This window comes from Synechococcus sp. RedBA-s (genome assembly GCF_024345495.1).
Taxonomy (GTDB): Bacteria; Cyanobacteriota; Cyanobacteriia; order PCC-6307; family Cyanobiaceae; genus Regnicoccus_A.
The window spans coordinates 1-86,375 of sequence record NZ_JAGQBF010000010.1; the positions used below are offsets into that span (position 1 = coordinate 1).

An 86,375-nucleotide genomic window follows, 5' to 3' on the forward strand; every position below is an offset into this window, starting at 1 on the left:
GGCTGGGGCATCAGGGGTTGGGGAAGTGGGGATAGACATGGCTTCGGAACAGCTGCTCCAGTTTGTGGCGCTGTGCCTCGTCGTCGATCTTCTGGAGTCTGGCTCCGTAGTCGTCCTGAACAGGTACGTTGTAGGTGGATTCGGCGCCCGCTTCCAGGCTGGGGATCCAGGTGGAGTGGATCGTGAGCCCGATGGCGAGCCCGGGGTGGCTCAGCTTGCACAGCGGGCCTGCAGCCAGCCGGGCGGCATCGAACAACCAGAACGCGCTGCGGTTGGGGTCGTCGCTGTCGTTCACGATGCAGATCAGATAGCCGTTGCGCTGATCCCCCTCACCGCCGCGGCGTGGCACGAACTGGGCGGAGGTGCCGAAACAGCCCGGCGGAAAGACGTAGTGATCATCGACGCGCATGCTCTTCGTGTCGAGATGGCAGAGGGTGCATGGCCGGCTTTCGGCGGCGATGCGCTCCACCTCCTGCCGCGGCAGGGTCCGCTTGGTGTAGCGGGGACCTCCGTAGAGCTCTTCCGTGTACTGGGGTAACAGCTCACCGCGGGCCCCCCAGCAGTTCCAGAAGATGGAGCCGAGCCGGGGGATCGGGGTGACCCCGTCGGGTATTCCGTAGGCGTAGATGGCCACCATCCAGGTGAGATCGATGTGCTCGAACTGCTCGGAGCGCATAATCTTGCCGCTGAGGGAGTCCACCTCGTAGCGGCCGAACAGGTTGATGTCGCTGCCGCTGGTGGCCATGCCCACGGTGGAGGGCTTGAGGGGACTGTAGGGAAAGTCGTCGTAGCTGCGGGTCCATTCGGCGGGATCCCAGCCTGTGTTGTGACCCATGTGCAGGGTGATACGGCCGTCGTTCTCCTCGTGATCAGCCAGGAAATGTGCGGTGCTGAATGGAATCACCAGACGGGTGGCCACCACCTGATCCCGCTCCCGCGTCAGCTGGTCGCGGTCGATGAGGTAGATCACGGCCTCATCGGATTGTTTGAAATCCAGCAGGCGTCGGATCAGGGCATCGAGGCTGGGAAAATCCGGTGTAGGGGCTGTGAGCAGCTGTTCGGCCCCCAGTTTGAACACCGTATCCATCAGGATCAGATGGTTGGAGGTAATGGCCATCTGGTGCATGCTCTGGAAGATGCGCGGCTTCACCAGCTCTTCACCATCGCGCACCAGCATGTTCCAGCAGTGCAGTTCAGAAGACCCATCCCAGGCCAGGATGTGAACGAAGTCCTGCATTTCGCTGGCGCTGTTCAGCAGCATCTCCGCGACCGTCACCAAGCGCTTCCATTCGAGCAGGTGATCCTGGGTGGTGCGGGTGCCTTCCGGCAGCTTCTCTTTGGTGAGCTGCAGCAGTTCATCCACCACATCCCGCTGCAGATGGGGGCGTTGCACGCCGCTGTTGCGCTGCGGCACCAGCCTGTCGATCCGCGGCCAGAACCAGCCCGCCATCGTCATCACCAGCTTGAGCAGCCAGCCCAGCAGCTTCTGAACGATGTCGATGTCCACTAGCAGCAGCAGCCCGAGAGGTCCGCTCAACCAGCCGAGCAGTCGCTTCATGGTGGCGATCAGTTCCCTCACCTCCTGCTCCACCTCGGCGTCGCTCTGGGTGAAGGGTGCCCCCGCATCCCCACTCAGGATCGGATGCATGGCGGTGCCGATCGATTTGCCGTAGTTGAGGGTGTACAGCTGGGCCCGCTGGCTGACCGGATCGGGGGTGTGATCGAAGACCGGGTGTGCCGTGGTGGTGACGATCGGGAAGGGAAGGGGCAGGGGAATCTGTTCCTGCCATTCGTGGTTGAAACCGATGGGCGTTTTGATTTCCAGGCTGACTGGATCGATCTCATAGGGCCGACCCGCATCCCAGGTGATCAGCATCCGGATGCCCTCCTCCGGGGTGAAGCGCACCGGGATCAGGGCGGTGTTGATCTCATTGCGAAATCCCAGCTGGAATGACAGCCGCGCCATGCCGTGGTTGCGGTAGCGCATGTCACCGTAGGCGGGATCCGTCTCGCAAGCCAGATCGGTGTAATAGCAGGGGGTGTGGGGAATACGGCTGGTGAGCCGCGCCGTTTCCGCGCTGAAATCGATGCGATAGATCAGGGGATCACCGTTGAACAGCGGGGTGCCGTCCTGGTTGGGCTGGATCAGGTCGGACTCCGGCAGGATGCGGTTGTTGAGGGAACCGCCGGGACCGATGAAGAAGGCGTGGCCGTGCAGATCAGGGGGCAGATCACCCTCGGTGACGGTCAGGGGCTCGTCCTGGATGGGGGTTCTGCTGAGCAGGGTCACGGAACCCGGGAAGGCCACCGGCAGCGGCGGACGAACAGGATCCATGCACCATCATCCTGAAAGGCTATCCAGCTGACTCTTCAGCAGGGGAGCGCTGAGCTGGGTTCGCCATGAACCTGAAGGCCGATCCTGTTGCCGGACTTATCACCACCTCCCCCAGCCCGCAGGATTGTCAGCACCAGCTCCGGTCCTCCGCATCGTGAGGGATGGTGGAGTGCCGCTGTTCGCCGAGGCTGAATGGGCCGCCGAGCTCGAGCCCGAGGCCCAAATCGGACTACAGGGCTTCCTGTCGCGCCACTTCGGCGTTCTGGCTGCCTGAGCTGGCCTGCGCCGCTGGGGCCGCGGCAGGCTGTAGGGCCTGGCTCTGGCGATAGGCGGCCAGTTGATTCTCGATCTGGAGGCGCACAATCTCCCGGTATTCCATGAAGTGCTCGTTGTGGGCACAGACGGCGAGGTACTGCTCGGTCACCCTGGGGTTGGAGATGAGAATGTCGATCAGGTGATGCCAGAAGGCCCAACGGGTGGAGCGCTTGATTCCCTGACGCCAGCAGACGATCAACAGTGCCCGGATCACCATTGGATCGGGAAGTTTGAAGGCGCTCTTCACCCTGGCGGGGCCGAGCTTGAGGAAGTAGCGATGCACGCGGTTGAGGTAGTTGTGCGGTTCGTAGAGCTTGCAAAACGATTCCACATACTCCTGGGCGATGTCTTCCACTGGCCGGGTGGGCACAAAGTTCATCAGGGTGGTCTGGTTGATGTTTCCCACCTTGTCGATCAGGCGGCCTTCTTTTTCGAGCCTGTGCCAGAGGGCGGTATGGGGCAGGGCCTGAAGCATGGCGAAGGTGGTGGTGGGAATCCCCGCAGCTTCTGAGAATTCAACGATGCGCTGGCCGGCCCCGATCTTCTCGCCATCGAAGCCGATGATGAAGCCGGCGATCACCCTCAGGCCGGAGCGGGTCACCTTGTCGACCGAGTCGAGCAGCGGTGAGCGCATGTTCTGGAACTTCATGGTGGCCGCCAGGCTGTCGGCATCCGGGGTTTCGATGCCCATGAAGACGGCGGCAAAGTTGCAGGCCAGCATCTGATCGATCAGCTCCTGATCATCAGCGAGATCGAGCGAGGCCTCGGTATCGAAGCGGAAGGGATAGCCATGCTCCCTCTGCCATTGCTCCAGGGCGGTGAGCATCAACTTGACGTTGCGCTTGTTGCCGATAAAGTTGTCATCCACCATGAACACGCCGCCGCGCCAGCCGAGCCTGTAGAGGCTGTTGAGCTCGCCCACCAGTTGATCGGGTGTCTTGGTGCGGGGCTTGCGGCCATAGAGCACGATGATGTCGCAGAATTCGCACTGGAACGGGCAGCCGCGCGAGAACTGCACGCTCATCGAGTCGTAGGCCTTGAGCTCGAGCAGGTCGTAGCGGGGGATGGGTGTGGAGGTCACATCCGGCTTGACGCCATCGGAGCTGAAGCGTCCTCCCGTCTCGCCCCTCTCCCAGGCCTCCACGAACATCGGCAGGGTGATCTCCCCTTCATCGAGGATCAGGTAGTCGGCCCCGGCGGCCACGAGCTCCTCGGGGGTGGAGGAGGGATAGGGACCACCGACGGCCACTGGCTTGCCGTAATGACGGGCCAGATTGATCTGGCGAATGATGTCGTCTTTCTGAACGATCATCGCTGACATGATCACTAGATCAGCCCACTTCCACTCGTCTTCGCTGACTGGCCTGATGTTGACATCAGCCAGCTTGAAGGTCCATTCCTGGGGCAGGATGGCGGCCACTGTGATCAGGCCCAGCGGCGGTAGAAGCACCTTCCGGCCCACCAGTTCAAGGATCTTTTCGTAGCTCCAGAATGTCTTGGGAAATTCAGGATAAACGAGTAGAATATTCATCAGTTCGTACCCTTTTTCAGTCTTCAGGTGTTGACCGAGGATGGCCCCGTAGGAGGATCATCGCACGGCTGGCCTCATTTCTTGTTTTGCTTCAGCATTGATCACTCCAGCGTGGGCTCATTGGGAGCGCTTCGGAAGGAGGAATCCAGCCTCTGAATGAATCGCAAAGCACTCAATTGCACCAGCTTGATGCAACCGAATGTCAGCGCTTTCTGCTCTGCGGCAAAGGACAGACAGGCCGTTACATCCTTATGGGTGAGCGGGGGGAAGTGCTGCCACAGGCGGCGTGGTGGATGGTGCGCTGGCCGGTGGCGGTGGCAGCGGTAGCGGGTGGGAGGGTCGATGAGGGCTTCGCTCTTGCGCAGGGTGATGAGCCGCAGGTCGGTGAGGGTGGGCGCCGCGCTCGTCAGGTACGGCGAAGGCGGCCGGCTCGCCAGGATGATGACCCCAGCGTCAGGGCCATGCCCAGGCAGCTCCAAACCACGAGAGACCAGTGCCGACAACAGTGACGACACCAGTGACGACACCAGTGCCGACAACCACGTTCGCGGAGTTTGCCCAACGGGCCGACTATTCGCTGATGGATTCACTGCATGCGGATCCCCAGGCCACCGGCGATGGCCACGATCACCGGCCCCGCCAGGTGTTCTCCGGTCATTACGTGCCGGTGACACCCACAGCGATTCCAGAGCCGGAGGTCGTGGCGCACAGCAGAACCCTCTTCAATGAGCTGGGCCTGAGCGATGCGCTGGCCCATGACGACCAGTTCCGCCGTCTGTTCTCAGGCGACATCACGGTGGCCCAGGAGCCGATGCGACCGGTTGGCTGGGCGACCGGTTATGCCCTCTCGATCTACGGCAGCGAATACATCCAGCAGTGCCCGTTCGGCACCGGCAACGGCTACGGCGATGGCCGGGCCATTTCCGTGTTCGAAGGCGTCTTCAACGGCAAGCGCTGGGAGATGCAACTCAAAGGCGGCGGCCCGACGCCCTACTGCCGGGGTGCCGATGGACGCGCCGTGCTGCGCTCCAGCGTGCGCGAGTTTCTGGCGCAGGAGTTCATGCACGCCCTGGGGGTTCCCACCTCACGGTCTTTGACGCTGGTTGTGTCCAGGTCTGAAACCGTGCGCCGGCCCTGGTACTCCCCGAATTCCAGCTCGTTCGATCCCGACATCCTGGTGGACAACCCTGCGGCAATCACCACACGGGTGGCTCCATCGTTTCTGCGGGTGGGCCAGCTTGAGCTGTTTGCCCGTCGCGCCCGCAGCGGTGCTCATCCCGATGCGCTGAACGAGCTGCGGATGATCGTGGCGCACCTGATCGAGCGGAACTACCGGGAGGAGATTGATCCGGGTCTGGAGTTCAGCGATCAGGTGGTGAAGCTGGCGGGATTGTTTCGCGATCGGCTCACTTCACTGGTGGCCCACTGGATGCGCGTTGGCTACTGCCAGGGCAATTTCAACAGCGACAACTGCGCGGCCGGTGGCTACACCCTCGACTACGGCCCCTTCGGATTCTGCGAACTGTTCGATCCCCAGTTTCAGCCCTGGACCGGCGGCGGTGAGCATTTCTCCTTCTTCAACCAACCGGTGGCGGCTGAAGCCAACTACCAGATGTTCTGGTCCGCCCTGCGGCCGCTGCTCGAGGGAGACACGCAGGCCCTGGCACGACTGGATCAGATCCGCGAGGGCTTCGCAGGCGCGATGCAGCAGGAGATCGAGGCGATGTGGGCCAGCAAGCTCGGCCTGATCAGCTACGACGCCGCGCTGGTGAACGAGCTACTTGAGCTGATGGTGGCCTCCAAGGTCGACTACACGATCTTCTTCCGCAGGCTGTCAGCTATCCCTGAGCAACTCTCTGCCCTGAAGGAGAGCTTCTACCTGCCCAGCTCCGAGCAGCTCGATGGGCAATGGACGCAATGGCTGCAACGCTGGCGGCATCAGGTGACGATTAGCGGCGACCTGAGCGCGACATCGGCAGCGATGAAGCGCGTGAATCCCGCGGTCACCTGGCGCGAATGGCTGATCGCCCCGGCTTACGAACAGGCGGCGCAGGGTGACTACAGCCTGGTCAGGGAACTGCAGGAGGTGTTCAGCCACCCCTATGCCGCGCTGCCTGCGGAGCTGGAGGCAACCTACGACCGTCTGAAGCCCAGGGAGTTTTTCAACGCTGGAGGGGTGTCCCACTACAGCTGTTCGTCCTGAAGGGCGCTCAGGGCAGCACCCGCTCGGCCAGCTGCTGCAAGCGACGATCCATGCTGATCAAGGTGGTGGCTTCCCGCCGGACCAGCGCCTCGGACTGCAGGTGGCGATCGGGTTCTACCCGATCCACCAGATCGCGGGCATCGGCCAGCAATTGGTGAGGATTGAGATCAGCCAACTTCCTGGCTCGGTGAAGTTTCCAGAGGGTGTTGGCCACCTCGCTGAGCATCAGCTCCGGGAGCATCACCAGCGCCGCCTCGCGGATTTGCTCCGTCACGCCAGCAGCGGCGGGATCCCCAAGGATCAGCCGCACGGCCGCCGAGGCATCGAGCACACAGGCGAGAGCCATCATCGCTCGCGGTCGGCGCGGATCAACCCTTCCGGCGTCTGATCCCCGGCCAGGGCAGTGGCCAGGGGCCCGCGCCGCGCGAGGCGATTGAGCACCAGGCGGCGACGCTCGCGCGCATCATCGCCGGCGATGGCCTCGAGATCCACCAGCTCCTGCTGGCTGATGCTGCCGCTTGTTCGCCTGGGCGCGGTGCTGCAGCAACCGGTGCAGCGGCTCGGGCAGGTCGCGGATCTGCAGGGATGGCAAGGAACAGCTAGGCAGCCACGCGGCGGGATCTCCCGCTCCAGCCCTCAGCGAATCGCCACTCTGAGACCAATCAGTCGTGTTCCTCTGGCTCTGTCAGTGGAACAGTGAGGGGCCGAGGGCCAAGCTGCGGGTGATGAACTGAAGGGCGATCACGGTGGGGCTGTATCTGCCATGTACGCGCAGGTTCAGGCTCCGCGATGAAAAGCGTCAGAGGACATCGATGAACGTTTCCACGTCGATGCCTGCCTGGCGAAGCGCACTCCCAAGGGTTCCCACCACCAGATCCCTCCGATGCAAGGGCACCACACAGGTGACGCTGGTGTCGCCACCCTCAGAGTTGGCCGACTGTCTTCGCAGCACCACATGGCTGCCTTTCTGGCGCACGATCTCGAAACCGAGCGCTGCAATGCGGCAATGACGGCTGATGCCGGCAGCCGAGGCAACTTAGGCAACGTTCGCGATCTGCCGCGTAGGCGAGGCAGGCCAGCACGTCGTCGTGGCTGAGCTGCGGGAAGTCTTCCAGCAATTCCGCTTCACTCATGCCGCTGGCCAGAGAACCGAGCACATCTCCCACGGTGAGGCGAGTGCCACGAACGCACGGCTTGCCGAAGCGGACCGCCGGGTTGATCGTGATCCTTGCCTGGATGTCCATGGATCAACGCTAAACCGCCAACGCCAACTCCGGAATGAACGCCGCCGGTATCGCTCTGTGCAGCCGCCAGCGGATCGCCATCGGCCGCTCGCCCTGGTGGCTCACGTAATCGGCAAAACCCAGGCACAGGAACGGCAGCGTCACCCCGCCACGCCTGTTCTCCTCCCGAACAAACAGCATCACCTGGCTGCCGCGCTCGGCGTGGTGGATGTAACGCTGCCCGGTGGATGAGGATTGGCGGGTGAGGCTCTGGCTCTCCCAGTGAAATTCACGGGGGGAGATGGCGTAGTCGTTGTAGCGGGTGGTGGGGGAGAACAACCGCTCACTCTTCTTGAGGGTGATGAAGAACACGTCGCAACGGGTGGCCTCATCGAAGACCACACCCTCGCGGCCGGGGAAGGGGCGGGAATCGTTCAACAAGCCAAAGGCCGCGAACACTTCGGCGCGGGAGTAGCGGCCGTGCAAGCGCAGGGGCACGGGCGGGGCTGACGCATCGGTGCCCAGGAACGGCCAGACGAGCGGCGCCACCAGGTGGTCGGTGCGCTCCAGCAGCAGCTCGAACAGCTCCACCAGCTCGGCGCGGAGGTCGGCGGCGGCCCAGAGCCGGAGGAGGGCCTCGGCCAGGGGCAGGTGGTGCTGGCCGCTGCCCCAGAGCTGGGCCATCAGCATGCGCCAGAGGCGCTCGGTGGCGGGATCGAAGCCGGCGGGATCGGGGGGCGCAGGCCGTTGCAGCACCTCGGCGTAGACGCGCAGCCGACCGGGGTCATCAAGGTGGAGCAGGCCGCCGGCGATTCCCCGCCCCAGGCGCTTCTCATCGTCTGTGGGCTCGGTGATGGGCTGGCCCGAAAGCTCCCCTGAGGCCGCCCCCGGCGCCAACCACCCCAGCTCCCGCTGCAGCAACGCCCAGGAGCCCGCCACCTTGTAGAACTCCCCCACCTCCATCCCAAGCCCCTCCAGCAACCCGACCAGCGAACAGCGCCGGAGGCGGCGGGCTTCGGCGAGCAGCTGGGGCCGCCGCGTAGGCAGCGACTCGCGAAGGTTGGCCAGCACCCGCTCGCTCGACATCCGATCGAGCTGCAGGCTGCAGCCGCCCGGCAGGAAGGGAAACCCCTCCTTGATCTGCTGTTCCAGCTGGTCGCGCGTGCCGCCGAGCAGCGAGCGGTAGCGCAGATCAAAGCGGAAGCTCCGGTGGGCCTGGCCGATGAAATCGAGCACCGTGAGGCAGCTCTTGCCCCGGCAGAGGCGCAGACCACGGCCGAGCTGCTGCAGGAACACGATCGCGCTCTCAGTGGGCCGCAGGAACCGCACCGTGTCGATCTCGGGGATGTCGAGGCCTTCGTTGAACAGATCCACCGCGAACAGGATCTGCAGCTCGCCGGAGCGCAGGCGGCTGATCTGCTCGGCGCGCTGCTCCCGGGGGCTGGACGCATCCAGGGCGGCGGCGCGCAGGCCGGCCGCCACGAACTTGCGGGCCATCCAATGGGCGTGCTCCACGCTCACGCAGAAGCCCAGGGCCCGCATCGCCGCCAGGTTGGTGACCTTGTCTGCCAGTTCGCGCAGAATCAGGCGCAGGCGGGCGTCGTCGGCGGTGTAGAGGTTGGAGAGGGCTTCGCTGGCGTAGCCGTTACGGCGCCACTCGATCTGCGACAGGTCGGTGCCGTCGTGGAGGCCGAAGTAGTGGAACGGGCACAACAGACCCTGCTCCAAGGCGCTCCAGAGGCGCAGCTCGGCGGAAATGCGGCCATCGAACCAATGGAGGATGTCCTCGCCGCCGGTGCGTTCGGGGGTGGCGGTGAGGCCCAGCAGCAGGACGGGCGCCAGGTGGCGCAGCCAGCGCTCGTAGCTGGCGGAGGCGGCGTGGTGGAACTCATCGACGATCACCACGTCGAACGTGTCCGGCGCCAGGTCCGCCGGATCCAGCCCAGCGAGCGACTGCACGGAGGCGAACACATGGCGCCACTGGCTGGGGCGCTGGCCATCCACCAGCAGCTCGCCAAAGGAGCCATCCCTCAGCACCTGGCGGAAGGTGGCGAGGCTCTGCTGCAGGATCTCGCGCCGGTGGGCCACGAACAGCAGGCTCGGGTGACCCGGACCGCCCTGGCGGGCGTAATCGAGGACGGCGACCACGGTTTTGCCCGTGCCGTTGGCGGCCACCACCAAGTTGCGCCAGCGGCCATGGAGGCTGCGCTCGGCCAACAGCTTGTCGAGGATCTCCTGCTGGTAGGGGTGGGGGCGGAACTGCTGTTGAAAGGGCTGTCTTGATTTGGCTGCAGAAGCCAGAGGCCTTGCTACGGAAGTCCCGATCACCCTTCCCCCAGCCGACCCAGCCATAACCGCCCACCATCGGCAATCCTGGAGTCAGCCATTCGAATCCCGATGCCGCTCCGCTCGGCCAGGGAATTCCCGATCACGCCAGATCCAGGGGCTTTGGAGGGCACCTATCAGGACTGCCGGGCGGCCCTGGTGTCGGCCAACCGCTCCCGGGGCGTGCTCAAGGCCCAAAGCGACCGGCGGGGGGTGGTGATCACCGAGCTGCAGCGGGAGCTGGTGGAGCTGGAGATGGATCTGGCCGATGAGGCCCGGGCCAAGGCTCGGCTCCATGCCCTCAACGCCAAGCTCGGCACCGTGATCCGCGAACTGGAGGAAACCGGCGATGCGATGGTGGGCCTGATCGATGAGAGCGAGCGCCAAAGCGGCTTCTGGCTGGTGGAGATGTTCCGCCGGTTGGTTCAGCAGGCCACGCGCTGGCGCCAGGTGAAGGCCAAGGCCGTTGCGCTGGCGGCTGAAGCGGCCGAGGCGAGCACTCCCGCGAGCCAGCTCGGCGGAAAGCCATGAGCGCGGGTCCATCGATCGCTGATTTGCTGGAGCAGACCAACCGGGAACTGGTGGGCACCGATGCCCGGGTGTACCGCCGGGTGGCGAACCATCTGCAGCGCTCCGGTGCGGCGCTCCAGGACCTCCAGGATCCCCAGCCTGCGGGAACCCAAGGCCCGAAAGCACTGCTGGGCAAGGGGAGTTTCCTGCAGCAGCCCGCGGCCAGCCTCAAGCGGCTATGCAAAGCGCATGGCATCAAGGGGTACTCCAAGTTGCAAAAAGCCGCTCTGGCCCAACTGCTGGAACGCCATGGAGTGACCCCACCGCCGCCGCCATTGGAGAGTTTCACTAAGCAGGAGTTGATTGCGCTGGTGCGTCAGTTGCTGGGGGAGGGTTAGGCGATCGCCCCGCACGTGCCTGAATACCCCCAAAACTGCCCCACCCCAGGCAGACTCCCTCCAGCGACGCCTGACCTGATCCCTCGATGCTCGATCAGGACCAGCTCAACGACTTCCTCGAAGCCCTGGAAGAGGTCGGCAGCCCCGTCAAAAACCCAGTCCTGCGGGAAGCTCTTGGCTGGGATGAGCCCCTCTACGAGGAGGTGAAGGCGGAACTAGTGGCCAAGGGGATCGTGACGCGGGGTAGGGGCCGCAGCGATTCGGTCTCGCTGGTAGGCGCCGACCCGGAGGAGCAGCAGGTCGCACCAGCCAAAGCCCCCCGGAGGGGCAAAGCCGCCGGCAACAGCACCGCCAGCCTCGGCTTCGAGGCCAAGCTCTGGCTCACGGCCGACAAGCTGCGCAACAACATGGACGCGGCCGAGTACAAGCACGTGGTGCTCGGCCTGATCTTCCTCAAGTACATCTCGGACAGCTTCGAAGAGCACCGCGTCAAGCTGGTGGCAGGCGTTGGCGACTATGAAGGCGCCAACCCGGAAGACCCCGACGAATACAAGGCCGAGAACGTGTTCTGGGTGCCGGCCGAGGCCCGCTGGAGCCACCTGCAGGCCAATGCCAAGCAGCCAACGATCGGCAAGCTGGTGGACGACGCCATGGTGGCGATCGAGCGCGACAACCCACGCCTCAAGGGCGTGCTGCCGAAGGACTATGCGCGTCCCGGCCTCGACAAGCAGCGCCTGGGGGAGCTGATCGATGTGATCGCCACGATCGAACTCACCGCCGCCAGCGAGGGCGAGCAGACCCATCGCTCGGTGGATCTGCTGGGCCGGGTGTACGAATATTTCCTCACCCGTTTTGCCTCAGCCGAGGGCAAGAACGGCGGCCAGTTCTACACGCCGAGCTGTGTGGTGCGCTGCCTGGTGGAGATGCTGGAGCCCTACAAGGGCCGCATCTATGACCCCTGCTGCGGCTCCGGTGGCATGTTCGTGCAGAGCGAGAAGTTCGTGGAAAACCACGGCGGCAAGCTGGGTGACATTGCCATCTACGGCCAGGAGAGCAATGCCACCACCCGCCGCCTGGCGGTGATGAACCTCGCCATCCGCGGCATCGAGGCCGACTTCGGCCCCGAGCACGCCGACAGCTTCCGCCGCGACCTGCATCCGGATCTGCGGGCCGACTACGTGCTCGCCAACCCGCCCTTCAACGACTCCGACTGGTTCCGCAAGGACGACGACGTGCGCTGGCAGTACGGCGTGCCGCCCAGGGGCAATGCCAACTTCGCCTGGGTGCAGCACTTCCTCCACCACCTGGCGCCGCAGGGCATGGCCGGCTTCGTGCTCGCCAACGGCAGCATGAGCTCCAACCAGAGCGGCGAAGGCGAAATCCGCCGCGCCCTGATCGAGGCGGATCTGGTGGACTGCATGGTGGCCCTGCCCGGCCAGCTCTTCTACAGCACGCAGATCCCGGTGTGCCTCTGGTTCCTGGCGAAGAGCAAGACTGCCGACGGCCAACGGGGCTTCCTCGATCGGCGTGGGCACACGTTGTTCATCGATGCCCGCAAGCTCGGCACCCTGGTCGATCGGGTGCACCGGGAACTGCTGGAGTCCGACCTGGCGAAGATCAGCGGCACCTATCAACGCTGGCGGGGAGTCAACGGCGCGGGCAGCTACAAAGATGTGCCGGGGTTCTGCAAATCCGCCACAACCGCCGAGATTGCTGCCCATGGCCACGTACTCACTCCGGGGCGGTACGTGGGCGCGGAGGAGGTGGAAGACGACGGCGAGCCGTTCGAGGAGAAGATGCCGCGGCTGGTGGCAGAGCTGCAGGCCCAGTTCGCCGAGTCCGCGAAACTGGAGCAGGCCATCAAAGCAAACCTGAGGGGGCTGGGTTATGACTGACGTCTATCCAGTTTGCCGTTTGGGTGCAGTTGCATCGGTTCAAGGCGGGTTCGCTTTCAAAAGCGGCGACTTCACCGAAACAGGCGTGCCCGTCCTGAAAATCAAAAACGTCCGACTGCGTGAAGTGGACACGACTGAGCCCGCCTACGTTGACCAGTCGGTGGCGAAGGACACAGCACGCTACTTCTGCAAGACTGGAGACCTTCTCATCTCGATGACGGGGTCTGGACCACAGGCGCCAAACTCGGTGGTTGGCCGAGTCGCCCGCTTTACAGGACCGAGCGACAGATACCTAATCAACCAACGGGTCGGACGCTTCGTGAACAAAGCGCCGGACAAACTCGATCAGCGTTATCTCTTCTACGTTCTCGCACAGGACGAGACCCTTTGGAAACTCGTGTCCGTTGCCACTGGCAGCGCCAATCAGGCAAACATCAGCGGTTCACAAATCGAAAGCCTTGAAGTCCCGCTCCCACCCCTTACCGAGCAAAAAGCCATCGCGGTGGTGCTTGGGGCCCTGGACGACAAGATCGAGTTGAACCGGCGGATGAACGCGACGCTGGAGGCGATGGCGCGGGCTCTGTTCCATAGCTGGTTCGTGGATTTCGATCCTGTGCGCGCCAAACTCGACGCCCGCCAGCCTGTCGGCCTCGACAAAACCACAGCTGACCTCTTCCCCAGCTCCTTCCAAGACTCGCCAGTCGGCCACATTCCAAAGGGTTGGGAAGTTCGACCTCTCTCGGAAGCTTTCGACATCAAGGATGGTGCGACCTTCCGAAAGGAAGACCGAGTTGAGACCGGAAACATCATCGCCTTTGGTGCGAATGGGCCGGTCGGATTCAGCACGCGAGCCAACGTGATTGAACCATGTATCGGGCTTGGGAAGATCGGGAGTTGCGGTTCTCTGCACCGTAGCTGGAAACCCTGCTGGGTTACCAACAATGCTTTCATCGTCAAGCCACATCCCAGTGGTTCGCTCGAATTCGTGTGGCGCACACTCTGCACGATTGACTTCAGCCAATTCATCGGTGGGTCTGCAAACCCCTACATGCCGTTAAAGAACTTCGGCCACACGCCGGTCGTGATGCCACCCGTGCCATTGCTCAACGCCTACCAAGAGCGGGCCGGCAGCCTCGCCGGAAAGATAGTCGCGAACGATGAGCAATCTCGCACCCTCTCCACCCTGCGCGACACGCTGCTTCCGAAGCTGCTGAGTGGGGAGTTGAGCGTCACCGAAACATATTGACCCACATGCCAGAAGAAGTCGAACAACTATCTGCACCTGAGGGCGAAACAAGTTCAGGGCCAAAGGACTTGCGCGCAGAGCTGGAGGCTGACTTGAAAACAGAGTTCTCCGCCAATCTTTCGGCGGTGGGGACACTTCCGAAAGTCGTTTGTGACTCCCTGGTGGCGTTGCTTGACTCCAGCGCCCCAGCTTCGGTTGAGGTCCTTGAGTCACTGGCCTTGGAAGACCCTACTCAACCGGAGATGTCCAATGAGTGAGATGATTCGGTCTATTCGGTTTGAGCATTTTCGCGGTCTGCCTGACAGCGATATTAGGCTCAAGGGGAAGAGCCTTGTTCTGCTTGGCTCGAACGGGAAAGGCAAGAGCGCGGTTGTCGACGGTATCGAGTTTCTGTTTTCCGGGCAGGTAGGCCGGTTTGTTGGGTCGGGGACTGGCAGTATCGACCACGCCGATGCGATTCAGCACGTAAAGAAGCTTGGAGTTCCCAAGGTCACACTGTCTCTCAGTCCATCGAACGGCTCCATTAGCAGGAGCCTCGACTCTGAAACACTCTCAACTACCGACCGTCCAGCAGTGAAGGACTACCTCGAGAAGCATCCTGGAGTTGATGCCTTCATTCTCCGACGCTCGAAGATTCTAGATTTCATCTCTGACCAAGATGCGAACCGATACCGGAAGTTCATTCAACTGTTAGGTGTTTCGCATGTCGACACGTTGCAACGGACATTTGTCGAAGCAGAAAGCCTGGCCAAAGATGCCGCGCAGCGGGCACGCAGCATGTATCTGATGAAACTTGCGGTGTTCCGAGATCCTGTCGCCAAGTTCGATCCTCAGAATCTCGCTCAGATTCTTGCTCGTGTTTCAGCCACTGTCGCGGCGCTCGGCTTGGAGAAGATGACTCAATGGTCAGATGCGGAAAACCGACTGGCACTTCTAAAGGCGATGCGCCCGGAAGCCAACAAGGAGAAGATTGACGCCCTGACCAGAGCACTCGTCAGCTTGGAGAACCCGCTCCCCCCAGACATTGGAATCGAAATCGCAACAGCTAACTCGCTGTGCCAAAAACTGGCTACCTTGGGCACGTCATCAGATGATGCACCGCGAAGCCTCATTATCGCTGAGGCGGTTGACTATCTATGCAAGCATCCAACGGAAGCGAACTGCCCAGTTTGTGAGAAGGACTTTGAGCAGCCCCTCGCAGACGTTCTCGTTCGCCTTAAACAGCGCGGTGACGCATTGCGAGAACTGAGAGAGGCCATGTCCAACCGCAAAGCAGCTGTCAGTCGCGTACAACGGTATGGGAATATTGTCGCGGCTCAGATTGCGAAAGACCTTGAGCATTCAGCGCTGCTTGAGCCGGCGACCATAAAAACGTTGCGTGCTGCACGGGCTTCAACTCTTTGTTGGCTACGTTCCGTAAAACGGGCGGAAGCTAGTGCCCCTAGCTCGGACATCACGGCACCGCAGCGCCTCTCCTCTTTGGCAGCTGCACGCAGTGCATGCGCGTCGGTCCTAAAGGCGCAAAGGGAAGCACTGGTTCCGCCCGAGTCGTCAAAACTTGAGGCTGCTATCGCATTGGTTGAAAGGGGAATTGCTGCACACGCTGAAATCGCCTCTGCCGAGGGGGCAATCGGCGGTGCGAATGAGTTGGCACGGAGGGCTACCGTGGCAAGGAATGCCTTTTTCAAGGCGCGCGAAAGCGCAATCCAGAAGGTTTTCGATGCGATTGCCGAAACCGTCCTCGATTACTACCAGCGCCTCCATGACTTCGATCACGTCATTGAGCGCTCCGAGTGCACTGCGATTGAGCTAAAGCCGACGTCGAGGGCCGCCGCTGGAGGTTTGCGGCTGGCGATTCAATTTCTTGGATTGGCTGATTCCAAGGACCCACGGGCGTTTCTTAGTGAGGGCCACCTGGACTCTCTTGGTCTCTGTCTCTTCCTTGCGTCAGTTCGGATCTTCAATCCTCCAGGCTCACTTCTCGTGCTCGATGACGTTCTGACCAGCATTGACCGGGAGCACCGCCGTCGTGTCGGTGAGCTACTCTTCCAAGATTTTGCGGATTACCAAATCGTGCTCACCACGCATGATGAGCATTGGCACGACTTGCTGAATTCTTCGGCGCGGGCGTGGGGCATTCAAGGACAGTGGGCTTTCGTCAGAGTTGCGGGCTGGAGCGTAGATTCAGGACCCTCGCTGTCTGAGGTCAATGATTCGTGGGAGTTTGTCGACGCCCATCTGACTGAAGCAGACTATCGCGAGTTAGGTGGTCCATTCCGGCTCATCCTTGAAGACTTTCTGAAGCGAACGGCCGCAAAGCTCGAATTGAAGGTGAAGTTTAAGATTGACGGGAAATACACGGCGGGTGATTTCGTGAACTCTGGAATTCAAGACGCGATTCGTGACTCGTTAATCAAGTTGGCTCCGACTGAGGACACGGCGATTAGGACCGATGTTGGCCGTGTATTTGGTCAGGGAGACTTGGTCAACTTCCTCAGTCACGACAACCCTGGTCGGCTTGAAGTGACTATTGATCAGGCAAAGGACTTTGTTCGAGGCGTGCGCGATCTGACTAAAAGGTGTGAGACACGCAAAATAATCAAAGGCCGGTAATTATGACCCTCAACGAAGCCATGGTCGAGGAGGCGGCCCTCGGCTGGTTCCAGGAGCTGGGCTACGCGGTGCTCCCCGGCCCCCAGCTGGCCCCCGGGGAACCGGCGGCGGAGCGAGAGTCGTTCAGCGATGTAGTGCTGGTGGGCCGCCTGCGCCAGGCCATCCGCCAGCTCAATCCGGCCATTCCCGACGAAGCCCGGGAAGAGGCCCTGCGCAAACTGTTGCGGCTGGCCACGCCGTCGCTGGTGCAGATCAACCGCGCCTTCCACCGCCTGCTGCGTGAGGGCGTGCCGGTGGAATACCCCCGGCCCGATGGCAGCATCGCTGGCGACCATGTGCGGCTGGTCGACTTCGCCGCCGTTGCCGCCAACGACTGGCTGGTTGTGAACCAGTTCTCCGTGAGCGACGGCCAGCACAACCGCCGGCCCGACCTGGTGGTGTTCCTCAACGGGCTGCCCCTGGGCCTGATCGAGCTCAAGGACGCCGCCGCTGGAGGCGCCACGATCTGGAGCGCCTACGCCCAGCTGCAGACCTACAAAGCCGAGATTCCCTCGCTCCTCCAGTACAACGCCGCCCTGGTGGTAAGCGATGGGCTGCAGGCTCGTATCGGCTCGATCACCGCCAACCAGGAGTGGTTCAAGCTGTGGCGCAGCATCGATGGCGAGGCCGACGCACCGGCCACGGCCCCGGAGCTGGAGACGCTGATCCGTGGCGTGTTCGAGCCGCAGCGGTTCCTTGATCTGCTGCAGCACTTCATCGTCTTCGAGGAAGACCCCGATTCAGGCGCCCTGCACAAGATCATCGCCGGCTACCACCAGTTCCACGCCGTGAATGCGGCGGTGCAGGAAACCGTGCGCGCCAGCGGCATGGGCCCCGCCGTCAGGTCCCAGGGCGGTCAGCCGGGCGACCGCCGCGCCGGCGTGGTGTGGCACACCCAGGGCAGTGGCAAGAGCTTCTCGATGCTCTTCTATGCCGCCCGCATCGCGCGCCATCCGGCGATGCAGAACCCCACTCTGGTGGTGCTCACCGACCGCAACGATCTCGACGACCAGCTGTTCGGCCAGTTCCAACGCTGCGCCGACATCCTCGGGCAGACCCCCCTTCAGGCCAGCGGACGGGAGCAGTTGCGCGATCTGCTCAATCGCGCCAGCGGCGGCGTGGTGTTCACCACCATCCAGAAGTTCATGCCGGAAAAGGGCGAAGCGATGCCCGAGCTGAGCGCCCGCCAAAACATCGTGGTGATCGCCGATGAAGCGCACCGCAGCCAGTACGGCTTCGGCGGCAAGGTGAATGAGAAGACCGGTGAACTCTCCTACGGCTTCGCCAGCAACCTGCGCGATGCCCTCCCCAATGCCTCCTTCATCGGCTTCACCGGCACGCCGATCGAGCAGACCGACGCCAACACCCGCGCCGTGTTCGGCGAGTACATCTCCATCTACGACATCCAGCGCGCCGTGGCCGACAAGGCCACCGTGCCGATCTACTACGAGAGCCGCATCTCCAAACTCTCCCTGAGCGCCGCCGCGCTGCCCAGGCTCGACGCGGAATTCGAGGAGATCACCGAAGGCGAGGAGTTCACGCAGAAGGAAAGGCTGAAAACCAAATGGGCCGCCCTCGAAGCCTTGGTGGGCGATCCCAAACGCCTCGCCCTGGTGGCCGCCGATCTGGTGGCGCATGTCGAGAAGCGCCTGGAGGCGATGGACGGCAAGGCGATGGTCGTCTGCATGAGCCGCCGCATCTGCGTCGATCTCTACAACGCCCTGATCCAGCTGCGGCCCGAATGGGCAGCCGACACCCTCAAGGTGGTGATGACCGGAAGTGCCGACGACGGTCCCGACTGGCAGCCGCACATCCGCAGCAAGGAGGCGCGCCGCCAGCTGGCCAACCGCTTCAAGGACGCCAACGACCCGTTCAAGATCGTGATCGTGCGTGACATGTGGCTCACCGGCTTCGATGCGCCCTGCCTGCACACGATGTACGCCGACAAGCCGATGCAGGGCCACGGCCTGATGCAGGCCATCGCCCGCGTCAACCGGGTGTTCCGCGACAAGCCCGGCGGCCTGGTGGTGGATTATCTCGGCCTCGCCGATCAGCTCAAGCGGGCGATGGCCACTTACACCGAAAGTGGTGGCCGGGGCGACCCCACCGACTTAGTGGCCCAGGCCATCGCCGTGATGCTCGAAAAACACGGCATCGCCTGTGATCTGATGCACGGTTTTGACTGGTCGAAGTGGACCAGCGGCACCCCCACTGAGCGTCTGCAGCTCCTTCCTGCTGGACAGGAGTACATCCTTCAGCAGGAGAACGGCAAGCAACGCTGGCTGCAGGTGGTGGCCGAACTCTCCCGCGCCTTCGCCCTCTGCGCCGCCAGCGACGAGGCCACCGAGATCCGCGACGACGTGAGTTTCTTCCAGGCCCTGCAGGCCGCCCTCTCCAAGCAAACCAGCAGCACCGGCAAAACACCCGAGCAGATCGATGCCGCCATCCGCCAGCTGGTGAGCAAGGCCATCACTACTGAAGGCCAGGTGATCGATGTGTTCACGGCCGCCGGCCTGCCCAAGCCCGACATCTCGATCCTCAGCGACCAGTTCCTCGCTGAGGTACGCGGCCTCAAACACAAGAACGTGGCTGCCGAGTTGCTCGAGAAACTGCTCAAAAACGAACTGAAGGTACGCTCCAAACGCAACCTCGTGCAGAGCCAGGTGTTCTCCGAGAAGCTCAAGAAAGCCCTCAACTCCTACCACAACCGCGCCATCACCACGGCCGAGGTGATCGAAGAGCTGATCGCCCTCGCCAAGGAACTCGATGCCGCCACCAAGCGCGGAGAATCCCTCGGCCTCACCGACGACGAAGTTGCCTTCTACGACGCTCTCGCCACCAACGACAGTGCCCTGCAAGCGATGGGCGACGCCAAGCTCAAGCTGATCGCCGCCGAACTGATCACCCAGGTGAAGAAGAGCGTGACCATTGACTGGACCCTGCGTGAAGGCGCCCGCGCCCGGATCCGAGTGATGGTCAAACGCATCCTCAACAAATACGGCTACCCCCCCGATCTGCAGGAAGAGGCGGTGAAAACCGTGCTGGCCCAAGCGGAGTTGCTCTGCGCGGCGTGGGTCTGAGCAGACACGGCGCTGATACGCCGGTGGCACTGGCAGGAGCAGCCGCTCCAGCTCCTTGGCCACCCGCGCCGTCTACTCCTTCACCGGTTTCCCCGGGGCTCCATCGCTTCATTTCTACCTCCATCACGTCGGCTACCCCACCGGCGCCGCCTGGCGCTTTGCGGAGGCCCTGCGTGAGAACCCTGAATCCGCCACCTTCCTCGCTGCCTTCCTGAGCTCCCAGCCCAGGGCGGAGCCAATCCAGTGCCCCGATCAGGCGGCCGATGCCGAGTACCGCTACCGGGTGCAGCTCGTCCCAGGCCCCGAACCCCTCCTACAGGTGCAGTGCTGGCGGCGGATCCCTGGAGGCGCCAGCTGGCATCCCCGCTGCGGGCCCATGCCGTTGGCGGTGTTCATTCAGCGCTTCCTGCCCGGTGATCCGCTTTGACCCGGCCAAGCGCCAGTGGACGCTGGAGCAGCGGGGCCTGGATTTTCTCGATGCTGAGAGCGTCTTCGCCGGCCCAACGATCGAGGTCTCCGATCGAAGGCGAGACTATGATGAAGTCAGAATCATCTGCATTGGATGGCTTCGGGGCCGCGCAGTGATCGTGGTCTACACGGAGCGCAACGGCATCAGGCACATCATCTCCATGCGAAAGGCCAATGAGCGAGAACAACGTCGTTTTTTCCCCGACCTCTACTGAAGGCGAGATCCACTCTGATCTTCAGCGCGTGGATGCCCATATCATCCAACCTGAGGAATATGAAGAGATCCCCGAAATCACTGAGGAAGATCTCACTCACGCCGTGATCAAGCGCCCTGGCCAGCCGGATCAGCCTTTTGTGGCCAAACCAACCCAAGCAACTTGACCCCATAGGCCTCAGGGCCTCAGGGCTTCTCGGTGGGCACTCAAGAACGCCTCCTGCTCGCGGCTGAACGGCCGGATCAGATTCGCTCCTTCGATGCCCCAGCAGCGCAAGGCCTCCCCTGCCGCCTCGTGCTGCCAGATCAGCTGCCCACCGGTATCGAAGCTGATCCAATGGCGATCAAACAGCTTGTCCACATGGGGGGAGAGCAGCAGGCCATTCGATCCGCTCAGCCGCTCGCTGTTGTCGCAGGATCGCCAGGGTTTGATGTGGCTGGCCACCAGGAACTCCTGCCGCGCCAAGCCCGTGACCCGGCAGGCCGGCTCAAGCTCCGTCACCCGATGGCGAAACAACCCCTGCCCCAGCCGCGCCTTGGTGAGCGCATCGCGCTCGGTGCTGCTGGGTACCTCCCGCAGCCGCTGCATGTCATCGAGCAGGGCCGCGGTGTAGGCGCCCTCTTCCGCCAGCACCACCAGGTGCACCCGCACCGCTGCATCGGCATGGTCTTCGATCAGCTTCAGCAGCAACAACCCCAGGGTTTCGCTGAGCCCTGCCAGGTACACCCCCTGGTTGCCCCGGCCTGTGCTGGTGCTGATCGGGCTGTGGCGTTCCGGCAGCAGGGGCTGCAGCAGCTCAAAGAACGTCTGCGGCACCAGGGCCTGGCGCAGCGGCTGCCAGTTCACCCGCACCAGCCAACCCTCCTGGCTCCAGTTCTCCCCTGTGGAGCCAAACTCAGGTGGCTTCTGCGCCGTGACCGCCGCCGTTTCCACCAGTCCGATCTGGCTGATGCACTTGTTCGCATAGCTGAACACCACATCCCCACGCTGGCAGCGGCTGAGGTTGTCGTAGGTCGGATTGCGACGCTCCCCCTTGCTGGTCTTGGGAGACCAGATGTAGCCACCGTCCGTTTCCTGCCGGTAGGTCTGCTTGTGGTTCACCCACCAGTAGGCGTGCACGGATCCGGCCAGTACTTGTGTCTTTGTAGCCGAGGTAAGGCTGGCTGTCTTCAGTAGGCCTGTCTCGACGGGATCACCCCTCGCACCCCACCCCGAGGCTGCTCGCAGTCCCCCGCTCGCCGGGGGATCAGATGCCAGTGCGCATGAAACACCGTCTGCCCCGCAGCCTCCCCTGAGTTCAGCCCCACATTCCAGCCGCTGATCGTGGCGTCCTTGGCACGCAGCTGATCCCGCCGCAGCTTCAGCAGCTCCACCACGGCGTTCCACTCCGGCTGGTGCAGCTCCAGCCCGTTGGCCCCATGACGACGCGGGATCACCAGGCTGTGCCCCTCGCTCACGAGAAAGGCGTCGGCGATGCAGAGCGCCAGCTCGTTCTCCAGCAGCACCCGGCCGCTGCCCTCCAGCGCGCAGAACACACAGCCCGCTTCGCGGTGGCCGTAGCTGGCCTGCACGCCGCGGAAGTCGGTGCGCCCTCTTGCGTAGGCAAACAGCCGTCGCGCTTGCCGGCGTTGCAGCGGAAGCAGAGGGCCTGCAGGTTGCTGATGGCGTCAGAACCGCCATGGTTCCTGGGCACGATGTGGTCCACCTCCAGGGCCCGTTGGTGCTCGTGGGCGCCGCAGCACTCGCAGCGGCCCCGGGCGCGGGTGAGCACCCGGTACTTCACCGAGCCGCTGATCGGGGTGCGGTGGCGGCTGCGGTGGGCAAACACCTCTTCGCCGCGCTGCTCGCGGAAGGCATCGAGGCGCTGGCGGCAGAGCTCCAGCAGCGCGTCGCGCTCGCCATCGCTCAACTCGTTGCCGTCGATCAGGCTGTCGTGGCCATCGCCATAGGTGGTGGTGCCGTTGAAGGTGAACCCGGCCCACCATGCGCTTCCCAGGATCCGCCGGGCCACGTCCTGCGCCGGGGCGGGGCTGCGGCGCCCCAGCAGCTCCATGAGCATGAGGGGTTGGTCGATGGGCCTCATGCGCATGCGCTCGGCGATGGTCTGCCGCAGGCGAAGGAAGGCAGCACAGGGGCTGCAGCCAACCTGGTTCCAGGTGTGGCTGTGCCGCCCCAGTCTCCGACCCGTGCTCTCGTCCGTGGCGTGGAAAAGGGCCCGTCGTTGTGAGGGTGGACGGCAGGCAGACGGGAGAGAACCGGGATCCAACAACCTGTCCCGAGGACGGGGGCTTTCTGATTCGGAGATGCCCCAGAGCGCCGAAAAGGTATAGAATAAGCGCCCTATGGAGTTCGCGTTCGATCCGGTCAAGAGTGATTCCAACCTTGCCAAGCACGGCATTGACTTCCTTGCTGCCCAGCAGCTCTGGAACGATTCGGAGCTCCTGGAGGTTCCGGCCCGCACCACCGGAGAGCCAAGATTTCTAGTGATCGGCAGGATCGGCCTCAAGCACTGGTCGGCCGTGATCACCTATCGCGACCGGTGCATCCGATTGATTTCCGTTCGGCGGTCCAGACCCGAAGAGGTGGAGCTCTATGAACAGTTCTGATTTCGATCAACGTTTCGATGACGGCGAGTCCGTGATCGAGGCCCTTGACCTTGGCGGTGCCCGCCGCATTCGACTGGAGCAGAAACGCGTCAATGTCGACATCCCCGTGTGGATGATCGACCAGCTCGATCGTGAGGCCAGCCGTCTCGGTGTCACCCGTCAGTCGATCATCAAGGTGTGGCTGGCGGAGCGGCTGGAGCAGCGGACGTCTGCTTAAGCGCAGTGCTGTGACTTCTATCCAGAAGGATGAGGCCGCTGAGGGGTTGGCGGCCATAGGGTGTCGGTGGCGGCTGCCGGGCGACCGGGCCAGGTTTGGGTTTGGGCGGCCCGTCTGGCCACTGCCCCTGCTGTGATCCCTTCTGGCGTGGGGGTGCTGCGGCTGCAGCCCACCCACCACTGTCAGACTGGTGCCACTGGAGGGCGCTATGCAGGAAATCCTTTTCGTGGTCGAGGAGGCGGAGGATGGTTCCTTCCGGGCCAGCGCAGCTGCCGCGGCGATCCACACCGAGGCCGACACGCTTGAGGACCTCCACAGGGAGATTCGCGACGCCGTCATCTGCCACTTCGATCCCGGCCAGGCGCCACCCCTGATCCGCCTCCATCACGTAAGGCAGGAACTGCTGGCCCTGTGAGGATTCCGCGGGACGTCAACGGCCAGTTCCTGGCCGAACGCCTGCGGCGCCATGGCTACGTTCTGACCCGTCAAACAGGCAGTCACATGCGGCTGAGCCGAAGCTCTGACGGCCAGCAGCAGCACCTCACCATTCCTGCCCACAAGCCCCTGAGGACCAGCACCTTGTTGCGGCAGATCCTCAAGGACGTGGCCAGCCAGTTGGGCTGCTCGATTGAAGAGGTGATCGCCAGCCTTGATTTTTGAGGGCCGGGTCCGAATGCCAGCGCCAAAACCAGCTCACGGTCGTGATCTGCCGTCCCCCTTAGGCTGGGGAAGCCAGGACACCGTCATGACCGACCAGCTTGGGCGCATCACCCTCAACCCTGAGATCTGCCATGGAAAGCCAACCATCCGTGGCTTGCGTTATCCCGTGGAGATGGTGCTCGAACTGTTGTCAGCTGGGATGAGTGCGGCTGACATTCTTGCCGATTATCCAGATCTCGAGGCTGAAGACATCACGGCAGTGCTTGAGTACGCAACCCAGCTTTCCCGAATTCAGCGGGTTGATCTCCTCTCTGCATGAGGATTCTGCTGGATGCCCAGCTGCCTCGATCTCTCGTTCGGCCGCTGGAACAATTGGGTTGCGACGTCCTGCACACCCTTGATCTGCCTGATGGAAATCGCACCGCCGACAGCATGATTTCCTCCATTGCCGACAGCGATGGGAGAGTTGTCTTCAGTAAGGATGCTGATTTCGTCCGCAGTCATCTCTTGCGCGGCACTCCCGCCAAGCTTCTGAGTCGGAAGGCATTGGTTGTGAGGCATTGAACGTCAGTGAACTCGGCGCCGATGAACCGCTTGACCACTTGGCTCATGCGCTTCCGCTCGTCGACGTAGTGCCGCAGGCGCTCGTAGGTGGCGGAGGGGGGCGGGGCCCCAGCTGGCTTGGGTGAGACGGGGGTGGTACTGGTGGGGGAGAAGCCCTGCCGCGATGCCATGCCCTCCGTCACCCCCTCGGACAGACCTGGCGGGTTGCCTACGATGAACCACCTGAAGCCAGCAGAGGCTGTGCGTACGTTCTCTGCCGTCATTGAGCGCTGCGCGGACACCGGCCTGCTTGTGGGCTACGTCCCTGGCTTCGCCGGCGCTCACAGCCAGGGGGAGACCCTTGATGAGCTGCAGGCCAACCTCCAGGAGGTGATCGCCATGCTTCTGGAGGACGGCGAGCCGGCCCTGGAAAGCGACTTCGTGGGCCTGCAGCAGATCGTGGTGCCGGCCTGAACGTGGGCTCCACCCCCGTCCTCAAGTCCTCTGAGGTGGCGGACATCCTTCGAAAGCTGGGCTTCGATGTGGTTCGTCAACGCGGCTTCCATCTGCAGTTTCTTGATCCTCGAGGACGCTGCACCACAGTTCCAGTCCACAAGGGACGTGATCTTTCTCCCCCGCTGCTTCGTCAGATCGCCAAGGACATTGGCATGACCCTGGAGGAGTTCCTCAGCCACCGCTGAGCACCGAATCGGTAGCGAGGCGCTGGCGGCACTGCTGCAGCAGCTCGTCGCGTAGTGGCTCCGCCACGCTGGCCTTCGGCCAGGTACCGCCGTCGTTCAGCTCGCCGTTGCCGGGCAGCCTCTTGCCAGGCAACACCGTGGCCGAGCAGTTCCATGAGCATCAAGGGCTGGTAGATGTGGCTTTTGCGCATGCGTTCGGCGAGGTACTCGCGCAGGCGCTCGTACGCTGCAGCCGGGTATTCCCTACCAGACCCTGATCAGCAGTGACCTTCACAAATACGTGAGTGGCAGGCTGCTGGATCGAGCCTGAGCATGTGGAGCTTGAGGGTTGCGGGCGGGTCCAGAAGGCTGCCGCCAAGCCGGCTCCGGGCGTGGGTGGGTCGCCCCAGTCCTCTCCATCCACTGCCGCTGGGGCCATAGCCTCGGCAGCTCTGGGTGGGCCTCACTCCAGGTCGTTGATCAGCACGATGCGGTAGCGGGCTTTGCCGGCACGGAGGTGATCGAGGGCTTCATTCACCTTCGACAGGGGGAAGAACTCCGTGGTGGGCGATATGCCATGGCGGCAGCTGAAGTGCAGCATTTTGTCGGTGGTGGACGGGCTGCCGAGGGGCGACCCGGAGAGGCTTTTCTGCCCGAGAATCAGCGGGAAAGCGGCCAAGGCAATCGGCTCGGGAACGGCCCCCACGGTGTGCAGCCGGCCCTTGGGTTTGAGGGCGGCGATGTAGGTGTTCCAGTCGAGGTTGGCGTTGGTGGTGTTGAGGATGAAGTCGAAGCTGCTGGCCGCCCCGGCCAATTCTTCGGCGTTGCGGGAGTTCAAGGTGCGATGGGCGCCGAGTTGGAGCGCTTCCTCCCGCTTCGAGTCGCTGGTGGTGAAGGCGGTGACGTCGCATCCCCAGGCCCTTAGAAACTTCAGGGCCATGTGACCGAGGCCGCCGATGCCGATGACCGCCACGCTGTCGGTGGGTTGGATGCCCAATTCCACAATCGGGTTGAACACGGTGATCCCACCGCAGAGCAGGGGGCCAGCTTTTTTGTCGTCGAGGCCTTCCGGCAGGGGGGCCACCCAGGTCCAGTCGGCCCGCACCCGCGTGGCGAAGCCACCGTGTCGACCAACAATGGTGGCTTCGGCCTTGAGGCAGAGGTTCTGGTTGCCGGAGAGGCATTGGTCGCAGGCACCGCAACTGCCTGAAAACCAGCCCAGCCCCACCCGGTCGCCGATGCTCAGCCGCTTCGTGTGCTCCCCGAGGGCAACCACCCGCCCGATCACTTCGTGGCCGGGAACAAACGGATAGGTGGTCGTACTCCACTCGTTGTCGAGCATGGAGAGATCGCTATGGCAGATGCCGCAGCTCTCAACGGCGATCTCCACCTCTTCGCTGCCGAGCGGGCCGGGGGTGTAGGTAAAGGGTTGGAGCGGTTGCCCGGCGCCGTGGGCGGCGAGGGCCTGGATCGGTGCGGTCATGGAATCTGCGGGCTTGGGATGGATCTGGTGATCTCAACGAATGGCTGGCCGTTCCCATGGATGGGCCGGCTCCGATGCCTGCAGGAGGTTGACCTTGCCGATCGGATGGCCCTATCGATCCTAGGCAAAGCGGTTCAGCCCATGACCGCACCGCCATGACTCCCGTGCCGGTGCCCGCCCCCAAATCCGAGGCTGCTCGCAATCGCCCTCACGCCTCGGAATCGAGTGCCAATGGGCAGGAAACACTGACTCCTCCGAATGCTCGTCTGAGTGGAGCCCCGTCTCCTCGGGATCCAACCGGAGTGTGAGGGGGATCAGCCTGGGGTGGTTGGTCCTTCCCAGATCTCTTGAGCCAGACAACTTCGGCGCAGCTCCTGCCAATGGGTCGATGCCGTTCGCTCGCTGCTTAGGTCATCGAGTGAGTCCCCACCGCGCCGTCCAAGGCTGGGTACTCGATCGCGGCGATGTGATCTGGATCGACCACAACCCCCAGGCTGGCCGCGAAATGTGGGATCACCACCCTTTTGCGGTGCTGTCCACCGCTGCCTTCCAGTCCACCGTGGGCCTGATGGTGGGCTGGGCGATGACCTCAGCTCCCTACAACCGTGGTTCCACCCTGGCCGTGGATCTGGGCCCCATCCCCGATCGGCCGGGTGCCCACAGCTATGTGCTCTGCCAGCAACTCAAATCCTTCGACTGGCGCGCCAGGGGCGCACGCCCACATCCGATCGGGCGACTGAACGAGTCGCAACTGGAAGAGGTGATGGCAATTGTGGGGCAGATCCTTGGCTTGGTGGACTGAGCCAGCGTTCGCCCAGACAGGGGCAGCATCCTGCCCACCACGGCTTCGTGGTCGAGGAAGCAGAGGATGGCTCCTACCGGGCCAGCGCAGCTGCCGCCGCGATCCACACCGAGGCCGACACCCTTGAGGAGCTCCACCGGGAGATCACAGGCGCTGTCGTCTGCCACTTCGATCCCGGGCAGCCTGGTGGAACTGATGGCGCTCAACGAGCAGGTGGAACGGGAGGTGTTCGCCCTGGCCCCCAGCAACCGCCGCGTCGCCGACGCCACGCTGGGGATGCTGCTGGCCGACTGGCCCGCCGCCCCTGCTGCAGCACCTCAACCAGCCCAGTCGTTCAGGCCTGCCTGCCGATGACGGTGCTGACGCCACCGGATCCGCAGCGGCTCCTGACTGATCATCCCCGCACAGGCCCTCGGCAAGCGGCGCCCGATCAGCCGCCTGAGACAATCCACAACCGCCGACCCAGAGGGACAGTCATGGCCGTTCTCGGCAGAGTGGCGATCCTGCAGGCGATCCAGGAGGGCTGGATCGCGATCACGCCCTTCGATCCCGAGCGGGTGGGGCCCGCCTCCGTCGACCTCACCCTCGCCCCCACCGTTCGCGTGTTCCGCAAGGTGCACCAGGTGATCAACGTTCAGGAGAACACCGACTACCGGGAGCTCACCGAGAAGGTCCGGGTGCCCGAGGGCGATCACATCCTGATCATGCCCGGTGAGACCGTTCTGGGCATCACCCGCGAGCGCCTGCGCCTCGGGCCTGGTCTGTGCGGCTGGCTGGAGGGTCGCAGCCGTTTCGCGCGCCTGGGTCTGATGGTGCACATCAGCGCCCCGTTCATGGGGCCGGGGATCGACAGCCAGCAGGTGCTGGAGATGAGCAACTTCGGCCCCGCTGCCCTGGCGGTGCATCCCGGCACCGCGATCTGCCAGTTCGTGTTCCAGAAGCTGGAGGGCAGCGAGAGCTACGCCGGCCGCTTCGCCGGCCAGACGGAAGACTCCTTCTGAGCATTCCCAGCACCCGCAAGGGCTGATCGCTCAGGAGGTCATCACCTCCACAGGACAGCGCAGGCCAGGTGCCCGGGCAGCACGGCTGTCGCCGGTGAGGAGTGTGGCTCCCAGCTCTTCGGCCAGGGCCACGTAGAGGGCGTCGTAGGCCGTGAGGTTGGCGCGCAGCTCCCAGGCCCGTGGCCAGAGGTGGCGGCTGACATGACGGCGCAGGCCAAGCCGTTGGGCCGTGGTCAGGGCCTGCAGCGCGTGCTGTTCAGGAAGCTGATCGGCCAGCACCAGCCGGCGCAGCACCGAGAGCAGCTCGGCATCGATCAGATCAGGCGCCTGGAGGTTGGCTTCGGCCAGCCTGGCCCTGGCTGCGCCCTGGATCAATAGCGCATCCACCAGCACCGAGGCATCCACCACCACCATCAGCGTTCTGCCCGGATCTGCCGCAGTGCCTCCAGAGTCGTGCCGTGGTCGATCGGAGCCGATGGCAAGGCATTGAGGAGGTCTGCGTTGTCGGCCCGGCGAGCGGTTTCGCTGAGTTCGCGCAGGGCGAAGGTGCTCAGAGGCAGCCCAGCGCGGTTGGCCAATGTTTCGAGTCGCTCGGCCACGTCGTCGGGAACGTGGCGGATGTAGAGGGTGCGCGTCATCCCTGCAGGCTGCTTGCTCGCTGCTAGCAGCCTAGCGGCTGATGGTTCGCTGCCTGCTGTTCGATCAACGTCTCGGCTCTGTCGCATCAGGCTGTGCGATCCAGGCAGAGGTCTTCGGGTTCGTTCGTCGTCGTAGCAGGAGCCGCAGGCTTCTCCGCAGGAGTGCAGACGCACATCGGCAGCAGGGATCAGCTGGCGAATGACGGCAACCATTTCTATGGCCAGCAGATCTTCCTGGAAGATCTGCTGGGTCGTCATGTGGAACTGGTGACCGAGAAGGCGTTGCGGGAGGAGTTTCGGCACCGAGTCGAGGCCGATGCCATCATCATCTGAAGTGATGGCCGAATGAGTCTGGCACCTGTATTTGAAAGACATGCGGGTCTTTGCAGAGAGAGCGATTCTCTACAGCGATGGATTGACCCGAGCTCGGTTTGAAGCCAGCCAACTGGTTCAAGCCGCCATTCTGCGCAACATCGAACTGACCGGAGAAGCAGCAGCTCGTGTGTCACAGATGCGTTTCGACTGGCGAATCCAGAGATTGCGTGGAGAGAGTTTGTTGCCATGCGCAATCAATCAATCAATCAATTCATGGCTATCTTGGCATTGATCTTGACATTGTCCGCGCCTTCGCGCTGGACTCCAAGGGCATCGTCTGGGTGGCCAACAACATGGACGGCAATGACGTTGTGTGGATCGGCAACATGTGGGGCCGCTCCGCAGCGCTGCTGGCCGGCGACAACACCAAGGGACATCCCCCCGGCACCAAGGCCGGTGATGTGATCCACATCTTCCAGAGCGGCAACATCCAGATGGTTGCCGGCGTGTCGATCGACCCCGCCGGTAACGCCTGGGTTGCCAACAACTGGAATAGTCTTGAGGCGGCATCCTCCCCTAATCCATCCCGCCCCACCTCGACGTGGGGCGGCGGCTATGGCTTTACCGCTATTTATGGTGTGGCCGCTCCGGTGAAGCCGCCACGCATCGGCAAGGTGCAGCCTTATTGAACCGGCAATCGCGCTGACATTCGCCCGTGAAACGCGGGCCGTTCCCCAGGAGGCGGCCCGCGACTTACGAGCGAGGAGATGAAGTGAACGTTAATCGCCAGCTAACAATCGGTTGCAGCGGTCGGCACTTCGTCGCCGCTGAAACGGAGCGTTGGCTGGCTTCAGGTGTTCTGTTTGGAAAGTGCTTCTAGGCTAACTGCCGTGCCCAGTAGGATTTTCGTGGTAAGCTTACTTCCCCCATCAGCAAGAGTCGTTGCAATGTTTATCGTGATTTAAGCATCTACGGCTTTATGCCCTCTTTCTCAACGGGCTGTTGAGACATCTAGATCCAATTCCAAAGACATTTCATTTATCATGGCAAAACCAAAACCAACACAAAAACAACCAAACATTCTCTTCATCATGGGAGATGATGTTGGAATGTGGAACATTGGAGCATACCATCGTGGCCTTATGGCCGGGAGGACTCCAAACATTGACAAAGTAGCCTTAGAAGGAGCTATTTTCACTGATTATTATGCAGAAGCAAGCTGCACAGCAGGCAGGTCTTCATTCATTACAGGAGAATTGCCTATCCGTACAGGTCTTACTACAGTCGGTCAAGCAGGAGCTAGTGTTGGCATGCCAGCACAGGCGCCCACGATTGCAACAGCTTTGAAGGAATTGGGTTACGCAACAGGGCAATTCGGCAAGAATCATCTTGGAGATAAAAACGAATTCTTGCCTACTTTGCATGGGTTTGACGAATACTTTGGGTATCTTTATCATCTCGATGCAATGGAAGATCCGTTCCATCCGAATTATCCACCTGAATTAAAAGACACAATTGGTCCGAGGAATGTTTTGCATACCTGGGCAACTGATAAAGATGATCCTACAGTCGATCCGAGATGGGGAAAAGTCGGCAAGCAGAAGATAGAAGACAAGGGACAACTGCCTCCCCATCCTATTGATGGCATCGAATTGAATATGGAAACAGTTGATGATGTAATTCTTGAGCATACCAACAATTTCATCGATAAATCTGTCAAAGCAGGTAAGCCATTTTTTGCATGGCTTAACCCAACAGGCATGCATGTCTTCACTCATCTTCCTAAAAAATATAGTGATCTGATGACACCTGAGAATGGATGGTGTTTGCAGGAAGCGGGAATGGCACGGTTTGACGATGTAATCGGAGGCGTGCTGAACAAGCTTGATGAATTGGGTGTGGCAGACAATACCATCGTTGTTGTTACTACAGACAATGGAACACAAACGTTCTCTTGGCCAGACGGAGGAACCACCCCATTTAAAGGTTCCAAGGGAATGGGAACCGAGGGAGGGTTCAGATCACCTTGTATCCTCAAATGGCCGGGTAAAGTTCAACCCAACCAGGTGATCAACGGTGTGATATCAGGCATGGACTGGTTCCCCACATTTGTTACAGCAGCAGGACATCCAAATATCGCGGAAGAACTCAAGGCAGGAAAGTCACTGAATGGAAAAGAGTATAAGGTTCATTTGGATGGTTATGACCAAACTGACATGTTAACCAAAGGAGGTGATTCTGCACGAAATGAATTTTGGTACTTCACTGAAACCGAACTTGCGGCCGCAAGAATCAAAGACTTTAAATATACATTCATATCCCAGCCAGATGGTTGGTTCGGCCCTAAAGTTAAATTAGACTGGCCCGGCCTCGTCAATTTGCGACTCGATCCGTTTGAAAAAATGAGCCTGGGAGATTCCTTGTATGCAGGGAACTGGTGGGCATTTGAGTTCTGGAGATATGTTTTTATTCAACAGGAAGTTGAAAAGCTGGCCAAAACTGCTTTGGAGTTTCCTCCTATGCAGCCTGCGGCTACGTTTAATCTTGATGCTGTGAAGCAACAGGTGCAAAAAGCGATGGCAAGCCGGGGAAGCACTGGTAATTAGCGAATATAGGCAAAAAGATTTATTCTTTGAACGAAGCAGGAGTGGCCCATTCCCTATGGTGCCACTCCTCAGCCTAAGGCTATATCTGTGACGGGTCACCGTGATCTGTAAAACATGCCTCTATCGGCTGGCTGAGTCCATCGTCCTAGTCGATTGGGCGAATCACCATTCGCCCATTGTTCCAGCTGATCTTGCTACCTTTCTTGACCCACGTGTCTAGGAATCGCCAGCCTGCCCGATGTTGGTAGACCTCAGCTAGGGGTCGATGGCCTTCAGCTGGGCAGGAGGGAGTTCACGTTTGAGCAGAAACTGAAGGGGTTGACCCACTCGGAACAGAGCATCCTGCGAGGGCAGAAGCGCGCCCATCGTTCCTTGTCCCAGCAGTTTCTGGTCAAAAAAGGCCAACGACAGGGCCTTGAGATCACTCTGAGCCTGTTGCTGATCAGGGCCAATCAAGCCAATCAGCCAGACAGGAAGCTTGCCGGTAGCAGCAAGGAAAGACAGGTGGGTGGCATTGTCGAAGACGGCCAGCAGACTGTCGTTGTTGCTCAAGCTGCTGTAGGGGATGAGCTGCTGGGAAATGGGCGGAGCAAAGATATCTTTGGTTCCTGAGACAATCATCACGGGGGCCTTCATGGCCTGCATCGAAGCCTTTGTGAAGGTGGGGGTGCTGACGGGGTTCACAGCAATCACTACTTTGATGCGTGGATCGGAGAAATCCGAACGTTTCACCACATTCCCTGGAGCCTGGCACTGCCAAAGGATGGCAGGATTGATTTCCACCTCAGCAGGATCGTTGATCACTGCGCAGGAACGTTCCAGATGCGCCCAGTCGAGGCGGGCACCACCAAGCGCCAGCACGGTATAACCACCGAGTGACTGGCCAAGCGCTCCGACGCGGCTCGTATCGATCTGCTTGGGCCATCGACTGGCGACCTGATCGATCAGAAGGCTGACATCCAGAGGCTGGTTGAACCAGGCATTCGGAGGCGGGATCGCGGCCAGACCCTGGATCGTGGCGCTCACTCGGTTGGCACTGGTGTCAGGGAAGTTGAGAGCGGCCACCCCGTAGCCGCGGGACGCCAGGTGCTCGCCCAGGTAAAGCAGGGCGTTGAAGTCGGTGTTCAGGCCTGGGGCCAGCACGATCAGGGGCGCAGGTGGAGCCGAGGCTGATCCGGCCGGAGGGTTGGCGCTGCTGGGAACCAGGGCAATGGCCTTGATGGTGTTTCCGGCTGGCCCCTGGAAGCTGAAGCCCTCACGACTGAAAGAACTGTTGCCTGGTTGTGCAAGTTGGTCCAGAGCCGTGCTGGGAATCTGGCTCTTCGGCCCCTGGGCTACCAGGCGGGGGAAGATGTCTCCTTCCAGTTCAAACTGATCACTGAGCCGACGGGCCAGGTTCATCACCTTCGGCACGCCGATGATCAGATTCTCCAGCGGATACTGTTGCAACACATCGATCAGCCTCAGGCCATCACTTCGATTGGCGCCGAGAATCAGGGCCCCCGAAAGGGCGGGCACAACTTCGTTCTTGGGACCATCAACGAGCTTGGCGAACTGGCGCACCAGCACTCCCCCCATGGCCGTCTGCAAAAAGTCCGACACCTCCAGGCTGGTGACCGGAAAGGCACGACCCAAGCCGAAACGCAAGGCCAGACGATCCTCCTTGCTGAGGGGATCGAGGATGAACGCCACGTTCTCGCTGACCTTGCCGGTGCTCACAAAGCTGGCCAGATCGGCAACAGGCACCGAGCGTTGCAGCTCACCGATGCGGAACACCACTCTTTCCGCAGCTTGCAAGGGTGGCGTCGCCAACTGAACCAGCAGGCCGGCGAGAATGGATGTCACCCACCTGAAGCCTTTGATCCTTTGCTGATCTTGCATGGTGAGGGCAGGCATCTAGGGCGTTGTCATGAACATGGAAGACGAACTCTTCAGGCCATTGAGCACCATCTGTGAGGCGATCGCCGCGACGAGCAGGCCCATGATCTGGGTGGAGATCTGAGTTCCCGATGGGCCCATGAGTCTGCCGAGGACCGGGGAATACCAGAACACCAGGGCCATCATTGTGGCCATGGCCACACTGGCTATCGAGAGCGCCACCAGTCCCTGCACGCCCGCTTGATTGGAATGGGCCGCCACCAGCAAGGCCGTGATCACTCCAGGCCCTGCTGAAATCGGGATGGCCAATGGCACCACCGCCGGCGATGCCTTTTCGCGACCCACCTCGATGTTGTTCTGGTTGGACTCCTCCTTCGGAGAAGCGCCAGATTTACTGTTCAACATGCCAAGACCGATGCCGAACAGGATGACACCGCCGGCGATCGAAAATGCCCCGATGCTGATGCCGATGCCGCCGAGAATGGCCTTGCCCAGCCAGAGAGAGGTGAGCATGATGACCCCAATCGCCACGGCCGCCTGAATGCCGATGCTCTTCTGCTCCGCCCGGCTGCGGCCCTGGGTGAGGGCCAGGAACAGGGCGAAATCAGCCAGTGGATTCAGTAACGCCACCATGGAGGTGACGAAGTGGACCATCAAGTGGTGGGGAATGACAGGAGCGGACATGTGAGGAGGTCGGCTTAATAAACCCTATGGAGTTAGTCAGTCTGCTTAGTCTTTGTTCTCGGCTATTGACAGCCGTGCAAACACTATTGAAAGGATCAGATGAAGCACGAACACAGGCCAGAGCAGGACTCCAGTCCAAAGGCCGCCAAGGCCAATGGTCAAGAGATAAAGTGTCACCGCTGCATTGTAGATCAACCAACCGATCAGCGGTTTGCCAAGCCAGCAGGTGATCCCAAATGAAGTCAAGACAATGCCAGCGAAGCGGACGACGATGGTGTCATCGCCGGAAAGAACTCCTCCAAACAACAGCTGGAAGACCAAGGAAGGGGCCAGCAAAAAGGCCAGCCCGGTGAACGTCTCACCAGCACTCACGGCGGCAAGCCATCGCTGTGCCTTTTGGCTCAGCACCACTTTGTCATTCATGTCTCTGACCGGGACGAAGAACGTGTGTCATGGTTTGGGCCTCAGGCCTTATCGGGAGCATCTGGCTCCAGTTTGAACGTCAGTTTGTTGATGGTTCCGTTGAACTTGAAGGGAACCTCGTAGCGATTTTCCAGCAGCGCCACACCCGTGCGCGTGTCCTCGCCGATGTCAAAGGTTTCGTCCTCCGGGAAGGTGATCGGTGTGCTGTTTTCCATGGATTTCTTCGCCACTTCCTTGCCATCCACGGAGAGAACACCCGACCCGCCCTTGCCCAGGCCTGGTTCAGCAGGCTTGAAGCTGAAGCTGATGGTGTGCTTGCCGGCGGACAAGGTAGGACCCTCCCAGGTCGTTCGCTTGAGATTGAGCAGGTTGTAGAGGAAGACGGGCCTGGAAGCACCAAGATTCAACACCAACGTGGCCACGACGGCAAGGGCCCACAACGCTCCCAGCAGCAGCAATCCATAGCCAATCCTGAGCTTATTGCCTTTCCAGGCTTGGCGATTGCCAATCCAGATCAGCACAAGACCGGCGATGAGCAGCGCCAGGCCCATGGCCTTGAACCAGCCGTTTTCAAACCAATAGTTGAAGTTTCTGCTCAGGAACAGCCCATAGCCACCGAAGCGTCCGCCTTGGGTGACAATCATGCCCTCGCCGCCACCCTTGGGAATCTCGATGTCCGCTGTGATGGTGTACGACTTGTTGAGAATGCTCGGTGCTGCGCTGCCTGGCACGTTGGCCAACGGACCGGAGTAGCTGAACTCCGTGCGCCCTGCCGTGAGGCTCGGCTTCGGTGAATTCCAACGGGAAAGGGAGGTGTTATCGAGCGGCAGCACGTTGTACTTTGCCGCCTCCAGGTAGAAGAGGTTCTGCAACTGCGTCAGCTTCTCTGGCATTTTTGCCGCCAGATCGTTGTTCTCGGTGGGATCCTCCATGACGTTGTAGAGCTCCCACTTGTAGCCGGTGATCACATCCGGCGGTTCCTTCGAGCTCAGCTCCCACGGCAGCGTCGCCGGAGTGGTCGCCGCAACCCAGCCGTCGTGATAGATGGCACGGTTACCCAGCATCTCGAAGTACTGCGTCGTGTGCCGGGTCGGAGCCGTGGCATTCCCCTTGCTCCAGGTGTAGGCCATGCTCGTGCCTTCGATGGGCTTTTGCTCGATCCCATTGATGGTTTGCGGTGCCGGAATGCCTGCCGCCTCCAGAATAGTTGGCACGATGTCGATGACATGGTGGAACTGGCGGCGGATCCCCCCTGGGTCGTCGATGTGACCCGGCCAGGAGATGGTCAGCCCCTGGGCCGTGCCGCCGAAGTGCGAAGCCACCTGCTTCATCCACTTGAACGGCGTGTCCATCGCCCAGGCCCAGGGTGCCGCAAAGTGCGGGAAGGTGCGGTCCGATCCCCAGAACGGAAACCAGAGGAACTGGTCTTTGACGGGCACTTGAACGCCATTGAAGGTGGTGAACTCATTGGGCGTGCCGTTGAGCATGCCTTCGGCGCTGGCACCGTTATCGCCACTCATGTAGATGATCAGGGTGTTGTCGATCTCACCAAGATCTTCGACGGCCTGGATCACGCGACCGATCTCATGATCGGTGTAGGCCTGATAGGCCCCATAGACATCCGCCTGCCGGATGAAGAGTTTTTTCTGCGGGCCACTGAGGGAGTCCCAGCGGGGCAGCTTCGCACCTCCATAGATCGCCTGTCCATCGGGCCAGGGGGTGAGTTGGGCGTTCTCGGGCATGATGCCGAGTTTTTTCTGATTGGCGAAGATGGTCTCCCGCAGTTTTTCCCAGCCCTCGTCGAAGAGGTGCTGCTCGCTGATCTTGTCGACCCATTCCTGGGTGGGATGGTGGGGGGCGTGCACTCCGCCCGGCACGTAATACACCAGGAAGGGCTTTTCGGGAGCCAGTTCCTTGAGCTGCCTCATGTGCTGGATCGCCTCATCCGCCATGGCGGTGGTGAGATTCCAGCCAGGATTGTTCTGGAACGGGAAGATGGGTGTGGTGTTTCTGAAGAGATTTGGCTGCCACTGACTGGCGTCGCCGCCGACGAAGCCATAAAAATGTTCGAAGCCCATCCCCGTGGGCCACTGGTCGAAGGGGCCGGCCTGACTGTTCTCGAAGAAGGGCGTGTTGTGGTCCTTGCCGAACCAGGCGGTCGAGTAGCCGTTGTCCCTCAGGATCGTGCCGATGGTTCCCTTCTCAATCGGGATGATCGAGTCATAACCGGGGAACCCAGTGGCGATTTCACCCACCACTCCGAAACCTGCAGAGTGATGGTTGCGTCCGGTGATCAGGGCCGCCCGTGTCGGCGAGCAGAGCGATGTGGAGTGAAAATTGGTGTAGCGCAACCCGCTCTTGGCGATGCGATCCAGGGCTGGGGTCGGGATCACCCCTCCGAAGGTGCTTGGCGAGCCATAGCCGTCGTCGTCGGACATGATCAGCAGCACGTTCGGCGCTTTCTTCGGCGGCACCACGCGCGGCGGCCACCAAGACTTCGATTCGGTGGCTCGTTGCTTGATCACCCCGCCGAACTTCGGATCCGGAGGTGGCAGTTGTCGGCCGCTGATGGTGGTGGTGGCATTGGCGGAACCCAACACCCCCGTCACCTCGATGCCCCCCCCATCGGCCTTCGGATCGGATGGCGCCGGTTGCTGTTCACCACGACTGGTGGCGGCGGCGAAAGCGGGGGCAACCAAGGCCCCTGGGACGACGACCAGAAGGATGGCCAGGGCGGCGGCGACAACAGCCTTATGCCAACCCGTCCGTAGCCTGCGGACCAGGAACATCCCAGGTTCTGGGTTCATCGATCAGGCGCGGAGGGCTCTTCCCTTTGACCCTATGGCCTGTACCACCCGCCGCCGAGAGAAGGTCAGCGTTACCGACTGTTTTTGTTACCTCAATCAGATATAACTCTGAATTGATTCCTGAATGAGTCGGTAATTACTTCCATGATCTGGGGCCAAAAGACAAAAACCACTATCATCGTTAGATGGGGCAACTCGCTCATCCGGAGGTGGCGCTGAACTTGGATCATGGTGCTTGGGCCTCGTTTATGGCTCCCACGCCTCGCTGGGGGAAGGAGAGATCGAGCACCAGGCAGCCTTCGTCGCTGCGGAAGGGGCCTTGCCCCCAAAGGCGGCGGTGTCGGCACCGCTCAGGAAGCGGGTGAGGCGGGTGATCTCCCCCGTGGCCGGATCTTCGCTGAGAATCAGCTCCTGCACCTGCGCCTCCAGGCCCTCCAGCCAGCGCCAGCGGTCCGACTGATCCTTCGCCAGCGGATTCCAGTAGGGGGTGGTGGATTTGCTCATGGGGGGCGATGGCAGGGGCGGCGATGAGGTGCGCGTCGATCAATGGCGCCACCTGGTCGTCGAGATGCATGCCGAGATCATGGTCGGCGCCGGGAGCCGGCAGGTGAGATCGGTGGTATCGGTGGCGAGCCAGTCGGGCAGGTAGGGATGGGTGGTCAGGTCGCAGCGCCGATCCAGCTGGGCCAGCACCAGGACCAGCAGATCTTCGAACCCGTTCACCCCGGGTTCTTCCGGCTTGTCATCGAACCCCGGCCAGCCCAGATGGACTTTCTCAGACTCGTAGTGAAGCCGCTTGGCAACCGGCTTCCAGAAGTGAATGTTCCCCGAGGCGCCGGGCAGAAACAGCAGGCGCTGGGGATGAGTCGCTCCTTGACCCTCATTCACGGACCGCCCTCATGGCTCTGGAAGCTTGAGCCGCGCAGCCGCACTTACTAACTTGTACGCACGACCGGCGGCGGGCTCCAGGTGCCATTCAGGATCGAGGGCGAATTCTGATTGGGGAGGTACATGCGCAGACACAGGACGAAGGGCCCCGCAGGCGCCGGTTGCCAGTTGGACACATTTTCGGTTCCCGGCGACGTATTCTGGAAATAAAGTGTCAACGACCCGTCCGGATTGTAGGTCACCTTGTCGCGGGGCACATTGATATTCAGGCGGTTCAGCGCGTTCGGATAGAACCAGTAGCCCTGGTCGTCCACATACATGGTGATCGACCAGAAGGCATCCACCGGCGGCAGGCCGCCCTTGGGGAAGGTGATGCTGTACGAGTTCGTGCCGTTGAGCGCTTCCCCCTTACCGTCCACCATGGCCAACGGATACACCGAAACCGTCGGCAATTGCCCGGGCCAGCCGAAGGCCGCGATGGCGCCGCGTTGGAGGTAGTCGGTTCCATAGACCGCCCAGTCGCTCTTCTTCACTGCCACTTTCCAGCCGTTGACCAATTGACCCATGGTCTTGAACCGCTTGCCCATCATTTCCAGAGCGACATCGGGAACATCCTTGATCGCAGACTGGATGTCGGGACTGAGTTTCGTGGGGTCGAAGGGCTTGCCGGGAACGATACCGAGCTTCGCCATCTGCGCGAGAATCGGCGCATCCTCAGGCGCCGGCGGGGCCACTTCGGCCATCAGCTTCGTCACCTTATTGAAAAACTCAGTGGTGCCGAATCCCTTGATCACCTCAATCGGCTTGTCGGTCATGGAGAACCCGGGATTAGGGTTCACCGGCGGCGCCTTGTAAGTAAAAGGCTTGCCCCAGGAGGACAGCGGCGTGACCTTGTATTGCGCCTGGATGGCGTTGACGATCTTGTAGTCTTCCTCGGTGCCGTTAGCGAATGTGCGGCCCAAGACCACAAACTGGCGTGTCGGCACCGGGATGTGTATCAGCCCGGCGGGCACCTTGCCCTTCCAGCCGGGTCCCGTGAACAGGAAGTTCTTGGCGTCGCCCCCCGCGGTGGCCACATCCGGCGAGCCGATGACCGTGACCCATAGGTCGGCCAGCTCGAAGGTCCAGAACCGCTTTCCGGTGGCAGGCTTGCTGACGACCTGCGGCTCCATCAGGTCCAGCCAGGCTACGGAGTACAGCGTATCCACGTTGGTGGCCGAAACGCCGCGATAGGTGGCCGGTGGATACTTCGGGACGTTGAAGAAGGCGTTCATCGGCGCGCGCAATTCCTCCACGCTGGGGACATTGCTCATCTGGACGCGCGTGACCTCAGCGGTGATCAGCGAATAACCGTAGATATAGGCGTTGAGCGCGATCTTCTTCGCCTCGTCGATGCCCAGTGCGGCCAGGGGCTTGTTCTGTGGATTGCCCGCAAGGGCATCGCGTGTGGCCAAGGCGAAGGCCCCAAGCGTCCCAGCCCCTGCCAGGTTCAGAAAATGACGGCGGGGCAAGCTGTATCCGTTGAACAGCCTTCTTCCCATCGAGGCTTTCTTGTCTGGATCAGGTTGCACGGCAAGCTCCGTTTGATCTGGCAATGAGCCTACGATCTATGACGGCTATTCATGACGTCTGCAAAGTTTGGGAATGCAGATGGGCGGGCGATGAGCCTCCCCCTTACTCACTCGCCGCCTTGCCGTCGTAGACGAAATCGAATTCAGGCCTGTGCTTGCCAGGAGCGCGCCCTACTCAAGAGTCCCCTCACATGGCTCCTCGGTCTCAGACAGCCGCTTGAGCCGGGCAGGGAAAGGCCTTTCTGGAACTGGATGCCATTGCGCGTCACGCACCAACTGGTCGTTCTGTACCTAACCAGGCGGCCTGACCCGGCTGCGCGGAGCGAGCTGGGTCGTCAAGTTGGTTGTTGAATAGACGAAAAGAACACCCGGTGGGAGGCCTTCACCTTGCTGCCAAGCGTGCGAGCCTTGATCGAAGGCAAGCCGACGCCATTCAGATTCATGCGCTTTGGCCTTGTCCTCGCCCCCCCTGGGCTCCTGTCTCCTTTCACGGTGGCGGCTCAAGCCTTGGCCGATGGCCCCAAGGAGGGGAACCCGCCTTGGCTACCACTGCGAAACAGGTCGCTGGCCCAGCCCCCAACCCGTGGAGTGGGTTGCGGGTCACGCCACGGCTGTCAGGTCCGTTGCAGCGACAGCGTCCATGGCTGCTGAACGTTCTGAGCTCCGCTGGAGACCAGTGAAGGGTCTGAGGCTGCTGGCGGCCCTGGCGCTGCTGCTGACCTGCGGTGGTTGCGCTGGCGGCATCGGCTTCGTTCCCGACACGCTGTACATCTCGATCGAAACCAGCACCGCCGCCGGCAGCGCCCCTGAACTGGGTGGCCACCGCAGGGTCAGCCAGCGTCTGATCGATAAGTTCCGCTCCCTGAATCCCGGCGTGGATGTGCATGTCAGCAACTACCCCGCCGATGGGCTTGTGGCGGCCACCCGTTACCGCAACAGCCGTGGTCTGGGCCCGGATCTGATCGTGAGCCGCGTGATCACCGCCCAGCAGTTGCATCAGCAGGGGCTGAGCAGCGCCGTGACCCTGAAGCGAGACACGCTCGACCGTCTCCATCCACGCTTCCTCAAGAGTTTTCGGGAAGGCTCCAAGGAGTTCGCGGTGCCGTTCCTGGCCCAGCCCCAGGTGGCCTGTTACGACCGCCGCCGCCTCAGGGAACCGCCCCGCACCATCGACGAGCTGCTGGCCCTCAGTGCAAAGGGCCTGCGGGTGGGTCTCCCCCTCACCATCAGCGAACTGTTCTGGACCACCACGGCCCAGGGGGCCAGCGATGTCGTTGGTCAGTTGCTGGAAGGGCCAGCCAACGGGCAGGCCGCCACCTTTTCGGCTGCGGATCACCAGGCGCTCGATCGCTGGATCCGCTGGCTTCACGACGCAAGCCTGCAGCAGAACGTGTCCTTCTCCGACGATCCCTTGGATCTGATCCAGCAGCTGCAGCGGGGCCAGCGTGACTGGATCAGCTGCAACAGCGTCTGGATCGACGGCCTGAGGCAACGCATGGGCCCCAACCTGGGGGTGTCGGTGTTGCCGGGTGGGACGGATGTCCCGACCACCCCGATCAGCCGTTTGCTGGTCTGGAGCTTCGGGCGCCATTCCAGTGCACGGCAACGGCTTCTGGCCGAGCGGTTCGTGGCGTTCACGCTCAACGAGGTGACGCAGAAGCAGCTGATGGACTCGGTGCCAGGCAACTTGCCGGTGAATCCCAATGTGCTGATCCCCACCCGCAGCTCGGCACTGATGGCGTCGCTCGCCTTCAGCCTCGACCATTCCCGCCTGCTTGATTTCCCCGATCCCGAAGGGGCTATCGCCCGCAGCCGGTGGCTCGAATCGGTGCTGGAGAAGGTGGTGCTGGGTGAGTTGCCGCCAGCCCCGGCACTCGCCCAGCTGCTGGCCCGAACCCCATGAATCAACTTCTCTACGAGATCGTCGGCTGGCTGGGCTTCCTCACCCGCCCGGTGGTGCTGCTGCAGTGCCTCAGCGCAGCCGCCATTGCCCTGGGCTATGCCCTGTGGATGCGGCCCCGGCTCAAGAACCGACGGTATCGCGACTCGGTGCTCGCGGCTGTGGGCCTTTGGTTCCTGCTCCGCCTCAATGGGCTCGTGATCGAGTGGCTGGGCTATCCGAACGGCCTGGCGACCTATTTCTCCCAGGCGTGGGCGGTGTGGGTGGTGCTGACCGTGGTTCGGCTGTTGCTGCTGACTCGCTTTCCCGCCAAGGAGATCCAGCGGCTGTACAGCCGGATCGTGCAGCCCCTGTTCCTGCTGGTGCTGTCGGGCTCACTGGTCAACCAGCTGGCCTCCCTGCGTGATGTGGCCGAGATTCCCCTGTTTCCCCTCTTCGGTCCCCCGCTCACCAGCGGCAACCTGTTCCTGTTGCTCATCATTCCTTACTTTCTGATTGCATTCTCAGCCATTCCATTGGTGTGGTTTGGGCATCTGGTGCAGCGGATGTTTCACTTCTCCGATGGCAGCCGCGACGCCGCCACCCTGGTGCTGCGCTATCTGGTGGTCGCCGTCGGGGTGCTCTGGCTGTTCCACCGGGTGGGCCTGAACACCAGCGCCATTGCGGCGATCGCAGGTGGGCTGTCGGTGGGCATCGGCTTCGGCACCAAGGAAGTGTTCTCGAACTTCATCAGTGGCCTGTGGCTGTTGTTCGAGGGATCGGTGCGGCCGGGATCGGTGCTGTTCATCGATGGCGATCCCTGCGAGGTGCGCAGCCTTGGCCTGCGGGCGGCGGTGCTGTGGCGCAACCGCGATAACGCCGAACTGGTGATTCCCAACCAGACCTTCTTCACGGCCACCACCACCACCTACACCGGCAGCGACCGGCTGCGCCGCAGCGAGGTGCAGATCGGCGCCGCCTACCGCCACGACCCGGCGGAAGTGATCGCCCTGCTGGAGGAGGTGGCCCGCGCCACCGAAGGGGTGCTGGGCGATCCCGCCCCGCGGGCGTTCTTGGTGGGGTATGGCGATTCCTCGATCAACTATTCACTGCGCTACTGGATTGACGACCCGCTCGGCAACCTCGCCATCCAGAGCGCCGTGAGTCAGGCGGTGTGGCACGCCTTTGCCACCAAGGGGATCGAGATTCCCTTCCCGCAGCGGGTGGTGCATCAGATCTGAAGCTGAGCCGCTCGGTGACCCTTACTCACTGACAGCCTTGGTACGCATCGCCGCCTCCAGACTCTTGATGTCCGCCGGGGACAACTGGGGCCGATCAAGCTTGAGTGTGAGCTTGTTGAGCGTGCCGGTGAACTGGAACGGCGGCTGGTAATCGGCGTCGTTGACACCTGTGAGGGTGTCGGAGCCGATATCGAAGCTCTCGTCCCACTGCAGGATCATCGGCAGGGTTTTGGCCATGGTCTTGGTGGCGACCACCTTGCCGTCCACCTTGAGGGTGCCGGTACCGGGGCCGCCGACGCCGCTGAAGTTGTTGAAGGCCAGGGTGCCCGCCCCCTTGCCGTCGTAGACGAAATTGAACTCAACCTTGTGCTTGCCGGGGGAGAGGGGCTCGGTTCCCTCCCACTTGAGGCGCTCCAGGTCCACCATGTTCCAGAGCCACACCGGCTTGCCGTTCTTCAGATAGAAGCCGTAGCCGCCGAAGCGGCCGCCCGAGGTGAGCAGCATGCCCTCGGCGCCGCCCGACGGCACCTCGATGTCGGCGCTGACGGTGTAGGAGGTGTTAAGCAGCAGGGGCGAATCGCCCTGGGGCAGCCCCACCATCGGACGGGTGTACACGAACGTGTTGCGGCCGGCGGCGATGTTCGGCCGGGGCGCCACGATCCTGGCCGCCACTGAGGCATCGAGGGGGAACACCTGATACTTCTTCGCTTCAGCGATGAAGGCCGCCTTCATCGCTTTCACCTTCTGGGGGTTCTGGGCCGCCAGGTCGGTGGTCTGGCTGAAATCGTTGTTGAGGTTGTAGAGCTCCAGGGTCTGGTTGTTGAGCGGATCCGGATTGGCCTGCCCGAAGGCTTCCCAGGGGGCCCGGTTCACCTTGGTGCTGAGGAACCAGCCCTCGTTGTAGAGCCCCCACTGGCCCATCATTTCGAAGTACTGGATCTTGTGACGCGAGGGCACCTTGGCATTCTTCGAGTCGAAGGTGTAAGCAAAGCTGGTGCCCTCGATCGGTTTCTGGGTGATGCCATCCACCACCTCGGGCGCCTTCAGACCGGCCGCCTCGAGGATCGTCGGCACCACGTCGATCACGTGCACGAACTGCTCGCGCAGGGCGCCCTTGTCCTTGATGCGTGCCGGCCACGACACCACCATGTTCTGGTTGACGCCGCCCAGCTTGGAGGCGTTCTGCTTGAACCAGGAGAACGGGGTGTCGAAGGCCCAGCTCCAACCCGCCGACATGTGGTTGTAGGTGCGATCGGTGCCCCAGACGTCGTAGAACTTCAGCTGCACCTCGACGGGCAGATTGTTGAGGCCGTTGAAGAAGGCCACTTCGTTGGGGGTGCCCATGGGCCCGCCTTCGGCGCTGGTGCCGTTGTCGCCGTTGATGTAGACGATCAGCGTGTTGTCGAGCTTGCCGAGATCGTCGAACTGCTGGATCACCCGGCCGATTTCATAGTCGCTGTAGGCGGCATAGGCGGCGAACACCTCCACCTGGCGGATGAACAGTTTCTGGGCATCAGGCGTAAGTTTGTCCCAGGGGGTGATCACATCGGCGGGCCAGGGTTCGAGCTTGGCGTCTTTGGGGATCACGCCGAGTTTCTTCTGATTCGCGAAAATTCGCTCCCTCAGTTTCTCGTAGCCATCATCAAACAGATGCATGGCATGAATTTTGTCCACCCACTCCTTGGTGGGATGGTGGGGCGCATGGGTGGCGCCGGGGGCGTACTTGATGAACAGCGGCTTGGCTGGATTGGTCTGGTGCATCCGCGTCATGTAGTCGATGGCGTCATCGGCCATGGCGGTGACCAGGTTCCAGCTGCCGGGAGCCTTGCCCTCGAAGGGATAGATCTGGGTGGTGTTGCGGAACAGGTTGGGCTGCCACTGGTTGGCATCACCGCCCACGAAGCCATAGAAATACTCGAAGCCCATGCCAACGGGCCACTGATCGAACGGCCCGCTCTGGCTGGCCTGGAAGGCCGGCACGTTGTGATCCTTGCCGAACCAGGCGGTGGAATAACCGTTGTCCTGGAGCAGGCGGCCGATGGTGGCCTTGTCGCGCTCGATGATGCTGTTGTAGCCAGGGAAGCCTGTCGACTGCTCCGAGATCACCCCGAAGCCGGCGGAGTGGTGGTTGCGGCCGGTGATCAGGGCGGCGCGGGTGGGGGAGCACAGTGCCGTGGAGAACATGCGGTTGTAGCGCAGCCCCGCCTTGGCGACCCGGTCCATCGCTGGTGTGGGGATCACGCCGCCGAAGGTGCTGGGCACCCCGAAACCCGCGTCGTCGGTGATGATCAGCAGCACGTTGGGCGCGCTCTGGGGGGGCGCGATCCGCGGCGCCCACCAGGGCTTCGACTGCAGGGCCCCGTCCTTGATCACACCGCCGAAGGGGGGCGCCGGGGCTGGCAGCTGGTTGCCGGGGAGCGTGGTGGTGGCGTTGGGGGCTCCCAGCGTGCCGCTGATCTTCTGGGCCAGGGCGGGCGCGAGCAGCGGGCCGCCGATCACCAGCGCCACCGCCATCAGAACGGCGGTTGAAGCCCGCCACCAGCGGCGGCGGAACCGCAGCGAAATCGAACGAAGGCTCGGCAGCATGTGCTCAGGTGGGGCTTCGTTCAGACCCCGGGCAGGTGAAGCAACACTGTGAACGAGTCACGAGTGCTCGTCAGTCAAGAGCCTGACGAGCACGGCCATCTAGAAACAATGCGTCACGAGCTGCGATGGGGAGGATCGCGCCCAGGATCCGACCAATAGAACCCTAATCGTATTGATATTTGTAAGGCTTGTTGCCGTAGTAATGCTTCTTTCCCTTGTACTTGCGGTACGCAGGCACATAGGAGCGTTCATACCAGTTGTTGTCCACAAAATAGACAGGCCGGTTGCATAATTCGTAGCTTGAGCAATGGCGCGACCAGTTTCTGGCCTGCCCAGGCGGCACATTCACATACACGGGTTGAGCGCCATAAGAGTAGGCCGGCGAGCGCTCGATGATTACAGGCTGCTGGTACAACACCACCGGACGTGGGTAGTAGTCGCTCATCTCAACCCTTCCGTAATAGCCGGGCTGGCCGAAATTGAGTGAGAAATTGACCTGGGAGACAGCAGGAGCGATGAACAAGGCTGGCCAGACGGCGAGCCATCGAGTGTTCATGTCATTTCTCCTGAATCAGGGCCTGAATTGGCCGTGCCGCCTAGGACGCTGACCGATTGGAGTGTACGAACGTCCCGGGGCGCGGTCTCCGTCACCAGCGCCCCAAGCGATGACCAGATGTGTTCAGGAGCCCCTAGGAAAGAGGTGCCACCAGGCGGAACCCGATGTGGGAGGTGCCGGTGTCGGGGCTCTGGGCCTCCCGTGCAGCAGGTCGGTAGCGGCTGCAGTAGGTGGGGGAGCACAGGAATGAGCCGCCCTTGATCACGTGCTTGGCCACACCAGGATCGCGAGGATCGTTGCTGGAGGCTTCACTGGCGATGGCAGGGTCAGACCGTTGGGCCAGCCCCTCGTGGCCCGGGAGGTACCAGTCCGCCGTCCACTCCCAGACATTCCCGGTCATGTCAAGCAGTCCGTAGCCATTGGGAGGGAAGGAGCCCACTGGGGCGGTGCCGACAAAGCCGTCTTCGCCGTCATTGCGGCGGGGGAACTCCCCCTGCCAGGTGTTGGCCAGGCCTGGCTTCCAGGTGTTCCCCCAGCTGAACACCTGATCCTTGAGACCCCCCCGGGCGGCGAACTCCCACTGGGCCTCGCTGGGCAGGGCCGCCCCGGCCCAGGCGGCGAAGGCCTCGGCGTCCTCGAACGCCACCTGCACCACGGGATGCTCCTCCAGGCCAGCGATGGAGCTGGCAGGTCCCTGCGGATGACGCCAGTCAGCCCCTGGAACCCAGTTCCACCAGCTGAGTTCCTCGATCGGGCCATCCCCGGCCACGGGCCTGAACACCAGCGAACCGGGCGCGCGCTCACTGGCTTTCAGCTGCGGGAACTGCTCAACCGACAGGGGGCGCTCCGCCACCGTGCGATAGCCCGTGGCGGCCACAAAGGTGGCGAACTGCCGGTTCGTCACCTCATGGGCGGCGAGGCAGAAGGGGGAGAGGCGAATGCCACCTGTGGCGCGTTCCTCGTCCAGCTGGCCGGCGGCGCCGATGCGGAAGCGGCCCGCGGGGATCGCCACCATGTCTACCGGACACGCCTGGGGCGCAGCAAGGGCTGGGCCCGGCTGAACCCACAGCAGGAGGAGCACCAGCAGAGCCAGCCAGATCGGAGCTGGTCGAGGCATCGCGCTGGGATTGCAGCAGGAGGAGTTGAAGTTAGTGGCGAATCCCGTTGATGTGCCTTCGAGAAAGGCACTATCCGCAGAACAGCAACATGGAGCTACAGCCACTCATTGTCTTGGTCCCCATGACCAGGGCCTTCCCAAGGGGAAAAATTGGTACGGTCGATCCTCATACGTTGACGGAGCTGTTCGGTGCCCCCCTTGTTCTCGCGCCGCCCTAAGCATCAATTCAAGGCGGCTGGAGCGGGTCTCCTGCTTGGCGCCACCGGCTGGGTGCTGACGGCTCCCGCCGTGCGGGCGGCCGAACCAGCCCTGGAGGCGTCAACCCCCTTGGGGCCGATCCTGACGGAGACGGCCCAGGCCGAAGCGGTTGAGCCCGGCAGCGCCCCAGGGCCCCAGCCCGAGCCGTCCCCCTGGGCCGCCACCGTGGAGCTCTACGGCTTCTTGCCGCTGCGCACCACCGGGAGCACCACCGTCAAAGGCTTCACCGCCGACCTGGATCTGGACCTTGTCCAGGTGCTCAGACCCCTGACGGGAGCGGGCTACATCCGGGGCAGCGTCGAGTACGGCCGTCTCGGTCTCCTCACCGACATCAGCTACATCTCCACCAAAGGGGAAGAGGGAAAGCTCCAGGACATCAAGACCCGTTCCATCGAAGGCCCTCGGGGCAAGCGCAGCCTCACCCTCACTCCCGACGGCCAGCGCAACGTCGACGCCAATATTGGGAACATTCAGGGCATCTACGACCTGGCCCTGCGTTATCGCTTCGGCGACCGCGAATCGGCCGTGGCCCGCGCCGGTAGTTTCACCGTCATTCCCTATGCCGGGGTGCGGTTCGTCAACATGCAGTACGACCTGGGGGTGGATGTCCAGGGATCCGAGCGGACCTTGACCTTCAAAGGGCCGCGCTTGGAGAAGTCGCGGACACTGCAGGGATTGAATCTCCAAAGGCAACAATCCTTCGGCGGCACCGTGACCCAGCCCCTGCTGGGAACCCAGGCGATGGTGTTTCTCTCCCCCCGCATGAGGCTCTTCGCCCGCGCCGACGTGGGCTTCGGCGTGAGCAATGCCGATGACTACTCCTGGAACACCCAGGTGGGCCTGGGCTATGCGATCGGTAACTCCACCCAGCTCAACCTCTCCTGGCGCTATTTGCACCTGGAAGCAAGCAATGGTCAGACCCCCGAAAACGCCTACAACATCAATCAGAATGGGGTTGAAGTGGGGGTGAAGTTCTTCTTCTGAGCGCCAGGGGGTCCGCCAGGCCCCAGGCTTGGCCTCAGCCGGAATCAGGAGGCGGCCAGTTGGTGACCGTGGAGAGGGGGCTCTCCTCTCAAGTGGCTCGGGTCTTGTCTTGAGTCGCTCAGCACAGGCTCACGAAGGATTGTGTTGAGCCCGCGGCTCGGGCAGATACGTCCATCCCCGACAGCGTCCGGCAGAACCAAGTCCTCCATCCGTAGATCCTGCTACAGCGATCTAGCCGCCCTGGGGCCCAGAGCCAGATTCAGCTGGTGCCAAACCGTTGATGGCCAAGCAGCAGGGCCTGCTGGAGACGTGGCCGAAGCTCCTGCGCCTACGGGTCAAAACTGCCGAGCTCAGCATTGACGACAAGTGGATGTCACCTGAGGATGCCGAGAAGAGATAACCTCCTGACTGGCATCAAGACTCGACCATGGATCAGATGCAGGCCCTCTTCGCCAGCGTGTCGAACGACGGCACCACCGACGCTGCAAGGGTTCATGCCCGCTTGAGCGAAAGCGGCATCTCTTCCGACGATTTCCGTCTACAAACCACGATCAACCGGCTGGCAGAGCTGGGTGATCGTTCCATTGATCTGGAAACCTTTGGCGCCCTGGTGGGACCCGAGCTGATGATGGTCAAACGGGCCCTGATGCGCCAGCTCATCATCCCAGACTGGGTTGATTTCTGCTGTGATATTCAGACGATCTATAACAATATCGCTGGTGACCACAGTGGCGCGAATGCCGATTACATCCCGATTTTGCGGGATGCGGATCCCGAGAAATGGGGCGTGGCGATCTGCACGGTAGATGGCCAGCGCATGGCGATCGGCGATGTCGAGATTTACCACTCGATACAGTCCGTCTCCAAACCTCTCACCTATGCCTATGCGCTCGCCCGTGAAGGAGCGGAGTACACCCATCAGTTCGTTGGGGCCGAGCCCTCGGGGCGGCCGTTCAATGCACTTGATCTGATGCCAGACATGCGCCCCTTCAATCCCTGTGTGAACGCCGGTGCAATCATGACCGCGGGGATCGTCGCGTCCGGGTGGCCAGACAAGAGTGCCCGGGACATCACCCAGGAGATCATGAACCTGTGGTCAGATCTCTGCGGAGGGCTGGGCTCGGTCCACTTCAGTGAGGAGACGATGCTATCCGAGCGGGAAACAGCACACAACAACTTTGCGATCGCCTATCTGCTGCAGGGGCGGAAGGGCTTGCCGCGGGATGTCGACCTCCACAAGATGCTTGACCTCTATCTCTCCTGTTGCAGCATCGAGATGACAGCCAAGATGCTGTCAGTGGCTGCCGCGACTCTGGCCAATGGTGGAGTGTGCCCCATTACAGGGAAAGAGGTCCTTTCCACCGATGTCGTCAAGAAAACCCTATCGGTGATGCAGGCGGCCGGGATGTACGACAACGCCGGTGTGTTCACCCTGGAGGTTGGCCTGCCTGCCAAATCCGGTGTTGCCGGCGCGGTGATGGTGGTGGTTCCCAACCTCATGGGCTTCGCGACATTTTCACCTCGACTTGACCCCTATGGCAATTCGGTGCGCGGCGTCGCGTTCTGCCGTCAGCTCGTTGATCGCTTCACCTTTCATGTCTACGATAATCTCTCAGGAGGACACACTGGGTGCAAACGCGACCCCAGAGCCTCCCAGCACCAGCGCAAGCAACGCGACCTCTCCGATCTGAGCTGGGCGGTCTCCCACGGTGATCGCTATGCGACCAAAGTGCGCGATCTCATGCTGGCCTGCATGATCGACATCACCCTGGCGGATGGGGACATCGAAGCATCCGAACTGGCGACTATGGCCGACACCTGTGCCGAGATCATGGGCGAGCGTCCTGACCCAGAAGATCTGCGGGCCACCGCCGCGGCGCGCCAGCACAGAAGCGAGGCCCTCGGCACGCAGGGCAAGACTCCTTTTGAAGAACTGGTCGCCCAACTGGGCGAAGAACGCTCCCAGCTGGATGACAACGGCCGCGAGATCATTCTCGAAGCTGCCTTCCGCGTGGCCTGTGCCGATGGCATGATCGAAGCTGAGGAAGACCTCAAATTGCGCGCGCTCGCCGAGGCGCTTGGAATCAGCACCGGGGTGCTGGAGCTGGAAATCGGCAGGTTTCAGCGCCAGGTTGCCAGCAGCCGGATGGCGGGCTCCTGAAAGCAACGATTCCAGTTTCGTGTTCTCCCAATGACCGCAACTCAGTCACCTCGTACAGCAAATTGAGAAGGCGCTGGAACAGGGCCTAACCGACAGCAGGGTCTTTGGTCCCTCACCGACGCGACAAGTCACTGAGTCTCTGATGCCCAAGGCCTACGGCTCTCTGCCAATCCCTGTGTAACGGCCCCTGCACGAACGTGTGTCGAGACAGTTCAAGGAGGAAACACCACCTGCGTGGAGGTACCTACGGCTGCTGGTGCCCTCCTGATTCTCGACTATGGGAGCGGAGCGAGGGAGCTCGGTAACACACTGATGGAAGCGAAATCCACCGCCCCACGTGGCCACATCCTGATCAGCCACCGGCACTGAGATCCTATTCAGGGAATGCTGTTCTTCGCTCCTCTGTAGGCATCAAACGGTGAGTGGGACGTGTATGGACCCAGGCCTGGGGCGCTCTCCATGCAGGAAGCTCTGACGCAGCAGAGATCACCCCCTTTCTTCCCAATCAGCCTTGACACCCTCACTTCAACGAGACGATTTCACGACCTCGTCGAAGGGGTAAACCTGATCGGTGACGTCAAGGTATCGACGCAGTTTCTGAACCATCCAGGAGCAACCCTTGGCTCTCGGATGGAGGCAGACGATAGGGTTGATGTCTACATTTGAGCCCCAGAGCTCCAGAGCCCCAGGGCAGAGGGGATTTCACCTCGTCTCAGGATTTCAGCCAGGAGGATCGTCGCCACCCACTGACACCCACTGATCCAGCATCCAGACCAGATGGGTTGGCAAACGGGAACGGCCGGCGCTCAGCCACCCGTTCCCGGCAACTTCTCCAGGCGTGCATCGCGGTGCAGCCGTCCCTGCAGCTTGAGCCAGCTCAGCGACACCGGAGCAGCCAGCACCAGGGGGATCGCCACCAGGGCTGGACGGCTGCTCGCCGCCAACACCGCAGCAGCCAGGGCCAGGGCGCCGAGCATGATCGTCTGACTGGTGGTCTGTTGCGCCAGGGCCAGACGCCGCAACAGTCGGTCGGTTTCCCCCGCCCGGATTTGCACCTGCAGGTCGCCCTGCTCGATGCGCACCAGGCTGTCCTCCAGCCGGCGCGGCAGCCCTAGGGCGCGGCTGCCCACTTCAGCGGCCTGGCGGCTCAGTTCACCGAGGAAATCGTTGGGGCCGTTCCCGCTCGCGGTCATCAGGGGGAGGAGGTAGGGACGGGCAATCGCCATCAGGCTAAAGCCGGGGTCGAGGCTGCGGCCCACCCCCTCGAAAGTGGAGAGGGCCCGCATCACGAAGATCAGCTCGGCCGGCAGGCGAAACGGCTGGCCATAGACCAGGTCGTAGAGGTCGCCGGAGAGCTTCTCGATCACGTTGGTGGAGAAGGGGGGGGTGAGCGCCTCGGTGAGCATCACCCGCACCAGGCGTCGCACTGGGCCGGGATCCACGTCCTTGGCGATCACCCCGGCTCCCTGCAGCTCGTCCACCAATCCGGCGGCATCACGGGCCGCCGCGGCCCGCACCATCCGCCCCAGCCGGCTACGCAGCCGCGGTGAGAGCTGGCCCATCATCCCGAAGTCGTAGTAGATGAGAGCGCCATCGGCGGCCACCGCCAGGTTGCCGGGGTGGGGGTCGGCGTGGAAGAAGCCGAAGCGCACCAGCTGCTGCAGATAACTGGCAGCCCCCTTCTCCGCCACCGCCGCCGGGTCGATGCCCGCCGCCACCAGGGCGTCGCGATCGGTGATCTTGATGCCGGGCAAAAAATCAAGGCAGAGCACACGGCGGGTGCTGAGTTCCCAGATCACCGACGGGATGCGGATGCCGGCATCGTCGAGAAACTGCTGACGGAAGCGGGCCGCATGTTCGGCCTCCAGACGAAAATCCAGTTCCCGCAGCAGCACCCGGCGGCATTCCTGGGCGATCGACACCCAGTCGCGGCCTTCTCCCCAGCGCGGATGGCGCTGCATCACCGCCGCCACCTGCTGCATCACCTCCAGATCGAGGCGGAACAACCGCTCCAGCCCGGGCCGCTGGATCTTGAAGACCACCTGACGGCCACTGCGCAGGCTGGCCCGGTGCACCTGGGCGAGGCTGGCGGAGCCCAGGGGCCGCTCCTCGAGATCGACGATCTCAGCGCAGCGCCCACCCAGTTCCTCCTCGAGCAGCGCCTGCACCACCGCGAAGGGGAAGGAGGGCACCTGATCCTGCAGGCGGGAGAGCTCCTCGACATAGCCGGCCGGCAGCACGTCGGGGCGGGCGGAGAGTAATTGGCCCAGCTTGATGAAGGCCGAGCCCAGGCCCAGCAGCTCCTGGGTGAGCCAATGGGCCCGCCGCTGCTGCCGGGCCTCCCGCCGCTCCTGGGTGGGGCCGCCGGGATAGGTCCAGTTCTTGCCATCCCACCAGAGACCGCCCAGCAGGCGTAGCACGGTCCACCAGATGCGCAGGGAGCGGGCGAAGCCCCGCCAGCGTTGGCGCCAGGCGCCCATCAGGCCTGGTCCTCAAGTTGGCGGGAGATCGACGCCACCCGGGCGCGCAGATCATCGATCTGATCCTGGGGAGCGGCTGCGGCCCAGGCCGTGGCACTGGCCGCAGCAGTGCCTCTGCTGGCGGCCGGGCCGCCTGCCGTGACCTCGGTTTCGAGCCGCTGGGCCTCCTGCTCCACTTCACTCCAGAACAGCTCCAACTCGCGCCTGAGCCGCTCGGGCGCCTCCTGGGCCAGCACGGCCAGGCTGGCCGCCGAATCAGCGAAGCCGCTGCCGAGGCGGGCCCCCAGCCGATTCAACGCAGCCTGCAGCAGGGATTGGGGGGCGTGCATCGAAAGGACCATCCGCTCTGGCCAAACTGTGGCAGATCAGGGCTGGCGCTCGGGAGCCGGCGGCGGTGGCGCTTCGAGTGTGGGCGGCTCAGGTTCAGGGATGGGTTCGGAGCGCGGAGCTTCCTCTGCAGCGCCGGACGCACCGCCGGACTCCGCTGAAGAGCCGCTGGTGGAGTCTCCAGCCTGGCTGCCGCTGGTCTCCTGCTGTTGCCTGGTCCTTTCGGCCGCCTCGCGCTTGGCCTTCGCCGCTGTCTCGTTCTGCTGGCGTTCCGCCTCGATCAGCTCCAGATCAGCGCGCAGCTCCTGGCGGTCGGCGCCGTAGCGCAGGCGCAGGCTCTCCAGCGAAGTGCCGGGAAACGGTTTGACATCAAACGTCTGATCCAGCTTGACCGGCCCGCCGGCCTGCAACGCCAGCAGGCGATCGGTGAGGGCGTAGCCCGAGCCGAAGGCCAGGCCCGCCACCAGGGGCAGCAGCCAGCGGGGCCAGCGCTTTGGGGGTTGGGGAGCCGCCGCCGCCTGAGGGCTGGATCGGCGGGATCGACGCCGGGCTCCGGCCTCGGACATGGGGGGCTGGTGGTGGAAGAGATCCCATCCTGCCCGCAGCCGCAAGCGTTCAGGTGGTGTAGTCAGCGTTGATGCGCACGTATTGATCCGAGAGATCGCAGCCCCAGGCCAGGCCCTCACCAGGGCCGTCGCCCACCACCAGGCGGATGGCCACGGTGTCGCCCAGGAGTGGATCTGGGTTGAGATAGGCACCGGCGGCCCGCTCGGCCATGTAGCGCGAGGCGGCCGGGCGATCGAAGACCAGGGGCTGGCCCGCCGCCATCAGCTGGTGCTCCCCCAGCCAGAGGGCCACCGCTTCGGGGTCAAAGGGCACACCGGCGCGGCCCGCTGCGGCCACGATCCGGCCCCAGTTGGGGTCGCGACCGTGGATGGCGCACTTCACCAGCGAGGAGCCGCAGATGGTACGGGCCATCGCCCGAGCGCCGGCGTCATCCGGGGCGCCCTCCACCTGCACCTCGATCAGGCAGGTGGCCCCCTCGCCATCGCGGGCGATCGCCCTGGCCAGGTGCTGCGACACCGCCGTAAGGCCGGCCTCCAGCTCCTCGAAGTGCTCGAGGTTCAGGGGTTCCCCGGCTGTAAAGGCCAGGTACGTGTCGTTGGTGCTGGTGTCGCCGTCCACCGTGATCGCATTGAAGGAGCGATCCACCGCCCGCTGCACCATCGCCTGCCAGAGCTCGGCCGGCACACCGGCATCGCAGCTGAGATAGCCCAGCATCGTGGCCATGTTCGGGTGAATCATCCCGGAGCCCTTGGCCATGCCGCCGAGGCGCACGCGGCGGCCACCCAGGTCAGCCTCAAGACCGATCTGCTTGTCGATCAGATCGGTGGTGAGGATGGCGGTGGCGGCATCGGCACCCCCCTCGGGGCTGAGGGCCGCCACCAGGGGATCAAGGCCCGCCAGCAGGATGTCCATCGGGATCGGTACGCCGATCACTCCGGTGGAGCAGATCAGCACCTCCTCGGGCGCTAGGCCGAGGAGGTCGGCGGTGGACTGGGTGGCGCGCAGGCTGTCGATCAGGCCCCGGTCACCGGTGCAGGCATTGGCCTGACCGGAGTTGGTGAGCACCGCCCGGGCCCGGCCGCCGCTGGCCGCGAGGCGCTCGGCGCAGAGATCCACGCAGGCGGCCCGTACGCGGTTGGTGGTGAAGCTGCCCGCGCAGACCGCGCCTGCCGGCGCCAGCAGCAGCGAGAGATCAGGGTTGCCGGAGGCCTTGAGGCCGGCGGTGATCCCGGCGGCCAGGAAACCAGCGGGAGCGGTGAGGCCGCCGGGGATCGGGTGCCAGGGAAGGGACACAGCGGCAGGATGACTCACACCATCCTGCCGAGCCGTCGTGGTGGAGGAGCCAACCACGCCCGAAACGCCGTCTCCGAGGGAGGTGGAGGCCCTCTGCGGCGAGCTGGCCGGGGTGCACTTCCCCTGGGACACCACCCGCTCACTTGAGCTGGCCCTGCTCAAGACCTTCTGCGTCCCCTCGATCTCCGCCCTGCTGGAGCGCACAGGTGAATTCACGCACAGACCGCGCAAGCGCTACGACGACACCGGCCTGATGGTGGCGGAGCTGTTGCGCTGGGGGCCCCGCAGCCCGGAGGGTCAGGCGGTGATCACCCGGATGAACCGGATCCATGGCGCTTATGCGATCAGCAACCGCGATTTCCTCTACGTGCTCTCCACCTTCGTGGCCGAACCGATCCGCTGGTTGGCCCGCTACGGCTGGAGGGCCCTGAGCACTCGGGAGCAGACGTGCCTCTACTTCTTCTGGCGCCAGGTGGGCGAGGCGATGGGAATTCAGGCCATCCCTGACAGCCTGGCAGCGTTGATGGCGTTCAACCACAGCTTCGAGCTTGAGGCGTTCCGGAGCGCCCCCAGCAACCGGCGGATCGCCGAGTCCACCCTGGCGATGCTTCTGGACGACTGGCCCGCTCCCCTGCGTCCGGCACTACGCGGGGTTCTGCTGGCGCTGGTGAGCCGCGACGTGTGCGGCAGCCTGGGGTGGACCAGCAGCCCCGACTGGCTGCAGCACCTGGTGCTGGGCGGCTTGCGCCTACGCAGCCGCCTGGCCCGCCGTTGGCCGCAGGGGCAGGGCGATACCCGCTTTTACTCCGAACGCCCAACCCCCAGCTATGGCGCCCGCTTCCACCTGGAGCAACTGGGGCCACCAGCCATGTTGGAGCGGCTGAATCGGCCCCGCTGGCAGGGGGGCCAGCGGCGGATCGGCCTCACCGGCGGCATCGCCAGCGGCAAGAGCAGCGTGGGCCGCTGGCTCGCCGAACGGCATGGGTTCCCGGTGCTGGACGCGGACACCTACGCCCGCGAGGCCCTGGCCTGCGGCAGCCATGGGGAGCAAGCCGTGCTGGAGCACTTCGGCGCGCGGGTGCGAGCGCCTGCGGGAAGCATCGATCGCGCCGCCCTCGGGCGGATCGTGTTCAGTGATCCAGCCGAGCGGGCCTGGCTGGAGCAGCTGGTGCATCCGCTGGTGCGGGAGCGCTTCGAAGTGGGGTTGAAGCGGTTGGCGGCCGCACCGGTGGTGGTGCTGATGATCCCCCTGCTGTTCGAGGCGGGGCTGGAGGGACTCTGCAGCGAGGTCTGGCTGGTGGACTGCGACGCCCAGCAGCAACGGGAGCGGCTGCGCCGCCGCGACGGCTTCGAAGCCGCCGAAGCCGAGGCCCGCCTTGCGGCCCAGTGGCCCATGGCCGAGAAGCGCGCCCGCTCCGATGTTCTGATCGACAACCGGGGAAGCGAGGAGGCACTGGCCGATCAGGTGGAGCAGGCTCTGCGCTCTGCTCCTTCAGCCGGCTGAGGCCCGCTCCGCCAACGCCGAGGCCCAGTCTTCGAAAGCCCTCAGGTCGGCCTCCAGCCTGCTCCAGACCTCAGGAAGCGCCTTGATCAAGGCGGTGATGGGTTCAGGGCTCAGCTCATCGGCGTAGAGGTTGCGCACCAGATGCCGGAAACGCAGATACTCCTGCAGCGACATTTGGGTGCTTTCGCGAAGCACCGCCGGACGGTGATCGGTGGCCATCGCCATCCGCTCCAGCAGCCGACGATGCCAGCTGTCCCCCTGGCGTGGCGTGCCGCCATTGAGTGTCCGGCTCACCAGCAGCAACGCCCGCTCGATGCCGGTGTAGAAGCTGTGCAGCCGCAACGCTGCCGCCTCCACGGGGTCAGGGCCTTCCCCAAGTCGAGACAGGCTGCGAACCAGAGTCGCTACCAGGTTTTCCATCCGCTGACGCTCGCGGCGCAGGTCGTCGCGGAGCTCGCGCAGATCTTCAGGCTGCATCGCCGCCGTTGCAACCCGATTCAAGGGGACCGTGGACGCTCCGATCGCCTGCCGTCAGGGCCCTGCCGTGGCGCAGCAGCCGCTGGGCGAGCTCAGGAGAAAGGTCTTCCAGCCGCTTGAGATCGACCGGCAGCGGACCAGCCGCCTCGGCCAGAGCGAGGGCCTTCAGCAACTGATCAGCGGGCAGACCCTGCACGAGCAGATCGAGATCGGAATGCTCCTTGAACCCAGAGCCCAGCAAGGACCCATGCACCCAGAGCCGGCTGAGCTGGGGCCAATGCTCATACAACGCCTGCGCGGAGCACTCAGCCTGGCTGAGGCCTGCCTGGCGCAGCTGCTCCAGCGCCTGCTGATCGGCCGCGAAGCGCTGCAGCCAGTAGGTCTCGGCATGGAGCGTCATGGGACAAGTCTGCCTTCAGCCCTTGAGCTTCGCCACCAGGATCGAGTTGGCCAGCTTGGGATCGGCGCGGCCGTCGGTCTGCTTCATCAGCTGGCCCACGAAGAAGCCCTGCAGCTTGGTCTTGCCACCCCGGAACGCCTCCACTTCGGCTGGATGGGCGGCCAGCAACGCCTCCACCACCGCGCTGATCGCGGCGGGGTCACTGATCATGCCCAGGCCGCGCTCAGCCACGATCGCCTTGGGAGAACCGCCTGTCTCCAGCAGTTCGGGCAGGATCTCCTTGGCGATCTTGCCGCTGATCGTGCCGTCATCGATCAGACCCACCAGCTCCGAGAGCTCCTCGGGTTTCAGGGGCAGCTCGGTGATCGAGAGCTTGCCCGAATTGAGATAGGCGGCGATGTCGCCCGTCACCCAGTTGGCCACTCCTTTGGGGTCACCGCCAGCGGCCACGGCGGCTTCGAAGTATTCGGCCATCGCACGCTCATCGGTGAGCACCCGGGCGTCGTAGATCGAGAGACCTAGCTGGTCGGCGTAACGGTGGCGCTTGGCCGCCGGCAGCTCGGGCAGTTCGGCGCGCCAACCCTCACGCCGCTCGGAGGTCACCTCGATCGGGCCCAGATCGGGCTCGGGAAAGTAGCGGTAGTCGCTGCTCCCTTCCTTGCTGCGCATGCTCTTGGTGTGCTGCTTGCTTTCATCCCAGAGGCGTGTTTCCTGCCGGATCAGCTCACCGGCCTCGATCGCTTTGATCTGGCGGGCGATCTCATGGTCACAGGCCTTCTGGATCGCCGAGAAGGAGTTCATATTCTTGATCTCCACCTTCACGCCGAATGGTTCATTCGGCCCGCGCCGCACCGAGATGTTCACATCGCAGCGCAGCGATCCCTCCTGCATGTTGCCGTCGCTCACGCCCAGATAGCGCATGATCCGGCGGATCTCCGAGGCGTACTCCGCCGCCTCCCGACCCGTGCGCAGATCGGGCTTGCTCACGATTTCAGCCAGGGCCACCCCGGCGCGGTTGTAATCCACCAACGAATGGGTGCTGCCGGCGAGGCGATCACTACCAGCATGAACGAGCTTGCCCGCGTCTTCTTCCATATGCAGCCGTTCGATGCCGATCGTCTTGAGGTAGGTGTCCTTGCCCTTCTCGGCCACCTCCACTTCAATCCAACCGTTCTCAGCGATCGGCTGGTCGAATTGGGAGATCTGGTAGTTCTTGGGGAGATCGGGATAGAAGTACTGCTTGCGGTCAAACTTGCTGTGCTCCGCCACCTGCAGGTTGAGGGCGAGTGCCGCCTTCACCGCATACTCCAGCACCTTTTCATTCAGCACCGGCAGGGTGCCGGGCAGCCCCAGCACCACCGGATCGATGTGGGTGTTGGGGTCGTCGCCGTAGTTGGTGGAGGCGGCCGTGAAGATCTTGCTGGCGGTGCCCAGCTGCACATGGGTTTCCAGGCCGATCACGGCCTCCCAGCACCCCTCTGCCATCGCCGCACCCATCCCTGTCTCCTGGCTTGAGCTGATCCTATGCAGCGGGCCCGTGCGGAGGGCAGCAGCTGCTGGGGCAGGACCGTCGCCACGCCTGTGGCGCTTGGATACCTTGAGGCCATGGCATCCCGTGGCATGGATGGAGTCGTGGTGGTCCTGGGGGGCGGCCTGATCGGGCTGACCATCGCCCACCAGCTGGCCCGCCGCGGCCGGAGCGTGCACGTGCTCAGCCGCAGCCGCAGCGAAGCAGCCGGATTCGTGGCGGCTGGCATGCTCGCCCCCCACGCCGAGGGGCTGGCGGGCCCCCTGCTGGAGCTGGGCCAGCGCAGCCTGGAGCGCATTCCCGCCTGGGTGGCGGAAATCGAGGCCGACAGCGGCCTTGCCTCCGGCCTCAGGCCCTGCGGCATCGTGGTGCCCTTCAGCAGCGCAGCTGAACGCGACGCCTACCCCACCGCTCACTTCGGAGAGCCCCTGGATCGCCCAGCCCTGGAGCGGCAGGTGCCAGGACTGGGGCCCAGCTGGCGCGCCGGCCTGCTGTTCAGCCAGGACGGCCAGATCGATAACCGCCGCCGGCTGATGCGCGCCCTGGAGCGGGCCTGCGTGGCTCTGGGGGTGGTCTTCGAGGAGGGCAGCGAAGTGAGTGAGCTGCTGGTGCAGGGCGGGCGACTGGAGGGGGTGCGGCGGCGGCGGATCGAGGGCAGCGAAGCGGTGCTGACCTGCGGTGAAGCCGTGCTGACCTGCGGCGCCTGGAGCGCCCAGCTGCTGCCCCAGCTGCCGGTGCGACCGATCAAAGGACAGATGCTCTCGCTGCAGGGGCCGCGCCAGGCCCTGCGGCGGGTGCTGTTCGGCCCCGGCACCTACCTGGTGCCCCGCGACGACGGGCTGCTGGTGGTGGGGGCCACCAGCGAGCCGGAGGCGGGCTTCAGCGCCGGACTGACGCCCCAGGGGCAGCGGCAGCTGCAGGATGGTCTGGCGGCGCTGCTGCCGGAAGCTGCCCACTGGCCGCCGATGGAGCGCTGGTGGGGCTTCCGGCCCGGCACGCCCGACGAAGCGCCCCTGCTGGGCCCATCACCGATCGAGGGGCTGACCCTGGCCACCGGGCACTACCGCAATGGCGTGCTGCTGGCGGCGGTCACGGCCGATCTGCTGCTGCAGGAGCCGCTGAAGCCTGAGCTGGAGAGGCTGCTGGCCGCCTTCCGCTGGGACCGCTTCGGGGCTCCTCAGTCCGACCCCTTCAGCTCGCCGTCAGTGACTGCCAGGGTGTAGATCGGAACCGCCCCCATGCCCTTCACCGGCCGCTCACCCAGGGCGCGCGTGGCGACGGTGGCGGCGGTCAGCTCCGCCGTGGTGGCATCGAACAGCACGGGCTGGGCCTCGCTGCGGGTGAGCCCCTCCAGCCGGCTGGCCAGGTTCACCTTGTCGCCGATCACGGTGAAATCGAGCCGCTCGGGGCTGCCGATCTGACCCACGATCACCTCACCACTGGCCAGGCCGATGCCGCTGTCGAACGGTTCAAGCCCCTCCTTGGCCCAGCTGGCATTGAGCTCGCGCAGGGCCTGGCGCATGGCCAGGGCGCATCGCAATGCCGCCTCGGCCTCCTGCTGGGCTCCGCGCCCCAGCGGTGATCCGAACACCGCCATCACGGCGTCGCCGATGAACTTGTCGACCGTGCCGCCGTGGGCGGTGATCACCGCCACCATCGCGCCGAGATAGCGGTTCAGCTGGCTCACGTGCCGCTCGATCTGGCCCTCGGCGCTGCGGCGCTGGGTGAGCTGGGTGAAGCCCTTGATGTCTGAGAAGAGCACCGTGACCGGCAGCAGCCGGCCGCGCAGCATGCCTTCAGCGGCCCGCGGATCGGCCAGGATCTCCGCCACCAGGCTGGGGGCCACGTAGCGCTCGAAGGTGCGCCGCAGCCGGCGCCGCTCCCGCTCCTCCCGCAGGTAGCCGTCGCCGCCGTAGAGCAGCCCCATCAGGACCAGACCGGCGCTGGGCGCCAGCAGCGGCAGCCAGAGGCCGGCCTGGCTCAGCACCAGCAGACCCGCCCCCAGCTGCAGAACCAGGGCCACCGCCACCAGAGTCAGCCGCCAGGCCAGGGCAGAGCGCCTGAGCGCCAGGCCCCCCACCAGCAGCAGCGGCGCCATCGCCAGCAGGGCCCGCAGCGGCGGATCGGCCGGCCAGGGGGCCAGGCCATCTCCCTGCAGGGAATTGGCGGTGGCGGTGGCCAGGGTCTCGAGGCCGGAGAGCGGACCGAAGGGGGAGGGGTTGCCGCTCTCCCCCTGGGACACCACAGGACCCACCAGCACGATTGCCCCGCGCACAGAGGCGCGCCGGGGGTGACGCTGCCAGCGCTCCGGGTCCAGCACCTCCCAGGCCGGCAGGCGCAGGAAGCTGCCCTCCGGTCCATAACCATGGAGGGCGCGGCGGGGATCGTCCTGGCGGCTGCGGCGCCCCGCCAGACGCAGGGCGGTGGACGAGAGGGAGGGAAAGGGCTCCACCTGGTTGGCGGGCAGCAGGCCGCGGCCGTAGGCCTCAGGGTGAAGGGCGCTCTGGCCCGGACTTGGCGGGATGGTGTTGGTCAGGCCGAGCTGGTCGGGGCCACCGATCGCCGCTACGAACCGATCGGGGCGCACCAGGGTGAGGCCGCTGCCTGTGGCGGCGTCCTGCGGTTCGAGCATCTCGGCGGCCAGGGCGATATGGCCCTTCTGGCGCTGCAGAAAGCGCTCAAAAGCGGCATCGTCACCGGGGCCGAGGCTGCTGGGACCGGCGAAGATCACATTGATCGCCACGGCGCTCGCCCCCGCCTCCCGCAACCGTGACGCCAACAACCCATAGGCGGCCCGAGGCCAGGGCAGGGTGCCGATCCCCTGGGCCCAGGGCGGGATCTGCCCACGGTTCTGGCTGACGAACCAGCCGCCCTGCTGCAGCGTGGCGTCGTCGATGGCGACCAGCACTACCGCCGCCGGCGTGGGCCGAGGCCCGCGCAGCTGCAGGAGCTGCTGCTCCAGGCCCCGCTCCCAGGGGCGCCACGGTCCCGGCGGCCAGCCGCCCAGGGCCCCGGCCAGCAGCGCCAGCAGCAGGGAGCCAACGGCCGGTGCTCCGAGCCGCCGCATCAGCCGTAATCAGATGAGATCAGCATCAGAAGAACCGTGGCAGGCCAAACGTGGGGATCGACGGTCGGGAGGGGGCCGGCAGCGAGGGGATCGAAACGCCGGGAACGGACGAACGGATGTAGCTCTCCAGGGAGCCGAAGGCCGGCAGAGGCGTGCTGAAGTCGCGGAACAGCTCGCCGCGCAGGATGCTGTCGTAGTCGCCGCTGGTGAGCTTGAGCAGAGCGATCACCACACCGGCCGGGGACAGCCTCAGCCGCTCGCCGGCCTGAACGGTGGTGGGCGGCTCGCCACTGGGCACCCCATCGCGCAGGGGCTCCACCTCCACCGACCCTTCCAGCACCGAGAGGTCACTGGCGCCGTCGTCGCCCACCTCCAGCACATAGTTGGTGCCGCGCACGCTCAGCCGGCTGGAGGCGGTGCAGCCGCTCTGCTTGCCGGAGACGAGCACCTGGCCCTTGCTGAGCAGGAAGCAGGAGCTGCCCAGCCGGATCTGGGAGAAGCGGTTGAGCCGGCCGGCCGCACCGGAATCGAAGCTGAGCTGACCGCGGCTGTTGCGGGTGCTGATCTCCTGGGGGGCACTGGCCTTCTGCTTCACCCTGGCCTGACGGGTGTCGATGTAGAGCTCGTTGCCATCGAGGATTTCACTGACCACCGCCGATTCGCCAGCCAGGGCCGGCAGGGGAGCCGCCAGGGCCTGGGCCATCACCAGGGCAACGGTCAGAGCCTGAAGCGCCAGGGCAGGGACATCAGCAGCCCGGCTGGCGCTGTGGCGGACTGATGGCTTGGGCATCACAAAAGGCGGCTGGTGGGACATCAGGGAACAACAGCATCAGGGGCTGGAGCAGGGCTGGAGCTGGTTCTTGCTCTGCGTCGAAGTCTGAGATCAGGGGTTGTTCATTCTGGACCCTTTTTCGGGTGGCTCATCAACCCCCGCAGCCCGAACACCATCAGGGGCTCGGGCCAGCCCCGCAGCGGATGGGGACCCAGCGGCTCCACCTCCAGTTCCCCGGGCAGCAGGTCGAGGAGGTCAGCGCTGATCAGGATCGGATGGTCGGGGTAAGAGCGGGTCAGGCGCTCCAGGCGGCTGGCCACGTTGACGCTGGCGCCCACCACCGTGAACTCCAGCCGCTGGGAGGCCCCGAGGTTGCCGGCGATCACCTCCCCCACATGTAGGCCGATGCCATGGCGCAACGGCGCCCGTCCCGCCGCCACAAGCTCAACGTTGAGCCGCTCCAGTCCCCGCTGCATCTCCAGGGCCGCCCGGACCGCCGCACGGGCCTCCTCGCGCTCGCCGCGGCTGCGGGGCACACCGAACTCCGCCATGACCGCGTCGCCGATGAACTTGTCGAGCAGTCCCTGTTCCGCCAGCACCGCCGAAGCCATCTCCTCGAAATAGCGGTTGAGCAGGGCGAAAAGCTCGTCGGGGGCGAGGCTGGCGCTCAGGCTGGTGAACCCCACCAGATCGCTGAACAGCACCACGCAGCGGGCGCGGCTGCCGACCGACTGGGTCCAGATCGGCCCGGGGTTGCGCAGGATGTCGCGCAGCAGGGTGGGGGACACGCGGCGGGCCAGCACCTGGTGCAGATAGGCCCGCTCCCGGCTCTCCCCCAGGGCCTGGCCCACGGCCCGCCCGCCGCCGCCCACCAGCGCCGCCAGCAGCAGGGCGGAGAGGGGCAGCCGCAGCAGGGCGCCGAGCCAGAGCCCCCAGCCAGCCAGCAGCGTCAGCACCATCAGGATCAGGATCAGCAGCAGGCTGCGGCCAGCCGTGGCGCCCCGGCCCAGCCACCAGGCCGCAGCGATCCCCCAGAGCAGCAGCAGCAGGGTCTCGCCCCACCCCGGCAGGCGCCGGAGGCCATTGCCCTGCATCGCATTGGCCAGGGCCACCCCCTGGACCTCAGTGCCGCTCTGGGGACCGAATGGGGTCTCCTGAAGGTCACCCAGGCTCGGGGCCGTGGCACCGATCAGCACGGTGCGGCCGCTCCAGAACCCAGCTGGGGTGTCGAGAAGGCCCCAGGCCGGCACCTGGCGCAGGCTGCCGGCGGGGCCGAGATAATTCAGGCCCATCTCAGCGGCCGGCACCGGCTTGCCGGCCGCCAGGAAGGCCATGGGTCGGGGCCGGGGCGATGGGAAACCAGCCAGGTTGGTGTCGAGCCAGTCCTGACCCGGCACGGCCTCCGCCGCCCCCTGGGGAGATTGCAGCAGCGTGGTGAGCCCCGGGGCACCCAGGGACGGGAATGGCAACAGCAGCCGCACGACCTCCAGGCCCTGACGGTCGCGCAGGCCATAGCGGGCGGCAAGGTGGACCCGCTCACGCCAGGGGGCCAAGGTGGCGAGGAAGGCCTGGTCGTCTGCGGGGCCGAAGCGGCTGGGCTGGCTGAATTCGATGTTGAACAGCACCCGTGCCGCCCCCCGCTCCAGCACGGTGGCGGCCAGCCGGGCCTGCAGGGCCCGCGGCCAGGGCCACGGGCCCATCTCGCGCCAGATCGGCGAGTTCTGCCGCTCGCTGGGGCTGAGCAGCTCCCCCAGCTCGAGGGATTCGGCATCAATCGCCAGGATCACCGGGTCGGCAGGGGCCTTGCGAGCGCCGCGCTGCTGGAAGAACGCGATCTGAATCTGGCCATCGAGCACGTTCAGCCCCTGCCCCAATGCCGTGGCGGGCAGCCGGTCGAGGCCGGCCAGCAAGGGGAGCGCCAGCCCGAGCCACCACAGCCGCCGCCAACGGCTGGCTGCCGGCGCCATCAAGGGGTCAGGCCAAGTTCACGCTCGATCACCGACAGCGTCTCCATCGGGGCCTCAAAACCGTTGAGCAGGATGCTGCGGTGCCGGCGCTGGCGCATCTCCTCGGGGCTGAGGCGGCGTGGGCCAACCCAGCCGTCCGGGGTGGCGCGCAGCACCTCTCCGCTGGAGAGGGTGTAAACGGTCCCGTCGCTGGTGGTCACCTCTACCGAGCCCTCCCAGCTGAGGAAGAGCACCCCATCGGGCTGGTCTTCGATGAACACCGTGGTGCCCTGGATCGAGGCGGTGCCCACCCGGGTGCGGATCTTCAGCGGCTGGCGGCGCACAGCACCGGGATTGATCCAGGCGATGATCTGGCCGCCAGTGAGATTCAGGCCGGCCCCATCGAGCTGGAGCAGGGCGTTGCCACCGAGGCGAAACGACTGACCATCGGCCAGCAGCACCTGCAACCGTCCGGGCTTCTGCGTGCGCAGCTGCGAGAGCGGGGCGATCACCTGGCCGGCACGGGCCTGGCGCTCAACGGTTCCCGGGGGTCGGATGAAGGCTGGCCGGGTCGGCACATCCAGCACCCGGGGGACCTGTCGCTCAGCAGCGGCCGGTGTGAGTCCAAGGCCGAAGACTGAGATCGCAGCGATGCCGAGCAAGGCCAGCAGTGGTCTGCTCGGCATCGATCGCGCTGGGGGATCCGTAGCGGTAGGGATCGGGGCCATGCCATGCCATGCCGTGTCAGTGACATGCTCCCCACGATGGTGACTCAGGGCTCCACGCGCCACACCTGGTCGGCGGGGGTCCACTCGCTCAGCTCGGAGGGCTCGAACCAGAGGCCGATCTCGAAGACGGCGGTTTCGGGCGCATCGGAGCCATGGATCACGTTGCGGCCGATGTTCACTGCCAGGTCGCCGCGGATCGTGCCGGGCTCGGCCTCCAGGGGCTTGGTGGCGCCGATCAGCTTGCGGGCACTGGCGATCACCCCCTCCCCTTCCCAGACCATCGCCACCACCGGGCCGCTGGTGATGAAGTCGACGAGGCCGGCAAAGAAGGGGCGCTCGCTGTGGACGCCGTAATGGCTCTGGGCCAGCTCACGGCTGGGCACCAGCTGCTTGAGACCCACCAGCTTGAAACCCTTGCGCTCGAAGCGGCCGAGAATCTCTCCCACCAGCCCCCGCTGCACCCCGTCGGGCTTGATGGCGAGGAAAGTGCGTTCAACGGCCATGGACGGGACGACAGCAGATGAGGCCCATCGTCTGCGCTGGGCCTGCCGCTTGGCAAGCCACGGCGGAAACCCTCCCTAGATTCCCTGCTGTCACCTCGCTTCGGGATTCCACCGCTTCGCCATGGTTCTCGCCGATCCCACGGCCCTGGGCGCCGACCCGGCCCGAGGCACAAAGGCCCCTGAGCCGGCAGGCGATGGCTGGAGCGTGGCCGACAGCAGCCGGCTCTACAGCCTCGACAGCTGGGGTGATCCCTATTTCACGGTCAATGCCCGCGGCCACGTGATGGTGCAGCCCCGGGGAGAGCGGGGTGGCTGCCTGGATCTGGTGGAGCTGGTGCAGGGCCTCCAGGGGCGCGACCTCAGCCTGCCGCTGCTGATCCGCTTCGACGACATCCTCGAAGACCGGCTGGAGCGGCTCCATGCCGCCTTCGAGCGGGCGATCGCCCAGTACGGCTACGCCGGCCGCTACCAGGGCGTCTTTCCGGTGAAATGCAACCAGCAGCGCCACGTGGTCGAGCAGCTGGTGGAGAGCGGCCGTCAGTGGCATTTCGGCCTGGAGGCCGGCAGCAAGGCCGAGCTGCTGATCGCCCTCTCCCTGGTGGACGACCCCGAAGCCCTGCTGATCTGCAACGGCTACAAGGACCAGCGCTACATCGAAACGGCGATCCTGGCCCGCCGGCTGGGCCGGCAGCCGGTGGTGGTGATCGAGCAACCCGACGAGGTGGGGCGGATCATCAGCGCCAGCCGCGAGCTTGGGGCCGCCCCCTTGATCGGCGTACGCGCCAAACTCTCTAGCCGCAGCACCGGGCGATGGGGCAGCTCGGTAGGGGAGCGCGCCAAGTTTGGCCTCTCAGTGCCGGATCTGCTCGCCACGGTGGAGGCCCTGCGCCAGGCCGATCTGCTCAGCGAGCTGCGCCTGCTCCACTTCCACGTGGGCAGCCAGATCAACGACATCGCCGTGCTCAAGGACGCCCTGCAGGAGGCGGGCCAGATCTATGTGCAGCTGGCGGGGCTTGGGGCGCCGATGGGCTATCTCGATGTGGGCGGTGGCCTCGGCATCGACTACGACGGCAGCCGTACCGCCACCGCCGCCTCCACCAACTACTCCCTGCAGAACTACGCCAACGACGTGGTGGCCACCGTGCGGGAGTGCTGCGAACCCCGCTCTGTGCCGCTGCCCACCCTGGTGAGCGAGAGCGGCCGCGCCATTGCCAGTCATTTCAGCGTGCTCATTTTCGATGTCCTCGGCACCGGCGGGGTGCAGGGGGAGGAGCCGCCGGCGCTGGGGGAGGAACCGCTGATCGTGCGCAACCTGCGCGACACGCTGGCGACGATCCAGGCCACCGCCCTCAATGCCCCCGGCCAGGTCGATCACCTTCAGGAGGGCTGGAACGATGCCATCAAGTTCAAGCAGGATGCCCTCTCCGCCTTCCGGCTGGGCTATCTCAGCCTGCCTGAGCGGGGAGCGGCCGAGCAGCTCTACTGGGCCTGCTGCCAGGCCATCGCCGCCCAGCTGCAGAGCTGGAGCGCCCCCACCCCCATCCCCGACGACCTCAAGGCGCTGCAGGCCGCGCTGGCGGGCACTTACTACGCCAACCTCTCGATCTTTCGTTCCGCTCCCGACACCTGGGCGATCGACCAGCTCTTCCCGGTGATGCCCATCCACCGGCTGGATGAGCGCCCCAGCCGTCTGGGCAGCTTTGCTGATCTCACCTGCGATTCCGACGGCAAGCTGGCCCGCTTCATCGGCCCCGGCCAGGCCAAGCCCCTGCTGGAGCTGCATGAGCTGCGCGAGGGGGAGCCCTACTGGATCGGCCTGTTCCTCGGCGGCGCCTACCAAGAGGTGATGGGCAACCTGCACAACCTCTTCGGTAGCACCAATGCGGTCCATATCCGTCTGGGGGCCAACGGCCGCTACCGGGTCGATCATGTGGTGCGCGGCGACAGCAACGCGGAGGTGCTCAAAGCGATGGAACACGACCCCGAGGCCCTGCTCGAGCGCCTGCGGGTGGCCAGCGAGGCCGCCATTCACCGCGGCACGCTCACGGTGCCCGATGCCGGCCGGCTGATGGCCCATCTGCAGAACAGCCTGCGCCAGAGCACGTACCTGCAAGCCTGAGAGGAACACAGCATGTGGGGGGATGAGCCGCAGCTCAAGGTGGTGAGGGAGCGGATGAAACTGCTGCTGGAGATCCACCACCACGAGCTGGCACCCGTGCTCCGCCAGGCCGCCGTGGGCGAGCTGGTGATGCGACAGGGGGAACCGGCCGACAGCCTGATGCTGCTCACCAGGGGCAAGGTGGCGATCCAGATCCGGCTGATCGAAGCTGAACCCCACACCCTCGCCGTGATCGAAGCCGAGGAATTACTTGGAGAGATGGGGCTGTTCGGTTCAGGTCAGCACTCCGCCGATGTGCGGGTGGTGGAGGGACCCGCCGAGCTGGTGGAGGTGAGTGGCGACAACTTCCTCAAGACCCTGCTCTTCGATATCGACTTGGCCATGGAGATGCTGGCTCTGGTGAGCCAGCGCTGCATGCGCAGCAATGAGGTGATCGGTCTGCTGCTGGATGGCATCGCCGCCAGCGAGCGGGGCGACAGCGATCAACTGGACCGGCTGAAGACGGAGATCAAGCCGCTCAACTACTGCCTGAGCAAGGCGATGGACCGGTTACAGCTGATGGCCCGAGGCCGCTACAGCCAGCCAACCGGATCCGCTGGCTGAGTCCTGCTCAACGCGGAAAGCTCTGCAGCAGACCGCCGGAGCCCACTGGAGCCAAGGTGACAAGAATCAGCACCCAGATCATTTTGCAGACCATGTGCAGCAGTTGATCCACCCCCATCCCATAGCGGTGGCGACACTTGCCGTAATCGATCAGGGCGTGGAGACCCCATTCCGCCAGACCGAGCCAGACCACACCGGTGAGCCAGGTGACCACAAAGGCATGGATGCCGGAGTGGGCCAGCAACCACCAGGGCCAGGGGAGGGTTTGATCTTTGCCCGGACACTTCTCCACCGCCATGCGGTCACTCTGGAGGCCAAAATCGGCAACGAAGTGGCCCATGGCCAGGAGGGCAAAGAGCCCGAAGCCGGAGATGACCTGGGCGCCGTCTGAAGGCATCACTGGGATTAGAGATACCATCAGCTTGCCCCCTCACGGGCGGGGGCTGCTGGGTGCATGGTCACGGATTGGCCCTGGAGGAACCTTCATCGGGCACAGAAGCGCACCTGCATGTCGAGTCGATCCATCGGGGGAGGCAACTCACCTGCCTCGAAGGGCGGGGGAGCGGAATCCGCCATCATCCCCTTAGCCAGCATCGGCCGGAATCCGCCGTCGATCTGCACCTCCAGGGGGGTTGGCATGCCTAGACCGATGGCCTCGGCCAGCTGTCTGGCCTGAAGCAGGGCATCCTGATACGCCAGCCGCAGCAACTGGCGGCGTACGGCGGCATCTCCGGCTTGATCGGCCCTGGGTGACACCGGATTGAGGCGGACACCGGGCAGCGCCCCCACCTCCCGCACCAGAGCCTGCAGCTGGGCCGGGGCCAGCTCACCGCTCACCTGCAGATTGGCCTCCACAGCCGCCGGGCGCTTCGGGCTCGCTGGCCGCTCCCAGCTGGACGGTGAACTCACCGCCAGCTCCATCACCTGCAGGCGCTGCAGAGCCTGGCGCACCACGGCCAGGCGCCGCTGCAGCTCTCCCAAGGCCCCATCCGCCGTGGCCGCCTCCGCCGAGAGCGCCAGGGACACCTTGAGCACGTCGATCGTGCGCTTCTTCTCGGCACTGCCCCTGGCTTCGAGCAGGGTGCCATCACAACGCAACTGCACCTGCTGGGCCCTCACCGGCGGGGTCAACTGGAGCAGGAGCAAGGCCAGGGGCCATGCCCCTGTGAAGCGACCAGGGCGAACCATGGGCTAACGGTGGCAAAGAACGAAGGTGAAGGCAGAGCGAGCGGCCAGGCCTGGAAAGGCTTCCAGAAAGCGAAACCGCTGCGGCCATCCCACCTATCCTGCTGTGTGGGCTCCCCCGGCCATGCCCGGATGCTCTGCGTCCCATTGACCGCTGAACTTCAGGATGCCGTTGCTGGAGGTATGGGTCACAGCCATCGTCACGGTGGTTCTGCTGGTGCCCCTGCAGCTCCTGATCCTGCGACTGCGGCTGCCGAAGCTGCCGATTCAGCTGGCCAGCCTGGCGATCCTGAGCTCGGCGGTGGTGCGCACCCTGCCGCTGATCCTCCTGCCCGCTGACTACCGGGCCTGGATCTCCACCATCGACGAGTTGATGTTCAGCTACCTGGGCATCCGCATGGCTCTCTGGGGGTTTCTCGAACTTCCAGCAGCCCTGCGTCTGAGGAAAGAACCTGCCCAGATTCTGCTGCAGTTGTTGATGCTGGGTGGAGGCATCGTGGCCACGGTGATCGTGGTGCAGGAGCAGGCCCGCTTCAATCTGGTCAGCCTGGTCACCACCTCAGCCGTGCTCACCGCCATGCTGGGCCTGGCCGCCCAGGAGCCCCTCAAGGACCTCTTTGCGGGCCTGGAACTCCAGTTCGATAATGTCTTTTCCGTGGGTGATTTCCTCGATCTGGGAGATGGCACCATGGGTGTGGTGGTGTCGATCAACTGGCGAGACACCTGCCTGAAGGATGTCACCGGTGCACTGGTGGTGGTGCCCAACACCAAGGTCACCGAAGTGGTGGTGCGCAACTACGTGGCCTTTGGTGCCATGGGCAACCGCTTCAACCTCGGCCTCGATTACAGCCTGCCCCCCTCCCAGGCCCGGCAACTGCTGCTGGAGGTGCTCAGCAAACATCCCCGCGTGCTGGAGAACCCCCCTCCGGCCGTGCGGGTGCAGGCCTTCGCCGACAGTGCCATCACCTACGACATCATCGCCTTCCAGCCACCGGGGAACCTCGGTGACATGCTCGACCTGCGCAGTGAACTGCTGGAGCAGATCTGGTTCAGCCTGGAGCGCACCGGCCAGTGCGTCCCCTATCCGGTGCGTGAACTCCGAGAGAAACGGACCGTCCTTGATGCGGGGCATCCTGACCAGCGCGGCCTTGACCAACGGCGCGCCCTGCTCAGCCGCAACTCGCTCTTCGGTGACCTCAGCGAGGAGGAAATGCACCAGCTGGCCAGGACCACCCGCTGTCTGCGCTTTGCGCCAGGGGAAGTGGTGGTGCGCGAGGGCAACCGAGGTGATTCCCTTTTCCAGGTTGTTCAGGGAATGGTCGAGGTGCTCAAGGACCAGGAGGATGCGGAACCGTTCCAGGTGACCTGCCTGAAACCCGGCGATGTCTTCGGTGAGATGTCAATGCTCGCCGACAGCCAGCGCAGCGCCACCGTCCGGGCACTGGAGGAATGCCAGCTTCTGGAGGTCTCACGCACCAGCCTGGGTCCCTTGCTGATTCAGAACCCGCCGCTGATGGACCGAATGGCCCACCTGGTGAGCCAACGCCGCGGCGAGCTGGAGGGGATGGAGAGGGACAAGGTGAAGCAGCATGAGAATCAGCTGCTCAAGCGCATGAAGCAGCTGTTCGAGACTCTGACTCTGTGATGAGCGCCTCAGGCTGAGGCGCTCATTGCCTGGGGCTGGAGACTGTTCAGCTGGCGTCGTAGCACTCCGAGAAGGCGTCCTTGATCTGAGTGCTCTTGCCTAGCTGACTCTGACCGGAGGTGTGCAGGCTCAGCAGGGCCTGGTACTGGCTGCGGCTGAGCTTGCCCTGGCTGACGAATTCGCCGTCGGGCGAGAAACGGGCCACTTCACAGCGACAGACGTAGGTGGTGTTGCCCGAGGGATCACCGGCTGCAGCCGCAGAGGAGCCCGAAGGGGTGGAGTCCTGCTTCTCCTCGTAGCCCGCCTCAGGGCCCACGTAACCCTGCCCCTCCAGCACCACGAAATCGAACAGGCCGTCGTCAGCGCGGGTGAGGACGTAGGTGGTGCCCTTCACCCCCAGCACCTTGGTGCCGAGGCAGGCCTTCTGGGGGCCGCTCACCAGCACGGCTCCCTTGCTGAGGCGGAAGCAGGCATTGCCGAGGGTGATCACACTGGATCGACCCATGAAGCCCGTGGCGGTTTTGTCGAAGAGGAGCTCGGCGCGGCTCTTGCCAGTACGAACCTGCTGGCCGGCGCGGGCCACTTCATTGACCCGGGCAGCCTTGTTGTCGATGTAGACCTGATTGCCATCCACCAGTCTCTTGATGGTGGCCTGCTCGAAGGCTGCTGCACTGATCGGGGCGGCAGGTGCCATCAGCACGGCCTGCAACAGGCCAATCTGAAGGAAGCCGCCAAACGCTGCGACAAGGCGATGGTCCATGAAGCGTAGAAGTAAGCGATCAAATGCAGGCTAGCTCTGATTCTGCTCATAAAACTCCCTCGGTTGCATCGTGAACACCACCTGCCCCCCCTGGCCGCGGATCTCGAACTCGCCCACCCGCTCCAGGTCCCATTCGGGCTTGGCGTACTCGGCCACAACACGGCTGAGGATGATGTCACGTCCCGACTGCTTGGCCACACCCTCCAGGCGGCTGGCCATGTTGACCGTGTCACCGATCACGGTGTAATCCATGCGCGAGGCGCAGCCGATGTTGCCGCTGATCACAGGCCCTGCGCTCAGGATCATCACCTGCTCCCAGGGGTCCTTGCCCTGGTCGGCCCAGCGTTGGTTCAGGGCCTCCATCTGGTCCTGAAGCTCCAGAATCGCCTCCAGCGCCGACTGCACTTCCACCGCCATTCCCCTGTTCAGGGGCACCCCGAAGACGGCCAGCACCGCATCTCCCATGTACTTGTCGATGATCGCTCCCTTGCTCTGAAGGGTATCCACGACAACAGCGAAGTACTCATTGAGTTGTTGCACCAGTTGGCTGGCTTTGCCCTCCTGGCTCATCTGGGTGCTGCGCTGGGTGAAGCCGCGCACATCGCAGATGAACACCACCACCTCCGAGACCTTCCCCCCCAGTAGTTCATCGGCCTCCTCCGGCTGGCTGGCGATCTGGGCCGCCACCGCCGGTGAGAGGTAGCGCTCCAGCATCCGGCGCAGACGCAGGCGATTCCACTGCAGGCGCACCGTGGCATCGCCGGCACTGACCAGACCGGTGGCGAAGGTGAAGGCGGACAGTCCGAGCAGGCCGATGCCGGCCCCGGTGGTGCTCAGCAGGATCAGCCCCATGAGCACAATCCCCCCTGCCAGCAGTGTCAGGGCACCGAGCCGCAGCTGCGGCTTCTCAGTTCTGGTGCTGGCCAGCCCCAGAGCCAGCACCCACAGGCCTAGCAAAGGGGCCAGGTACCAGGCGAGAGGGGGGATGTAGAGGGCCCGGCCCTCCAGCCGGTTGGCGATCTCGGCAGCGTGAATCTCGACTCCAGGCATGCCCTCAGCACCCGCGAAGGCTGTCCGGTGGATGTCCTGGAGCACGCTGGCGGTGGGCCCGATCAGCACCACCTGATTGCGGAAGGCGCCCTGGTCGTTGAGGCGGGCGAAGCTGCCCGACTCCAGCACTTCCCAGATCGAGATCGTGGGAATCGTGCGGGGCGGGCCATAGGGGTCGACCAGGGGCCGCCAGTTGGCGAGGATCGGCGGTGGAGGGATCTCCGCCAGCCGGCCCTTGGCGATCAGCTGGCTAGAAAGTCCAGGTGGCACATCCAGCATCCCCGAGGTCCGCAGCTGCGCGGCATAGGTGCTGGGGCGCAGGCGGATGTAGCCATCGGGATCCTGCAGGCCATTGAGCAGCCCCGAACTGCTGGGCCCGGCAGCTTCGCTCAGGAAGGGCATGGCGGAGCTGAGGGTGAGGCCCCCCACCCGGCCGCGGCTCTCGAACACCTGGGCCCCGAGCACCACCCGGCCGGTGTGGCGGCGGAGGGCCGTGGCGAGGGCAGCGTCATCATCCGGGCCATGGCTGCTGGGGGCATCGAAGAGAAGGTCGAAACCCACCGCCCGGGCACCGGCGGAGAAGAGGCGGTCCAGCACCCGGTCGTAGATCGCCCGCGGCCAAGGCCAGTTCGTCAGGCGGCGCAGCTCCTTGTCCTGGCTGAGGTCGGCGTTCTGCCCCTGCACGAGGCTGTAGTCGTCGATGCCCACGATCACCACCCCGGAGGGGGGCTTGCGCGGACCACGCAGCTCCTGACTGCGGGAGGAGAGATCCAGCTGCCAGCGCTCGTAGAGATCGGGGAAGAGCCCAAAGCCGAGGGCACAGGCGCTGGCCCAGGCCACGAACACCCCGTAACGCCGCAGCCAGGTGACCGCTCTGGGTGTCATCGGCGCAGGGAGATCACAGGTGTTCCATCAAAGTGAGTTGATAGCTGGTGAGCGCGAGCTTGGTGCCGAGATCACGGGTGAGGGCCAGTAACAATTCAGTGACGACATCGGGCTCCCATTGGCGAAGGTTATCAAAATCGTGGCGCTCAAGCACCCAGCAGCTGCCGTCGAGATCCGCCGTCACATCCGCTGTGCGGGGCGTACCGGAGAGAAAGGCGATTTCCCCGAAGCACATTCCCGGCTCAAAGGTGGCCAGACGCGATTCATGGGTCTGCCCGTCACTGCCTGGCAGTTCGATGGTGATGGTGAAGCGCCCCTCCCGCACCAGAACAAGCTCATGCCCTGAATCGCCCTTTCTGATCACATGGTCCCCCTTGGCAAAGGTGCGGCATTGCATCAGATCGGCAAGGGTCTGGCGGTGGCTGGGTTGCAACAGGCCCAGGAAGCCCAGGGTCTGATCGATCTCCGAACTGAAAAGAGGATCGCGATCCTCTCCCTTGGTTGAATCCAGCAGCAGATCTTCGGCCCATTCCAGGGCCTGATCCAGTTGCTCGAACTGGGGCATCTCCTCCACCCCCCCGACCACACTGAGCGTGCGGGGAAGGTTGAGATGCCGGGCCCGGGCCATCAGCACAACCACTCCCCGACGCCGGAGGGCCGAGAGCTCATTGAGGAACAACCCCCTGGATTCGACCGGGAGTTCTGTGACATGGGCCACATCCAGCACCAGGATCCAGACATCGGACATGATCCCCATGAGCTCGGAGAGCAGCCTCTCGATCGCGGCGAAATCGAGTACTCCCTGGGTATGCACGATCCGGATCGCGTCACGCCGTTCCTGCAGCAACCTGGTCTGATTCGATGCCCGCCATCGCCGTGACTGGCGCTGGGAGCCTTTGTAGGACCGCCGAATCGTGCAACTGGTCTGGGGATACTGATTGAAGAGACTGAGACCAAGGCTGTCGGCGAGCTCGTTGCAGATCGCAATGCCGCGCACGCTGTTGCCCAGCTCATCGAGCGGCGGTGAATAGGTGGCGATGCCGAGCCGGCCTGGCACCACCGCCAGCACGCCCCCACCCACGCCGCTCTTGGCCGGCATGCCCACGTCCTAAAGCCACTGACCGGCAAAGTCGTAGGTGCCGCAAGTAGCCATCAGGGCCAGCATGCGCACGGTGATCTCGGGCGTGAGCGGCCGGGCGCCGGTGAAGGGATTGAGACCCTGACACGCCAGAGTGGCGGCCATCACCGCCAGATCGTGGCAGGTGACGGTGATTGAGCACTGTTTGAAATAGAGGTCGAGGGACTCTTCAGGATCATCCTCGATGATTTCGAAATTGCGCAGCAGGTGGCCGATGGCCCGATTGCGGTGGCCGGTGGCCCGTTCCGACTGAAACACCACCTGATCGATGCTGAGTCGACGCCCGGCCAGTTCGCTGAAGAAGTCGAGCATCAGGGCTTCCGCCTGATCCGGGTCGTGGTTCCAGATCTGCGCTGTGGTGGCGATCGCCCCCGCGTTGATCATCGGATTGCGGGGACGGCCCGACTTTTGGTCGAGACTGATGGCGTTGAAGGCATCTCCGGAAGGCTCCACTCCAACCTTGGTGGCCAGATATTCATCGGAGAACAACTTCAGGGTCAGGACATAGGCGAACGGTTTGGAGATTGACTGGATTGTGAATGGCCTGCGGGTATCCCCCACCTCATAGACACGACCATCCACAGTGGTCATGGAGATACCGAAATCCGAGGGATTGGCCTTGGCCAGCTCCGGGATGTAATCAGCAGGAGCGCCATCCTCAAGCCGTGAATAGCGCTGATGCAGATCCTCGAGCAGCCCCTGAATGATGTCTGAGGTGCTGCCGGGAGAATCAATCATCGACTCAGGCTCCAGCGGGGCGTGGAAAGCCGCATCGGGCTGATACCACTCCCCATCCAGGCGGCGAGTCTGTCGCAGTCGCTACTTGGGCAGCTGCCCTGGGCCGATCACGAGAGCTGGCTGATCAGGTCAACACGGGCCTGCTCCAGGGCCGGATCGAGGGCGGCGGCATCGCGCCCGCCCGCCTGGGCCAACTGGGGGCGACCGCCGCCGCCGCCGCCGCAGCGCTTCGCCACCGCACCGATGAAACTGCCGGCTTTCGGCCCGGCAGCGACAACCTCGGCGCCGAAGGCCGCCACCAGCACCAGCTTGGCTGGCTCCTCAGGGGCGGGCAGCCCCCCCAACACCACCGCAGCGGCCGAGCCCAGACCCTGCTGGAGCTGCTGGGCGGCCGTCTGCAGGGCGGCACCCTCCACCCCATCGAGCCGCGCCACCAGCACCCGGAACGCCCCCACCTGGCGGGCACCGGCAGCCAGGGCCGAAGCCCGCGCCAGGGCCAGCTCGGAGCGGGCCGCCGCCAGCGCCTTGGCGCTGGCCCTGAGCTCGTCCTGGAGGCTGCCCACCCGCTCGAGGATCTCGCCGGGCTGCACCTTGAAGCGATCCCCCAGGGCTCGCACCACGGTGTCGCGTTCCTTGAGATAATCGAGCACCGCAGGGCCGGCCACCGCCTCGATGCGCCGGATGCCAGCGGCCACTCCACTTTCGCTCACAATCCGGAACAGGCCGATCTCCGCCGTGTTGGCCACGTGGGTGCCGCCACAGAGCTCCATTGACACCCCCGGCACATCCACAACCCGCACCGTATCGGCGTATTTTTCGCCGAACATGGCCACAGCCCCGGCCGAGCGCGCCCGCTCCAGCTCCATCTCGTGCACCTCCAGAGCATGGGCATCGCCGATCCAGCCATTGATCAGTTCCTCGATCCGCTCCAGATCCTCGGGGCTGATGGCATGGGGGCAGTGAAAGTCGAAGCGCAGCCGCTCGAAATCCACCAGGGAGCCGGCCTGGGCAATCGAGGGATCCACTAGCTGTTTCAGGGCCGCCTGCAGCAGGTGGGTGGCGGTGTGGTGGGCCTGGACCCGGCGGCGGCAGGCGCGGTCCACCAGGGCGGTGAGCGTGTCGCCCAAGGCCAGCTCACCCCGCTCGATCCGGCCGTGGTGAACGATCAGCTTGCGCTGAAGGCTGACCGCCTCGATGCGCACGATCACGCCGGCTTCGGCCCCAGCCCTGGGGGCACCCCCCGCCAGCACACCGCGATCACCGATCTGGCCGCCGGATTCGCCGTAGAACGGCGTGGAGTCGAGCACGATCTGAACCGCATCCCCCGCCCGGGCGCCCTGGGCCGGCTCACCGTTCACCACCAAGGCCATCACCTGGCTGGGGTGCTCCAGGGCCTCATAACCGCGGAACTCAGTGGCCGGCAGCTGCTCGGCCATGGCCTCGATCGCCCCCTGCAGGGTGAGGTCCAGGCGCACGGCCGCCGACTTGGCCCGCTGGCGCTGGGCCTCCATCGCCCGCTCGAAACCGGCCAGGTCCACCGCCAGCCCGTGCTCCTCGGCGATCTCCTCGGTGAGCTCCAGCGGGAAGCCATAGGTGTCGTAGAGCTCAAAGGCCTGCTCACCGCTGATCTGGCTCGGGCCAGTGGAGAGAACATCCGCCAGCAACTTCTCGCCGCGCTCAAGGGTTTCCAGGAACCTGGCCTCCTCCCGGGCCAGCTCGGCCATGATCGCCTCGCGCCGCTCCACCAGCTGGGGATAGGCATCGACCATCAGGGCAATCGCTGCCTCCCCCATGGCCGTGAGGAAGGGGGTGGTGATGCCCAGCAGGCGGCCATGGCGTACCACCCGCCGCAGCAGGCGCCGCAGGATGTACCCCCGACCCAGATTCGAGGCGGTCACCCCATCGGCGATCAGCTGGGTGATGGCGCGGCTGTGGTCGCCGATCACCTTCAAGGAGGTCTGGCCGCGGCCATCCAGCTGGCTGTAGTTGACCCCCGCCAGGGTGGCGGCTGTTTCGATCAGGGGATAGATGAGGTCGGTTTCGTAGTTGTTCGGCACCCCCTGCAGGATCTGGGCCATGCGCTCAAGGCCCAGACCCGTGTCGATGTTCTGCTTCTCCAGCGGCGTGAGGTGGCCCTCGGCGTCGCGGTTGAACTGCATGAACACCAGGTTGTAGAACTCGATGAAGCGGCTGTCGTCCTCCAGATCGAGGGGGCCGTCGCCATCGCCCAGCTCGGGGCTGAAGTCGTAGTAGATCTCCGAGCAGGGGCCGCAGGGGCCGGTGGGGCCCGACACCCAGAAGTTGTCGGCCTCACCGAGGCGCACAATCCGCCGCGGGTCGACCCCCACCGTGTCGCGCCAGATTGCCGCCGCCTCGTCGTCGTCGCGGAAGACGCTCACCACCAGGTGCTTCGGATCCAGGCCGAAGACCGTGGTGGCGAGTTCCCAGGCCCAGGTCATCGCCTCGGTCTTGAAGTAATCGCCGAAGGAGAAGTTGCCGAGCATCTCGAAGAACGTGTGGTGCCGTGCCGTGCGGCCCACGTTCTCGATGTCGTTGGTGCGGATGCACTTCTGACTGCTGGTGGCCCGCGCTGCCGGCGGCTCCGCCTGACCCAGAAACACCGGCTTGAAGGGCAACATGCCGGCGATGGTGAGCAGCACCGTGGGGTCGTCGGGCACCAGGGAGGCGCTGGCCATGCGCCGGTGTCCCCGAGCTTCGTAGAAGGCCAGGAAGGCCTCTCGGATCTCGGCGCCGCTGTGGGGGCGGGAGCGCCGCTCGTAGCGGCTGGAGGTGGTGGCAGCCATGGCCGGACGCGGCAAATCAACCCTGGAGAGGGCATGATCGCCCAGCACAGGTCCCAACCGATTCCAGCTGTCCCCGTGCCCGCCCTGACGGCCCCAACCGATCACCGCGCCCAGCTGAGGCTGCAGTCGATCGTCTGGGCGCTGCTGGCGGGCGCCACCGCCCTGGCCCTGGCCCTGGTGCTGGGGCTGAGGCCGGCGCTGCGGGCGGGGGGTTGCGGCTTTTTTTATGGCCTGCTGGCCTTTCACCTGCAGCGGGTCGATCCCGACGACAGCCACCTGCAGGCGGGCCTGGTGGGGGCTGTCTGCGGCATCCGCAGCCTGGGCACCAGCCCCGAGCTGCCGGCGGCGGCGGAGCTTCTGAGCCAGGGGGGGCTGCGCCTGCTGCCGGGGCTGGCGCTGGAGCTGCTGCTGGTGTGGCTGCCGCTGTGGCTGCCGCTGGCGGGCAGTGCCCTGGTGCTCCAGGCCCTGCAGCGCTGGCTGCCCCCCCTGAGGCCCTAGCCACGGCCTGGGGCGCTCCATCCGGCAGAGTGCTGCTGGGAGTCGCTCCGCTCATGCGAGCCGAGGCGATGTCCGTGGTCAATGTTCGTGGTTGCTGCCGGTGTTCACGATGCGACGCCACCCCTGCTCTGAGTGGGCCCAGAGGCCATGAGCCTGCTGCACGCCACCTGGCTGTCGGCCGACACCGCCGCCGTGCCCTCCCTGGGGGGCGGCTACCGGCCGGGCCTGCTGCTCTGGGCCGACACCTGGCGGGTGGCCGAGCCCCAGGCGCCAGCCACGGAGGCGCCCCTGCACCCCCTCAGCCTCGACCAGGACGACCTGGGCGGCTGGCTGGAGGAGGCCGACCTCTGGACCGAGGATTTCCGCCCGGCCAGCGCCACCCTCTGCCTGCCCAGCCGCCGCCAGGGGGCCAGGGGCAAGAAGAAAATTGACAGCGGCAGCTGGAGCGGCCTGCCCCTGCAGGCGGGCGAGCCGATCCCGAAATCGGTGGAGTGGTGGCCCTGGCGTGTGGAGGGCTGGTGGCTGGAGCCCGGCGCCGCCACCCTCTGGCTGGGGCGTCTGCCCCTCTCCGGCGACCATCCCGACCTGGCCGATGACCTGCGCTGGTGGAGTCATCTGCAGCGCTGGTCACTGAGCCTGCTGGCCCGCGGCCGGGTGCTGCCCCAGGTGGAGGGGGGCCGCGCCCGCTGGCTGCCGCTGATCAACCGCGAAGACGACCGGCGTCGCCTGGAGGATCTGGCCTCGCGTCTGCCCCAGGTGGCGGTGGCGGCCCTGGAGCCGGGCCAGGGGGAGGCGGGCGTGGCGATGGCCTGCTGGCGGCCGGGATCCGGGAGGCGGCGACTGGCTTCGATCCTCACGCACCTGGTGGATGCCCGCATGCGGGCGGGCTTCGCCCCCAGCGAGGGGGGGCTGGATCCACTGCTGACGGCCTGGCAGCGGGCCCTCGGTCCCGGCGATGGGCGCCTCGATCTCAACGACGACGACTGCGAGCGCCTGCAGGTGGCCACCCACCACTGGCGCGAGGCGGTGGCCGGCCGAGTGGAACCGGCAAGGGCCTGCCTCGAGCTCGACACCCCCGGCGAAGGGGAAGACCTCTGGCCCCTGCGCTTCAGCCTCCAGGCCGAGGCCGACCCCAGCCTGCTGCTGCCCGCCGCCGGGGTTTGGGCCGCAGGGGCCGGCTGCCTGCAGCTGGGTGACACCGAACTGCAGCAACCCGGTGAACTGCTGCTGGAGGGCCTCGGGCGGGCCCTACAGGTGTTCGAGCCGATCGAGCGGGGTCTGGACACCGCCACCCCGGAGCGGATGGAGCTCACCCCGGCGGAGGCCTTCGTGCTGGTGCGCATCGCCGCCCTGAAGCTGCGCGATGTGGGCGTGGGCGTGGTGCTGCCCCCCAGCCTCAGCGGCGGCCTGGCCAGCCGGCTGGGCCTGTCGATCCAAGCCGACCTGCCCGAGCGCTCCCGGGGCTTCAGCCTCGGTGAAAGCCTGCAGTCGGAGTGGGAGCTGATGATCGGCGGCGTCACGCTCACCCTGCGGGACCTGGAGCGGCTGGCTGGCAAGCGCAGCCCGCTGGTGCAGCACAAGGGGGCCTGGATCGAGCTGCGTCCGGGTGATCTGCGCAATGCCGAGAAGTTCTGCGCCCTCGATCCTGTGCTCAGCCTCGATGACGCCCTGCGTCTGACCGGCAACGAGGGGGAGACACTGCAGCGGCTGCCGGTGCACCGCTTCACGGCCGGCCCGAGGCTGAAGGCGGTACTGGAGCAATATCACCAACAGAAGGCCCCCGATCCGCTGCCTGCCCCCGAGGGGTTCGCCGGCCAGCTGCGGCCCTACCAGGAGCGCGGCCTGGGCTGGCTGGCCTTCTTGCATCGCTTCGATCAGGGGGCCTGCCTGGCCGATGACATGGGCCTGGGCAAGACGATCCAGCTGCTGGCCTTCCTGCAGCACCTCAAGGCGGAGCAGGAACTGAAGCGGCCCGTGCTGCTGGTGGCCCCCACCTCGGTGCTCACCAACTGGCTGCGGGAAGCGAAGGCCTTCACGCCGGAACTGAGCGTGGTGGAGCACTACGGCCCCCGCCGGCCCTCCACCCCCGCCGCCCTCGCCAAGAAACTGGAGGGGGTGGATCTGGTGCTCACCAGCTACGGCCTGCTGCAGCGCGACAGCGAGCTACTGGCCAGCCTCGACTGGCAGGGGGTGGTGATCGACGAGGCCCAGGCGATCAAGAACTCCTCGGCGCGCCAGTCACAGGCAGCCAGGGATCTGGCACGCCCGCTCAAGCAGAGCCGCTTCCGCATCGCCCTCACCGGCACCCCGGTGGAGAACCGGGTGAGCGAGCTCTGGGCCCTGATGGACTTCCTCAACCCCAAGGTGCTGGGGGAGGAGGAGTTCTTCCGTCAGCGCTACCGCCTGCCGATCGAGCGCTACGGCGACATGGCCTCGGTGCGCGACCTCAAGGCCCGGGTGGGTCCGTTCCTGCTGCGGCGCCTCAAGACCGACCGCTCGATCATCTCCGACCTGCCCGAGAAGGTGGAACTGAAGGAATGGGTGGGGCTCTCAGCGGAGCAGGTGAAGTTGTATCGCCGCACGGTGGATGAAACCCTCGATGCCATCGCCCGGGCCCCCCTGGGCCAGAAGCACGGCCAGGTGCTGGGGCTGCTCACCAAGCTCAAGCAGGTCTGCAACCACCCGGCCCTGATGCTCAAGGAAGGAGAGGTGGGGGCCGGCTTCAGCGCCCGCTCGGCCAAGTTGCAGCGGCTGGAGGAAATCGTGGAAGAGGTGATCGCGGCGGGCGACCGGGCCCTGCTGTTCACCCAGTTCGCCGAATGGGGCCATCTGTTGCAGGCCCACCTGCAGCAGCGCTTCCACCAGGAGGTGCCCTTCCTTTACGGCAGCACCAGCAAGGGGGAGCGACAGGCGATGGTGGATCGCTTCCAGGACGACCCCCGCGGGCCGCAGCTTTTCCTGCTCTCGCTCAAGGCGGGCGGTGTGGGGCTCAATCTCACCCGCGCCAGCCACGTGTTCCACATCGACCGCTGGTGGAATCCGGCTGTGGAGAACCAGGCCACCGACCGGGCCTACCGCATCGGCCAGACCAACCGGGTGATGGTGCACAAGTTCATCACCAGCGGCTCGGTGGAGGAGAAGATCGACCGCATGATCCGCGAGAAGGCCCGCCTGGCGGAAGACATCGTGGGCAGCGGCGAGGAGTGGCTCGGGGGCCTCGATCCCGGCCAGCTGCGCGACCTGGTGGCCCTTGAGGAGTGAACCGGGGATGAGCGCTGCCATTGCCCTGCTGGCCAGCGCCGTGGTGCGCTCGCCCACCAACCGGCCCGATCTGCTCTGCCTGCGGGCCCACGCCATTCACCATCAGCGCCGATCCGCCCCAGAACCTGGTGTTCGAACAGCAGCAGGGCGTGGGCTTTGTGCTGCACACCGGGGATGTGATGCATCTGCTGGACTCCCGTGAGCAGGACCCGCGCAACTTCATCCGGCCCTACCGGAAGTGGCTGATGGGTGGGGAGAACTGGCGGCGGCTACAGCTTGCGAGGCCAGCGGCCCCAGGGGGGAACACTGCTGGAAGCCCCCCAGGGCAGGAGCGGACAGTGGCCCACTCCGAGCTGCTCGTGGGACGCACGGACCGAAAAGGTGTCGGGGCACTGGCGCAAGGAGCAGCTGGCACCGATCAACCTGTAGAGATAAGCCAGCCGCAGCCAGCCCCGGTGTCCCTCGCCATCGCCCTGCTCACGGTGTCGGATCGCCGCAGCGCCGATCCCTCCAGCGCTGACCCCTCCGGCGATGCCCTGCAGCAACGGCTGGAGGCCGCGGGCCACCGCCTCCAGCAGCGCCAGCTGGTGCCCGACAACTGCTACGCCATCCGTGCGGCATTGAGCAGCTGGATTGCCGATCCGGCCGTGCAGGTGGTGATCAGCAGCGGCGGCACGGGCCTCACCGGCCGTGATGGCACGCCGGAGGCGGTGACTCCCCTGCTGGACAAAACCATCGAGGGTTTCGGGGAGCTGTTCCGGGTGCTCTCCTTCGACACCATCGGCACCAGCAGCCTGCAGAGCCGCTGCCTGGCGGGGGTGGCCAACGGCACGATCGTCTTCGTGCTGCCAGGTTCGCTCAATGCGGTGGAAACCGCCTGGGACAGGCTGATCAGCGCTCAGCTCGATGGCACCACCCAGCCCTGCAACCTGGTGCAGCTGTTGCCACGGCTGAGGGAAGATTCCCGCCAACCGGCGACGGACCCGGGATGAAACGGTGAGCTCTGAACCACGCCCGTCATGGGCAACAGCTGGAATGACTTGACGACCGGATGCAGCGACGGGAATGGCAAAGCAGGTGGTGGGACAAACCGTGGGACGGGTGGAGGCAATCTGGCGGTACCCGGTCAAGTCGATGCTGGGAGAAAGCCTCAAAGCCGCCTCCATCGGCAGCGCTGGCCTGCTCGGCGACCGGGCCTATGCCCTCTGGGACCACGCCACCGGCCGGGTGGCCAGCGCCAAGAACCCCAGGCTCTGGAAAAATCTGCTCGGCTTTGCGGCCCAGTGCCTGGAGCCGCCTCAGGAGTGCGGTGGAGCCACAGCTGTGGCGATCAGTGCACCTGGCGGAGCCCAAGGCGCCCCAGACGAGGCCAGGGTGATCAGCAGCGATCCCGCCGTGGACAGCTGGCTCTCGCAGCGGCTGGGCCGGCAGGTGAGTTTGCTGAATCAGGCTCCCAAGGGTGCCAGCCTGGATCAGTACTGGCCGGAGGTGCAGGAGCGGGAGTTTCAGGATGTGGTCAATGAACTGGTGCTGCCGGTGGGCACGTTCTTCGATTCCTGCCCGATCCATGCCATCAGCACCACCAGCCTGGAGCGGCTAAGGCAACTGGAGCCTCAGCTGGACTTTGCCGTGGAGCGCTTTCGCCCAAACCTGCTGATCCGCCCGGAAGTTGGCAGCAGCGGGTTTGTCGAAGAATCCTGGATTGGCCACAGCCTGGGCCTGGGGGATGACCTGCGTCTGCAGGTCAACGACGGCTGTCCCCGTTGCGTGGTGACCACGCTGGGCCAGGGGGAACTGCCGGAAACCCTGGAGATCCTGCGGGCCACCGCCAGGCACAACAACGTGGTGGCCGGGATCCGACTGAGCGTGACCAATCCCGGCCAAGTCCGCGTAGGAGATCTGGTGACCCTGCTGGACTGAACCCAAAGGCGACGGATCTGACTAGAGACTAGGAAAGAGGCCCTCAGCTTTCGCTCAGCCAGTAGAACTGGCCACCCTGCAGAGTGGTGCAAGCGTCATGCTGAGCAGGCTTGATTCCGCTCTAGAGATCTATGTAATTAGCCTGCGGGTTGATGCCATAGCGGCTGTAACTTTCCAGCTCGAGCTGCTGGGGGTGGTCGGCGAAGTTGGCAATCACGAACACTTTCTCCGAGCTCCTGAGATGGCTGTAGCGGAGGCAGCAGGGAAGGTGCTGGCTGTCGGAATGGATCAGCTCGCGGTTGTTGAAATCAGTAAAGGCGGATGTCTCCTTGCGGACGGAGATCATTCGCTTCATCGCAGTGAAGATCGTACAGTCCACCGTGCCACGCTGATGCCGCAGGGCGGCCTTCTCCCAGTCAATCTTTGGGCGGTGCACCCAGCGACTGACGTTGGACTTACTGGAATCGCTGATGTAACTGTAGTCGTTGAGCTGGCCCAACGCGTCACCATTCTAGATCAGTGGGATTCCACCGAAGGAAAGGATGATGCCATTGAGCAGCAGAATTTTGCCAATGGCCATGTTGATCAGCCCTTGATCACCCTTTCCCAAGGCCGATTCAGACCCAGCTAGGGAGGCCAGGGACCCACAGATTCTCGCGTCAACGGTGGAGTCGTTACGCATGAACTTAAGCCCCCTGGCAGTGTCGGCGAACTTACTGCTGAAATAATCAATCAGAAACTTGCGGTGGGAATGGGGCTCATGACCTGCAGCAGCAATATCCTTGTCATCAAAGCAAAAGCCGATGTCGTCATGGCAGCGAATGTAGGTTAGCCAGGGGGCTCAATCCAACTTTGTAGGCAGACTTTTGATCCCTTCTCGCGACAGCTTGGTGTTCCGTGTGGCGATGCCATCCCAGAGGAGTGCCAGCAACGTGGCGTTGTAGGCAATCTCACACTCCTTCGCCACGATGGCATCCTCGCCAAAGTGTTTCGCCACTTCGCCTGGCGCCACAATGGCCTCAGCAATGAAAACCACACCAGGGGCCGTGACCTGACAACCTGACTGACCGACACATCTCAGGTAAGACCGTCGACTGAGACAGCACCGCACAGAGCATCGAGGAGCGGCGGCAGCTCAATTCGTGTGAACCAGGGCTGCTTCTGGCGGCGCTGCACGCCAAAGCTGGGGATGCAGGG

General features: G+C 64.3%; 83 protein-coding genes and 2 pseudogenes. 38 read left to right on the plus strand and 47 right to left on the minus strand.

Going from position 1 to position 86,375, the window contains the following annotated elements; genetic code table 11:
• Positions 1–10: 10 nt before the first annotated feature.
• The 3 genes from KBY67_RS05570 to KBY67_RS05580 form a co-directional block, all read right to left on the minus strand.
• A complete protein-coding gene (locus tag KBY67_RS05570; RefSeq protein ID WP_255109603.1) occupies positions 11–2,335 on the minus strand; it encodes a carotenoid oxygenase family protein in 2,325 nt (774 codons plus the stop codon).
• A gap of 229 nt (positions 2,336–2,564) precedes the next feature.
• The gene (locus KBY67_RS05575) at positions 2,565–4,181 is read right to left on the minus strand and encodes a B12-binding domain-containing radical SAM protein (protein ID WP_255109604.1); all 1,617 of its coding nucleotides are present in this window, start codon (positions 4,179–4,181) and stop codon (positions 2,565–2,567) included.
• A gap of 101 nt (positions 4,182–4,282) precedes the next feature.
• Entirely contained in the window at positions 4,283–4,684 is a 402-nt protein-coding gene (locus KBY67_RS05580; RefSeq protein WP_255109606.1) for a hypothetical protein, read from the minus strand.
• A gap of 77 nt (positions 4,685–4,761) precedes the next feature.
• On the opposite strand from KBY67_RS05580, the gene KBY67_RS05585 reads away from it, so the two are divergent.
• Complete coding sequence (locus KBY67_RS05585) at positions 4,762–6,384, plus strand: YdiU family protein (protein ID WP_255109786.1); 1,623 nt, start codon at positions 4,762–4,764, stop codon at positions 6,382–6,384.
• 7 nt (positions 6,385–6,391) lie between these two features.
• On the opposite strand, the gene KBY67_RS05590 is transcribed toward KBY67_RS05585, so the two are convergent.
• From KBY67_RS05590 to KBY67_RS05610, 5 genes are all read right to left on the minus strand, one after another.
• Positions 6,392–6,730 (minus strand): type II toxin-antitoxin system VapC family toxin, encoded by a 339-nt coding sequence (locus KBY67_RS05590; RefSeq protein WP_255109608.1) that lies wholly within the window; start codon positions 6,728–6,730, stop codon positions 6,392–6,394.
• Entirely contained in the window at positions 6,730–6,876 is a 147-nt protein-coding gene (locus tag KBY67_RS05595) for a hypothetical protein (RefSeq protein ID WP_255109611.1), read from the minus strand. The genes KBY67_RS05590 and KBY67_RS05595 overlap by 1 nt, the downstream gene beginning before the upstream one ends.
• A gap of 307 nt (positions 6,877–7,183) precedes the next feature.
• Entirely contained in the window at positions 7,184–7,360 is a 177-nt protein-coding gene (locus tag KBY67_RS05600; protein WP_315855553.1) for a type II toxin-antitoxin system HicA family toxin, read from the minus strand.
• On the minus strand, positions 7,308–7,628 hold the full coding sequence (locus KBY67_RS14900; protein WP_399213990.1) for a DUF433 domain-containing protein: 321 nt from the start codon (positions 7,626–7,628) through the stop codon (positions 7,308–7,310). Before KBY67_RS14900 ends, KBY67_RS05600 begins: the two co-directional genes overlap by 53 nt.
• Before the next feature lie 9 nt (positions 7,629–7,637).
• Positions 7,638–9,935: a DUF3427 domain-containing protein gene (locus KBY67_RS05610; RefSeq protein ID WP_255109616.1), complete on the minus strand. Its 2,298-nt coding sequence runs from the start codon at positions 9,933–9,935 to the stop codon at positions 7,638–7,640.
• A 69-nt stretch (positions 9,936–10,004) separates the two neighbouring features.
• Between KBY67_RS05610 and KBY67_RS05615 the strand changes: the two genes are divergently transcribed.
• From KBY67_RS05615 to KBY67_RS05655, 9 genes are all read left to right on the plus strand, one after another.
• Entirely contained in the window at positions 10,005–10,463 is a 459-nt protein-coding gene (locus KBY67_RS05615) for a hypothetical protein (RefSeq protein WP_255109619.1), read from the plus strand.
• A complete protein-coding gene (locus KBY67_RS05620) occupies positions 10,460–10,840 on the plus strand; it encodes a hypothetical protein (RefSeq protein WP_255109621.1) in 381 nt (126 codons plus the stop codon). The genes KBY67_RS05615 and KBY67_RS05620 overlap by 4 nt, the downstream gene beginning before the upstream one ends.
• An 86-nt stretch (positions 10,841–10,926) precedes the next feature.
• Positions 10,927–12,735: a class I SAM-dependent DNA methyltransferase gene (locus KBY67_RS05625; RefSeq protein ID WP_255109624.1), complete on the plus strand. Its 1,809-nt coding sequence runs from the start codon at positions 10,927–10,929 to the stop codon at positions 12,733–12,735.
• Entirely contained in the window at positions 12,728–13,981 is a 1,254-nt protein-coding gene (locus KBY67_RS05630; RefSeq protein ID WP_255109625.1) for a restriction endonuclease subunit S, read from the plus strand. Before KBY67_RS05625 ends, KBY67_RS05630 begins: the two co-directional genes overlap by 8 nt.
• A gap of 249 nt (positions 13,982–14,230) precedes the next feature.
• A complete protein-coding gene (locus tag KBY67_RS05635; protein ID WP_255109627.1) occupies positions 14,231–16,594 on the plus strand; it encodes an AAA family ATPase in 2,364 nt (787 codons plus the stop codon).
• A 2-nt stretch (positions 16,595–16,596) separates the two neighbouring features.
• Positions 16,597–19,713 carry a type I restriction endonuclease subunit R gene (locus KBY67_RS05640; RefSeq protein ID WP_255109629.1) on the plus strand — a complete coding sequence of 1,039 codons (3,117 nt, stop codon included), beginning with the start codon at positions 16,597–16,599 and terminating at the stop codon, positions 19,711–19,713.
• A gap of 55 nt (positions 19,714–19,768) precedes the next feature.
• Positions 19,769–20,140, plus strand: a complete 372-nt coding sequence (locus tag KBY67_RS05645; RefSeq protein ID WP_255109631.1) for a hypothetical protein — start codon at positions 19,769–19,771, stop codon at positions 20,138–20,140.
• Positions 20,127–20,396, plus strand: coding sequence for a BrnT family toxin (locus tag KBY67_RS05650; protein ID WP_255109634.1), 270 nt, complete (start codon positions 20,127–20,129; stop codon positions 20,394–20,396). Before KBY67_RS05645 ends, KBY67_RS05650 begins: the two co-directional genes overlap by 14 nt.
• 28 nt (positions 20,397–20,424) lie before the next feature.
• Positions 20,425–20,562, plus strand: coding sequence for a hypothetical protein (locus KBY67_RS05655; RefSeq protein WP_255109636.1), 138 nt, complete (start codon positions 20,425–20,427; stop codon positions 20,560–20,562).
• A gap of 11 nt (positions 20,563–20,573) precedes the next feature.
• Here the strand turns inward: KBY67_RS05655 and KBY67_RS14750 are convergent, their stop codons facing one another.
• From KBY67_RS14750 to KBY67_RS05670, 3 genes are read right to left on the minus strand one after another with little or no spacing between them, the layout of a single operon-like run.
• A complete protein-coding gene (locus KBY67_RS14750) occupies positions 20,574–21,515 on the minus strand; it encodes an HNH endonuclease (RefSeq protein ID WP_255109639.1) in 942 nt (313 codons plus the stop codon).
• 50 nt (positions 21,516–21,565) lie between these two features.
• A complete protein-coding gene (locus KBY67_RS05665) occupies positions 21,566–21,901 on the minus strand; it encodes an HIT family protein (protein ID WP_255109641.1) in 336 nt (111 codons plus the stop codon).
• On the minus strand, positions 21,850–22,479 hold the full coding sequence (locus tag KBY67_RS05670) for an HNH endonuclease (protein WP_255109645.1): 630 nt from the start codon (positions 22,477–22,479) through the stop codon (positions 21,850–21,852). The genes KBY67_RS05665 and KBY67_RS05670 overlap by 52 nt, the downstream gene beginning before the upstream one ends.
• A gap of 259 nt (positions 22,480–22,738) precedes the next feature.
• Here KBY67_RS05670 and KBY67_RS05675 point away from each other — a divergent pair, with 259 nt between their 5' ends.
• The 8 genes from KBY67_RS05675 to KBY67_RS05710 all read left to right on the plus strand — a co-directional run bounded on the left by KBY67_RS05675 (position 22,739) and on the right by KBY67_RS05710 (position 25,123).
• Positions 22,739–23,002: a BrnT family toxin gene (locus KBY67_RS05675; RefSeq protein WP_255109647.1), complete on the plus strand. Its 264-nt coding sequence runs from the start codon at positions 22,739–22,741 to the stop codon at positions 23,000–23,002.
• Positions 22,989–23,219 (plus strand): type II toxin-antitoxin system BrnA family antitoxin, encoded by a 231-nt coding sequence (gene brnA / locus KBY67_RS05680; protein WP_255109649.1) that lies wholly within the window; start codon positions 22,989–22,991, stop codon positions 23,217–23,219. The genes KBY67_RS05675 and brnA overlap by 14 nt, the downstream gene beginning before the upstream one ends.
• A gap of 208 nt (positions 23,220–23,427) precedes the next feature.
• Positions 23,428–23,634: a 2-oxoisovalerate dehydrogenase E1 subunit beta gene (locus tag KBY67_RS05685; RefSeq protein ID WP_255109651.1), complete on the plus strand. Its 207-nt coding sequence runs from the start codon at positions 23,428–23,430 to the stop codon at positions 23,632–23,634.
• Positions 23,631–23,879, plus strand: a complete 249-nt coding sequence (locus tag KBY67_RS05690; RefSeq protein ID WP_255109653.1) for a type II toxin-antitoxin system HicA family toxin — start codon at positions 23,631–23,633, stop codon at positions 23,877–23,879. Before KBY67_RS05685 ends, KBY67_RS05690 begins: the two co-directional genes overlap by 4 nt.
• Positions 23,880–23,964: 85 nt before the next feature.
• Complete coding sequence (locus KBY67_RS05695) at positions 23,965–24,198, plus strand: DUF433 domain-containing protein (protein WP_094584941.1); 234 nt, start codon at positions 23,965–23,967, stop codon at positions 24,196–24,198.
• Positions 24,195–24,443, plus strand: a complete 249-nt coding sequence (locus KBY67_RS05700) for a DUF5615 family PIN-like protein (RefSeq protein WP_255109656.1) — start codon at positions 24,195–24,197, stop codon at positions 24,441–24,443. The genes KBY67_RS05695 and KBY67_RS05700 overlap by 4 nt, the downstream gene beginning before the upstream one ends.
• A 240-nt stretch (positions 24,444–24,683) precedes the next feature.
• Complete coding sequence (locus KBY67_RS05705) at positions 24,684–24,896, plus strand: type II toxin-antitoxin system HicB family antitoxin (RefSeq protein WP_255109658.1); 213 nt, start codon at positions 24,684–24,686, stop codon at positions 24,894–24,896.
• A gap of 2 nt (positions 24,897–24,898) precedes the next feature.
• Entirely contained in the window at positions 24,899–25,123 is a 225-nt protein-coding gene (locus KBY67_RS05710) for a type II toxin-antitoxin system HicA family toxin (RefSeq protein WP_255109660.1), read from the plus strand.
• Here KBY67_RS05710 and KBY67_RS05715 read toward each other — a convergent pair.
• Entirely contained in the window at positions 25,110–25,256 is a 147-nt protein-coding gene (locus KBY67_RS05715; protein WP_255109662.1) for a hypothetical protein, read from the minus strand. The two genes, KBY67_RS05710 and KBY67_RS05715, sit on opposite strands and share 14 nt — an antisense overlap.
• Positions 25,257–25,565: 309 nt before the next feature.
• Positions 25,566–26,585 (minus strand): NAD(P)-dependent alcohol dehydrogenase, encoded by a 1,020-nt coding sequence (locus KBY67_RS05720; RefSeq protein WP_255109664.1) that lies wholly within the window; start codon positions 26,583–26,585, stop codon positions 25,566–25,568.
• A gap of 418 nt (positions 26,586–27,003) precedes the next feature.
• On the opposite strand from KBY67_RS05720, the gene KBY67_RS05725 reads away from it, so the two are divergent.
• From KBY67_RS05725 to dcd, 3 genes are all read left to right on the plus strand, one after another.
• Positions 27,004–27,387, plus strand: coding sequence for a type II toxin-antitoxin system PemK/MazF family toxin (locus KBY67_RS05725; RefSeq protein WP_255109666.1), 384 nt, complete (start codon positions 27,004–27,006; stop codon positions 27,385–27,387).
• A 123-nt stretch (positions 27,388–27,510) separates the two neighbouring features.
• Positions 27,511–27,741 carry a hypothetical protein gene (locus KBY67_RS05730; RefSeq protein ID WP_255109668.1) on the plus strand — a complete coding sequence of 77 codons (231 nt, stop codon included), beginning with the start codon at positions 27,511–27,513 and terminating at the stop codon, positions 27,739–27,741.
• 122 nt (positions 27,742–27,863) lie between these two features.
• Positions 27,864–28,388: a dCTP deaminase gene (gene dcd, locus KBY67_RS05735; protein ID WP_255109670.1), complete on the plus strand. Its 525-nt coding sequence runs from the start codon at positions 27,864–27,866 to the stop codon at positions 28,386–28,388.
• Positions 28,389–28,418: 30 nt separating this feature from the next.
• On the opposite strand, the gene KBY67_RS05740 is transcribed toward dcd, so the two are convergent.
• Together KBY67_RS05740 and KBY67_RS05745 are read right to left on the minus strand one after the other, a co-directional pair.
• Positions 28,419–28,802 carry a type II toxin-antitoxin system VapC family toxin gene (locus KBY67_RS05740; RefSeq protein WP_255109673.1) on the minus strand — a complete coding sequence of 128 codons (384 nt, stop codon included), beginning with the start codon at positions 28,800–28,802 and terminating at the stop codon, positions 28,419–28,421.
• Positions 28,802–29,026 (minus strand): hypothetical protein, encoded by a 225-nt coding sequence (locus KBY67_RS05745; protein WP_255109676.1) that lies wholly within the window; start codon positions 29,024–29,026, stop codon positions 28,802–28,804. The genes KBY67_RS05740 and KBY67_RS05745 overlap by 1 nt, the downstream gene beginning before the upstream one ends.
• A gap of 162 nt (positions 29,027–29,188) precedes the next feature.
• Here KBY67_RS05745 and KBY67_RS05750 point away from each other — a divergent pair, with 162 nt between their 5' ends.
• The 4 genes from KBY67_RS05750 to KBY67_RS05760 all read left to right on the plus strand — a co-directional run bounded on the left by KBY67_RS05750 (position 29,189) and on the right by KBY67_RS05760 (position 31,947).
• Positions 29,189–29,359 (plus strand): hypothetical protein, encoded by a 171-nt coding sequence (locus KBY67_RS05750; RefSeq protein WP_255109678.1) that lies wholly within the window; start codon positions 29,189–29,191, stop codon positions 29,357–29,359.
• Positions 29,360–29,399: 40 nt separating this feature from the next.
• On the plus strand, positions 29,400–29,633 hold the full coding sequence (locus KBY67_RS14905) for a HepT-like ribonuclease domain-containing protein (RefSeq protein ID WP_399214000.1): 234 nt from the start codon (positions 29,400–29,402) through the stop codon (positions 29,631–29,633).
• The gene (locus KBY67_RS05755; RefSeq protein ID WP_255109680.1) at positions 29,569–30,030 is read left to right on the plus strand and encodes a hypothetical protein; all 462 of its coding nucleotides are present in this window, start codon (positions 29,569–29,571) and stop codon (positions 30,028–30,030) included. Before KBY67_RS14905 ends, KBY67_RS05755 begins: the two co-directional genes overlap by 65 nt.
• 354 nt (positions 30,031–30,384) lie before the next feature.
• Complete coding sequence (locus KBY67_RS05760) at positions 30,385–31,947, plus strand: arylsulfatase (protein ID WP_255109684.1); 1,563 nt, start codon at positions 30,385–30,387, stop codon at positions 31,945–31,947.
• A 255-nt stretch (positions 31,948–32,202) separates the two neighbouring features.
• On the opposite strand, the gene KBY67_RS05765 is transcribed toward KBY67_RS05760, so the two are convergent.
• The 8 genes and pseudogenes from KBY67_RS05765 to KBY67_RS05800 all read right to left on the minus strand — a co-directional run bounded on the left by KBY67_RS05765 (position 32,203) and on the right by KBY67_RS05800 (position 40,198).
• On the minus strand, positions 32,203–33,090 hold the full coding sequence (locus tag KBY67_RS05765) for a hypothetical protein (protein ID WP_255109687.1): 888 nt from the start codon (positions 33,088–33,090) through the stop codon (positions 32,203–32,205).
• A gap of 339 nt (positions 33,091–33,429) precedes the next feature.
• Positions 33,430–33,843, minus strand: a pseudogene (locus KBY67_RS14910) (alpha/beta hydrolase); the annotation flags it as partial.
• Positions 33,844–34,509 (minus strand): MarC family protein, encoded by a 666-nt coding sequence (locus KBY67_RS05775; RefSeq protein ID WP_315855554.1) that lies wholly within the window; start codon positions 34,507–34,509, stop codon positions 33,844–33,846.
• A gap of 45 nt (positions 34,510–34,554) precedes the next feature.
• Positions 34,555–34,932 carry a hypothetical protein gene (locus KBY67_RS05780; RefSeq protein WP_255109692.1) on the minus strand — a complete coding sequence of 126 codons (378 nt, stop codon included), beginning with the start codon at positions 34,930–34,932 and terminating at the stop codon, positions 34,555–34,557.
• Between the two features lie 41 nt (positions 34,933–34,973).
• Entirely contained in the window at positions 34,974–37,721 is a 2,748-nt protein-coding gene (locus KBY67_RS05785; RefSeq protein ID WP_255109694.1) for an arylsulfatase, read from the minus strand.
• Between the two features lie 264 nt (positions 37,722–37,985).
• A complete protein-coding gene (locus KBY67_RS05790; RefSeq protein WP_255109696.1) occupies positions 37,986–38,243 on the minus strand; it encodes a hypothetical protein in 258 nt (85 codons plus the stop codon).
• A 39-nt stretch (positions 38,244–38,282) separates the two neighbouring features.
• Positions 38,283–38,627: a hypothetical protein gene (locus KBY67_RS05795; protein ID WP_255109698.1), complete on the minus strand. Its 345-nt coding sequence runs from the start codon at positions 38,625–38,627 to the stop codon at positions 38,283–38,285.
• A 47-nt stretch (positions 38,628–38,674) separates the two neighbouring features.
• A complete protein-coding gene (locus KBY67_RS05800) occupies positions 38,675–40,198 on the minus strand; it encodes a DUF1254 domain-containing protein (protein ID WP_255109701.1) in 1,524 nt (507 codons plus the stop codon).
• 640 nt (positions 40,199–40,838) lie between these two features.
• Here KBY67_RS05800 and KBY67_RS05805 point away from each other — a divergent pair.
• Both KBY67_RS05805 and KBY67_RS05810 read left to right on the plus strand, forming a co-directional pair.
• Positions 40,839–42,101 (plus strand): extracellular solute-binding protein, encoded by a 1,263-nt coding sequence (locus tag KBY67_RS05805; protein ID WP_255109704.1) that lies wholly within the window; start codon positions 40,839–40,841, stop codon positions 42,099–42,101.
• Entirely contained in the window at positions 42,098–43,318 is a 1,221-nt protein-coding gene (locus tag KBY67_RS05810; protein ID WP_255109706.1) for a mechanosensitive ion channel family protein, read from the plus strand. The genes KBY67_RS05805 and KBY67_RS05810 overlap by 4 nt, the downstream gene beginning before the upstream one ends.
• A gap of 21 nt (positions 43,319–43,339) precedes the next feature.
• Here KBY67_RS05810 and KBY67_RS05815 read toward each other — a convergent pair whose 3' ends face one another.
• The 3 genes from KBY67_RS05815 to KBY67_RS05825 all read right to left on the minus strand — a co-directional run bounded on the left by KBY67_RS05815 (position 43,340) and on the right by KBY67_RS05825 (position 47,577).
• The gene (locus tag KBY67_RS05815; RefSeq protein ID WP_255109709.1) at positions 43,340–45,904 is read right to left on the minus strand and encodes an arylsulfatase; all 2,565 of its coding nucleotides are present in this window, start codon (positions 45,902–45,904) and stop codon (positions 43,340–43,342) included.
• A gap of 163 nt (positions 45,905–46,067) precedes the next feature.
• Positions 46,068–46,427 carry a hypothetical protein gene (locus tag KBY67_RS05820; RefSeq protein WP_255109712.1) on the minus strand — a complete coding sequence of 120 codons (360 nt, stop codon included), beginning with the start codon at positions 46,425–46,427 and terminating at the stop codon, positions 46,068–46,070.
• Between the two features lie 166 nt (positions 46,428–46,593).
• Complete coding sequence (locus KBY67_RS05825) at positions 46,594–47,577, minus strand: formylglycine-generating enzyme family protein (protein ID WP_255109714.1); 984 nt, start codon at positions 47,575–47,577, stop codon at positions 46,594–46,596.
• A 270-nt stretch (positions 47,578–47,847) separates the two neighbouring features.
• Here KBY67_RS05825 and KBY67_RS05830 point away from each other — a divergent pair, with 270 nt between their 5' ends.
• Together KBY67_RS05830 and glsA (KBY67_RS05835) are read left to right on the plus strand one after the other, a co-directional pair.
• Positions 47,848–48,819 (plus strand): autotransporter outer membrane beta-barrel domain-containing protein, encoded by a 972-nt coding sequence (locus tag KBY67_RS05830; protein ID WP_255109716.1) that lies wholly within the window; start codon positions 47,848–47,850, stop codon positions 48,817–48,819.
• A gap of 427 nt (positions 48,820–49,246) precedes the next feature.
• Positions 49,247–50,980, plus strand: coding sequence for a glutaminase A (gene glsA, locus KBY67_RS05835; RefSeq protein WP_255109719.1), 1,734 nt, complete (start codon positions 49,247–49,249; stop codon positions 50,978–50,980).
• 806 nt (positions 50,981–51,786) lie between these two features.
• Here glsA (KBY67_RS05835) and KBY67_RS05840 read toward each other — a convergent pair.
• Genes KBY67_RS05840 through argJ form a run of 4 tightly spaced genes read right to left on the minus strand, consistent with a single transcriptional unit; the run spans position 51,787 to position 55,647 of the window.
• Positions 51,787–53,460, minus strand: coding sequence for an AarF/ABC1/UbiB kinase family protein (locus tag KBY67_RS05840; RefSeq protein WP_255109722.1), 1,674 nt, complete (start codon positions 53,458–53,460; stop codon positions 51,787–51,789).
• Complete coding sequence (locus KBY67_RS05845; RefSeq protein WP_255109724.1) at positions 53,460–53,789, minus strand: hypothetical protein; 330 nt, start codon at positions 53,787–53,789, stop codon at positions 53,460–53,462. The genes KBY67_RS05840 and KBY67_RS05845 overlap by 1 nt, the downstream gene beginning before the upstream one ends.
• Before the next feature lie 36 nt (positions 53,790–53,825).
• Entirely contained in the window at positions 53,826–54,353 is a 528-nt protein-coding gene (locus tag KBY67_RS05850; RefSeq protein WP_255109727.1) for a hypothetical protein, read from the minus strand.
• 49 nt (positions 54,354–54,402) lie between these two features.
• Positions 54,403–55,647 carry a bifunctional glutamate N-acetyltransferase/amino-acid acetyltransferase ArgJ gene (gene argJ / locus KBY67_RS05855; RefSeq protein WP_255109730.1) on the minus strand — a complete coding sequence of 415 codons (1,245 nt, stop codon included), beginning with the start codon at positions 55,645–55,647 and terminating at the stop codon, positions 54,403–54,405.
• A gap of 37 nt (positions 55,648–55,684) precedes the next feature.
• Here argJ and coaE point away from each other — a divergent pair, with 37 nt between their 5' ends.
• Positions 55,685–57,151: a dephospho-CoA kinase gene (coaE, locus tag KBY67_RS14755; RefSeq protein WP_315855555.1), complete on the plus strand. Its 1,467-nt coding sequence runs from the start codon at positions 55,685–55,687 to the stop codon at positions 57,149–57,151.
• On the opposite strand, the gene KBY67_RS05870 is transcribed toward coaE, so the two are convergent.
• From KBY67_RS05870 to gatB, 3 genes are read right to left on the minus strand one after another with little or no spacing between them, the layout of a single operon-like run.
• Positions 57,140–57,652 carry a hypothetical protein gene (locus KBY67_RS05870; protein ID WP_255109732.1) on the minus strand — a complete coding sequence of 171 codons (513 nt, stop codon included), beginning with the start codon at positions 57,650–57,652 and terminating at the stop codon, positions 57,140–57,142. The two genes, coaE and KBY67_RS05870, sit on opposite strands and share 12 nt — an antisense overlap.
• Positions 57,618–58,028, minus strand: coding sequence for a nucleotidyltransferase domain-containing protein (locus tag KBY67_RS05875; protein ID WP_255109734.1), 411 nt, complete (start codon positions 58,026–58,028; stop codon positions 57,618–57,620). Before KBY67_RS05875 ends, KBY67_RS05870 begins: the two co-directional genes overlap by 35 nt.
• 15 nt (positions 58,029–58,043) lie before the next feature.
• A complete protein-coding gene (gene gatB / locus KBY67_RS05880; RefSeq protein ID WP_315855556.1) occupies positions 58,044–59,525 on the minus strand; it encodes an Asp-tRNA(Asn)/Glu-tRNA(Gln) amidotransferase subunit GatB in 1,482 nt (493 codons plus the stop codon).
• A gap of 108 nt (positions 59,526–59,633) precedes the next feature.
• Between gatB and thiO the strand changes: the two genes are divergently transcribed.
• Positions 59,634–60,779 carry a glycine oxidase ThiO gene (thiO, locus tag KBY67_RS05885; protein ID WP_255109739.1) on the plus strand — a complete coding sequence of 382 codons (1,146 nt, stop codon included), beginning with the start codon at positions 59,634–59,636 and terminating at the stop codon, positions 60,777–60,779.
• On the opposite strand, the gene KBY67_RS05890 is transcribed toward thiO, so the two are convergent.
• From KBY67_RS05890 to ndk, 5 genes are all read right to left on the minus strand, one after another.
• Positions 60,734–62,623, minus strand: coding sequence for an adenylate/guanylate cyclase domain-containing protein (locus KBY67_RS05890; RefSeq protein ID WP_255109742.1), 1,890 nt, complete (start codon positions 62,621–62,623; stop codon positions 60,734–60,736). The genes thiO and KBY67_RS05890 overlap by 46 nt on opposite strands.
• A gap of 25 nt (positions 62,624–62,648) precedes the next feature.
• The gene (locus KBY67_RS05895; protein ID WP_255109744.1) at positions 62,649–63,413 is read right to left on the minus strand and encodes a FecR domain-containing protein; all 765 of its coding nucleotides are present in this window, start codon (positions 63,411–63,413) and stop codon (positions 62,649–62,651) included.
• Between the two features lie 104 nt (positions 63,414–63,517).
• The gene (locus KBY67_RS05900) at positions 63,518–65,362 is read right to left on the minus strand and encodes an adenylate/guanylate cyclase domain-containing protein (RefSeq protein ID WP_255109746.1); all 1,845 of its coding nucleotides are present in this window, start codon (positions 65,360–65,362) and stop codon (positions 63,518–63,520) included.
• Positions 65,362–66,027, minus strand: coding sequence for a FecR family protein (locus KBY67_RS05905; RefSeq protein ID WP_255109748.1), 666 nt, complete (start codon positions 66,025–66,027; stop codon positions 65,362–65,364). Before KBY67_RS05905 ends, KBY67_RS05900 begins: the two co-directional genes overlap by 1 nt.
• 86 nt (positions 66,028–66,113) lie before the next feature.
• The gene (ndk, locus tag KBY67_RS05910; RefSeq protein WP_255109750.1) at positions 66,114–66,572 is read right to left on the minus strand and encodes a nucleoside-diphosphate kinase; all 459 of its coding nucleotides are present in this window, start codon (positions 66,570–66,572) and stop codon (positions 66,114–66,116) included.
• Between the two features lie 121 nt (positions 66,573–66,693).
• On the opposite strand from ndk, the gene speA reads away from it, so the two are divergent.
• The gene (gene speA / locus KBY67_RS05915; protein ID WP_255109753.1) at positions 66,694–68,691 is read left to right on the plus strand and encodes a biosynthetic arginine decarboxylase; all 1,998 of its coding nucleotides are present in this window, start codon (positions 66,694–66,696) and stop codon (positions 68,689–68,691) included.
• Positions 68,692–68,703: 12 nt separating this feature from the next.
• Positions 68,704–69,294: a cyclic nucleotide-binding domain-containing protein gene (locus KBY67_RS05920; RefSeq protein WP_255109755.1), complete on the plus strand. Its 591-nt coding sequence runs from the start codon at positions 68,704–68,706 to the stop codon at positions 69,292–69,294.
• 7 nt (positions 69,295–69,301) lie between these two features.
• Here the strand turns inward: KBY67_RS05920 and KBY67_RS05925 are convergent, their stop codons facing one another.
• Together KBY67_RS05925 and KBY67_RS05930 are read right to left on the minus strand one after the other, a co-directional pair.
• A complete protein-coding gene (locus KBY67_RS05925) occupies positions 69,302–69,691 on the minus strand; it encodes a DUF3307 domain-containing protein (RefSeq protein ID WP_255109757.1) in 390 nt (129 codons plus the stop codon).
• 86 nt (positions 69,692–69,777) lie between these two features.
• Positions 69,778–70,425 (minus strand): SIMPL domain-containing protein, encoded by a 648-nt coding sequence (locus KBY67_RS05930; protein WP_255109759.1) that lies wholly within the window; start codon positions 70,423–70,425, stop codon positions 69,778–69,780.
• Positions 70,426–70,645: 220 nt separating this feature from the next.
• Between KBY67_RS05930 and KBY67_RS05935 the strand changes: the two genes are divergently transcribed.
• Positions 70,646–72,124 carry a mechanosensitive ion channel family protein gene (locus KBY67_RS05935; RefSeq protein WP_255109762.1) on the plus strand — a complete coding sequence of 493 codons (1,479 nt, stop codon included), beginning with the start codon at positions 70,646–70,648 and terminating at the stop codon, positions 72,122–72,124.
• Between the two features lie 46 nt (positions 72,125–72,170).
• Here KBY67_RS05935 and KBY67_RS05940 read toward each other — a convergent pair whose 3' ends face one another.
• From KBY67_RS05940 to alaS, 5 genes and pseudogenes are all read right to left on the minus strand, one after another.
• Positions 72,171–72,884, minus strand: a complete 714-nt coding sequence (locus KBY67_RS05940; protein WP_255109764.1) for a hypothetical protein — start codon at positions 72,882–72,884, stop codon at positions 72,171–72,173.
• A 30-nt stretch (positions 72,885–72,914) separates the two neighbouring features.
• Complete coding sequence (locus tag KBY67_RS05945) at positions 72,915–74,819, minus strand: CHASE2 domain-containing protein (protein WP_255109767.1); 1,905 nt, start codon at positions 74,817–74,819, stop codon at positions 72,915–72,917.
• A gap of 13 nt (positions 74,820–74,832) precedes the next feature.
• A complete protein-coding gene (locus KBY67_RS14760) occupies positions 74,833–75,576 on the minus strand; it encodes a cyclic nucleotide-binding domain-containing protein (RefSeq protein WP_315855557.1) in 744 nt (247 codons plus the stop codon).
• 195 nt (positions 75,577–75,771) lie between these two features.
• Positions 75,772–76,695 (minus strand): annotated as a pseudogene (gene glsA, locus KBY67_RS05955) (glutaminase A); the annotation flags it as partial.
• Positions 76,696–76,802: 107 nt separating this feature from the next.
• Positions 76,803–79,499, minus strand: coding sequence for an alanine--tRNA ligase (alaS, locus tag KBY67_RS05960; protein ID WP_255109770.1), 2,697 nt, complete (start codon positions 79,497–79,499; stop codon positions 76,803–76,805).
• A gap of 33 nt (positions 79,500–79,532) precedes the next feature.
• Between alaS and KBY67_RS05965 the strand changes: the two genes are divergently transcribed.
• From KBY67_RS05965 to KBY67_RS05980, 4 genes are all read left to right on the plus strand, one after another.
• On the plus strand, positions 79,533–79,997 hold the full coding sequence (locus KBY67_RS05965) for a hypothetical protein (protein WP_255109773.1): 465 nt from the start codon (positions 79,533–79,535) through the stop codon (positions 79,995–79,997).
• A 147-nt stretch (positions 79,998–80,144) separates the two neighbouring features.
• Entirely contained in the window at positions 80,145–83,258 is a 3,114-nt protein-coding gene (locus tag KBY67_RS05970) for a DEAD/DEAH box helicase (RefSeq protein ID WP_255109775.1), read from the plus strand.
• Positions 83,259–83,713: 455 nt separating this feature from the next.
• Positions 83,714–84,250, plus strand: a complete 537-nt coding sequence (gene moaB / locus KBY67_RS05975) for a molybdenum cofactor biosynthesis protein B (RefSeq protein WP_255109778.1) — start codon at positions 83,714–83,716, stop codon at positions 84,248–84,250.
• A 73-nt stretch (positions 84,251–84,323) separates the two neighbouring features.
• A complete protein-coding gene (locus tag KBY67_RS05980; RefSeq protein ID WP_255109780.1) occupies positions 84,324–85,178 on the plus strand; it encodes an MOSC domain-containing protein in 855 nt (284 codons plus the stop codon).
• A gap of 121 nt (positions 85,179–85,299) precedes the next feature.
• Here KBY67_RS05980 and KBY67_RS05985 read toward each other — a convergent pair whose 3' ends face one another.
• Positions 85,300–85,677 (minus strand): hypothetical protein, encoded by a 378-nt coding sequence (locus KBY67_RS05985; RefSeq protein ID WP_255109782.1) that lies wholly within the window; start codon positions 85,675–85,677, stop codon positions 85,300–85,302.
• Between the two features lie 342 nt (positions 85,678–86,019).
• Positions 86,020–86,214: a hypothetical protein gene (locus tag KBY67_RS05990; RefSeq protein WP_255109784.1), complete on the minus strand. Its 195-nt coding sequence runs from the start codon at positions 86,212–86,214 to the stop codon at positions 86,020–86,022.
• Positions 86,215–86,375 lie beyond the last annotated feature (161 nt).

Coding starts and splice junctions, on each gene's coding strand:
- KBY67_RS05570 (WP_255109603.1), bottom strand. CDS start 2,335: ATGGATCCTGTTCGTCCGCCGCTGCCGGTGGCCTTCCCGGGTTCCGTG.
- KBY67_RS05575 (WP_255109604.1), bottom strand. CDS start 4,181: ATGAATATTCTACTCGTTTATCCTGAATTTCCCAAGACATTCTGGAGC.
- KBY67_RS05585 (WP_255109786.1), top strand. CDS start 4,762: ATGGATTCACTGCATGCGGATCCCCAGGCCACCGGCGATGGCCACGAT.
- KBY67_RS05590 (WP_255109608.1), bottom strand. CDS start 6,730: ATGGCTCTCGCCTGTGTGCTCGATGCCTCGGCGGCCGTGCGGCTGATC.
- KBY67_RS14900 (WP_399213990.1), bottom strand. CDS start 7,628: ATGGACATCCAGGCAAGGATCACGATCAACCCGGCGGTCCGCTTCGGC.
- KBY67_RS05615 (WP_255109619.1), top strand. CDS start 10,005: ATGCCGCTCCGCTCGGCCAGGGAATTCCCGATCACGCCAGATCCAGGG.
- KBY67_RS05620 (WP_255109621.1), top strand. CDS start 10,460: ATGAGCGCGGGTCCATCGATCGCTGATTTGCTGGAGCAGACCAACCGG.
- KBY67_RS05625 (WP_255109624.1), top strand. CDS start 10,927: ATGCTCGATCAGGACCAGCTCAACGACTTCCTCGAAGCCCTGGAAGAG.
- KBY67_RS05630 (WP_255109625.1), top strand. CDS start 12,728: ATGACTGACGTCTATCCAGTTTGCCGTTTGGGTGCAGTTGCATCGGTT.
- KBY67_RS05635 (WP_255109627.1), top strand. CDS start 14,231: ATGAGTGAGATGATTCGGTCTATTCGGTTTGAGCATTTTCGCGGTCTG.
- KBY67_RS05640 (WP_255109629.1), top strand. CDS start 16,597: ATGACCCTCAACGAAGCCATGGTCGAGGAGGCGGCCCTCGGCTGGTTC.
- KBY67_RS05670 (WP_255109645.1), bottom strand. CDS start 22,479: ATGAGGCCCATCGACCAACCCCTCATGCTCATGGAGCTGCTGGGGCGC.
- KBY67_RS05675 (WP_255109647.1), top strand. CDS start 22,739: ATGGAGTTCGCGTTCGATCCGGTCAAGAGTGATTCCAACCTTGCCAAG.
- brnA (WP_255109649.1), top strand. CDS start 22,989: ATGAACAGTTCTGATTTCGATCAACGTTTCGATGACGGCGAGTCCGTG.
- KBY67_RS05685 (WP_255109651.1), top strand. CDS start 23,428: ATGCAGGAAATCCTTTTCGTGGTCGAGGAGGCGGAGGATGGTTCCTTC.
- KBY67_RS05695 (WP_094584941.1), top strand. CDS start 23,965: ATGACCGACCAGCTTGGGCGCATCACCCTCAACCCTGAGATCTGCCAT.
- KBY67_RS05700 (WP_255109656.1), top strand. CDS start 24,195: ATGAGGATTCTGCTGGATGCCCAGCTGCCTCGATCTCTCGTTCGGCCG.
- KBY67_RS05720 (WP_255109664.1), bottom strand. CDS start 26,585: ATGACCGCACCGATCCAGGCCCTCGCCGCCCACGGCGCCGGGCAACCG.
- dcd (WP_255109670.1), top strand. CDS start 27,864: ATGGCCGTTCTCGGCAGAGTGGCGATCCTGCAGGCGATCCAGGAGGGC.
- KBY67_RS05740 (WP_255109673.1), bottom strand. CDS start 28,802: ATGGTGGTGGTGGATGCCTCGGTGCTGGTGGATGCGCTATTGATCCAG.
- KBY67_RS05745 (WP_255109676.1), bottom strand. CDS start 29,026: ATGACGCGCACCCTCTACATCCGCCACGTTCCCGACGACGTGGCCGAG.
- KBY67_RS14905 (WP_399214000.1), top strand. CDS start 29,400: ATGCGGGTCTTTGCAGAGAGAGCGATTCTCTACAGCGATGGATTGACC.
- KBY67_RS05760 (WP_255109684.1), top strand. CDS start 30,385: ATGGCAAAACCAAAACCAACACAAAAACAACCAAACATTCTCTTCATC.
- KBY67_RS05775 (WP_315855554.1), bottom strand. CDS start 34,509: ATGTCCGCTCCTGTCATTCCCCACCACTTGATGGTCCACTTCGTCACC.
- KBY67_RS05780 (WP_255109692.1), bottom strand. CDS start 34,932: ATGAATGACAAAGTGGTGCTGAGCCAAAAGGCACAGCGATGGCTTGCC.
- KBY67_RS05785 (WP_255109694.1), bottom strand. CDS start 37,721: ATGTTCCTGGTCCGCAGGCTACGGACGGGTTGGCATAAGGCTGTTGTC.
- KBY67_RS05790 (WP_255109696.1), bottom strand. CDS start 38,243: ATGAGCAAATCCACCACCCCCTACTGGAATCCGCTGGCGAAGGATCAG.
- KBY67_RS05805 (WP_255109704.1), top strand. CDS start 40,839: ATGGCTGCTGAACGTTCTGAGCTCCGCTGGAGACCAGTGAAGGGTCTG.
- KBY67_RS05810 (WP_255109706.1), top strand. CDS start 42,098: ATGAATCAACTTCTCTACGAGATCGTCGGCTGGCTGGGCTTCCTCACC.
- KBY67_RS05815 (WP_255109709.1), bottom strand. CDS start 45,904: ATGCTGCCGAGCCTTCGTTCGATTTCGCTGCGGTTCCGCCGCCGCTGG.
- KBY67_RS05825 (WP_255109714.1), bottom strand. CDS start 47,577: ATGCCTCGACCAGCTCCGATCTGGCTGGCTCTGCTGGTGCTCCTCCTG.
- glsA (WP_255109719.1), top strand. CDS start 49,247: ATGGATCAGATGCAGGCCCTCTTCGCCAGCGTGTCGAACGACGGCACC.
- KBY67_RS05840 (WP_255109722.1), bottom strand. CDS start 53,460: ATGGGCGCCTGGCGCCAACGCTGGCGGGGCTTCGCCCGCTCCCTGCGC.
- KBY67_RS05845 (WP_255109724.1), bottom strand. CDS start 53,789: ATGCACGCCCCCCAATCCCTGCTGCAGGCTGCGTTGAATCGGCTGGGG.
- KBY67_RS05850 (WP_255109727.1), bottom strand. CDS start 54,353: ATGTCCGAGGCCGGAGCCCGGCGTCGATCCCGCCGATCCAGCCCTCAG.
- KBY67_RS05875 (WP_255109734.1), bottom strand. CDS start 58,028: ATGACGCTCCATGCCGAGACCTACTGGCTGCAGCGCTTCGCGGCCGAT.
- gatB (WP_315855556.1), bottom strand. CDS start 59,525: ATGGGTGCGGCGATGGCAGAGGGGTGCTGGGAGGCCGTGATCGGCCTG.
- thiO (WP_255109739.1), top strand. CDS start 59,634: ATGGCATCCCGTGGCATGGATGGAGTCGTGGTGGTCCTGGGGGGCGGC.
- KBY67_RS05890 (WP_255109742.1), bottom strand. CDS start 62,623: ATGCGGCGGCTCGGAGCACCGGCCGTTGGCTCCCTGCTGCTGGCGCTG.
- KBY67_RS05895 (WP_255109744.1), bottom strand. CDS start 63,413: ATGCCCAAGCCATCAGTCCGCCACAGCGCCAGCCGGGCTGCTGATGTC.
- KBY67_RS05900 (WP_255109746.1), bottom strand. CDS start 65,362: ATGGCGCCGGCAGCCAGCCGTTGGCGGCGGCTGTGGTGGCTCGGGCTG.
- KBY67_RS05905 (WP_255109748.1), bottom strand. CDS start 66,027: ATGCCGAGCAGACCACTGCTGGCCTTGCTCGGCATCGCTGCGATCTCA.
- ndk (WP_255109750.1), bottom strand. CDS start 66,572: ATGGCCGTTGAACGCACTTTCCTCGCCATCAAGCCCGACGGGGTGCAG.
- speA (WP_255109753.1), top strand. CDS start 66,694: ATGGTTCTCGCCGATCCCACGGCCCTGGGCGCCGACCCGGCCCGAGGC.
- KBY67_RS05920 (WP_255109755.1), top strand. CDS start 68,704: ATGTGGGGGGATGAGCCGCAGCTCAAGGTGGTGAGGGAGCGGATGAAA.
- KBY67_RS05925 (WP_255109757.1), bottom strand. CDS start 69,691: ATGCCTTCAGACGGCGCCCAGGTCATCTCCGGCTTCGGGCTCTTTGCC.
- KBY67_RS05935 (WP_255109762.1), top strand. CDS start 70,646: ATGCCGTTGCTGGAGGTATGGGTCACAGCCATCGTCACGGTGGTTCTG.
- KBY67_RS05940 (WP_255109764.1), bottom strand. CDS start 72,884: ATGGACCATCGCCTTGTCGCAGCGTTTGGCGGCTTCCTTCAGATTGGC.
- KBY67_RS05945 (WP_255109767.1), bottom strand. CDS start 74,819: ATGACACCCAGAGCGGTCACCTGGCTGCGGCGTTACGGGGTGTTCGTG.
- KBY67_RS14760 (WP_315855557.1), bottom strand. CDS start 75,576: ATGGGGATCATGTCCGATGTCTGGATCCTGGTGCTGGATGTGGCCCAT.
- alaS (WP_255109770.1), bottom strand. CDS start 79,499: ATGGCTGCCACCACCTCCAGCCGCTACGAGCGGCGCTCCCGCCCCCAC.
- KBY67_RS05965 (WP_255109773.1), top strand. CDS start 79,533: ATGATCGCCCAGCACAGGTCCCAACCGATTCCAGCTGTCCCCGTGCCC.
- KBY67_RS05970 (WP_255109775.1), top strand. CDS start 80,145: ATGAGCCTGCTGCACGCCACCTGGCTGTCGGCCGACACCGCCGCCGTG.
- KBY67_RS05980 (WP_255109780.1), top strand. CDS start 84,324: ATGGCAAAGCAGGTGGTGGGACAAACCGTGGGACGGGTGGAGGCAATC.